Here is a 109,676-nt window from a genome sequence, read left to right as displayed (position 1 = left end):
TTCGATCAGAGCGCGCAGGCGCGCCTGGTCCACGCCCTCCCACGAATCGAAGGTCAGCACCTTCTCGCCGCGGCGCACCAGCGTGCCCGAGCCCTTGTGGGTGAACAGCTCCTTGGCCAGTTCGGCCGGCCGCGTGATCGACACCGACGAGGTGAGCGGGAGGTCGGCCAGCAGGTCGGCGATCTGTTCGAGCTTGAGCCGCATGCCGCCATCGATCCATGGCTGTGCCATCAAGTGGTCGTACTCGGTGGAAAGGTTGATCGAGTCGATCACCTGCCCCTGGGCGTCGAGCAGGCCGCCGGTGCCGGTGAGGAACACGATCTTGTAGGGCTGCAGCACGCGCACCAGTTCATTGGCGGCAATGTCCGCGTTGATGTTGAGAAGCTGGCCCTCGGCGGTTTCGCCAAGGCTGGCGATCACCGGGATCGCGTTGGCGCGCAACGCCCCCTCGATCGGCGCGAGTTCGACGCCGGTGGTCCTGCCGACCATGCCCAGCGCCTCGCGGTCCAGGTAGTCGGACATGAAGACGCCCGACGCCACCGACACGGCGCGCGTGTCCATCGCATGCAGCGCGTCGACCAGGCGCAGGTTCTGCTGCTGGAACACGCGGCGCACCACGCCCATCGCCTGCGGCGTGGTTACGCGAAGGCCCCCCACCGTCTGCTTGGTGATGCCGGCGGCGGCCAGTTCCTGGTCCAGCTGCGGACCTGCGCCGTGCAGCACGATGGGCGTGAGGCCCACCTGCTGCAGGAAAGTCAGCGACGAGGCCAGCGCTGGCAGGTCGTCTCGCAGCACGGCGCCGCCGACCTTGACCACGGCGAAGCGCTTGGCGTCCACCTGCGAGAAGCGCTTGAGGTACTGCTGGATTTCCTTGGCGCTGCCCATGCTCTCGAGCAGGCGCACGATGGTCTTGCGCGTGTGCTTATGCGTTTCCACGGCTCACGATCCGGTAGAGGTTGTCTGCGTATTGCCGCAGTTGGTCGAGCGCGACCCATTCGTCCGCGCTGTGCGCCTGGGCGATGTCGCCCGGGCCGTAGACGAACGCGGTGTAACCGGCCGCGGAGAACAGTGCCGCTTCGGTCCAGAAATCCACCGCGTTGCCGACCGGGATCTCCAGTTCGTCCGCCAGGTCGCGCGCCACCAGCCGCCTCGCCTCCGCGCTGGCGGTATCGCCGGCCGGCAGCGAGCTGCCGCGGAAGGTTTCCTCGAAATGCACCGGCGGCACGTCTCCGACATTGCGGAAATGGTCGAGCAGCGCATCCGGATCCATGGTCGGCAATGGCCGGAAGCCGAAGCGCACCTCGGCCGCCGGCGCGATCACGTTCGCCTTGATGCCACCTTCCACGCGGCCGATGTTGAAGCGCAGGCCGGTCAGGCCGCCGAAGCGCTCATGCGATTGCGCGGCCACGAAGTCCAGCGCCGCCGCGCCCCAGCGCACGGCCTGGTGCAAGGCGCTGTCGGAAGGTTTCTGCTCGCCCGAGGCGTGGCCCGCCTGGCCGGCGAAGCGCATCAGCACCGACTGGATGCCTCGGTGCGCCAGCACCGCCTCGCCCCGTGTGGGCTCGGCCACGATCACGGCCTCGTAGGGAGTCCGCTCTGCCACCGTTGGAAAGGCGCGCAGGAAGCCGGCGATGCAGCGCGCGTCGTTGGCTTCTTCGTCGGTGGAGAACAGCAGCGCCAACGGGCCGTCGGTGGCCTGCGCCACCGCCAGCAGCACGGCCGCAGCGCCCTTGATGTCGCAGGCGCCGAGGCCGATGGCACGGTCCTCCTCGACACGCAGCACGTGCGGATCGGCGCTCCACGCAGGCGAGTCGGGCACCGTGTCCAGGTGCACGTTGAACAGCAGCCGCGGCTGGCCGCGCACGGCATGCAGGGTCACGGCGCCGGCGCCGTGATCGGTCAGCGTCACGTCGAAGCCGGACAGCTGTGCGCGCAGGTAATCGAACATCCCGCCCGTACCGATGGCCCGCGGCGGATTGCGCGTGTCGAAGGCGACCAGCGCGCGCAGGTGCTCCAGCGTGGCATCCAGCAGGGTGCGCATTACACGCCCCACGGAGGCAAAGTTCCTTTCCCTACGGGAGGGCGGAGAAGAGAGATGCGCATGATCCTCATGCCTTGGCGCTCCGGTTCACTTCCGCCCACAGCGTCGAGCTCATGCCGAACAGCTTGATGAAGCCCTCGGCCTCCTCCACGCCCCAGTCGGCCGACTGCGCGTAGGTGGCGCCCTTGGCGTTGAGGATGTGCGGCGACTCCAGCGCCACGGCATCGACCGTGCCGCCATGCGTCTGCAGCGTCACGACGCCGTTGACGGTGGCCTGGCTCGACGCCAGGAAGGCTTCCAGGTCGGTCTTCAACGGATCGTGGAAAAAGCCTTCATAGACCACTTCCACCCACTTGCGCGCCACGTCGGGCTTGAAGCGGTTCTGCTGCTTGGAAAGCACCGCCTCCTCCAGCGCACGATGCGCCGCGAGCAGCGCGAACAGGCCGGGCGCCTCGAACACGATGCGGCCCTTCAGGCCGATGGTCGTGTCGCCGGTGTACATGCCGCGACCGACACCGTAACGGGCGAACAGCGCGTTGAGCTTCGCCAGCAGTTGATGACCCGGCAGGCGCTCGCCGTCCAGGCTCACCGCTTCGCCGCGCTCGAAACCGACCTTCACCGCAAGCGGTTCGGACGGCCATTCGGCGCGCGGCTTGCACCAGCCACGCGCGCCCTCGCCCGGCGTCTGCCATTTGTCGATCTCGCCGCCGGACATGGTCACGCCCAGCAAATTCTCGTTGATGGTGTAGGCCTGCTGCTTGGCACGCACGCCGAAGCCGCGCTCCTCCAGGTATTTCTGCTCGTACGCACGAGTCTGGGTGTGCTGCTTCTGGATCTCGCGGATCGGCGCCACGATCCGGTAGTCGCCCAGCGCCTTCACCGCCAGGTCGAAACGCACCTGGTCGTTGCCCATGCCGGTGCAGCCGTGCGCAATGGCGTTGGTGCCGAGCTCCGCGCAGCGCTCGAGCGCCGCCTCCACGATCAGGTAGCGGTCGGAGACCAGCAGCGGGTACTGGCCCTGGTAGCCCTCGCCCGCCCACACGAACGGCTTGACGAAGCCGTTCCAGATCGCGGGGCCGCCGTCGACGGTGCGATGGCTGGCCACGCCCAGTTCCGCGACGCGGTGTTCGATGAAGGCGCGCTCCTCGTCATCAACGCCGCCGGTATCGGCAAACACGGTATGCACGTTCCAGCCCTGCTCCTTGAGGTAGGGCACGCAGAAGCTGGTGTCGAGGCCGCCGGAAAAGGCGAGGACGATGTCTTGCTGGTTCATGGGTTGTCTCGTTCGGATCGGTCGGTCAGGAAGCGAGCAGCGAAGCCATCACGGCCTTCTGCACGTGCAGGCGGTTTTCGGCTTCGTCGATGGCGATGCAGTAGGGCGCATCCATCACCGCATCGGTCGCCTTGACGTTGCGGCGCAGCGGCAGGCAGTGACTGAACAGGCCGTGGTCGGTCAGCGCCATCTTGGCCTCATCCACCATGAAGTGCCGGTGTGCCTCGCGAACGGGCTTTTCCTGTTCCCAGCGACCGAAGTACGGCAGCGCGCCCCAGCTCTTGGCGTAGACCACATGGGCGCCGCGGTAGGCTTCCTCGATGTCGTGGCTGATCTTCAGCGAGCCGCCGTTCTGCGCGGCGTTCTGCCGGCCGGCCTCCATGTAGCGTTCGTCGAGCACGTAGTCGGGCGTCGGGCACAGCAGGGTCACGTCCATGCCTAGCTTGGTGGCGATCAGCAGCGCCGAGTTGGCCACCGCGGTGTTGAGCGGCTTGGGATGATAGGTCCAGGTCAGGACGTACTTCTTGTTCTGCAGGTCACCCAGGTGTTCTTTCAGCGCCAGCGCATGCGCCAGCTCTTGGCAGGGATGGGTGATCGTCTCCATGTTGATCACCGGCACGGTGGCGTAGCGGGCGAACGCCTTGATGACGCGGTCCTCGCGGTCCACCGACCAGTCCTGGAACTTCGGGAAGGCGCGCACGGCGATCAGGTCGACGTAGCGGCTGAGCACGCGCGCGACTTCGGCGATGTGTTCTTCCGCCTCGCCGTCCATCACGGTGCCGACCTCGAACTCGATCGGCCACGCGTCCTTGCCCGGAGCAAGCACGATTGCGTGGCCGCCGAGTTGGAACGCGCCCAGCTCGAAGCTGGTGCGCGTGCGCATCGAAGGATTGAAGAACAACAGCGCAATGGACTTGCCGCCCAGTTGCTGGCCACGCGGCGAGCGCTTGAACGCTGCAGCCTGCTCCAGCAGGGTGTCTATCTCGGCGCGGCTGTAGTCCTGGGTAGTGAGGAAGTGTCGAACGGCCATGACGGGTGCCTCTTGTGAAGAGTGCGGCCGTGGATGGCCGCTTTTTTTCTTCTGCGCAGTTGGCCTGCGCACAAGCAACTCGGATCGGGGCGACCGCGGCGGGCTTCCTGAAAACAAAAAACCCGGCGCGGTGGCCGGGTTTGTTCGTCGTTGCGCCTGTTGCGCGTGCAGCGACAGCCTACCCGGCCGGATGTCGGACCAGCGGTCGGCGCGCACGCGACGTCATGCCAGCGGCCATACGGGCGCTGGTAAGCACGGTAGCGGTGTAGACGGCTGCGGACATGGTGCTTCCGGACAGGGAAGCCGGCATCATGCCGGCATTCGTGTGGCGGTGCAACAACTTTTTTTGGACGTCCATACAGACGGACGGCCAAAACGAAAGCCGCCGCCCGGAGGCGGCGGCTTCGTGATGGCAGGGGCTGTTTATTCGGCCGGGGCGACGCTCACGCGCACCCGCAGTCGTTCGCCGGGATCGTAGTTCAGTCGCGAGACGTAGACGTCGCCGTGGTACCGGTATTCGACGTCGTAACCCATCAGGCGGCGCTGCTCGCTGACCGAGCTGACTTGACGGCAGCGGGTCACCGTGTCGTCGTACTCCTGCTCGCCACGGCGGGCCACGCCGTGGCCGACCGCACCACCGGCCACCGCGCCGGCGACCGTGGCCGCCTTGCGGCCGTCGCCCTTGCCGACGGTGTTGCCGAGCACGCCGCCGATCACCGCGCCAAGCACGGTGCCCGCGGTGGTGTTGCCGCCTTCGCGACGCACGACGGGCTCGTCGTAGCACTCCTGCCGCGGCACTTCGCTACGGGCGACGCCGTATACCGGATCGACGCGCAATACGTCGGCCCAGCCGTAGTGGGTGTTCGCGTCGTCGCCTTCGGCATACCGCCCGTCCTGCGCTTGCACGGCGCCCGTGGCGAGAACGAGTGCGAGAACGGGGAGAAACATCTTGCTCATGGGACCTCCAGCATGGTCCGTAATGCGCTTCTGCGCGATTGTCATTGCAACAAATTCACGCTGAATCAACGCTTAGAGCAGTCTGTGGATGACCGGGGCCGCCGGGTTCGTTCAGCATCGGTGGGCTTCCGGCCATCCCGGGCACCCGCTTGCCCGCCCTCGCCCCCCGATCCGAAGGGAGAGGGAGCTGAAGGCTGGCTGCTAAGATGCGCGGCTTGACCGCGCCAGCGACACGTCCGATGCCGATCACGCTCTACAACAGCCTCACCCGCCACACCGATCCCTTCGTGCCGCTCGATCCGGACCGGGTGACGATGTACCTGTGCGGACCGACGGTCTACAACTACGTGCACATCGGCAACGCGCGCGGACCGGTGGTGTTCGACGTGCTGGTGCGGCTGCTGCGTCGGAACTACCCGCGCGTGGTCTACGCCCGCAACATCACCGACGTGGACGACAAGATCAACGCCGCGGCGCTGGCCCAGGGCACGCCCATCGGCACGATCACCGACCGCTTCACGGCCGCCTACCGCCAGGACATGGCCGCGCTGGGCATCGCTCCGCCGGACATCGAGCCCCATGCGACAGCACACATCGGCGAAATCATCGCGATGATCGAGGCGTTGATCGCCGGGGGCCATGCCTACGCGGCCGGCGGCCACGTGCTGTTCGACGTGGACACCTACGCGGCCTACGGGCAGCTTTCCGGCCGCGACACCGACGAGTTGATTGCCGGCGCGCGCGTGGAAATAGCGCCATACAAGAAGAACCCGGCAGATTTCGTGCTGTGGAAGCCATCCACCCCCGAGCTTCCCGGCTGGGACAGTCCCTGGGGTCGCGGCCGCCCGGGTTGGCACATCGAGTGCTCGGCCATGAGTGCGGCGCATCTGGGCACGACGATCGACATTCACGCCGGCGGCGTGGACCTCATGTTCCCGCACCACGAGAACGAAGTCGCGCAGTCCACCTGCGCCCACGGCGGCCAAGCGTTCGCGCGCTGGTGGCTGCACAACGGCATGCTTACTTTCGACGGGCGCAAGATGTCCAAGTCGCTGGGCAACGTGCTGTTGGTGCACGAGCTGCTCAAGCGTCATCCGCCTGAAGCGCTGCGCCTGTTGCTGCTGCGCGGTCACTACCGGCAGCCGCTGGACTGGTCCGATGCTGCGCTGGCGCAGGCGGTAAGCACGCTGGATGGCTGGTACCGGGTGCTGCGCGACCTGGCGCACGTGCCGGTGGAGGGCGAGTTGCCCGTTCCCGCGCGGGTGGAGGCCGCCCTGTGCGACGACCTCAACACCCCGCAGGCGCTCGCCGAGTTGGCGCTGCTTGCCGACGCCGCACGCCAGTCCGCCAGTGCCGGGGCCAAGGCCGCGCTGCTGGGTGGCGGTGCCCTGCTCGGCCTGCTGCAGGAGGATCCGGAAGCCTGGTTCAGGCGCGGGGACGACGCGGTCGACGCGTCCCGTATCGAAGCCCTGCTCGAAGATCGCCGCACTGCCCGCGCGGCGCGCGACTTTGTCCGCGCCGACGCCATCCGCGACGAACTGACCGCCATGGGCGTGGTGATCGAGGACGGCGCGCAGGGCACGCGCTGGAGCATCTCAAAAAGCTAGCCGCTCTTCGCACGAGTCCGCTTGCGGGCGATGCTTCGGCGTCCAACCGGGACAGGGCATCGCGCTCAAGCGAACTCCAGCAGGCGACCCTGCCTGTCGCGTCGCGCTGCGCGATAATGTCCGCATGAACACCACCACCCCCAGCGCCGCGCAGGCGCAGATGGACATCGCCGAGGAATTCGCCTTCTTCAGCGACTGGTCCGAGCGCTACCAGTATCTGATCGACCTGGGCAAACAGCTGCCGCCCTTCCCGGAGGAGTGCAAGACCGAGGAGCACCGAGTGCACGGCTGCCAGTCGATGGTGTGGCTCGTCCCCGAGGGCGACGCCGGGAAAATGCAGTTCACCGCAACCAGCGATTCGGCCATCGTGTCCGGATTGATCGCGCTGGTGCTGCGCGTGTACTCGGATCGGCCGGCCGCCGAGATCCTGGCGACCGAGCCCGAGTTCGTGCAGTCGATCGGCCTGGCCAAGCATCTCTCTCCGACGCGTTCCAACGGCCTGACGGCAATGCTGGCCAAGCTCAAGGGTTACGCGGCGCAAGCGCTGGCTGGAGACTCCCCGTAAAGCGCGTTCGCGCGACCGGATGCATGGCGGTCGCGCAGATGCGCTCCTACAAAGGATTCCGCCTGCCCGACCTGTCGACCATCTGCAGATACCCGCGAAACGACGATCGCGTCGACGGATAGCGGGGCTACTGGCTTGAGGCCGAGCTTCCCGTAGGAGCACGCCTTGGGCGCGCGACCGGGACGCCTGCGCTCGCGCACAGCTGCGCTCCTGTGGGAAATTCGGCCTGCCTGAAACACGAAGCCCCGCATTGCGCGGGGCTTCGTCCGATCGGATCGGTGACGTCAGTCGCCCATCTGCTTCTGCAGATGCTCGCGACGCTCCTGCGCGTCGAGCGACAGCGTGGCGATCGGGCGGGCGTCCAGGCGCTCCAGGCCGATTTCCTCGTCGGTCTCTTCGCAATAGCCGTAACGACCTTCCTCGATCCGGCGAAGCGCCTTGTCGATCTTGGAGATCAGCTTGCGATAGCGGTCGCGGGTACGCAGCTCGAGCGAGTTTTCCGTTTCGCGGGTGGCACGCTCGGCCTCGTCGCCGACGTCGCGCACTTCGTCGCGCAGGTTTTCCATCGTCTGGCGCGATTCCTCGACCAGCTGGTCGCGCCAGTCCCGCAACTTGTTGCGGAAGTAGGCGAGATGCTTGGGGCTCATGTACTCCTCGTCGTTCGAGGGACGGTAACCCTTGGGCAGGTCGATGTTGATGGTGGAAGGCAGGGCGTAACGGCCATCCTCGCGGGTCACGCCATTGTCGAGAGTTGTAGCGGAATTATTCATTGAGGACTGCGGGGTCTTCTGTTTCTTGAGTGGGGTATGGCGGGCGGTGGCCGTGGCCACGCGTGGGGTCACCATGGCGACGGCACTCGCCACTTTGCCCTTCATGGGCGCAACGGCGGGTGATGGAGATGTTTGCTTGGTCGCGACCGCCGGTGTCGCCGGTAGCACCGATGATGGCTTACCCGGTTTTGCGGCGGGCTTGCTCACGATCTTGTACGGCGGCTGCGCATTGGCCGGTTTCGCGACAGCTTTCTTGGCAGGCTTTGCCACCGGCCTGGTGGGTGCCGCTTTCTTCGGGGCCGCCTTGACCGCCGGCTTCGCCATCTTCTTCGGCGTGGCCTTCGGCTGCGGCTTGACGGGCTTTTTGGCCGCGACCTTCGGGGCCGGCTTGGCCTTGACGGCAGGCGTGGCCTTCTTCACCGCCGGAGCCGGCTTGCGAGCGGCGCTCTTGGCAGCTGTCTTGGCGGCAGGCGCCTTCCTGGCCGGAGTCTTCTTTGCCACGGCCTTGCTGGCCGGCTTGGCCGCCGGTTTCGCGGCTGCCTTGCCGGCGACCGGCTTGCGCGCAACGGGCTCCTTCGCCGACGCCGGTTTGGCGGCCGGCTTGCGGGCGGGCGCGGCCTTCCTGGCGGTGGCAGCGCTCTTGCCGGCCCGGGCTGCGGCGACCTTGGGCTTGGTCGTCCTGGCTTCTTTCGCCTTTCCCGCAGTCTTCCCTTTCTGCGCCTTGGCGGCGGTCGAACTACGCGTCGTTTTCGCCATTTCCCTTCACCGTTTTGGCCGTGGCGGCCGGGTGTTATAGCCCATGCGTCTTACACCATCAACAGGCATCTGGAATACTTCAAGGCACTACATGCCGCGAGCCGTTCTGGCTGCGTGAACGAAGTGACCCGATTCCTGCTCCTCCTGCTTGGCGCCTACAAACGCTTGTTGAGCCCCCTGCTGGGTCAGCGTTGCCGCTTCCACCCCAGTTGTTCCGATTATGCACGGATTGCCATCGTGCGCTTCGGTCCGCTGCGTGGCAGCGTGCTGGCGCTGTGGCGAATCGTTCGCTGCCAGCCCTTGTGCGATGGCGGCGAAGACCCGGTTCCCGCACATTTCCATTTGACGCGCTGCCGTTCCCACGGGGAACGCTGATGTAACGAATGGCCGGGCGGTGCGGGGAGCGTCGTCCGGATGTGGCGGATTAGGGCAACCGGCGCGCAAAGGGCCCGCTGTTCTTTTCCCGAACGCGGGAAAGGAATCGATTACGCGGCGGAGCCGTAGCCGCCGGGCACGCCCTTGCTGGCGTAGGCCACCGCGTCGTGGGGGTGCAGGCTTTCCTGGTGTTCCAGCCGCACGTGGAAATCGGCGATGCGCGGGTCGGCATCCAACGCCTTCTGGATGCGCCTCGCAGCGTCCTCGCAAAACATCAGGTTGCCGCCGTTGGCCAGCGCGAAGGCCTGCTCGTCCTCGCGCTTGACCGCCGTCTGCACCGGCGTGCCCAGCGCCTGTTCGACGCGATCGAGCGTGGAGATCAGGTCGAAGCCGACACCGTCGGCCAGGCGCACCAGCAGCCGCGCGACGCTACGCTGAGCATGCGGCGTGGCGACGATGCCCTGTTCGCTGCCCAGCCATGCCATGACCGCCGCATGGTCGACCGGCCTGGAGGCATCGAAATCGCGCGAGAACTGTTCCTGGATGAGCTGCCGCGACAACGCGGCGGATGCCGGGCAGGTGGAGGAATAGACCACCTCGGTGCCGAGTTCGAGCTGGAAACCGTCGGCGCCCAGGCTCGCCTCGATCGACACCGGGTAGGCGCGCCAGCCGCTGTTGCCGCTGCGCAAGGCCTGCCGGCGCACCAGATGGTCGAAGCGGATGCTGATGCGGGCGCGGTCGGAAAGATCCCTGTGGGATTCGAGGAACGCCTGCAGCAGTGCTTCGATCATCGCCGCGTCCAGCGGCTTGGCGCTGAGGTGCCGGTCGACCAGCAGGTAGAGCCGCGACATGTGGATGCCACGCTTGTCCGGCCGGGTCAGGTTGACGAACGCGCCCACCTGCGCACTGGCGCGCTCCACATTGCCGTCGCCGGCATCGAAGCGCACCGGCACCTCGATACCGTCCATGCCCACCCAGTCCAGCGCCCCGGCCAGGTGCGGCTGTGCCTGGACAGCGACGTCGGGCAACAGGCGGGCGGTGTTTTCGTGGCTGTGCATGGGATGTCCTTGCGGCAGGCGGGGGCCGTGCGGCTTTCTATTTTGGGGCAGCGCGCGCGGGGGCAACAGGCATGCTGCGGAAACACTGTGTTGAGTGCCCGGCCACTTCCACCCGGTTTGGTCAAGCGGCATTCCCGCGGCGCCAGCGCCGCGCGGCCTGCCAGGCCGCCAGGGTCGTCGCCAGGCCGCCGGGCGGACCCGCGTGCTGCAGGACCTGCAGCGGCTCGGCGGCGCCGGCCGCGCGCCGGGCCAGGCGTTCGCCCGCATGCGATTCGACGGCGCGGAACACGCTGAGTGGGCCGGCCAACAGCGCCGCCTCGCGCCAGGCGGTCATAAGCTCCTCCAGCTGATCGCGCACGGCCGCGTTGCGCGCTGGGCCCGCACGTCGCAGCTCGTCGCGGCGGAGGCCATGGCGGGCCAGCGACGTCATCGGCAGCGGCAGACGGTCGCGTTCGGCATCATCATCCAGCCGGCGCAGTGCGTGCAGCAGGTGAGCGATCGCGGCCACCCGCGCGGCGCGCTCGGGCGAAGCCGACTCGCCGAACCACCAGGCGGTCTCGAGCGCGGCCAGTGCGCCGTGCAATTGCGAGGCGGCCGCCAGCTGGGCGCTGAAGTCGGCCGCAGTGCCCTCTTCCAGTTGGGCCATGGCCGCCAGCACCGGCGCCAGCCAGCGCTCGCTGTCGATGCGGCTGGTGCGTTCGTCGTCGAACAGCACCTGGGTCAGTGGGTGACGGCCGCCGCTTTCCGCGGCCCCGGCCAGCTCCTCCGCCCACCAGTTGAGTTTGGTGGCGGCCACGTGCGGCTCGCGGATGCCGTAGGCGGCGGCAAGCAGTTCCTGCTCAAGCGCGGCAAGGGCGATGTGGCCGGCGTGGCGCGCGGGATCGACGAACGCGAGCGCCACGCGCTGCGCCGGCTGCGCGGCCAGCCACTTGTTTACATAGCTTTGCAGTGCATCGTGGCCTGCGTCCATCACGCCACCGCCTGGCCGCGGCGCAGCCAGTGGGCGAACTGGGCGGGCGTATCGAGCACGGCGTCGGCATCCCATTCGCGCGGATCGCCGCCGTCGAGGTAACCCCAGGCCACCGCGACGGTATACAAGCCGGCGGCCGCTCCGGCCATGACGTCGCGGCGGTCGTCGCCGACAAACAGGCTGCGGGCTGGATCGATGCCGGCGCGCTCGCAGGCCAGGCGCACGGGGGCCGGGTCGGGCTTTTTCACCGGCAGAGTGTCGCCGCTGACCACTGCCGCGGCGCGGCCGTCCCAGCCGATGCGCTTGAGCAGCTCTTCGGTGAGGAAGCCGGCCTTGTTGGTGACGATGCCCCAGCGCACGCCGGCCGCCTCCAGCTGGGCGAGCATGGGTTCGATGCCCTCGAACGGGTGCGTTGCCGTGCCCATGGCTTCTTCGTACAGCGCCAGGTAGCGCTCCACGCGCGCCTCCACCGCGGGCTCGCCCAGATGGCCGAAGGCGCAGCGCAACACCGCCTTGGCGCCCCGCGAAACCACCTCGCGCACCGGCGCATAGGGCGGCACCGGAACGCCCTCTTCCTCGCACTGTCGCTTCAATGCGGCGTAAAGATCGGGGGCGCTGTCGAGCAGCGTGCCGTCGAGATCGAACAGCACGCCCTCGAGCGTTGACGGGAACGACTTCATGCCGGCTTGCGCGCGCACAACAGGTAGTTGACCGAGGTGATGCGGCTCAACGATGCCTTGCGCGTGATCGGGTTGTAGGCCAGGCCGGATACATCTTCCAGCTCCAGCCCGGCATGGCGCAGCAGGCGGCCGAGCTCGGAGGGCTTCAGGAACTGTGCGTAGTGATGGGTGCCGCGCGGCAGCAGGCGCATCACGTACTCGGCGCCGAGGATCGCCGCGCCGAAGGCGGCCGGCGTGCGATTGAGCGTGGACATGAACAGGCGTGCGCCCGGCTTGAGCATCGCGGCCAGATCGGTCACCAGCGATTCCGGATCGGGTACGTGCTCGATCAGCTCCATGCAGCAGACCGCGTCGAAGCTGTCCGGTTCGCTGGCGGCCAGGGCTGCGGACGACTGCACGCGGTAGTCGACCTCCAGCTCCGACTCGAACAGGTGCAGCTTCGCCACCTCGATCACCTTCCCGCCGAGGTCGATGCCGGTCACCTGCGCGCCCTCGCGCGCCAGCGCCTCGCTGAGCAGGCCGCCGCCGCAACCAACGTCGGCCACCTTCGCGCCGCGCAGGTCCACGCGGGCGGCAACGTAGGCGGCGCGCACGGGATTGAGGTCATGCAGCGGGCGCGATTCGCCGTCCGGGTCCCACCAGCGCGCGGCCAGCTTGTCGAAGCGGGCGATCTCGTCGGGGCTGACGTTGGTGGTGGTGGTTTCGGTCATGGAAACAGTCCTTGCAAACGCGGGCTTTTCGAAGGAGCGGATGGCTAACCGGCCTGCCATTCGTACACCGTGACGTCCCAACCGCCGCTGACGTGGGTCGGGTCGCGATGGGCGATCGTGCGCGCCTCCTCCAAGCCTGCCGCGCGTAGCAGATAGGCGCCGCCGGACTTGTCGCCGAACGGGCCCGACCGCTCGACGCGATCCTCCGCGCGCAGTTCGTCCAGGAAACGCTGGTGCGCCGGCACCACCGCAGGGTCGAACTGCGGACGGCGCATGACCATGACGAGATAGAGATTCATGGGACTTCCTTACGAGAACGCGACAATGCGCTCGCGCCACGCGTGCGCCTTGGCCAGGATCGCCGCCGGGTCGAGGTCGACCAGCTCACGCGCTGCCAGCTTGCGGCGACCGGCGATCCACACGTCAGTCACCTGGTGCCGACCGGCCGCGTAGGCCAGTTGCGAGGCCACGTGGAACAGCGGTTGCGTCTCGATGTCGCTCAGCCGCACGGCGGCGAGGTCGGCCTGTTTGCCCGGCTCGATCGAGCCGATGCGGCTCTCCAGGCCCATCGCCCTGGCACCGTTGAGCGTAGCCGCGCGCAGCGCGAAGGCGGCGTCGAATGCCGCGGCATCCGAAGCGACGGCCTTGGCCAGGATTGCCGCGGTGCGCAGTTCGCCGATCATGTCCAGGTCGTTGTTGGAGGCGCAACCGTCAGTGCCGATCGCCACGTTGACGCCGGCCCGGCGCAGCTTCTCCGCCGGGCAGAAGCCGGAGGCCAGCTTGAGGTTGGACTCGGGGCAATGCACCACCGACACGCCGGCATCGGCACAGGCGGCGATTTCGCCATCCGTCACCTGGGTCATGTGCACCGCGATCAGGCGGTCGTTGACCAGGCCGAGCTTCTGCAGGCGCTGGAACGGACGCAGGCCGGATTTCTTCTTCTCTTCCTCGACTTCGTGGGCCGTCTCGTGCAGGTGCAGGTGGACCGGGATGTCGAGCTGGTCGGCCAGCACGCGGATGCGCTCGAAACTCTCGTCGGACACGGTGTAGGGCGCGTGCGGCGCGAATGCGGTGCCGACCAGGCCGTCGCCGCGGAAGCTGTCGTGCACCTCACCCGCGCGCTCGAAGTATTCGTCCTGGCTCTTGGCCCAGGTGGTCGGGAACTCGATCACCGGCAGGCCGACCACGGCGCGGAAGCCGAGCCGCCGGTACGTCGCGCCGATCACGTCGGGGAAGAAGTAGTTCTCGTTGGCGCAGGTGGTGCCGCCGCGCAACATCTCCGCCACCGCCAGTTCCACGCCGTCGCGCACGAACTCCGGCCCGATCACCTTCGCTTCTGCCGGCCAGATGTGCTGCTGCAGCCAGGTCATCAGCGGCAGATCGTCGGCCAGGCCGCGCAGCAGCGTCATCGGGTTGTGCGTGTGGCTGTTGACCAGGCCGGGGATCAGCGCGTGCTCGGGCAGCTCCGCCCGCTCCCGCGGCGCGTAGAGCCCGCGCGCCTGGGCGATCGGCATGATCGCCTTGATCTGGCCGCCGTCGATCGCCACCGCATGGTTTTCCAGCACCACGGCGTGCGGCTCCACGGGAACCACCCAGCGGGCTTCGATGAGCAGGTCGATCTCGGTGGTGGCTTCGGTCATCGCGGTCTCGTGTAGCGGTGGAACGAAAACGGCACGGCGCCTGCGCTGCCGTGCCGTCGGTTTGCTGCTGCCGGCGCTTACTTGCCGACGCGGCTGACGTATTCGCCGGTGCGGGTGTCGACCTTGATCACCTCGTCGGTGCCCACGAACAGCGGCACGCGCACCACGGCACCGGTCTCGAGCGTGGCCGGCTTGCCGCCGCCGCCGGAGGTGTCGCCACGGACGCCCGGGTCGGTCTCGGTGATCTTCAGCTCGACGAAGTTCGGCGGCTGCACGGTGATGATCTCGCCGTTGAACAGCGTGACCACGCACTCCTCCTCGCCCTTGAGCCACTTCGCCGCATCGCCCACGCCGGCCTTGGTGGCCTGGTGCTGCTCGAAGGTTTCCTGCTGCATGAAGTGCCAGAACTCGCCGTCGGAGTACAGGTACTGCATGTCGGTATCGTTGACGTCGGCCACTTCGAACGAATCGGACGACTTCATCGTCTGTTCGGTGGTGCGCCCGGTCTTCAGGTTGCGGATGAAGATGCGGGTGAACGCCTGGCCCTTGCCGGGCTTGATGAAGTCGGCGTCGGTGATGACCCACGGGTCGTTGTTGTGAAGGATCTTCATACCCTTCTTGACGTCGTTGAGACCGGCGGTCGCCATGCGCTTCTGCTCCAGAGGTAAACACCGCCGTTCCGGCGGCTAAGATAGGTATTTGCACGGGCCGCAGGCCCGCCTCAAGGCCCGCCATGATAACCGCAAGCCCCGCCGCCCGCCTATCGCCGACCGCGCCCGACTGGCGCGAGCTGTGGCGTGATGCCATCACCGACGCGGGCGAGCTGCTTGCCGCCGTAGGGCTCGCACACCTGAGCGATCGGCTGCCTCCGGCCGATGCCGGCTTCGCGCTGCGGGTGCCGCGGGGATTCGTGTCGCGCATGCGCCGGGGCGACCCCGGCGACCCCCTGCTGCTGCAGGTGTTGCCGCAGCTGGCCGAGCTCGAGCAGGTCCCCGGTTTCGTGGTCGACGCCGTGGGGGATCTGGCCGCACGGGAGGCGCAGGGCGTGCTGCACAAGTATCACGGTCGCGCCTTGCTGATCGCCAGCGGCAGCTGCGCGGTGAACTGCCGTTACTGCTTCCGCCGGCATTTCCCCTATGGCGAGGAGATCGCCGCTGCCGGGCAGTGGCGGCAAGCGCTGGCGCACCTTCAGGCCGACCCGTCGATCAGCGAACTGATCCTGTCCGGTGGCGACCCGCTCGCCTTGTCCACCTCCAAGCTGGAGGAACTCGGGCGCGGCCTGGCCGACCTGCCCCAGGTCACCCGCCTGCGCATCCATACGCGCCTGCCCGTGGTGCTGCCCGAGCGCATCGACGCCCCCTTCCTGGCGTGGCTGGGCGCCTTGCCGCTGCAGAAGGTCATCGTGCTGCACGCCAACCACGCCAACGAGTTCGACCCGACCGTGGACGCCGCCTGCGCCGCCCTGCGCCAGGCCGGCGCCACCCTGCTCAACCAGTCGGTACTGCTGCGCGGGATCAACGACGACGCGGGCACCCTGGCGATGCTGTCAGAGCGCCTGTTCGGCGCGGGTGTGCTTCCCTACTACCTGCATCAGCTTGACCGCGTGCAGGGCGCCGCCCACTTCGAGGTGGATGACGCGCGGGCCTTGGGCCTGGTCGAGGCGTTGCGCCAGCGCCTGCCCGGCTATCTGGTACCGCGGCTGGTACGCGAAGTCGCCGGGGACGCGTCCAAACGCCCGCTGTAACCGGATACGCCGCCAGATGAGGCGGGCGTTGCCTTTGTGCGACTTGCCGCTGGCGCTATGTGAGCGAATCCGTTACAAACCGGGGATGAGGGTGAGCGGCTGGAACCGCTCGCCCTTCCGGTCGCGGCGAGGGGCGCCAGCGACCCAGCCGATCCAGGGGAAGCCGCCAGGGCTCAATGAAAAAAGACTCCGTCATCAAGATCCTCTTCGTCGAGAAATCGGTCGAGGACGCCGAACAGATCATCAGCCTGTTGCGCAACGCGGGCATCGCGGTGCGTCCGGCCCGGGCGACCCAGACCGACCAGGTGCAGGCGGCGCTGGACGAGCTGGAGCCGGATATCGTGCTGTTCGACCCGGCCGCGGGCATGGAGCTGCGCGAGGTGGCCCATCTGCTCGACGCGCATGGCCGCGACGTCGCGCTGCTGGCGCTGGTCAACCAGCTCGACACCCAGAGCGTGGCCGAGATGTTCGCCGGCGGCGTGCGCGGAACCGCGCTGCGTACCCAGCCCAAGCAGCTGATCGCGGTACTGCAGCGCGAGTTCGAGGCATTGCATACGCGGCGCCAGGTGCGCTTGCTGGAGGCCGCGCTGCGCGAATCCGAGCGCCGCTGCGACGCCCTGCTCGACTCCTCCACCGATCCCATCGCCTACGTGCACGAAGGCATGCACGTTCGCGCCAACCGTGCCTATCTGGAAACCTTCGGCTACGAGGACTTCGACGACCTGCTCGGCCTGCCCGTGCTGGACATGATCGGCACGGCCGACGCCGAAGCCTTCAAGAATCTCCTGCGCGCCCACTCGCGCAAGGAGAAGGCACCCAACCAGGTCGAGCTGCAGGCCCGTCGCGCCGATGCCAGCACTTTCAAAGCCACGGTCGAATTCGCCGGCGCCACGTTCGAGGGCGAACCTTGCCTGCAGATCGTGTTCCGCCGCCAGCAGGTCGACCCGGCGCTGATCGAGCAATTGCAGCGCGATGCGGTGACCGGCCTGTTCAATCGAGCCCGCACGCTCGAGTACATCGACGAGTCGGTTGCCGCCGCGGCCAAGGGCAAGAAGGGCCAGACGCTGCTCCTGATCGAACCGGACAACTGGCAGACCATCGTGGCCGGCATCGGCCTGGGCCAGGCCGATGAGCTGCTCGCCGCGTTCGCGGGCCGCATCAGCGCCTTGCTGAGCGAGACCGACATGGCTGGCCTGCTGGCCGAGCACACCATCGGCGTGATGCTGGACTCGCGCAGCGACGAGGCGATCAAGCAATGGATCGACGGCGTGCTGCAGGCCGTTGCCAGCGACATCTTCGACGCGGGAACCCGCTCGATCACGGTCACCGCGAGCATCGGCGGCAGCCTGCTGGGCGAGAAGAACGCCAATGCCGAACTGCTGCTCAACCAGGCCAGCCAGGCGCTGCGCAACGCGCACAGCCAGGGCGGCGGGCGCAGCGAACTGCACGACCCGGCCGCACGCGAGAAGGCCGAGGAGGAGCGCGAGCGCTACTGGCTGCAGCTGCTCAAGCAGGCGCTGGAGCAGGACAACTTCGTGCTCTACCACCAGCACACGATCAGTTTGCAGGACGCCGAGGGCGAGTACTCCGAGGTGCTGCTGCGCATGAACGGGCCGCAGGGCGAGGTCCTGCCCGGCTTCTTCATGCCGATCGCCGAGAAGCATGCCCTGACGCCGGCGATCGATCGCTGGGTGCTCAACCGCGCCATCGAGATGCTAAAGGCTCGCGACGGCCAGGGCGTGCAGACAACGTTCTTCGTCAAGCTCACGGCGCAATCGATGCAGGACGCCACGTTCCTGCCCTGGCTGGAAGACCGGCTCAAGCGCGCTGCGCTGCGCCAGGGCCAGATCGTGCTGGAGATGACCGAGAGCAAGGTGGTGACGCTGCTGCGCCCGGCGCAGGAGTTCATCACCCGCTGGAAGAAGATGGGCGGGCGGTTCGCGCTGGAACAGTTCGGCTCGGGCCTGAACTCGTTCCAGCTGTTGACCCACATCGATGCGGACTACCTGAAGATCGACCGCACCTACATGAACCAGTTGCCGCAACATCCCGAGAACCAGAAGAAGATCGGGGAGATCTGCGTGCAGGCCCACGAGTCGAAGCGACTGACCGTGGCCGAGTGGGTCGAGGACGCGACCAGCACCTCGCTGCTGTTCGCCTGCGGCGTGGATTTCGTGCAGGGCAACTTCCTGCAGGAGCCGCAGCGGCTGATGTAGGCGGCCAGGTTGGCCGGTAGGGCGCGCCCTGTGCGACCGCGGGCCTGGCGGCCGCGCACCGGGTGCGCTCCGACAAGGGGACAAGCCTTCTGGCCGCGCAAAAACGAAAGCCCCGCGGATCGCTCCGCGGGGCTTTCTCGTAAAACAGCGAGTCGTCGCTTACTCGGCGGCAGCAGCGGCCTTCGCGGCAGCCTTGGCGGCCGACACGGCGGCGATGTCTTCCTTGATGCGGGCAGCCTTGCCTTCCAGGCCACGCAGGAAGTACAGCTTGGCGCCGCGCACCTTGCCCTTGCGCTTGACCTGCACCGAATCGATGGCCGGACTGTGCGCCTGGAACACGCGCTCCACGCCGGTGCCGTGCGAGATCTTGCGCACGGTGAAGGCCGAATGCAGGCCGCGGCTGCGCTTGGCGATGACGATGCCCTCGAAGGCCTGCACGCGTTCGCGGTTGCCTTCCTTCACCTTGACGTTGACCACCACGGTGTCGCCAGGGCCGAATTCCGGCAGCTGGCGGGTGATCTGCTCGGCTTCGAACTGTTCGATGATCTTGTTCATGGCAACACCTGATTGAAATTTGCAATTACTGCGGCTTGACGGCCGCTTCGTCGTGCCGTTGCTGCTCTTGCCGAGCATGCTCGCGGCGGAATTCTTCAAGCAATGCACGGGACGTCTTGTCCAGCGCGCATTGCGCCAAAAGGTCGGGCCTTCGCAGCCAGGTCCGTCCCAGCGACTGCTTCAGGCGCCAGCGGCGGATCGCCGCGTGGTCGCCGGAGAGCAGCACCTCCGGCACGTCACCCAGTGCGTCATGCACCGGCTTCGCGTAGTGAGGACAGTCGAGCAACCCGTTCGAGAACGAATCCTGCTCGGCGGATTGCGCGTCGTTCAACGCGCCCTCCTGCAACCGGCCGACCGCGTCGATGACCACCGCGGCGCCCAACTCGCCCCCGGACAGCACATAATCGCCGATGGAGAGCTCCTCGTCGACCTCGTGCGCCAGCAGGCGTTCGTCCACACCCTCGTAACGCCCGCAGAGCAAGGCGATGCGCGGCAATTTCGCCAGCGCTTCCACCCTGCCCTGCGTCAGCCGCGCTCCCTGCGGACTGAGGTAGATCACGTGCGCCGGTTCCGGCGCCGCCTCGCGCATGGCCTTCATGGCCGCCCGCAAGGGCTCGATCAGCATCACCATCCCGGGTCCGCCACCACAGGTGCGGCCGTCCACGGTGCGGTAGTTGTCGGTGGCGTAGTCGCGCGGGTTCCAGGTTTCCACCCGCAGCAACTGGCGTTGCTGCGCGCGTCCCACGACACCGATGGCGGCGCACTGGCGCATGAAGTCGGGAAACAGCGTGACGACATCGATGCGCATCGGATCCCTCGCCTTGCTAGAACTCCGGATCCCAGTCCACCACCATGCGCCCGCCGGAAAGATCCACCGAACGCACGTAAGTCCCCTGGACGAAGGGAATCAGCCGCTCGCGCGCGCCATCCCTTACCACCACCACGTCGTTGGCGCCGGTAGCGAACAGGTGAGTCACCCGTCCCAGCGCCACGCCTTCGGTGGTGACGACCTCCAGACCCTCGAGGTCGACCCAGTAATACTCATCCTTCGCCGGAGGCGGCAGCAGCTCGCGGGAGACGTGGATGTCCTGCCCCACCAGTGCCGTCGCGGCGTCGCGTTCATCCACGCCGGGCAGGTGGCAGATCAGCCCCTTGCCCTGCGGACGTCCCGTGATTCCGGCGACCTCCTTTACCTCGCCCGGCGCCGTTTCGAGCAGCCAGGGCTGGTACTTGAAGATCTGCGTGCGCGGCTCGGTCCAGGATTCGATCTTGAGCCAGCCTTGCACACCGTAGAGCCCGACGATGCGTCCGACCAGGACGCGCCGACTGGCTGCGGCCACCTTAGGCGGCAGCCTGCTGCTTGCCCGCTTCCTTCAGCAGGGCGGCAACCTTGTCGCTCAGCTGGGCTCCCTTGCCCATCCACTCGTTGACGCGCTCGACGTTGAGCTCCAGGCGCTTGTCCTTGCCGGACGCGACCGGGTTGTAGAAGCCCACGTTCTCGATGCTGCGACCGTCGCGCTTGTTGCGCTGGTCGGTGACAACGACGTGGTAGAAGGGACGGCCCTTGGCGCCGCCGCGCGAAAGACGAATCTTGACCATAAGTAAAAGCTCCAGAGGTGCCGGCAGCGCCGGCAGCACGCACGGGATCCGCGCGCGGTAAACGCGGCATTTTAGTGGATTTTCGGTAAAAGGGAAGACCTTGGCGATGCCGTAGCCATCGGGCGTACCGCCCCCGGCCCCGGCTTGGACAAGGCTCAGCGCATCGGCGGGAAGCCGCCGCCCATCCCGCCCATGCCCTTCATGGCCCCGCGCATTTGCCGCAGCAGGCCCTTGGTGCCTCCCTTGGAGAGCTTGGACATCATCTTTTCCATCTGCATGTACTGCTTGAGCAGGCGGTTGACGTCGGCCGGCTGGGTGCCCGAGCCGCGCGCCACGCGGGCACGGCGCGAGCCGTTGAGCAGGTCGGGGTGGCGGCGTTCCTTCTTGGTCATCGAGCCGATGATCGCGACCATGCGCTTGATCTCGTTGTCGTTGACCTTCGACTTCACGTTGTCAGGCAGGTTGGCCACGCCCGGCAGCTTGTCCATCAGGCCGGCCAGGCCGCCCATGTTGTTCATCTGCTCGAGCTGGTCGCGCATGTCGTTGAGGTCGAAGCGCTTGCCCTTCATCACCTTCTGGGCGAGCTGCTGCGCCTTTTCCTGGTCGACCTTGCGCTCGACTTCCTCGACCAGCGAAAGCACGTCGCCCATGCCAAGGATGCGCTGCGCCACGCGATCGGGGTGGAAGGGTTCCAGCGCGTCGGTCTTCTCGCCGGCGCCCAGGAACTTGATCGGCCGCCCGGTGATGTAGCGCACCGACAGCGCGGCGCCGCCACGGGCATCGCCGTCGGTCTTGGTCAGCACCACGCCGGTCAGCGGCAGCGCCTCGCTGAACGCCTTGGCGGTGGTGGCCGCGTCCTGGCCGGTCATCGAATCGACCACGAACAGGGTTTCGACCGGCGTGATCGCGGCATGCAGCGCCTTGATCTCGCCCATCATCGCCTCGTCGATGTGCAGGCGGCCGGCAGTGTCGACCAGCAGCACGTCGACCACCTCGCGGCGGGCCGCGGCGATCGCGGCCTTGGCGATGTCGACCGGGTTCTGCCCCGCCTCGGACGGGAAGAACTTCACGCCGACCTGCTCGGCCAGCGTGCGCAACTGCTCGATGGCGGCCGGACGATAGACGTCGCAGCTGACCACCATCACCTTCTTTTTCTTGCGCTCGGTGAGGAAACGGGCGAGCTTGGCCACCGTGGTGGTCTTGCCGGCACCCTGCAGGCCGGCCATCAGCACTACCGCAGGCGGCTGCTGGGCAAGGCTGAGCTCGGCGTTGGCCGTACCCATTACCTTGGTCAGCTCGTCGCTGACCACCTTCACCAGCGCCTGGCCGGGAGAAAGGCTCTTGAGCACTTCCTGCCCGACCGCGCGCACCTTGACCCGCTCGATCAGCGCCTGCACCACCGGCAGCGCGACGTCGGCCTCGAGCAGGGCGATGCGCACCTCGCGCAAGGATTCGCGGATGTTTTCCTCGGTCAGCCGGCCGCGGCCGCGCAGGCGGTTGACGGTGGTGGAGAGGCGTTGGCTCAGCGACTCGAACATGGCGGGGACGGCATCGGCAGGAACAAGCGGGCCAATATATCAGAGGGCTCCGTCGGCGGCCCTTAACGCGCCTCGATTCCGGGGCGATGTCGTGATCGAGGTGGCGTCGAGGTGGGCCGGACACGCGGAATCGGCCCATGCCAGGCGGGCGTTCACCGCACCAAAGCCCTATGCGACACTTGCCGCCCATGCTGCCCGCCCTTTCGCTCACCGCCGTCGCCTTCTACCTGCTTGCGTCCGGCCTGCTCGCCTGGCCGCTGTTCGGGCACGGGGCGACGAAGCCGTCGACGGCTTGGCAGCGCCCTGCCCTGGCGGTGGCGATGCTCGCGGTGCTGGCACACGCCGGCGTGTTGCTGGGCATGCATCGGGGAGCACTGGATCTGCATTTTTTTGCGGCGTTGTCGCTCGTGGCCTGCGTCGTGTCCGCGCTCACCCTGTTCGTCAACCTGAGCCGGCCGGTCGCTGCATTGGGCGTGGTGGTCTTCCCGCTGGCAGCGGTGCTGCTGGCGGTCGACAGTTTCCTCGCTCCGCCGACCATGCCGGTGGCGATGGACTGGCAGATCAAGCTGCATGTGACCGTCGCGCTGGTGGCCTTCAGCCTGCTGTCCATTGCAGCGGTGCTGGCGCTGGGCCTGGCGGTGCAGGAACGCGGCCTGCGCCATCGGCAGTTCGGGCCCTGGCTTCGCGCACTGCCGCCGCTGACGCTGACCGAGACACTGCTGTTCCGCGTGATCGCCGCCGGTTTCGCCTTGCTGACGCTCACGCTGGTGACCGGCGCACTGTTCGTGGGCAACCTGTTTGGTCAGCACCTGGTTCACAAGACGGTGCTGTCGATCATCGCTTGGCTGGTATTCGGCGTGCTGCTTTACGGGCGTTGGCGGTTCGGCTGGCGCGGGCGTCGCGCGGTCAACCTCACGCTGATCGGCATGGCCGTGCTGGTACTGGCGTTCTTCGGCTCGAAGTTCGTGCTGGAGCTGATCCTGCATCGGCCGGTGCCGCAGCTGTAGGCCGTTGGCGTAGTCCAGGCTTTAGCCCAGTGCTTTCCCGCATTGGAGCCGGTGGGCCGAAGCCCACCCACGTCAGGTCAGGCGTCGCGGCAGGCGTCGATGGCCTGGGACAAGCGCTCCACACCGATGACCTCCATCTCGCCGACCTTGCCCTTCTTGGGCGCATTGGCCTTGGGCACGATGGCGCGGCGAAAGCCGTGTGTGGCCGCTTCCTTCAGGCGTTCCTCGCCGTTGGGGACCGGGCGGATCTCCCCGGAGAGGCCCACTTCGCCGAATGCGATCGTCTTGTCCGGCAATGGGCGGTCGCGCAGCGAGGAAAGCACTGCCAGCAGCACCGGTAGGTCCGCCGCCGTTTCCTGCACGCGGATGCCGCCGACCACGTTGACGAACACGTCCTGGTCATACGCCGCCACGCCGCCGTGGCGATGCAGCACCGCCAGCAGCATGGCGAGCCGGTTCTGTTCCAGGCCAAGTGCCACGCGGCGCGGATTGCCAAGCGAGCTCTGGTCGACCAATGCCTGCACTTCGACAAGCAACGGACGTGTGCCCTCGCGAGTAACCATCACGGCGCTGCCGGATGTCGGCCCCGAATGCGCGGAAAGGAAGATCGCCGAAGGGTTGGGCACCTCGCGCAGGCCCTTGTCGGACATCGCGAACACGCCCAGCTCGTTGACCGCGCCGAAGCGGTTCTTGAACGCGCGCAGCACGCGGAAGCGGCTGCCCGACTCGCCCTCGAAATACAGCACCGCGTCGACCATGTGTTCGAGCACGCGCGGACCGGCAATGCCGCCCTCCTTGGTGACATGGCCGACCAGGAACACGGACGTGCCGGTTTCCTTGGCGAAGCGCGTCAGCTTGGCGGCCGACTCGCGCACCTGGCTGACCGAGCCTGGTGCCGCGGTGAGCAGCTCGGTCCAGATGGTCTGGATCGAATCGATTACCAGCACATGGGGTCGCGTGGCGATCGCCTGTTCGAGGATGCGCTCGATGCAGGTCTCGGCCAGCGCCTGCAGCGGCTCCAGTGGCAACCCCAGGCGCTGCGCGCGGGCCGCGACCTGCGAGAGCGACTCCTCGCCGGTGACATACACGCTCGCCAGGTGCGCGCCCAGCGTGCCCAGCATCTGCAGCAGCAGCGTGGACTTGCCGATGCCCGGGTCGCCACCGATCAGCACCACCGAACCCTGTACCAGGCCCCCGCCCAGCACGCGGTCGAGCTCACCGATGCCCGTGTGCGTGCGCGCCTCGGTGGTCAGCGCCACCGCCGTGAGCGGGGTGACCTTGGCCGCCCCGGCCGCGTTGCCGGCATAGCTGGAGCGCTGCGCGCCGACCGAGGCCTTCGCCGTCGACGCGGGCGCCAGCACGACCTCGCTCAGCGTGTTCCACACGCCACATTCGATGCACTGGCCCTGCCATTTGGAATGCTCGGCGCCGCAATCGGTGCAGACGTAGGCGGTCTTGGCTTTGGCCATGAGGTGTTCCGGTAGTCGAAGAGGGGAGCTTAGCCCGCAGCCCTCGCATGGAGCGAGACAGCGGGCGCCGGATTCGCCTGTAGGAGCGCACCTGTGCGCGACCGCGCGGGATGACCCGCACATGGCGCCTCGCACAGGTGCACCCTTACAAGGAATTACCTCGCGCGGATCAGTTCTCGTCCTCGACGAACAGCACGCGACGGGTCATGCCGCAGGTGAGGTCGTAGCTGATCGTGCCGGCGTGGCGGGCGATGGTTTCCACAGGCAGGTCGTCACCCCACAAGGTGACGCGATCGCCGACCTTCGCCTGCGGCGCGTCGCGCAGGTCGAGCGTGATGAGGTCCATCGAGACGCGGCCGATCAACGGCACGCGGGTGTCGCCGACCAGCACGGGCGTGCCGCTGGCGGCGCTGCGTGGATAGCCGTCCCCGTAGCCGACGGCAGCGACGCCGACGGGCATGTCCTCCGGACAGGTCCAGGTGCCGTTGTAGCCGATCGATTCGCCTTGGCCGACGCGGTTGATGGCGATCAACCGCGTGGCCAGCGTCATCGCCGGACGGAAGCCGAAGTCCGCGCCGCTCTTGCCATCGACGACCGACAGCCCGTAGAGCAGCCCACCGGTACGCACCCAGTCGGCGCGCGCCTCCGGCCAGCCGAGCACCGCGGCGGAGTTGGAGAGCGAACGTGGGCCATCGAGGCCGCGGGTGGTGTCGGCGAAGCGCTCGATTTGCGCGCGGGTTTGTGCGCCATCGAAAACTTCGGAATCGGAGAAATGACTGAGCAGACCGATCTCCGGGTCCAGTCCGGGCATCGCCGCCAACCGCGCATGCACGCCGGCCACGCGCTCGGGGGCGAAACCGAGGCGGTGCATGCCGCTGTCGATCTTCAGCCACACGCGCAGTCGGCCACGTCCCGGGCGGGCCTCGGCCAGCCAGTGCAACTGCGCTTCATGGTGGATCGCTGCATCCAGTTGCAGGCGTTGCATCTCGGCGATGTCACCGGGCTGGTCGGGCCCTGACAGCACCACGATGCGCTGGCGATGACCGGCCGCGCGCAGGCGCAGGCCATCGCCCAGCGCGGCCACCGCGAAGCATTCGGCCTCGCTATCCAGTGCACGCGCGACACGCTCCAGCCCATGGCCGTAGGCGTCGGCCTTGACCACCGCCATGACGCGCGCCGGCGCGGCCATCGCCTTGATGCGGGCGAGGTTGTGGCGCAGGGCGCCAAGGTGAATGGTGGCGGTGGTGGTGCGGCTCATGGGTGCGGCGATTCAGGATTCGGGATCAGGGATTGGATGAAAAGCGAAAGCAAAGGACTTCCCTCTCCCCAATCCTCTCCCCCAGGGCGTCGCCCGAGGGAGAGGGAGCCAGGAGCGGACGGCGCTTGCGAATCCCGAATCCCGAATCCCGATTCACGGCTTTCAATCGAACGATCCCACGAACGAATCGGCCGCGTAGTTCTCGAACTTGGTGTAGTGGCCCAGGAAGGTCAGCTTCACCGTGTCGGTCGGACCGTTTCGCTGTTTGCCGATGATGATTTCGGCCAGGCCTTTGTCCGCTGATTCCTTGTTGTAGTACTCGTCGCGGTAGATGAACATGATCACGTCCGCGTCCTGCTCGATGGCGCCCGACTCGCGCAGGTCGGACATCATCGGGCGCTTGTCGGCGCGCTGTTCCAGCGAGCGGTTCAACTGCGACAGGGCGATCACCGGCACGTTCAACTCCTTGGCGAGGCCCTTGAGTGAACGGGAGATTTCTGAAATCTCCGTGGCGCGGTTCTCCTTGTTCCCGGGCACCTGCATCAGCTGCAGGTAGTCGATCACGATCAGGCCCAGGCCACCGTGCTCGCGATGCAGGCGGCGCGCGCGCGAGCGTAGCTCCACCGGCGAGAGGCCGGGCGTGTCGTCGATGAAGATCTTGGCCTCGGAAAGGATCGCGATGGCGTTGGTCACGCGCGGCCAGTCTTCCTCGGACAGGTCACCGTTGCGCAGGTGCTGGGCGTGGATGCGGCCGATCGAGGAGATCAGTCGCAGAGCCAGCTGCGAGGCGGACATTTCCATCGAGAAGATCACCACCGCTTTTTTGCCGCGCAGCGCGGCAGCCTCGGCGATGTTCACCGAGAACGCGGTCTTGCCCATCGAGGGGCGCGCCGCGACGATGATCAGGTCCGACGGCTGCAGGCCGGAGGTGAGCTCGTCCAGGTCGTTGAAGCCGGTGGAGATGCCAGTCAGCTGGCCACGGTTCTCGTAGCGCTCGGTGAGCAGGCGGAAGGCGTCCTTGACCGCGTCGCGCATGGACACCGAGTCCTTCTTGCCGCGCGCGCCCGATTCGGCGATCTTGAAGACCGCCTGCTCGGCGCTCTCCAGCACTTCCTGCACGCTCTTCCCTTCCGGCCGGTAGCCGTCTTCGGTAATGCCGGTGCCGGCGTCGATCAGCTGCCGCAGCACGGACTTCTCGCGCACGATGTCCGCGTAGGCGCCGATGTTGGCGGCGCTGGGCGTGGCGTTGGCCAGTTCGATCAGGTAGCTCGCGCCGCCGACCATCTCGGCCAGTTCGTTGGCCTCGAACCAGTCGCCCAGCGTCACCGCATCGCAGGGCATGCCCTTGTTGGCCAGTTCGTTGATCGCGCGCCAGATCAGGCGGTGGTCCTTGCGGTAGAAATCGCCCTCCCCCAGCCGGTCGGCGACCTTGTCCAGCGCGTCGGGCGCGAGCATCAGGCCGCCCAGCACCGCCTGCTCGGCGTCGATGGAGTGCGGTGGCACACGCAGCGCTTCGACGGCGGAATGGCCGCTCTTGCGCTCGGGGACAAAGGACATGGGCTCGGGTTCCTCGCAGGCAGCCGCATCGCCGGCGGTGGCGACGGACACGAGGGGAGAGGATACGCGGCAGGCTCTCAGCCGACGAGACAATAAGTCTGTGGATAAGTTGTGGGGAGCCGTGGATAAAGGGGTCGAAGGCCCGGGGGAAGCCCTTCCGACCCGCCCCTTCAAGGAGCGCCAGGGTGCGAATGGGCTCCCCTCCAAGGAGCATCAACGCGCGGCGGCTTCCAGCGCCCGGTAATCGTCGTCCGACAACTCCAACTGCGCCGCTCCCACGTTCTCCCTCAGGTGCCCCACCTTCGACGTCCCCGGGATCGGCAGCATCACCGGCGAGCGCTTGAGCAGCCAGGCCAGCGCGACCTGTCCGTTGCTGGCGCCCAGGCGCTGCGCGATGCGGCTCAGCACCGAGTCGGGCGCGGCAAGGTCGCCGGCGGCCAGCGGATACCAAGGAATGAAGCCAATTCCCTGCGCCTGGCAATGCTCCAGCACCGCTTCGCTCTTGCGGTTGGCCAGGTTGTAGAGGTTCTGCACGGTGGCGACGGGGAAGTGGCGGCGTGCCGCCTCGATCTCCTCCACACCGACCTCGCTCAGGCCCACATGGCGGATCAAGCCCTCCTTGCGCATTTGTGCGATGACTTCGAACTGCTCCTCGCGCGGCACCTTGGCATCGATGCGATGCAGCTGCCACAGGTCGATGCGCTCCACGCCCAACCGACGCAGACTCATCAGCACGCATTGGCGCAGGTACTCCGGCCGCCCCAGCGGCGCCCAGATATCCGGTCCGTGGCGGGTCAGGCCGCCCTTGGTGGCGATCAGCATGCCCGGGTACGGATACAGCACCTCGCGGATCAGATCCTCGCTGACCTCGGGACCATAGCTGTCCGCGGTATCGATGAGGTTGACGCCCAGTTCCGGCAAGGCCCGCAGGGTGGCGCGGGCGCCTTCGGGATCCGCGGGCTCACCCCAGATGCCCTTGCCGGTGACGCGCATGGCGCCAAAGCCCAGGCGGTTGACCGGGATATCGCCGCCAACCTGGAACTGGCCGGCGGCCGCAGCGTCGGGATGGTGCATGGCGAGGCTCCTTCGTACGTGGAAACCTTTCATGGGGTCATGCGACGACGAGGCAAGCAGTCCGTCCCGGCATGCTGGACGCGAGCTCATCCGGCCGCCGCCGGGAAGGCCGGACGTACTAGCGCAACTGACTGTCCTTGCTGCCGCGGCGGTTGTAGCCACTGGTCGTGCGCTGCGCCTTGTCCTGCGCCTCCTGGCAGGCCACGCACAATCGCACCCCGGGGACGGCCTTGCGCCGCGCCTCGGGAATCGGCGCATCGCACTCTTCGCAGTGGTCCAGGCTCGGGCCCTGCGGCAGCTTGCTGCGCGCTCGTTTGATCGCGTCCTTCACGGTCGCGTCGATCTGATCCTGCACGGCGCCGTCGCCGGCCCAACCGATCGCCATGGCGGTCTCCGGGAATCGTCGGGGAATCCGGATGTTACCGTGACTGGCGTGAACGCGACCGTTGCACCACCGCTACAGGAGGACGCATGCCCATCACCAGCGCCGGCATCCTGATGTACCGCCTGCACGAGGACGGTCCGCAGGTATTGCTCGCGCACCCGGGTGGCCCGTTCTGGCGCCGGCGCGACGAGGGTGCCTGGATGCTGCCCAAGGGCGAGTTGCAGCCCGGCGAGGAGGCCGAGGCGGCCGCGCGCCGCGAGTTCGAGGAAGAGCTCGGCGTACCCGCCGTAGGCTCCTTGCATCCACTGGGACGCCTGCGCCAGCGCGGCGGCAAATGGGTCGAGGCCTTCGCGCTCGAGGGTGAATTCGATCCGGTCGCGCTGCGCAGCAACGTGTTCGAGCTGGAATGGCCGCCGCGCAGCGGCCAGCATGCCAGTTTTCCCGAAATCGACCGGGTCGCCTGGTTCGCGCTGGCGCAGGCGCGCGCCAGGATCCTGCCGAGCCAGGAAACGTTGCTCGATCGCCTGGAAGCTTATCTGGCGAACGGCGGATAGACGCCGTCGAAGCAGACCGGCGACACGCTCACGCTCCATGCTCCGTCGCATCGGTTGAATACATCGATGGCCGCCACCGGAGACATCCCCGCGCTGTTCTGCGATGCCATGCTGGCCAACCTGGCCCACTGGTTGCGGGCGGCCGGCTACGACACGGGGCTGGCGCCGGTCAGCGCCATGGACCGCGCGGTCCTGAATGCCTGCCGCGCGCAATCGCGTCTTCTCGTCACTCGCGACCGGCACCTGGCCGCGCATGCGGGCAGAGGCATCCGCGTTGCGCTGCTCACGGTCGACGGACTGGACGCTCAGGCGAGGGAACTGACCACGGTGCTCGGTATCGACTGGAGCCGCGCGCCGTTCACCCGCTGCCTGCTCGACAACACGCCGCTGCGGGAGGCCACGCCGGACGAACGCGCGCAGCTACCGCATCTGGCGCGCAACCTTCCCGGTCCGTTCCAGGCCTGCCCTGCATGCGGCAGGGTGTACTGGCCAGGCAGCCACATGCGGCGCATGCAGGCGCGGCTGGAGCGGTGGCGCGCCGGCTTCTGGCCGGAATGACTGGCGTGGCCGCGCTCAGGCGACCACGACTCCCTCACCCTGCTTGCCCGCCACCACGCAATTACGTCCGGCCCGCTTGGCGCGATAGAGCGCCTGGTCGGCGTCCATGAGCAACTGGCGCAGCTCGTAACCGGATTCGCCGGTGAATGCCACGCCGAAGCTGGCCGATACCGGGATGCCGGGATCGGGCTGGTCACTCAACATGGCGACGCTGCGGCGGATCGCTTCCGCACGCTCGATGCCACTGTCCATCGAACACTCCGGCAGCAGCACGCCAAACTCTTCGCCGCCGAGGCGACCGAACACGTCGGTCGAACGCACGTGTTCCTGGCAGGCGGCCACCGCGCGCCGCAACACCTGGTCACCCGTCGCATGGCCATAGGTGTCGTTGATCAGCTTGAAGTGGTCCAGGTCGATCAGCACCAGGCAGGCGCCACGGCCGGAACGCTGGGCGTAGCGCAGCGAGTACTCGGCCTCGCTCATGAAGTGCTTGCGGTTGTAGATGCCGGTGAGGCTGTCGCACTGCGCCATGCGCATGAACTGCAGCTGCGAGCGCTTCAGGCGCAGCAACCACAAGCCGATCGCCAGCAGCCCCAGTGCCAATATGGCGATGTATAACCGGCTTGCCTCCACCGCTTTGCGGTCGAGCGCCTGCTTCAGCTGCAGGATCTTGTTCTGCTTGTCCAGCGCGTCCACCTGCAGCTTCTTCGCCTGCACTTGCTGCTTGACGATCTGAAAGGCCAATGCCTTGGCGCTGACGTCGTCGAGATACCCCTTGTCGGCTTCCATGTAGCGCCGGTGCCAGCCCAAGGCCGACTTGAAATCGCCACGTTGCTGATCGATCTGGTAGAGGGTCTTGCAGGCCATGCGCAGTGGATCGGTGAACTCTCCGGGCGCACTCGCCTGGACGGCCGCCAGGGCGTAGGTTCGCGCCTTGCTGGATTGCCCCATGCCAAGATACGCCTGCGCGAGCAACGCGTCGAAGCTCAGGATGGTGATCAGGTATTGGTCATGGCGCACGCTCGAATAGTGCTTCTCGAGCAGAGCTGCCGCCTCGGCCGGGTATCCGGCCCTGATCTGCACACTGGCCATATTGGCGCGCAACGCATTGGCGACGATCGACTCCCCGGCCTTATCGCAGGTGTCGATTGCCATCTGCATTCCCGGTTCGCCCCTGCCCATACGGCCACTGCTGAAGCGCGCGTGTTCGATGAAATACAGCGCCTTGCACGGGGTCTCCCCTGGCGGGACGACGTCCATCATCTGCCTGGCGTAGTCCGTGCCGAGGTCGTACTGGCCCGCGGCGATCAGCAACTGGGCGATCTCGCCGAGCCCCTGCCACCGCAGGTTGCTTTCGGTGACCTGTGGCAACTGTTCGATCATCTGGTTCAGCTGGACGAATGCGTCCTGGTAGCGATGCACCTCACCCAGGACGTTTACCAGCGTCGCCATCGCGCGGAACCGGAGCCGGGCATGCGGCGCGTCATTGATGATCGCCGTCAACGACGCTCGCGCCTCGCGATAATCGCCCAGGAAGTCGAGTTGCCAGGCGTCCAGGTACTTCAGAAGAAGGCGCTGCTCGCCGCTGAGTCTGGATTCACGCTGGTGCAACTGACCGAGCAGCGCCACGAACGCCGGGTTGTCCGACGTCTTCAGGTGGTCCGCCCGTACCAACATCGCGCTGATTTCATCGGGTTGGGCGACGGTGGACCCGTTTACCGGCCCCAGGAAAAAAAACAGGCAACAAACGCCCCACGGCCAGCGGAGCCGCTTCCGGCGAGACCCAGGCATGACGCGAGCCATAACGTGACGGCGAAATGGAAGCTTGTCAGACGATGCCATCCTCATCGGGCGGCAACTCCTCGTCTTCCTCCCCATCGGCCGGCGCCTCTTCCTCGCTCGGCATGATGATGCTGAACTGCGCCCCCGCCCCCATCAACGACTGCAGCTCGGCGCTATCGCCCGACAGCATCGCCGCACGCATGGTTTCGTCGATCGTCTCCGCCGCGAGCACCCGCTCCAGTCCTTCCCGCGGCGCATCGCGCAACGCAGCGTCGCTACCCATCCTTTCGAGGATATCAATCACGTCCGTCATAGGTGTCCCCTTGTGTGATAGCCGGTGTCCGGTACCGCCCCCGCAGCAACCGCACACCCTTGTCGATCATATCCTGCTTCGCCGCCGTTGAGCGGTCGCCGGCAAAAAACCTTGCTGGTCAGGTTGTGGCCTGCTCCGAAGCGGCATCCAGCGCCGCCAGCCGCGCCCGGATCTCCTCGTCCGGTTCCATGGGCAGCGCCGGCCGGATGGCCAGGGTGTCGGCCATGCCGAGCCGCGTCCTGGGCAGCGCGCGCAGCGTCGTGCGGTCCATCCTGGGCTGGCCGATCGGCAATGTCGGAGCCTGGTAGACGATCACCTCGTGCTCGAGCGGATAGTCGCGCGCCAGCACGTCGACCAGCACCTGGCGGTACGCCGCGCCGGTGGAGAAGCGTTTCAGCGAACGGTCGCCCGCCAGGCCGGCCTGCCACAGGATCAGCCACGCGCTCGGATCGATGCGGCGGCGGTAGATGAGCAACTGGCTCGCCTCGAAGTGCTGGCAGCCGCAGGTTCCGGGGTCGATGCCCAGGTCCGCGTACAGACAGTCCTCGGCCGAGATGCCCGGCTCCATGCGCGCGTGGTAGCCCTCGCTGCGGGCCGTCTGGATGGCCTTGTGCGGCACCCAGGCGAACACCCCGGGATGGCCGTAGAACACGCCGCAGACGCGCCGGCCCGCGCGCACCTCGACGAGCATCGCCTCCACCATCTGCCGATACGTGCGCATGCGCGACTTTCCATGCGCGTAGTAAGGCTGCAGGCTGCGCACGTCCGGGTGCATGCGCTGCAACCAGCGCTCGACCAGGCCGTCCGACACGCCGGCGAAGACCACGTCCGCCTGTTCGATGTAGCTGCGCGCCAGCGGGCTGATGTGCGAGCCCAGGGTCATGCCGATGCCGACGCAGGCCAGGCGGCCGGCGGATTGGTGCGTACTCATGCCCGGCTCCCCCGTCCGGACGGCGCAACGGCCGATGGCCTCGAGTGTGCCAAAACAACGTTACGCGCGTCATGCAACGCAATGCATGCCGGCAGCGCCCGCGTCACGCCGGGCTCCTAAGGGGCGGCTTTTTCTTCCGGGGATAGCTCGCCGACGGGCGCGGCGGATTCGCTCGCTGCGCGCGGGCGCAACCTCATCGCCGCAGGCTCAGGCGTGCTGTCGGGCCCCTGCCGCATCCGCGGCGGCGGCCCGCCATAGGTGACCCAGCGCCACAGCCACTCCAGCGGGCCATAGCGGAAGCGCGCCAGCCACCAATGGCTCAACAGCACCTGAATACCGAAGATCAGGGCGCAGGCACCGAGCACGCCGGCCATGCCCCAACGCGGGCCAAGGCCCAGCCCGATGCCGTAGAACAGCATCACGCCGAGCACGCTCTGCGACAGGTAGTGCGTCAAGGCCATGCGGCCCACCGGCGCCAGCACGCGCAACCGGCGCTGCCAGGCCGGACGCTGGTACAGAAGCACAAAGCCAGCCGCATAGCCGATGCCCAGTGCCAGCGGAGCAATGCCGTCGAGCAGGCGAAGCACCAGTAACCGCGCACCGCCTTGGAGTCCCGGAAGCGTTGTGTGGGGCGCCGTTCCCACCCATGAAAGCAGCCACGTGGCCACGCCGATCGAGAAGCCCCATAGGCACAGGCGACGCAGCAGCGGCAGATGTTCGAGCGGCCGCTGCAACAGGCCGCGCCGCCCTGCCCAGAGGCCGAGCAGGAAACGGCCCAGCACGAAGCTCACCAGCGCCAGGCTGGACACGCGCTCCCAGCCCGAGAACATCAGGTTGGCATGCAGCGCGCCCGCCCAAGAGGTCGATGTGAACGCGGCGACGCTGGCTGCGGACACCTCGGCCTGCCCCGGCATGGCCGACAGCAAGGGATGCATCCACGGCTTGAGCAGCGAAGGCAACGCGACCGCACTCACGATACCCAGTGCGACCAGCACGCGATCAGGCAGTCGCACGAACGCCAGCATCAGCAGGCCGACCACCGCATAGGTCAGCAGGATGTCGCCCCACCAGACGAAGAAGCCGTGCACGGCGCCGATGCCGGCCAGTACCACCAGCCGCCGGGCGTAGCGGGCGATGCCGCCCGCGCCGCGCGCCCGGGCACGCTCGAGCTGCAGTGCGAAACCCAGACCGAACAAAAGGGAGAACAAGGTGATGAACTTGATGTTGACCAGCAGCTCGGTCACCGCGACGGCCACGGCATCGAATGCAGCGGTCGGCAGCACCGCCTGGCGCGAAGCCGGAAGCAGGGCGTAGAGGCTCAGGTATTCGAGATTGATCAGCAGCACGCCGGCCAGCGCAAATCCCCGCAAGGCATCGACCACCGTGTAGCGTTCCTTCGGCGCGACGGGGCTTTCGAGAGATGCCTGCATGCGTGGATCCTGAAGGTGCTCGCCTGATTCTGCCACCTCAGGCTGCGCTTTTCCCGGGTGGGGCAGCGCCACACGCCTTCTCGCGGGCCTCCAGCGAGAACGCACGCAGGCGTGGCCTGCCTGTGGCGTGGCGTATGCGTCCCGCCCCAGTATGTTGCGCGAAGCTGCCAGATGCCTTCCGGCGTATCCATTCCTGCCCACGTATGGAACGGACGAAGTCACGAAGTGCGTGCGCCGATCCGCTACCGGGCGGAGATCTTCCGGCGGTTCACGGCCATGCCACACCGGCGGATATGCAATGACCCAAATCGATCCGGAGACGCACCATGCCCGACATCCTTGACACCCTCAAGAGCGAACACGAGCGCCTGCGCGAGCTGTTCGCGCAGATCAACAAGACCGCCGACTCCGAGGCCGATGCGCGCCACGACCTCCTCAAGCGGATCGAGGCGCTGCTGATCCCGCACGCGAAGTGGGAGGAAACCGTGTTCTATCCCGCCTTCGAGGATCGCGCCGACCACGAGCAGAAGCTGATCTACGCCGAGGCGATCCAGGAACATCGCGCGGTGGAGCTGGCCGTGCTGCCGGACATCCATGCGGCCGACGTCAATTCGCGGCAGTTCGCCGGTTCCGTGCAGGTGTGCGGCGAGCTGATCAAGCACCATGCGCATGAAGAAGAAACCAGGATGTTCGACGCCGTGCGCCAGCTCTTCAGCACGGAGGAACTGACCGAATTCGACCGCAAGTACGCAAGCTGGAAGGACTCCTCCGGCGCCGACGCGATCACCAGCTATGCAAAGGTGAAGACCGCGGCGATGGCCTTCATGCGCAACCCGGACTCGCCGGCCTGACGACCGCGCGCGTGCGGTCGCATCCCACTGCCCCGGCCGTGCCCGGTGCGCAGGCCATCGCAAGCGGGCACGCACTCGTTTCCCGGTTCGACCGGGAACCGACCGCACCGTCCTGCCCGACGTGAACGACCTGATCGACGCCCTGCAATGGCCGGCCATGGCGATCACCCTGGTGGCCGCCTGGCTGGTCGGCTCGCTGTCGCGGCGCAAGCGCACCTGGGGCTTCTGGTGCTTCGTTCTGAGCAACGTCCTGTGGGTGGCCTGGGGCTGGCACGACCGCGCCTGGGCGCTGATCGGGCTGCAGGTCGGGCTGTTCCTGTTCAACCTGCGCGGCGTCCTGAAGAACGACGATGCCGCGGAGGAGCGCGGCTGAGCGCTCTCGCGGGGCGATGATGCGCATCGCCCCGCGTTGGTGACCCGGCGAACCCGTCAGACGCGACGGCTCCGTCGCAGCATCCACAACCCGAGTGCCGCGCCCGCCACGCCGAAGGCGGCGGCACGAGCGCGCGGCGAGCGCCGCACGTCTTCCAGCAAGCCTTCGGCTACGTTCACGCGGTCGGCCAGCAGCAGGAGCATCCAGTGGGCAGGTCGCTCTCGCTGCGGCGGAACGCGCGGCGGCGGATCCAGCCGCTCATGCCGCTGGGCGGCACGCTGGTACCGAACACCGGCGTGATGCCTGGCCGTTCGATCGAATGGAACACCTCGACCGTGCGCGGCTGCTGCGTGGGGCGGTCCCAGTGCACGCCCTCCAGCCGCGGAGGGGTGTGCTCCATGGGCACGGCCGGCCGCCTGGCCGGGTCGAGGTCCACACCCCAATCGGGGATGTGCGAATGATCGGTCGCCTGGTTCATGGGCTGGCCTTCAGTGCAGGTGAGTGGAGGTCGGGCCGGCAGCGGGCGCGGGCGTGTCGAAATGGCCGGCGCGGGGCGGGACCAGCACGGTCTTGATGCAGCCGTCTTCCTTCGCCGAGAAGCGGTGGTACGCCTCGTCGACCTCTTCCAGCGGCACACGGTGGGTGATCAGCTCGCGCGGCTTGAGCCGGCCGGCGCGGATATGCTCGATCAGGTGCGGCAGGTGGCGTTTCACGCTGGCCTGGTTCATGCGCAGGGTAAGGCCCTTGTTCATCGCGCTGCCGATCGGCACCAGGTTGAAGGTCGGTCCGTACACACCGACGATCGAGACGTTGCCGCCTCGCCGCGCGGAGTTGATCGCCCAGTGCAGCGCCGTGGCCGCGCCGGCCTGCAGCTTCATCCTCACGCCGGTCAGGCTCTGCATGGCGTTGCCGTCGGCCTCGCAGCCGACCGCGTCGATGCAGACGTCGGCGCCCTGCCAGTCGGTCAGCTTCTTGATGTGCACGGCCATGTCCTGGACTTCGAGGAAGTTGACCGTCTCGGCCTGAGCGAAGCGACGCGCGAAGTCCAGGCGGTAGTCGTACTGGTCGACCACGATCACCCTGCCCGCCCCCATCAGCCAGGCGCAGCGCGCGGCCATCAGCCCGATCGGGCCGGCGCCGAACACCACCACGGTGTCGTTCTCGTGGATGTCGCCCATCTCGGCGGCCTGGTAGCCGGTAGGCACGACGTCGGTGAGCAGCACGGCGTCCTCGATATGGATGTCCGGAGGGATGACCGTCGGGCCGACGTCGGCGAAGGGCACGCGCACGTACTCGGCCTGGCCGCCGTTGTAGCCGCCGGCGCTGTGCGAATAACCGTAGGCGCCCCCGATCGCGGTCGCTTCCGGATTGACGTTTTCGCAGTTGCCGTAAAGCTCGCGCGAGCACGAAGCACAACTGCCGCAGAACACATTGAACGGCACCAGCACGTGGTCGCCGACCGTCAGGTTGCGCACGTTCGGGCCGACCTCCTCCACGATGCCGGTGAACTCGTGGCCGAAGATCGAACCCACGCGCGTGTCCGGCACCCGCCCGTGGTAGAGGTGCAGGTCCGAGCCGCAGATGCAGGCGCGCGTCACCCGCACGATGGCGTCGTCCGGATGCTCGATCGCCGGCTCGGGTACGTGGGCGGCCCGCACCCGGTAGGGCCGGCGATAGGTGGTGGCAAGCATGGGATTCCTCCGCGGGACGTGTGCTCTGGATGCGCGGGAAGCTAACCGTGCGCATGTCGTCGGAGCGAAAGGGTCCGCACCGATTCCCCGCCGGAATCAAGCGCTTGCCTGCCTGCCCGACAGGCAGGCAACGGCTGCGAAATGCTTGCGTCACTGTCACCGGCACTGAACACACCTCCCCCTATAACAAAGCTGAGCCTGCAACCCGGCAGGCCCGGAGGAGACACGCATGAACGACAACCGCATCGAAGGCACCGAACACCAGGTCAAGGGCGCCGTGAAGGAAGGCGTCGGCAAGCTGACCGGCAATACCTCGAAGGAAGTTGCTGGCAACCTCGAAAAGAATGCCGGCAAGGTGCAGAAGAACATTGGCCAGGCGCAGGACGAGATCGAGGATACGGACGACTGAGGTAGCGCCCGGTCGCGGGTTGCGGGCGGTCGGCCATAACGACTGACACGCAACCATCACCCGCGCCCGCGAAACATACCGGCATGGCCACCGGCCATGCCGGTCGGGGCCTTACCGGGAAGCGCCCATGAAAACCCGCTGCGTATTCAGCACCCCCGACATCTCGACCGCGCGTGCCGTGATGGCCGCGGCCCGCCAGGCCGGCATTCCAGACAACGACCTCTCGCTGATCGCCCGCGAGGACATCGAGCTTCAACAGATTCCTGACCACCTGATGGTAGGGCGAACCGACTTCTATCCCGCCGCCGCGCGCGGCGCGGCCTGCGGCGGTGGCGCGGGCATATTGCTTGGACTGATCGCCGTCGCGGTGCCGCCACTGGGCGTCACGCTGGCCGGCGGTGCTGCCATCGCGCTGGCGGGCGCGGCGGTCGGTTGCTGGACCGGCGCATTGGTCGGCACCGATGTGCCCGATGCGGTGCACCGCAAGTTCAAGGACGAGATCGATGCCGGGCGCATCCTGGTGATCATTGATGCCACCCGCGACAACCTCACCGCCGCCTGCCCGGGCGTGCTAGCCACGGGAGCGAAGCACCTGCCGCTGCACGCGCACCCGGAGGTGCCCCAGCTGGCTGCCTGAAGCGGAACGTCAGGCGCGGTGGTAAGGGTGGCCGGCCAGCAGCGTGCTGGCGCGATAGAGCTGCTCTGCCAACACGAGTCGAACCAGCATGTGCGGCAGCGTGAGCGGGCCGAGCGACCACCGCTGATCGGCGCGCGCCAGCACTTCGGGGGCGTGGCCGTCGGGCCCGCCGATGAGGAAGGCCAGGTCGCGCCCGGCCATGCGCCAGTTCGCCAGTTGGGCGGCCAATTCCTCGCTGGACCAAGGCTTGCCGCGGCCATCCAGCGCGATCACATGCGTATCGCGCGAAAGTGCGGCGAGGATCGCCACGCCTTCGTCGTGCATGGCGCGTGCGTCGTCGCGACCCTTGCCGCGGGCACCGGGTTTTAGCTCCACCAGTTCCAGCGGCAGCTCGTGCGAAAGGCGCTTGCGGTATTCGGCGAAGCCCTCCGCCACCCAGGCGGGCATGCGTTCGCCGATGGCAAGTAAACGTGCTCGCATGTTTCAACCAGGCAAAGCGGCGCGCAGCGCCACGTTCGCTTCCTCTCCCCTCGGGGGAGAGGATTGAGGTGAGGGGCCGGGGCTCGCGGGGATCGTCATCGCAGGGGTGTCTTGAAAAGCTGCGCGCGCTTCGCGCCAACCAGGTCGCAAGAGCGGCCCCTCACCCCAGCCATCTTCCCAGCGGGGAAAGGGAGCCAGGCGTGCGCTTCGTTGGTAGTGGATCGCAAGAGCGATCCCACTTCGGCTCTCTCCACAAGGGAGAGGAACAATGGCGTCAGCCAGCGTTCGCCGCATCCATCCCCGACTCGCGGTCGCCGACGGTCCACAACCGCTCCAGGCCGTAGAACTCGCGGATGCGCGGCAGCATGACGTGGACGATCACGTCACCGAGGTCAACCAGCACCCACTCCGCTTCCTGCTCGCCCTCGACGCCCAGCGGCATCACGCCCGCCTTCTTGGCGAACTTGACCACTTCGTCGGCAATGGATTTGACGTGGCGGGCCGAGGTGCCCGAGGCAATGACCAGCAGGTCGGCGATGGATGTCTTGCCGCGGACGTCGATCTCGCGGATGTCCTTGGCCTTGAGTTCTTCCAGCGCGTCGATCACGTGCTTGCGCAGGTTGGTGGTATCGACCGCCTTCTTGGCGGCGACGGAAGGCTGGCTACGGGAAGACGTACTCAAGCGGGGGTGCCTCGGGGCGTACTCAGGGCGCGAAATGGCGCCAGGGCAGTATACCCGGGGTAACTCCATGGCACGTCAAGCGGGCGTGCAGCCGGCCGCGGCGTACTCGTCCATCAGCACGCGGACCAGTCCGGCGGCGGGCATCGGGCGCACCAGCGCCGCGGCCTGGCCGCACCATTCGGACAGCAGGTCGCCTCGCCCGGCGGCCGCGGCCGCACGGCGCAGGGGGGCGGTCAGCGCGTTGAGGATCGGGTACGGTGGCAACTCGCCGGCAAACGGCTGCATGGCTTCCACGAAACGGTTGTTGAGGCCGCGCGCGGCGCGGCCGGAGAAGCTGTAGATCGTGCCAATGCGATGGTCCTGTGCTTGCGGCAGGTCGCGCTTCCACGCCTCCGCCGCGGCCGATTCCGGGCAGGCCAGGAAGGCAGTGCCGAGCTGGCTTGCGTCGGCGCCGAGCAACTCCGCCGCACGCATGCCGCGACCGTTCATGATCCCGCCGGCGGCGATCACCGGGATGTCCACCGCAGCGACGGTAAGTGGCAACAGCGCGAACAGGCCGACCATCGCCTCCTCCGCCGCATGCAGGAAAGTGCCGCGATGCCCGCCCGCCTCGGCACCCTGCGCGCACACGGCATCGGCGCCACGCTCGGCCCACGCACGCGCTTCCGCCACGCTGGTGGCGGTGCCGACCACGCGGATGCCCGCTGCCTGCAGTTCCCGCACCTGCGCCGTGGCGAGCACGTCGAAGGCGAAGCTAGCCACCGCGGGGCGCGCCTCGCGCAGCGCGGCGAGCTGGTCGGAGAAACGCGGCGCCCATCGGGCGGGAACCTCGGTGCGCACGTCCAGCCCTTCGCAGGCCATCAACGCGTCGAGCCGCCGCCGGGTCATCGCCACCTGTGCGTCGTCCGCGACGAAGTCGTCGGGCAGCACGAAGAGGTTGATGGCGAACGGCCTGTCCGTGGCGGCGCGGATCTGCGCGGCCTGGTCGAGCAACGCCTGCGGCTCCAGGTAACCCGCGCCCAGCGAACCCAGGGCACCGGCGCCGCTGACCGCGGCCACCAGCGCCGGCGTGTTGGAACCGGACATCGGCGCCTGGATCAGCGGATGCGCGACGCCCAGCGAACGAAGGAAGACGGACATGGCGGGCTCCTCGACGGCAGGACGCCATTGTCGCGCCGGATCAGGCGGCGCGGTGCTGCTCGCCGGCCAGCGCGTACATCCGCTCGAGTTCCCGCTCCAGCGCACCGGCCATCGCCGCACCGCGCTGGGTGAACAGGTCGGCAAGCAGCCGGTAATAGGTCAACGTGCCGTCGCGGCCGCCGGTAAAGCGGTCGAACACGCCCTGGCCGACCTCCGGTCGCTCCAGGTCGCCGACGATCGCACGCGCGTTGTGCAGCTTGTCGCAGCCGGACACCAGCAGCATGTCGTCCGAGGCGTGGGCCAGGTGGTTGAGATAGGCCTGCTTGCGCCGCAACCAGTCGCGGCGGCGGGCACCGTGGTCGTCGAAGCCGGCCTTCGCTTCGGCGGTGCCGTCGGTGCAGCCGAGCACGATGGCCAGCACCCGTTCGCCGAAGCGCTCGCCGACCGCCACGGCGTGCGACTCGCCGCAATCCTCCACCACGTCGTGCAACAGGCCGGCGATCGCCTGGTCCTCGTCGCCGCCGTGCTCGAGCACCAGGCTGGCCACGGCCAGCAGGTGCTGGATGTACGGGATGGCGGTGCCCTTGCGGGTCTGGCCGGCGTGGGCGATGCGCACGTAGTCGACGGCGGCGGTGAAGCGTTCGCTGAGCATGGCTGTCCTCCCTGAAAGACGACAGCCTGTACCGGGCTTGTCTCAGGGAGCGCGACGGACCTCGGGCGCAAGCAGGCGTCCGCCCAGCGCGGCGTTCACCCCGACCACCACGGCGACCGCCAGCACGTGCATCGCCAGGTCGGTGGCGGCCGCGTCGAACGCATGGCAGATCTCCAGCAGGCTGGCCGAGGCGGCAGCGCTGGCCAGGCCGACCATCACCGCCGTCAGTACCGGCCGCAGCGGACAGGCGCGGCGCAGCAGCACGACCAGCAACGCCGACAGCGGCACCGAGAAGCCGATGATGAAGAACAGGCAATCGCCCGCCTCCGGTGCGCTGGCGATATGCGTGGCCGGCGCGATCCAGCCGCGCAGGCAACCCAGTCCGCTTGCGCCGATCCATAGCAGCGCGGGCGCCAGTGGCAACCAGGCCCAGGCAGCCCGGCGGCCCGGCACGCCCAACGCGAAGGCGGCCCAGGCCGCGGTGATGGCGGTGAGTGCCGCGCCCAGCCCGGCCCAGCCCAGATCCGGCGCCCCGGCCCAGCGCGCCAGCATCGGCGTGGCGCCATAGCGGGCGAACAGCGCGAGCGCGAAGACCGCGACCACCGCCAGCCAACCCAGCGTGCGCAGCCACGGCGGACGCAGCCGGCGCACCGGCGCCAGCTCGGCGCCGAGCGAGGCGATCAGCTGATCGTGGGCGTGCGGGTCGGCCATCGCTTCAATCGTCTCCATGGATGCGGCCGCGCAGCGCTTTGAGCGCGCGATGCAGGTTGACCTTCAGTGCGCCGGTGCTGCGGCCGGTGCGCGCGGAGGCTTCCTCCAGCGAAAGCTCCTTCAGGCCCAGCTGTTCGACCGCCTCGCGCTGGCCCGGCGGCAGGTCGGCGATCGCCGCTCGCAGGCGGTCCGCCTGCTGCGCGCGATCGCTCTCGCTGCTGGCATCCCGTTCGTCCGGATGCAGGGCGACGGCCGTCTCGTCGCCGATCTCGCGACGTGCCTGCCGGCCACTGCGGCGCAGGCCGTCGATCGCGCGCCGGGCCGCCAGCGCGGACAGCCAGGCGTCGTAGGAACGGGAAGGATCGTAGGTGTGGCGTACGCGGTGGACGGTGAGCAGGGTTTCCTGGACGACGTCGTCCAGATGGTCGTGGGCCACGCCCTGGCGACGCGCGACCGCGCGGACCAGCGCCACCGAATCGGCCAGCACGCGCTCGTAGGCACGACGGTCGCCCGCCTGCGCGGCGGCCATCCACGCGGCGCGGCGGCGTTCGGGATTGTCGCTGGCAGGATCGGCAGGCACGGCCGGGTCGACGCTCGCCCAGGGGAAGGAGCGATCATCTAGGACCATGGTGCCGGTGGCGGTCAAGCCCGGCATGGCACAAACCTGTGGGGCATGCCCGGCATTCGCTGCATCCGGCCGCGCGGTTACCCCCGTAGGAAACGAGGCGGCACAGGATGGGCTTCAGTCCGCCGGCCTTCACGGTCCTCGGAGCGGGTGGGCCGAAGTCCGCCCTGCGTAACCGGCCCGGACTCACCGTCGAATACCCAGCCACACTCCCATGGAACCTCATCCCATGCTGTTGCTGATTCTCGCCTACCTGGGCGGCGTACTGACCATCCTGAGCCCCTGCATCCTCCCGGTGCTGCCGTTCGTATTCGCGCGCGCCGACCGGCCTTTCGCGCGCAACGGCCTGCCGATGCTGCTCGGCATGGCGCTCACCTTCGCGCTGGTCGCCAGCCTGGCGGCGGTGGGCGGTAGCTGGGCGATCCGCGCCAACCAATACGGCCGCGTCGTCGCGCTGGTGGTGCTGGCCTTGCTCGGCCTTACCCTGCTTTCCACGCGGCTGGCCGAATGGATGACGCGGCCGTTCGTGGCGCTGGGCAACCGGCTGTCGCAGCGTTCGGATGGCGAGGGCTCGGTGTTGTCGGCCGCCGGCCTGGGCATTGCCACCGGCCTGCTGTGGGCGCCCTGCGCGGGTCCGATCCTGGGCCTGCTGCTGACGGGCGCGGCGCTGAACGGCGCCAGCGTCCAGACCACGCTGCTGCTGCTCACCTATGCCGCCGGCGCGGCCACCTCGCTGGCGCTGGCGCTGCTGATCGGCGGCCAGGTGTTCGCCCTGATGAAGCGCTCGCTCGGCGCCGGCGAATGGGTACGCCGCGCACTCGGCGTGCTGGTGCTGGCCGGCGTGGCGGCGATCGCGCTGGGACTGGACACCGGCCTGCTCACCCGCGTCGCGCTCGCCAACACCGGTGGCCTGGAGCAGAAGCTGCTCCAGGCCACACGTCCGCCGCCCGCGCCCGAACCCATGCACCAGGCCGGTGCGCCGCTCCCGGTGGAAGGCGAGATGCCTTCGCTGGCCGGCGCCACCGGCTGGCTCAACACGCCGCCGCTCACGCGCGAATCGCTGCGCGGCAAGGTGGTGGTGGTCGATTTCTGGACCTACTCCTGCATCAACTGCCTGCGCTCGCTGCCCTATGTGCGCGGCTGGTACGACAAGTACAAGGACCACGGCCTGGTGGTCGTCGGCGTGCATGCGCCGGAGTTCGCGTTCGAGAAGGAACCGGCCAACGTGGCGCGTGCGATTAGGGAACTGGGGGTGGACTACCCCGTGGCGCTCGACAACGACTACGCCATCTGGAAAGGCTTCGACAACCAGTACTGGCCGGCGCACTACTTCATCGATGCGAAGGGCAACATCCGCGCACATCACTTCGGCGAGGGCGACTACGCACAGAGCGAGGACACCATCCGCCAGCTGCTCACCGAGGCCGGCTACCGCGACCTGCCCGGCGGCCATGTGCAACCCGGCAGCCAGGGCGCGCAGGCGGCTGGCTCCGGCGACCCGATGCGCTCGCCGGAAACCTACGTCGGCTATGCCCGCAGCGCGCACTTCGCCGGTGGCCCGGTTGCCCACGACGACGCCTGGACCTATCACGCTCCTGCCACGCTGATGTCCGGCCAGTGGTCGCTGGACGGGCGCTGGACCGCGCACGCGGAAAACGCCGAGCTCGAACGTGCGGGCGGACGCATCGTCTACCGCTTCCGCGGCCGCGACCTGCACCTTGTCCTGGGCCCCGGCGCCAACGGCAAACCCGTGCGCTTCCGCATCACCCTGGATGGCAAGCCGCCGGGAGAGGATCACGGCATGGACGTCGACGCGGAGGGTTACGGCACCGTCACCGAGCAACGCCTGTACCAGCTGGTGCGCCAGAAGCACGGCAACGGCGAGCGCCTGTTCGAAATCACCTTCCTCGACCCGGGCGTGCGCGCGTACGCCTTCACCTTCGGCTGATCCTTTTCGGAGGTTGCCATGTCCCGAACCAACGACATCGCCGCCATGGAACGGCGCCGCTTCCTGGGTGCCGTGCTCGCCGGCGGCACACTCGCCGCGGTGGGCGGCGGCGTGCTGATCCCGCGGCTGTCCGCACGTTCCGCGCCGGCAGCTCCCGTCGCCGCGAGCGGCCGTGACCTGCTGCTGGAATGTTTCGCCGACGACGGCCATCGGCTCGGTCCCTGCCACGTGCGCAAGCTCGTGCTGACCGACGCGCAGTGGCGAGAGCGCCTGCCCGAGGCGTCCTACGTCGTCATGCGCCGCAACGGCACCGAGCGTGCCTTCAGCGGAGCCCACGAGAAACCGCCGGTGCCCGGCCTGTTCCGATGCCTGGCCTGCGACACCGCGCTCTACGACGCCGCCACCGAGTTCGACTCCGGCACCGGCTGGCCCAGCTTCTGGCAGCCGATCGCCACGCAGAACGTCATCGAGAGCACCGACCGGATGTTCGGCTGGGAGCGCACGGCGATAGGTTGCGCCGGCTGCGACAGCCACCTGGGCCACGTTTTCACCGACGGCCCCGAGCCGACCGGGCTGCGTTACTGCATGAACTCGGTGGCGTTGCGCTTCGTGCCGCGAGTCGGCTGAGCGGGCGCTACATGTCCCGACGGTAGACGACGAAGCCCGAGCGCTCGGCCAGTTTGTCGTACAGGGCCATGGCCGTGGCATTGCCTTCGTGCGTCTGCCAGTACACCCGCGAGCAACCGGCCGCGCGCGCACGGTCGTAGACCGCTTCGACCAGCGCACGCCCTACCCCGCGTCCGCGCGCGGCGGGCGCGGTGAACAGGTCCTGCAGGTAGCAGCTGGGCTCGATGCGGATCGTGCTCCGGTGGAACAGATAGTGCGCCAGGCCCAGCAACTCGCCGTCGGCCTCGGCCACCAGCGCATGCACGGGCTCGTAGGCATCGAAGAAGCGCGACCAGCTCATCGCGGTGACCTCGGCCGGCAGCGCGGTTGCGCCTGCGCGTCCGTATAAGGCGTTGTAGCCGTCCCACAAGGAAAGCCACGCGTCGTGGTCGGCATGCGCCACGCTTCGGACGGTAACGGTCACGGGGGCCCCTCCTGGAAACCGTGCTCGCGGTACGGCGCCAGCAGGGCCGGATCGTCGAACAGTGCCTCGGGCAGCAGGTAGCGCGGATCGCGGCCGGCCGCGAGCAGGTCGCGGATGCGGGTGGCCGAGATGTCCAGCGGTGTCACGTCCAGTTCGACGATTTTTCCCGAAGGCTGTCCCCGCAGCCGGCGCGGATCGGCGACCTGACGCGCAACCACCTGTTCGGCCAGCTCTGCCGGCCATTGGCGCGCGACACCCGGGCGCGAAAGCACGCCGATGTGCGCGGCCTCGAAGAGCGCGTACCACCGATGCCAGCCCGGCAGGCCGGCGAAGGCATCGGCGCCCAGCAGCAGCACGATCGGCCGGTCACCCTCCTCCGCACGCAACTCGGCCAGCGTGTCGACCGTATACGACGGACCGCCGCGGGCCAGCTCGCGGGTGTCCAGGCCGAGCCGGTCCTGCCCGCGCAATGCCGCGCGAAGCATGGCCACGCGGGTGGTGGCATCGGCGATCGGTGGCGGCCGGTGCGGGGGCACGGCGGCGGGCATCAGGCGCACCTCGGCGTCGAGCAGTTCGGCCGCCTCCCACGCCACCGCCAGGTGGGCAATGTGGATGGGGTCGAAGGTGCCGCCGAGGATGGCTAATGGACGCATGGTGCCTTGGCTCCCTCTCCCCGCCGGGGAAGGAATTGGTATGAGGGGCCACGCCGCGTCACGACGGCATTCGCGCGAGTGATCATGCTGTTTTGCCGCCAGGCATGAGGAGACTTCGAGGCAAGCCCACCCCCCTCACCCGAGCCTCTCCCCGACGGCGAGAGGGAGCAAAAGGCGCGCTCACCCCAGCGCCGCGGCGGCCCGCGGCTCGGCGATGGCGGCGATCAGCCGCTCGGCTTCCAGCCACGGCTCGCCCCACTCACGACCCTTGGCCATGCGATCGATGCGCGAGGCCCGGGCCAGGCAGGCCAGCCAGTGCTCGCGTGGCGCGCGACGGAGGGCCTTGCGGAAGAGTTGCTCGCGCGCCGGCCACAACCGCTCGGCGCGCGCCTGCGCGGCAAAATCGCGCGCGTTGGCCAGGCGCAGCGCGAGCTGCAGCTGGTTGACCAGCCAGCCCATCAGCGGGATCAGGTCCTCGCCCTCGCCGCGCAGGCCGGCCAGGATGCGCAGCGCGCGGCCGCCGTCGCCGGCGAAAGCGGCATCGGTGAGCTTGAACGCGTCATAGCGGGCACTGTCGGCGACCAGGTTTTCCATCTCGACCGCGTCGATGCGACCGCTGCCGTGCAGGACGACCAGCTTGTCGATCTCCTGCGCCGCGGCGAGCAGGTTGCCCTCCACCCGTTCGGCGAGCAGTGCGGCGGCATCGGGCGTCGCGGCAAGCCCGCGTGAGGCGAGCCGCGCGCCGATCCACGACGACCATTCCTGCGGCTTGGGGGCGTTGAACACCGCCAGCACGCCGGCGGCGTCCACCTGTTTGGTCCACGCCCCCTCGTGCTTGTTGCTCCACTCCACCGCGGTGATCAGCAGGGTCACGTCCGGCGGCGGGTCGGCGCAGAACGCGGTGATCGCCTTCGCACCCTCCACGCCCGGCCGCCCGGTCGGCAGGCGCAGGTCGAGCAGGCGGCGGCTGGCGAACAGCGACATGCCCGCGGCCGAGCGCGCCAGGTCGTCCCAATCGAAATGCTGACCGGCCTCGAGCACCTCGCGTTCGGCGTAGCCCAGTTCACGGGCACGCGCGCGCAGCGCATCGGCCGCTTCCAGCACCAGCAGTTCCTCGCCCGCCAGCAGGTACACCGGCGACAGGCGATCGGACGCCAGCACCTTGTTCCACTGGGCGGGCGAGAGCGGCATGTCAGCCCGCGCTGGACGCCGCGGCCGGTTCGGCCAGCTGGTGGCGACCGGCCGCCTGCAGGCGGAACAGGATCGCCTGCACCATGTCGTCGTTGAGGCTGCGGCGGATTTCCTCCACCTGTGCATCGGTGCCGACGGTGTTGAGCGCGTCGTAGCTGAAGTCGCGTGACATGTCGACGCGCTGCTGCGGCACCAGCGCCTGCCCGTTGCTGTCGTCGACCTCGAAGCGCACCTGGTAGCGGACCGTGTACTCGGTGACGCGGGCGCCACCGCTGACGCTCAGCGTGTCGGTGTCGAACGCGGCGACGGGAACCTTCAGCTCGGCGATGCCCGGGCCGCCCTCGTCCTCGAGGGTGACGCCGGAATCCTCCAGCGCACGGGCCAGGTCGCGCTGCAGGCTGCCGCCGCCGTTGACGGTCAGGTGCATGCGCTGCATCGAGGTCGGCAGCGCGGCGCTCTGGCGCAGGTGAAAGCCGCACGCCGACAGCGCGAGGGTGCAGACCAGCAGCGAGGCTCGGAACAGACGGTTCATGGGGCTCATCCCGCGACGATGTTGACGATCTTGCCTGGCACGACGATCACCTTGCGCACGGCCAGTCCTTCCAGATGCGCCTGCACCTGCGGCTGGGCGCGCGCCATGGCTTCGGCCTCTTCCTTCGACACGTTGGCCGACACCTCGATGGTAGCGCGCAGCTTGCCGTTGACCTGCACGGCCAGGGTGACCGTGTCGCGCACCAGCGCGGACGGGTCCGGCTGCGGCCAGGGCTCGTTCTCCAGCACCGTCTCGGGGTGGCCCAACACCTGCCACAGCGCGTGGCTGATATGCGGCACCACCGGGTTGAGCAGCAGCACCATCGCCTCCAGCGCCTCGTGGCGAACCGCACGGCCTTCCTCGCTCATGTCGGTGAACTTGCCCAGTGCGTTGAGCAGTTCCATCAGCGCGGCGATGGCGGTGTTGAAAGAGTGCCGGCGGCCGAGGTCGTCGCCGACCTTCTGGATGGCTTCGTGCAGCTGACGGCGCATGGCCTTCTGGCCGGCGTCGAGCGCGGCCGGGTCGACCACCGGATGGTCCGGCTGCGACGCGTGCGTGGTCACCTCGCGCCAGAAGCGGCGCAGGAAGCGGGCCATGCCCTCCACGCCCGCCTCGCTCCACTCCAGTGACTGTTCCGGCGGCGCGGCAAACATGGAAAACAGGCGCACCGTGTCGGCGCCGAACTTCTCCACCATCGCCTGCGGGTCGACGCCGTTGTTCTTGGATTTGGACATCTTCTCGACGCCGCCGATCTGCGCCGGCCGGCCGTCTGCCTTGAGCCGCGCGCCCACGACGCGTGCCCGCTCGTCGCGCTCGATCTCGACGTCGGCGGGATTGATCCAGTCCTTCGAACCGTCACCGTTTTCGCGATAGAAGGTTTCGGCGATCACCATGCCCTGGCACAGCAGGTTGGTGGCCGGCTCGTCGGAGTGCACGAGGCCCGCGTCGCGCAACAGCTTGTGATAGAAGCGGAAGTACAGCAGGTGCAGGATCGCGTGCTCGATGCCGCCGATGTACTGGTCCACCGGCAGCCAGTAGTTGGCGCGCGCGTCGACTTGGGCCTGGGCGCCCGGGCTGGTGTAGCGGGCGTAGTACCAGCTCGACTCCATGAAGGTGTCGAAGGTGTCCGTCTCGCGCTCGGCCGCGCCGCCGCACTGCGGGCAGGCGCACTTGCGCCACTCCGGATCGGCCTTGATCGGCGATTGCACGACGCCGCTCGTGGCAAAGGCGTTCTCCACGTCCTCGGGCAGCACCACCGGCAACTGGTCTTCCGGCACCGGGACGGCGCCGCACTTGCCGCAGTAGATCACCGGGATCGGGCAGCCCCAATAGCGCTGGCGGCTGACGCCCCAGTCGCGCAGGCGCCAGTTCACGCGACGCTGCCCCTTGCCGTCGCGCTCCAGCCGATCGGCGATGCCGTCGAACGCCTGGACGAAGTCGAGTCCGTCGTAATCACCGGAGTTCACCAGGATACCGCGCTCGGTCCAGGCGGCGTCTTCGTGGATGCGGCGCTCGAATTCCTGCACCGTGCGCAGCGCGGCCGAGGTTTCGTAGGCGTCGGTGTCGCTTCCGTGCAGCGCCGCACGCATGGGATTTGCCCCCACGCCCTGGCGCAGGTCGTGGCCGATCTCGGCCAGCGCGTCGACGACGCCCCGGTCGACGATCACCATCCGAATCGGCAGCGAATACTTCTGCGCGAACTCCCAGTCGCGCTGGTCGTGCCCGGGCACCGCCATCACGGCGCCGGTGCCGTAGCCCATCAGCACGAAGTTGGCCACCCACACGGGGATCGGCTCGCCGGTAACCGGATGGATCGCGCGCAGGCCGGTGTCCATGCCGCGCTTGTCCTGGGTTTCCAGCTCGGCTTCGGACACGCCACCGTGCTTGAGCTCTTCCAGAAACGCGGACAACCGCTCATTGCCCTGCGCCGCCTTGAGCGCCAGCGGATGCTCGCCGGCGATCGAGACGAAGGAGACGCCCATCAAGGTGTCGGGGCGCGTCGTGAACACGGTCAGCGGTTCGCGCTCGCCCTCCACGGCAAAGTGGATTTCCAGGCCCTCGGAGCGACCGATCCAGTTGCGCTGCATGGTCTTGACCGCGTCGGGCCAGCCCGGCAGCGTGTCCAGGCCAGCGAGCAGTTCCTGCGCGTAGTCGGTGATCTTCAGGAACCACTGCGGGATCTCGCGCTTTTCCACCAGCGCGCCCGAACGCCAGCCGCGGCCGTCGATCACCTGCTCGTTGGCGAGCACGGTCTGGTCGACCGGATCCCAGTTCACCACCGCGTTCTTGCGGTAGGCCATGCCCTTCTTCATCAACCGCGTGAACATCAGCTGTTCCCAGCGGTAGTACTCGGGTCGGCAGGTGGCGAACTCGCGCGTCCAGTCGTAGGCGAAGCCCATGCGCTTCAACTGCTCGCGCATGTGCTCGATGTTCTTGTAGGTCCACTTGGCCGGCGCGGTCCGGTTCTTGATCGCGGCGTTCTCGGCGGGCAGGCCGAACGCATCCCAGCCCATCGGCTGCAGCACGTTCTTGCCGTTCATGCGCTGATAGCGGCTGATCACGTCGCCGATGGTGTAGTTGCGCACGTGGCCCATGTGCAGCGCGCCGGACGGATACGGCAGCATCGAAAGACAGTAGAACTTGGGCCGGGAGGCGTCCTCGACGACCTCGTAGGCGTGGTTTGCGCTCCAGTACTGCTGCGCGGCGGTTTCCACCGCCTGCGGCTGGTAGCCCTGTTCGTTCGAAGCCTGTTCGTGGGAGTCCTGCATGTGTCCGGTGCCGTTGCTGTGGGGCTCGCGCGGCCGGTCGGGAAGGCCGCGGCGGGAACCCGTCAGCCTAGCCCAGCGCCCGCTTGGAGCCAAGAAGAAAGCCGTGGTTTGGGCACCCCGGCGTCGGGTGGGCTTCAGCCCACCGCTTTCCCCACGCGTACTGCGGTGGGGAGAGGCCCACCCTACGGGCTGGGGCAGGCAGTCGGCTTGGCCGCCGCGACGGGTCCGGCGATCCGGGCGATCTCTCCGGCGAGCCTGGCCAGTGCCTGCTGGTGGCCTTCGACCAGCGCGCCGTAACCGGCCCCGACGGGCTCGCGGATCTGGCTGGTGCAGGCGAGCGTGGCGTCGCCCTGCAACTGGCGCACGGTCCAGGCGGCGTCCACCAGCGCGTAGTCGCCGGGTGCCGAATCGAACCGCCGCAGGTCGACCTTGATGCGCAGCCGCGGCTTGCTGCCGCCGGGCATGCCGGTGGCGTCCCGGGCGTGCAGCGCTTGGGACAGATCGGCCGACAACGCGGCCCTCACCTCATCGGCCAGGGGCGCGATCCAGCGTTCGCCTGACAGCGGGGCTACGCTCTGCCCGCCCTGGCGGATCACCAGTTGGGGCTGGTCGACCTGGGCGGGAATGCCGACCGGCATCAATTCGAAGTCGAAAGGCGCACGGCTCGCCGTGCCGGCATCCGCCGGCGCCGGCGCCAGCAACGTGTAGTAGTGCGCCGGCTCGGAGGCGCAGCCGGCCAGCCCCAGCGCCAGCGCGGCGGCCAGCAGGTGTCGCGTGCGGATCATGGCTTGCTCCCTTGCCGGGCGGACGGACGGGTTCGTTCGGGTTGCGCCGGTGGCGGATCGTCCGGCCGGCCACGGATGAGGGCCTCCGGATGCACGCCCAGGTAATCGGTCAGCGCGCGCAGCGAACGGGCCATGCGTTGCAACTCGCCCAGCGTGCTGCCGAGGTTCTGCTGCAGCGGCGAATCGGCCGACAGCGCGTTGTCGGCGCTGCCCAGCGTTCGCTGCGCGCCCTTGAGCGTGCCCCTGAGCTCGGGCAACACGCCGCCGTTGACCTGCTTGAGCGTGCGGTCCAGGTCCGCCAGCGTCTGGTCCAGGTTGTGCCCGATGCTGTCGAACGGAATCTTCTGCACCTTGGTGACGATGTCCGCCAGCTGCTCCTGCAGCTTGTCGAAGCTGCCCGGCGCGGTGGGCAGTTCGATCGGCGTCGCGGCCAGGTCGAAGCTCGCCTTGGGCGCCTTGGGCACGAAGTCCAGCGCGATGTAGAGCTGTCCGGTCAGCAGGTTGCCGGTGCGCGCCTGCGCACGCAGGCCATGCGCGACCAGCGGTCCGAACATGCGCGCCAGGTCGACGCGCCCGTCCTTCATGCCCGCCTGCGCGGCGAGCTTGTCGTAGGCATGGCCTAGCCGCTGCGGGTACACCACCGCACCGACGGTGAGCGGGAAGCGCGAGTGTTTCGCGTCGTAGTCCATGGTGAGGGATACGACCTTGCCGATGTTCACACCCAGGAACTCCACCGGCGCGTCCACCGCCAGACCTCGCAGCGACTGGTTGAAGCGCATCCGGATGTAGCGCGGCGGTCCGTCCGGCGGCGCCATGGCGGTGGCCTCGTCACCGAACAGCGCAAAGTCGGCGTCCTCGGGCGCCGGGGTCGCATCGTGCGGACCGCGCGGTTCCTCGAACGCCACGCCGCCGGCGATCACCGTCGCCAGCGACTGCGTGTTGAGCTTCAGCCCGTTGGCCCCGAGCGAGACGTCGACGCCGCTGGCATTCCAGAACCGCGTCCCACGGGTGACGAAGCGGTCGTTCGGCCCGTCGATGAAGATGCGCAGCGATACGCCCTTGCCGTCCTTGTCCAGCGTATAGGACGACACGCGGCCTACCTGGATGCGGCGGTAGTACACGGGCGAGCCGGTATCGAGCGAGCCAAGGTCGTCGGTGTGCAGCACGAAGCTCTTGCCGGGCGCGCCATGCAGCACCGCCGGCGGCGCTTCCAGGCCGGCGAACTCGTACTGCTCTTCCTTCGAATCGCCCACGTCGGTGCCGATGAAGGCGCCCGAAAGCAGCGTATCCACGCCCGACACACCGCCCAGGCCGATGCGCGGACGCACCACCCAGTAACGCGTACCCTTGGTGGCGAAGCTCTCGGCGCTCTTGTTCAGCGCGACCGTGACGCGCACCCGCTCGCGGTCCTCGGTCAGGTCCAGGCCGGTGACCTTGCCGATCACTACGTTCTTGTACTTGACCGGGGTCTTGCCGGACTCCAGGCCCTCAGCGGTCTGGAAGGTGATGGTGATCTCTGGCCCCGCCTGCAGCCAGGCGTGCACCACCAGCGACAGGCCTACCAGCGCGGCCAGTACCGGCACCAGCCAGATCAGCGAAAGGCTGAAGCGGTGCTTGCGCACCACCGGCTCGGGCAAGTCCTCGCGCGGGGTCTGCTCAATCATCGTCGGGTCCATCCCACATCAATCGGGGGTCGAAACTCATGGAGGAGAACATCGTAAGTATCACGGTCAGGCCGAAGAACACCACGCCCGGCAATGGTTCGACCTGGCTGAAAAAGCCGAAGCGCACCAGCGCGGTAAGCAATGCCACCACGAACACGTCCAGCATCGACCAGTAGCCGATGAACTCCACCGCCCGGTAAAGCTTGGCACGCTGGCGCAACGCCCATCGGCTGTGGCGCCGGGTGCTCGCCAGCAACGTGCCCAGCACCAGGAACTTGGTCATCGGCACCACGATCGAGGCGGTGAACACGATCACCGCCAGGCTCGGCGAACCCTTGACCCACAGTTCCACCACGCCGCTGATGATGGTGTTGTCGTCGATGTCGCCCAGGCTCACCGTGCGCATGATCGGCAACAGGTTCGCGGGGATGTAAAGGATGAACGCAGCCACCAGCAGCGCCCAGGTGCGGGCGATGCTGTCGCGCTTGCGCCGGTGCAGCGCCGCGCCGCAGCGCGGGCAGGCCGCGTCGTCGCCCGTCGGCGCGAGGCAGACCAGCCCGCACACGTGGCAGCCGATGATGCCCAGTTCCGCTGCGCGCGGCGCGCGGCTCATTGGTCCGGCTCCGTCATGTCCCACAGCGAGCGCAGGTCGATCCCGGAGAACACCGTGATCAACAGCATCAACACGCCATAGGCCCAGATGCCAGGATCCGGCTGCACGTCGAAATAGGCGTGCGCCTTGACGATGGACACGATCGCGCCGAGCACGAAAACCTCGCTCATCGTCCACGGCTGGAGGTAGTACAGCGACTTCATGATGGACGCGAAGCCGGGCGCACGCCGGCCGTCGCGGGCGAAGAAGAGCACCCAGCCCAGCATCAGCATCTTGTTCAGCGGGAAAAAGAACAGCGTAGCGGCGGCGATCACCGCCACGATCGGCGCCCCCTGGCCCCACATCTTCAGGATGATGCCCCACAGCGTGGCGCTGCTCTGCTGCGAACCCAGGCCCAGGGTGACCACCGGCCACACGTTGGCAATCAGGAACACGATCAGCGCCGTGAGCACCAGCGCCAGCATGCCGCCCGCGTTGAGCACGTGGTAACGAGCCAGCAACGCCCCGCAGCGCACGCAGCGCATGGTCTCGCCCCGCGCCAACGCGTGGTTGCGGTGCACCGTGTCGCAGTGCTCGCAGATCAGCAACGGGCTGGACGGCGCGTGCGGCCGTGCCGACGCGGGGTCATCCGTCGCGTCGATGCGGGCCAGGCCGTGCTCGGGCGTGCTCATCGGCCTATTCTCGCAAATCGCGCGCCCGAGGGATGCCGCCGCCACGCCACTGCCGGCAAGCAACATGATGCTCGCAGGAGCCGACTCCCGGGCGATGCTTCCCGGCCGAACAGCGCGCCGGTGCATGCCGGCGCCTCCCGCCCTCTTGATATGCTGGCCGGCGCCCCGATGTGGGACCTTCCTTCCCTGGAGATCTCAAGTGACCGCCGCTGCCCAAGCCCACGTCTTCGACATCGATACGGCCAACTTCGAGACCGAGGTGCTGCGCGCCTCGATGACCACGCCGGTGCTGGTGGATTTCTGGGCGACCTGGTGCGGCCCGTGCAAGACGCTGGGCCCCATGCTCGAGAAGCTTGCCGCCGAGTACAACGGCGCGTTCCGCCTGGGCAAGGTCGACGTGGACAAGAACCAGGAGCTGGCTGCGATGTTCGGCATCCGCTCCATCCCTACCGTCATGATGGTCAAGGACGGGCAACTGCTCGACGGCTTCGCCGGCGCATTGCCCGAGGGCGAGCTGCGCGAGTTCCTCTCGCGCCACGTGCAGCCGCTGGGGGACGAAGTCCCCGCCGAGCCCGAGGCAGTGGAGGAAGAAGACCCCGCGCAGGCGATCAACCGCCTGCAGCAGGAGATCGCCGCCGCGCCCGATCGCGCCGAACTCAAGCTCGACCTGGCACTCGCACTGATGCGCAACGGCCAGGCCGACGCCGCCGTAGCGGAGCTCAACGCGCTGCCGGCGAACCTCGCCACCGATGCGCGCGCCGTGCGCCTGCGCAGCCAGCTGGACCTGGCCCGCGCACTGCAAGGCGCGCCCTCCTTGACCGAATTGCGTGAGCGTGTGCAGGCCGATCCGACCGACTGGGCCGCACGCGACCTGCTCGGCGTGCGGCTACTGCTGGAAGACGATCCTGCCGCCGGCCTGGACCAGTTCCTGGCGATCCTGGAAAAGGCGCGCGACTGGAACGAAGGTGGCGCGAAGAAGCGCCTGCTGGCCGCCTTTGCCACGCTGGACGATGCAGAGCTGGTGGGCCGCTATCGCCGGCGCATGGCCTCGCTGCTGTTCTGACAGCCGCAAGGTAGCGAACCACCTGCAGGAGCGCACGGTGCGCGATCGGGAAGCCCGCGGGTCGCGCACAGGTCCGCTCCTGCAAAGCGGACCCATACGCACGCGTACGCTAGACTGGCGTTTTTGCCGGCTCCCCGATGCGCGCGTCCACCTTCCGCCGCCTGCTCAATCTGTGGCCACCCTTCCTGTTCAACAGCATCCGCGTGCTGGAACTGAGCAGCGACTGGACACATGCGCGCGTCGTGCTGCGCCTTCGCCCCTGGAACCGCAACTACGTGCGCAGCCAGTTCGGCGGCAATCTGTTCGCCATGACCGATCCGTTCTGGATGCTGCTGGCGATGCATCGCCTGGGCAGCGACTACTACGTGTGGGACAAGGCCGGCGCGATCGACTTCGTGACGCCCGGCCGCGAGGACGTGTACGCCTCCTTCCACCTCTCCGACGCGATGGTCGATGAACTGCGCACGGCGGCCGCCACGGGCGACAAGGTCCTGCGCTGGTTCGAGACCGAAGTGGCGACCGCCTCCGGCGAGGTCGTCGCACGCGTGCGCAAGCAGCTTTACGTGCGGCTCAAGCCCAAGGCTCGCGCCGCATAGGCCGGGCTTCAGCCCACCGCCCTGCGCGGCCAGGGTGATTGAAGCTCACCGTGCGGGCGACACGGGCCTGCCGGTTCGCCCTTACTCCTGCTGGAAGCGCTCGATCTCGGCGAGCATCGCTTCGGCCTTCTGCAAGCTCCGGCCGGCCGTGTGGTCTTCCAGCTTGCGGCCGTGCCCGGTGCGGCGCATGACCCAGACGACCACGCCCACGCCGGCCAGACCCGCGCCGGCGCTCAGCGTCATCCACGCGATCGAGCGACCGCCCGCCCACAGATCGACGCCATACCAGGCGAGGTTGACCCACAACACCAGGATCCACACGAAGCAGCCGGCCACGGCATTGAAGGGCCCCTCGACGCGCACGCGCCAGGCGCGCAGCTCGGCGATCCGTCGCTGGATCGCCAGTACAGGGGAGCCAGGATCGATGCCGTGGATCAGGTACAGGTTGCGCGCCGCGAAGCCGATCAGCGACAAGCCGTAAAGCTGCAGGAGCACGCCGCAAACCAGCAGATGAAGAACATGCAGCCGTGCCACCCAGAAGGCGCCCGCCAGCACGGCCACCAGGAGGCCGAGCGCGATCTGGGCGACCTGCCCCCACACCAGCGGCCGCAGGCCGTACCGCAACTTGTCCAGTCGACTCTCGACAAACAGTTGGGCGTTCAACGCGCGCTGGTGTTCCAGCCGGCGATCCAGTCCCTGCCAGGCCTGCTTGAAATCGTCCAGTTCCATGTTCATGCCCTCGCGGTGTCGGCGGGCGCGATCATCTGCCCGCGCAGCTTGTGTTTGATGCGGCCGATCTTGGTGGCCACGTTGGTTTCGCTGATGCCGAGTACCTGGGCGATCTCGGCGTGGCTCCTGTCTTCCAGGTACAGCAGGATCAGTGCGCGGTTGAGGGGATCGAGCCGGCCGATGAAGGTGTAGAGGGCCGCCAGCCGTTCGTCCGGTTGCACCACGTCCGCGTCGCCGGGCAACTCCAGGTGCGCGGCATCGAGCGGCTCCAGGCGCCCGTCGCGCGCAACCTGTCGGGCGTGGGAGATGGCGACGTTGAGCGCCACGCGATACATCCAGGTGGAGAACTTCGCGCGTGCGGCATCGAAGCTGGCGAAGGAACGCCACAACTGGACGGCGATCTCCTGCGCCAGGTCGTTGCGGTTCTCGCGGCCGTGCGCGTAGACGCTGGCCACCTTGAACACGATGCCGCGGTGCTCCTGCAACAGCGCTTCGAACTGGCGTTGGTGATCGTTCATGGCTCGCTCGGGCTCCGTGTCCTTTTCATGATTCGCCCGGCCCGCGAAAAAATCACACCACGTCGCGGCCTACAATGCGGACTTCCCCTTGCCCGCGAACCGCCATGCCGCGACTGCGCTTCAAACGCTACCTGCTCACCGGCCTGCTTACCTTCATCCCGCTGTGGGTGACCTGGACAGTGTTCAAGGTCGTGCTGGGCTTCCTGGCCGGCATCGGTGCGCCGATGGTGGCCGCGGCGCTGGGCGCGCTGGCCCTGGTGGCGCCGGAAACCGCCCGGGCGCTGGGCAGCGCGTGGTTCATCTCGATCGTGGCGTTGCTGATCACCCTGCTGGCGCTGTACCTGCTGGGCTTCCTGGCCAGCCGCGTGATCGGGCAGCGACTGCTGGATACGTTCGATGCGCTGCTGCAGCGCATTCCGCTGGTGCAGACCATCTACGGCGGCACCAAAAAGCTGATGGCGGTGTTGCAGCAGAAGCCCTCGGGCGTGCAACGGGTCGTGCTGGTCGACTTCCCGCATGCCGGCACCAAGGCGATCGGCTTCGTCACGCGGATCATGGTCGAGGAAGGCAGCGGTCGCGAGATGGCGGCGGTGTTCGTGCCGACCACGCCCAATCCCACCGGTGGCTTCCTGCTCACCCTGCCGGTGGAGGCGCTGACGCCGACCGAATGGACGATGGACCAGGGCATGGCTTTCATCATTTCCGGTGGTGCGGTGGCGCCCGACACGTTGCCTGCCGCGACGCGCAAGCTGTAGTCCCGCTGGCGGACCGCTGCGTTACCGCGCCGCTGGCTTGTCGCGCACACGGTGCGCTCCCACAGGGGTTTTCATGTATCGCTGGATCTTCGTTCTTTCGCTGGTCATCGCGAGCGCAGCCCACGCCGCCAACTGGACCACGCCGGCCGAGGTTGCGCAGTTCCGCACCACGCCGAGCTACGCCGACACGCTCGCCTACCTCGAGCGCCTGCATCAGGCCGCGCCTGGCAAGATCAGGCTGGAAACCTTCGGCACCACGCCCGAAGGCCGGCCGATGACGGTGGTGATCGCCAGCAACGACGGCAGCTTTTCGCCGCAGGCGGCGCGTGCGGCGCACAAGCCGGTGGTGCTGCTGCAGGCCGGCATTCATCCTGGCGAGATCGAGGGCAAGGACGCCGGCCTGATGCTGCTGCGCGATTTCGCTGTCACCGGCAAGCTGACGCACCTGCTGGATCCCGTGGTGCTGGTCTACATCCCGGTGTTCAGCGTGGATGGTCACGAAAATTCGAGCCCTTACCACCGCATCAACCAGAACGGCCCCGACGCGCAGGGCTTCCGCGGCCAGTCGCAGTACCTCAACCTCAACCGCGACTACGTCAAGGCGGATGCGCCGGAGATGCGCGCCTGGCTGAAACTCTGGCAGCGCTGGCTGCCGGATTTCCTGATCGACGTGCACACCACCGACGGCGCCGACTACCAGTACGACCTGACCTGGTACACCGAGGATCCGCACAAGCTCGACCCGGGCGTGGCCGCCTGGCAAAGGGCGCTGACGGACACGGCCATTCCCGCCTACGAGGCGCGCGGACACCTCGCCTCGATCTACCTCGAGTTCAAGGACGGCGCCGACCCGCGCAAGGGCATCACCAACTTCGGCTCCGGCCCGCGCTTCTCCACTGGCTATGCCGCGCTGCAGGACCGGCCCGCGCTGCTGATCGAAACGCACATGCTCAAGCCCTATGCGGTGCGCGTGCGTGCGGTCTATGACCTGGTCGACGTGCTGCTCGAACGGATCGGCAACCATCCGGACGCCCTGCTGAAAACCAACGCCGCAGCCGACGCCCGAACCATTGCGCGCGCCGGCGATCGCTCGGCCAGGTTGCCACTTACGTTCAAGTTGGACCCCGGCTCCTCCCCGTACGAACTCAAGGGCTACGCCTACACGGTGACCCACAGCGACATCTCCGGCGGCGATTGGATCCGCTACGACCCGTCGCGCCCGCGCAATTACACGATCCCCAACTGGAACGGCCTGCTGCCGGATGTATCGGTCGACCCGCCGGCCGCCTATGCGATCCCGGCCCAGTGGACCGTGCTGATCGACCGCCTCGACGCGCACGGCATCGCCTACCGCCGCCTGGCGCGCCCGATGAAAGTCACCGCCCAGGGCTACCGGCTCGACCAGCCGCGATGGGCGGAAAAACCTTTCGAGGGCCACCTGATGCTGCGCGACTTCCAGCTCCATGCGGCGCCGCGCGAGCTCACCCTCCCCGCCGGGTCGGTGATCGTCCCGCTGGACCAGCGCGGCGCCAACGTGGCGATCGAACTGCTCGAGCCCCAGGCACCCGACTCGATGCTGCGCTGGGGCTACCTGGACGCCATCTTCGAACCGAAGGAATACGGCGAGCCGCGCGTGCTGGAGAAACTCGCACGCGACATGCTTGCCGCCCATCCGGCGCTCCATGCCACCTTCGAGCGCAAGCTCCGCGACGACCCCGCCTTCGCCGCCGATCCGCGCGCACGGCTGATGTTCTTCTTCGAGCGCTCGCCCTGGTATGCGGCCCAAGACGTGGGCGTCTATCCGGTGCTGCGGCTGGACCGGTCACAGTGGAAGGCGCTGGGAAAGTAGCGGCGCGAGGGCGGGAGTTGCGGGATTTCCTTTTCCCTGCCCCGCCCCGACCCCTGACCTTTGACACTGTCTGACCCATGACCAATGGCCTAGCGTGGCCGGTCATGGCCGCGTCGTGGGGGACGCGGCCGGCAACAACGCAACCGCCGAACGGCGCAAACACACAGAGGGAAATCCATGTCCAAGCAGTATCTGAAGCCGCTGGCGCTCGCGGTGAGCCTGGCGCTGTCGCTGACCGCGTGCGGCAAGCACGAGGCCGACCAGAACCCTGCCGCCAGCAGCAGCGCACCCGCCGCCGCCGGCACCACCGCGATGGCCGCCGCGCCCCAGAGTGTGTTCGACGTCAGCGAGCTGGGCCCGATGAACGAGGCCTGCGCGGACTTCGATCAGTTCGTCAACGCCAAATGGGTCGCCGCCAACCCGATCCCGTCCGACCGCACCCGCTGGGGCGCGTTCGACAAGCTGGCCGAGGACAGCCTCAACACCCAGCACGACATCGTCGACGCCGCGGCCAAGAACGCCACCAGCGCACAGGCCGGCTCCATCCAGCAGAAGATCGGCTACCTGTATGCCTCGGGCATGGACGAAGCAGCCATCGAGAAGGCCGGCTTCGATCCGATCAAGCCCAAGCTCGACGCCATCGCCGCGCTGAAGAACGGCAAGGACGTGGCCGACTACCTCAACAAGAGCTTCAGCAACGGCGACATGCAGGTGTTCGCGTTCGGCTCGGGTGCCGATTTCAAGAACGCCTCCATGCAGATCGGCTACACCTTCCAGAGCGGTCTGGGTCTGCCGACCAAGGACTACTACACCGACGCCAAGTACGCCGAGCAGCGCAACGCGTACCTGGGCTACATCGCCAAGTCGCTCGAACTGACCGGTGTGCCGGCGGCCGACGCCAAGAAGCAGGCCGACCAGGTGATGGCGTTCGAAACCAAGCTGGCGGCCGCCTCGTTCGCCCCGGTCGAACTGCGCACGCCCGAGCACCAGTACCACTTCGTCAGCGTGAAGGAAGCGGACAAGCTCACCCCGCACTTCAGCTGGGAGAAATTCTTCGACGCCCAGGGCGTGAAGGTGGACAAGGGCTTCTCGCTGTCGCAGCCGAAGTTCTTCGTCGAGTTCGACAAGCTGCTCGCCAGCGCGCCGATCGACCAGTGGCAGTCCTACCTGCGCTTCCACGTGATCGACGACGCCTCGCCGCTTCTGTCGAAGTCCTTCCAGGACAACAAGTTCGACTTCTACGGCAAGACCCTGTCGGGCCAGCCGGAACAGAAGGCGCGCTGGAAGCGCGTCCTCGGCGCGGTCAATGGCTCGATGGGCATGGCGCTTGGCCAGCTCTACGTCGACAAGATGTTCAAGCCCGAAGCGAAGGAGCGCGCGCAGGTGCTGGTCGACAACGTGCGCAACGCCCTGAAGGCGCGCATCGAGAATCTCGACTGGATGAGCCCGGAGACCAAGGCCAAGGCGATTGCCAAGTGGAGCACCTTCCTGCCCAAGATCGGCTATCCGGAAAAGTGGCGTGACTGGGCGGGCCTGGACATCAAGCAGGGCGACTACTACGGCAACGTGATGGCCGCCGCCAAGTTCAACTACCAGTACGACACCAACAAGATCGGCAAGCCGACCGACCGCAAGGAATGGGGCATGACCCCGCAGACGGTCAACGCGTACTACAACCCGACCGACAACACGATCAACTTCCCTGCCGCGATCCTGCAGCCGCCGTTCTTCTATGCCAACGGCGACGACGCGATCAACTACGGTGGCATCGGCGCGGTGATCGGCCACGAGGCCAGCCACGGCTTCGACGACGAGGGCAGCCAGTTCGACGGCGACGGCAACAACGTCAACTGGTGGACCAAGGCCGACCGCACCAAGTTCGACGAACGCGCGGGCAAGCTGGTGGCGCAGTTCAACGCCTACACCCCGATCAAGGACAAGCCGGATGCGCACGTCAACGGCCAGCTGACCCTCGGCGAGAACATCGGCGACCTCGGCGGCCTGAACGCGGCGTACGACGCACTGCAGATGGCGCTGAAGAAGAACCCCGAGGAAGCCGGCTCCAAGATCGACGGTTATACCCAGGACCAGCGCTTCTTCTTCAACTGGGCACGCGTGTGGCGCGGCAACATCCGCGAGAAGGAGGCACTGCTGCGCCTCAACACCGACCCGCATGCCCCCGCCTCGCTGCGCGCGATCGGCGCGCCGTCCAACATGGACGCGTTCGCCACTGCGTTCCAGTGCAAGCCGGGCGACGCGATGGTCCGCTCCGGCGACAAGCAGGTGAAGATCTGGTAACGCATCATTCTCCGTTCGGAGGATGAAAAGGCCCCGCTCCGGCGGGGCCTTTTTTGTTGCCACGCCGCCCCCCACCCGAACGCCCCAAGGGTGGGTATCAGCCTACCAACCGCACCGCGCCGCGGCCCCGCGGGCGGGCTGAAGCCCATCCCAGGCCGTCATTCCGTCTTGTTATTGCAAATCGTTCTCATTAAGCTTCGCAGCTTGACGCAACCGCCAGACAAGGACTCCCATGGCAGGCATCACCAGCCGCAAGCATCCGACCCGATCGTCCGCGCTAACTCGCGGCATGGCCGCGAGCCTGCTCACCGGCCTGGCCTTCGCAGCGCCCGCCCATGCCGGCGGTAGTGACGCCACTGATCCGCAGGTGCGCGACGCCAAGCGTCTACCCGGCATCGAGGTCAACGCGACGCGTGGCGCGGACTACCGCGCCGACATGGTCGACTCGCCCAAGTTCACCCAGCCGCTGCTGGACACCCCGCAGACCATCGGCATCATCACCCGCGACCTGTTCGAGCAACAGGGCGCGACGACCTTGACCGAAGCGCTGCGCAACAGCCCGGGCGTGGGCACCTTCTACGTCGGCGAGAACGGCAGCACCACCACTGGCGACGGCATCTACATGCGCGGCTTCGATACGTCGGGCAGCATCTTCGTCGACGGCGTGCGTGACCTGGGCACGATCTCGCGCGACCTGTTCAACATCGAGCAGGTGGAAGTGACCAAGGGCCCGGACGGCACCGCATACGGCCGCACTGCACCGACCGGCGCGGTCAACATGGTGACCCGGCAGCCGATGCTCAGCGATCGGGCCAGCGGTTCGCTGGTCTACGGCAGCGGCCAGCAGCAGCGCGCCACCGCCGACCTCAACCGGCAAATCGGCGAACAGAGCGCGTTCCGTCTGGACGTCGTCGGCCAGGACAGCGGCGTGCCCGGCCGCGACCGCGTGCGCAACCGTCGCTGGGGCGTGGCGCCCTCGCTGGCGTTCGGCCTGGGCACGCCCACGCGCGTCTTCCTCGATGCGTTGCACATCAAGCAAAACAACGTGCCCGACGGCGGCATACCGACGCTAGGCCTGCCCGGCTACGCCAGCCCCGATCCCGTACGGCCGCAGATCGGCCAGGCACCGCGGGTGGACAGCGAGAACTTCTACGGCACCGCGCAGGACCACGATCGCGTCGCCGCGGACATGCTGACGCTGATCGTCGAACACGAGTTCAGCCCCGACCTTGCCTTGCGCGACACCACGCGCTGGGGCCGCACGCACCAGGACTACCTGCTGACCTCCTTCCGCGCCGACGCAGACAACCTGCTCACGCCGGTCCAGGCCGATCCCTCGACCTGGGCCATTGCACGCAGCCTGCCGACGTTCAAGCGGCAATCCAACCGCATCCTCACCAACCAGGCCAATCTCACCGCGAACTTCACCACGGGGACGGTGATCCACAACCTAAGCGCGGGCGTGGAAGTCAGTGAGGAGAAAGCCTCCGACATCGACGTCGCGCCGCTGGACGGAAGCAGCTCGCCGGCCGCGAACCTCTATCACCCCGATCCGCGCGTGGGCGGTTTGCGCTACGGCGAAACCGGCGCCTGGAGCACCGGCACCACCGACACCGCCGCGGTCTACGTGTTCGACACGCTGAAGTTCGGCCAGCGCTGGCAGGTCACCGCCGGCGCGCGCCTGGACCGCTACACCACCCGCTTCGACAGCGTCGCTCTCTGCGGCGAGCGCAACAGCCCCGAATGCGGCACCTTGCCGGCCGGCACGCCGGTGCCCGGTCTTGCCGCACGCGTGGTCGACACCCTGCCCAACGGCAAGCTGGGCGTGCTGTACAAGCCCGCGCCCAATGGCAGCATCTACGCCAACTTCGCCGTCTCGCAGGAGCCGCCCGGCGGCAACACGCTTTTGTTCAGCAGCTCGGCGCGAAGCGCCGACAACCCCACGCTCGATCCGCAGCGGGCCAGCACCACGGAGTTGGGCACCAAGTGGGACCTGCTCGACCAGCGTCTGCTGCTCACCGCTGCGCTCTACCGCACCGTGGTGCGCAACGAATTGACCCAGGATCCGGTCGACGAGCAGTACTACCAGACCGGCCGCAAGCGGGTGCAAGGCATCGAACTGGGCATCGTCGGCCGGATCACCGACGACTGGGGCGTGAGCGCCGGCTTCACCACCATGGACGCCAGGATCACCCACGGCGCGGCAGTCAGCAACGACGGCTCCAGCGACCTGGCCTACACGCCGCGCAGCGCGTTCACCGCATGGACCACCTATCACCTGCCCTTCGGCCTCACCGTCGGCGGCGGCGCGCGCTACGCGGGCGCGATGAAGCGTGGCACCGATGGCGCCATCGGCACGCCTGATACCACGGGCTCCTATTGGGTGTTCGACGCCATGGCGAGCCTGCCGGTCAACCGCCACCTCGACCTGCAATTGAATCTCTACAACCTGTTCGACCGGCATTACGTCGCGGCCATCAACAAGAGCGGCTACCGTTACACGCCGGGCACGCCGCGCGCCGCGATGCTGACGGCCAACATCCGGTTCTAAAAGCCAGGGCACCGCCATGCTGCTGCACATCCCCAACGTGCTGGATCGCGGGCAGGTCGCGCGCATGCGTTCGGCACTCGATGGCGCCACCTGGACGGACGGCCGCGAGACGGTCGGTTCGCAGGGGGCGAAGGTCAAGCGCAACCAGCAGTTGCCGGAAACCTCGCCGCTGCGGCGGGAGCTTGGCCGCGAAGTGATGGACGCGCTGGCGCGCCATCCGCTCTTCCACGCCGCGGTGTTGCCGCAGCGCGTGCTGCCGCCACGCTTCAACCGCTATGAGGGCGGCGGGCACTACGGCTCCCACGTGGATGGTGCGGTGATGGCCCTGCCCGACGGCGGGCAGCTGCGTTCGGACGTCTCGTGCACGCTGTTCCTGACCGAGCCTGGCGAGTACGACGGCGGCGAACTCGTCATCAGTGACCTCTACGGCGAGCACGAGGTCAAGCTTCCGGCTGGCGATGCCATCGTCTATCCGTCCAGCAGCCTGCATCGCGTGTTGCCGGTGACGCGCGGCGCGCGCATGGCGGGGTTCCTGTGGGCGCAAAGCCTGGTACGCGACGATGCCCAGCGCCAGTTGCTGCTCGAACTGGACGGATCGATCCAACGCCTGACGCAAGGCGGCGCCGACGCAGACGCGCTGCTGCAACTCACCGGCGTCTATCACAACCTGCTGCGCCGCTGGTCCGAGACATGATCCCTTGCAGGAAGGCCCTTGGGCGCGACCGCGGGCATCCTGGCTGGCCCTGACTCACGGTCGCGCCCAGGGGCGCTCCTGCACGAGCAATGCACGGCGGTTCCCTCTACACGGCCGGGAGCGGATAATCGGCGCCCCTTCTGCAACCCGGCAGCACGATGTTCGTACCTGGTCAACGCTGGATCTCCACCGCCGAACCCGAACTGGGCCTGGGCACCGTCCTGCGGGTGGAGGGCCGCGGCGTACAGGTACTCTTCGCCAAGGCCGGTGTGCTGCGCCCCTACGCGGCCGACTCCGCGCCGCTGGTGCGCGCCGAATTCCGCCCCGGCCAGCGCGTCGCCGGCAAGGGCCTGGCCTTCCTGGTCGAGCGGGTTGAAATCAAGGAAGACCTGCTGATCTACCGCGGCGAGGGACGCGAGCTGCACGAAGGCCAGCTCGATGACGAGCAAAGCGTGAGCCAGGCCGACGATCGTCTGGTCGGTGGACGCACGGATACCGTGGCGCAATTCGACCTGCGCCTCGAAGGGCTGCGTCGCCGCGCCCAGGCGCGCCAATCGCCGGCCTGGGGCCTGGAAGCATCCCGCATCGGCCTGGTGCCTCACCAGCTGCGCGTGGCCGGCATCGCCGCCTCGCGCCGCCCGCCACGCGTGCTGCTGGCCGACGAGGTGGGCCTGGGAAAAACCATCGAAGCGGGCATGATCCTCGCCCGCCAGCTCGCTACCGGCCGCGCCTCGCGCGTGCTGGTGCTGCTGCCGGACACGCTCGTGTACCAATGGTTTGTCGAACTGCTGCGCCGCTTCAACCTGAGCTTCGCCATCTACGACGAGGAACGCTGCGAGGCGCTGGAGCAATCCGGCGACGGGCGCAATCCGTTCGACGACGAACAGCTGGTCATCGCCGACTTCCGTTTCCTGGAGGAAAACCCCAAGCGCGCGCGCGAGCTAGTCGAGGCGGAGTGGGATCTGCTGATCGTCGACGAAGCGCACCACCTGGCCTGGACGCCCGAAGCGGCCAGCCCGCGCTACACGCTCGTCGAGCAACTGGCGGCGAAGACGCCCGGCGTGATCCTGCTCACCGCCACGCCGGAGCAACTCGGCCGCAGCGGCCACTTTGCCCGCCTGCGTCTGCTCGATCCGCAGCGCTACCACGACCTGGACGTCTACCTGGCCGAAGCCGAGCGTTTCCAGGCGCTCTCGCCAATTGCCGACCGGCTGCAATCCGGCGAGCCGCTCGACGACGCCCAGCGCGACGCACTGCGCGACATCTTCGCCGGCGACGCGGGCCTGCTCGCGCAGCTGGAAGGCCCCGGCACGCCGGGCACCGCGCGCGAGCTGCTCGACGCGCTGATCGACCGCCACGGCACCGGCCGCGCGATGTTCCGCAATCGCCGCGCCGGCATCGGCGGCTTCCCGCGCCGCGTGCCCGAATGGCAGCTGATCGATGCCGACGCGCTGGACGAGAACGCGCGCCAGGTGCTGCTGGCCGAATTCCACGCCGACATCCAGCAGCCGGCGCCGGCGCTCGAACTGGACTACGCGAACGACCCGCGCCTGGAGGCACTGGTAACCCTGCTCGACGCGCATCCGCAGGACAAATTCCTGCTGATCTGCCGCAGCCAGGCGAAGGTACTGGCGCTGGAGGAAGCGCTGCGTACCCGCAGCGGCGCCGGCATCGCGCGCTTCCATGAAGGCCTGGGCATCGTGCAGCGCGACCGCAACGCCGCCTATTTCGCCCAACCCGACGGCGCGCGCCTGCTGCTGTGCTCGGAAATCGGGTCGGAAGGGCGCAACTTCCAGTTCGCGCACCGGCTCATCCTGTGGGACCTGCCGCTGGATCCGGACCTGCTCGAACAGCGCATTGGCCGTCTCGACCGCATCGGCCAGGCCCACGACATCGCCATCCACATCCTCGCCGTCCAGGACAGCGCGCAGCACGTGCTCGCGCGCTGGTACGACGAAGGCATCGATGCGTTCCGCTCCAGCCCCGCCGACGGGCGCGAGCTGCTGCGCCGCTACGGCGAGCCGCTGGTGGAACTGGCCGCGGAACATGCGCGCAACGCCGACAGCCGCGACCAGGAACTGGACGCGCTGATCGCCGACACCCGCGCCTCCCACGAAGAACTGGCCGCGCTCATCCGCGCCGGCCGCGACCACCTGCTGGAACTGGCCGCCAGCCGCGACCCGCACGCCGACGAACTGGGCCAGGCCTTCCGCCGCGAGGATGTCGATCCCTCGCGCGACGCCTATATCCAGCGCCTCCTGGAGGCCTTCGGCATCCACGCCGAGGAATTGGGCGGCAAGGTGCTGCTGCTCGACCCGCAATACCTTTCCACCGACGCCCTGCCCGGCTTTGCCGAAGGTCCGGTGTCGGCCACCTTCGCCCGCGACGTGGCACTGGCGCGCGAGGAACTGCCGCTGCTGCGCTTCGACCATCCGCTGGTGCAGGGCGCGCTGGACCTCGCGCTTTCCGGCGAACAGGGCAACGCCGCCTTCATGGTCGACGATGCGCTGCCGCCGCGCAGCGCGCTGCTCCAGGCCGTGTTCCTGCTCGAATGCGTGGCCGACCGGGCGCTCGATGCCGAACGCTTCCTGCCGGCGTTGCCGCTGGTGGTCACGATCGACACGCGACTGGCCGAGCGCGCAGGCTTCGAACCCAGCGAAGCGGCCGTGCGCAAGGCGGCCGACCGCAACATCGAGGTGCCGCGCTACCGCAAGTTCCTCGCCAAGCTGGTGCCGCCGATGCTTGAGAAGGCCGAGGTTATCGCCGGTCAGCGGGCGCAGGAGCACATCGCCGAAGCCGTCGCCCAGGCGACCGCCGAACTCGATGCCGAACTGGCCCGCCTGCGCGCGCTGCGCGAGGTCAACCCGTCGATCAACCCGGCGGAAATCGCCACGCTCGCCGCCGAACGCCAGGCCCTGCTCGACGCGCTGCCGCAATCGCGTCTGCGCCTGGACGCCGTCCGCTTCGTCGCCAGCCCGGATTTCCTCGCGCTGCGCTGATCCGCCCGGCGGGAGGGCATCCTGTAGGAGCGCACCTGTGCGCGACCGCCATCCATCCCGGCGCGCTCCTACAGGCATGCGGCGGCGTCGGGCGCCACGCACATACACTGGCCGCTCCATCCAGAGGAAAACCGCATGCGCACCATCGGCCTGATCGGCGGCATGAGCTGGGAATCCACCGTCGAGTACTACCGCCTGATCAACCGCGGCGTGCGCGACCGCCTGGGCCCGCTGCATTCCGCACGCCTGCTGCTGGACAGCCTGGACTTTTCCGTCATCGCCGCCTGCCAGCGCGCCGGGGACTGGGACGGCGCCGGCGCGCTGCTGGCCCATTCCGCGCGGCGGCTGCAGGCCGGCGGCGCCGAGTGCCTCCTGATCGGCGCCAACACCATGCATATCGTGGCCGACGTCGTGGCGGCGGCCACGCCGCTGCCGCTGCTGCACATCGTGGACGCCACCGGGGGCGCGATCCGCGCACAGGGGCTGGATTCCGTGCTGCTGCTCGGCACCGCCTTCACCATGGAACAGGCGTTCTTTCGCGACCGCATGCAGCGCGACCACGGCGTGCGTTGCCTGGTGCCCGGACCCGCCGAACGGGCCGAGCTGCACCGGGTGATCTACGAAGAACTCTGCGCCGGCCAGTTCCGCCCGCAGGCACGTGCATACCTGCTGCGCCTCATCGCGGACGGAGTGCGCGCCGGCGCGCGGGGCGCGATCCTCGGCTGCACCGAACTGGGCCTGTTGCTGGGCGACGCCGACGCGGGCGTTCCGGTGTTCGACACCGCGGCGCTGCATGCGGCCGCGGCGGTGGGGTTCGCGCTCGGCTGATCCGTAGGGTGGGCTTCAGCCCACCTTTCATCGCGAGCTTGCCGGTGGGCCGAAGCCCACCCCACGCCGGATCAGCGGGACTGTCTCAGACAGTCACCAGCGCCGACCGCATGCGCCGGCCTATGCCGAAACCCCAGTACGCCAAGGTCAGCAAGGCCACCCAGCCTGCGCCCACGTAAAGCGCCACGCGCGTATCGGGACTGTAGCCGAGCATCACCAGCACGAACGCCAGAAAGGCCAACGCCAGCACGCTCGAGAGCGGCCACAGGCGCAGCCGGAACGGCAGCGGCTCGGGCTGGCGGCGATGGAAGCTCCAATGCGCCACCAGCACCGTGCCCCAGGTCCACACGGTGTTGAACGCCAGGATCGACATGATCATGCCGAAGATGCGTTCGGGCACCAGGTAGTTCATCACCACGCCAAGCAACAGGAAGAAGATCGTCACCAGCACGCCGCGAACCGGCACGCCGCTCGCGCTCAGGTTCCCCATCGCGGCCGGCGCCTGGCCCTTGGTCGCCAGGCTGTGCAGCATGCGGCTGCCGCTGAAGGTGGTCGAGTTGAAGCTCGACAGCGCCGCGGTGATCACCACGAAGTTGATCAAGCCTGCCGCCTGCGGGATGCCCAGTTTGGCGAAAGTGGTGACGAACGGGCTGCCCTGCGTACCCAGCTCGTTCCACGGGTAGATCGCCATGATCACGAACAGCGAGCCGATGTAGAAGATCAGGATGCGCCAGATCACGGAGTTCACTGCCTTCGGAATCGTGCGCTCCGGATGCGCGGCCTCGGCGGCGGCCATGCCGATCGTCTCGATGCCGCCGAAGGAGAACACCAGTACCGGCAGCGCCAGCACCATGCCGGTGAAGCCGTTGGGGAACCAGCCGCCGTGGGTCCACAGGTTGGAAATGCCCACCGGCTGCCCGCCGTTGCCCCAACCCAGCCAGATGATCCCGAATCCGCCCAGGATCATCAGCACCACGGTGAGCACCTTGATCAGGGCAAACCAGAATTCCATCTCGCCATAGACCTTTACCGCCATCAGGTTCAGGCCGCCGATCATCACCACGGAAGCGAACGCCCAGATCCATTGCGGCAACTCGGGAAACCAGTCCTTCATGTAGATGCCTACCGCCGTGCTCTCGGCGATGCCCACGCCCATCATCAGCACCCAGTAATTCCAGCCGGTCAGGTACCCGGCGTAAGGCCCCAGATACTTGTGCGCGTAGGCGCTGAAGGAACCGGCGATCGGCTCGTGCGCGGCCATCTCGCCCAGCGCGCGCATGATCACGAAGATCATCGCGCCGCCGAACAGGTAGGCGATCAGCACCGACGGCCCGGCCAGCTTGATGGTGCTGGCCGAGCCCAGGAACAGGCCCGCGCCGATGCACATGCCAAGGGCCATGAAAGTAATGTGGCGCGGCGTGAGCTGCCGCTGCAGATGTTCGCTCATGTGGGGCCCGTCAGGAAAAGGAAGGTCAGCGCATCAACCGGCGCCTGGGCTTGATCGGCAGCCGCCCGCGCCAGTACTCGATCAGTATGTAGCCGCCAAGCATGCCACCCAGGTGGGCGAAATGGGCCACGCCTGCCTGCGTGCCGGTCACGCCCAGGAACAACTCGATCACCGCGTAGCCGGTCACGAACAGCCAGGCCGGCATCGGCACGGGCAGGAAGATCAACATCATTTTCTCGTGCGGATACATCATGCCGAACGCCAGCAGCAGGCCGAAGATGGCGCCCGATGCACCCAGCGTCGGATAGAAGCCATGGGTGAACCATTGGACGACCATCAGCTGCGCCAGCGCCGCGACGACCAGGCACACGAAGTAGTAGAACAGGAACTCGCGACCGCCGAACAGGCGCTCGATGGGTCCGCCGAACATGTACAGCGCGAGCATGTTGAAGGCGATGTGCTCCAGGCCGCCGTGCATGAACGCGTAGGTCACCAGCTGCCACGGCCGGAAGCCGATGGCGACCATGCCCTCGGGCGTGGGCAGGAAATGATCCGGACCCCACGGCCACAGGGCGAAGTGCATGACGAGCACGTCTCCCAGCAGCATTTGCAGCAGGTAGACCGCGACGTTGGCGATGAGCAGGTTGCGGGTGACAGGCGGGAGCTGGAAAGGCATGGTCGATCCGGTGAGGACCTCGTGAGGGTAGCGCAAACGCGATTGCGCAAGGCAAGGCCGTCGCGCGCCCGGGGTACTTCGGCTCCGGCCTGCGGCCTGCGCTCGGCCACGAACGGGGATGAACGAAACGGTGCGCCATCAAATCCAGGCGTTCGCACGGGGGTGTAGACCGCAGGGCGAATCGAAGGGAGCGCCGGGCTCGAGGTAGAGCCATGAAAAAAGGCCGCCTGTTGGCGGCCCGACTGCGGAAACCCCCGTGGTGTTTCCCCTTCAACCGTTCTGCGCGATGCCTTCGGGACGGCGCGCGCCAGCGAACCGCTTGGACCAGTAGGCCTCGTCGAGGCTGGAAACCTCCACCGACTTGCCCGCCGAGGGCGAGTGGATGAAGCGTCCGTTGTCCAGGTAGATGCCCACGTGCGAGATGCGCTTCTTGCCGCGGGTGTGGAAGAACACCAGGTCGCCCGGCTGCATGTCGCCGCGCTTGACCTTGACGCCTGCCAGGAACTGCCGCGCCGAATTGGCCGGCAGGCGCAGGCCGATCGCGTGTGCGAACACGTAGCGGACGAAGCCGCTGCAATCGAAACCGGTGCTCGGCGAATGGCCGCCGCGGACGTAGCGCACGTCGCGCAGTTGCATCGCCAGCGCGACCAGCGCCTGGCGCACGCGGGAAGCCTCGTCGGCCGGACCTTCATCCTTCGTCGGCGCCGTCACCAGCGCGGCCGGATCGGCCGGCAGCGTAGCGTTGGCGAGCGCCGGCGCCAGGTTGGCGAGCGGCAACGGAGCCAGCAACGGTGCGACCGCGGGCGTCGGGATGGTGCGTTCGACGGCATGCGCAGGCGCGATCGCAAGCAACGCGGCAAACAGGGCGGCGGTTGCGATCAGGCGCTGGAAGGGCATGCGGGAAAATCCCTTTGCAGGTCGGGGCTTGGCCATGGCCGCCGCAGCGGTATGGCGAAGGGGTTCGACGTTAGCAAAGGGCCTTGGCCTGGTTGTTCGATTGACGTTAAGTAGACCCCGGCGTTTCGAAACGTTCACGCAGCGGTGTGATTGGGCGCACAGGAGGCAGGCAGGCGCCTGGTCCTCTGGCGGGGCTTCAGCGGCGGCCGAAGATCGCGGTACCGATCCGCACTTCGGTGGCGCCCTCGGCGATCGCCAGCGGGAAGTCGCCGCTCATGCCCATGGACAGGCGCGGCAATGCATGCCCCAGCCCCACCGCGGCATCGCGCAGCTCGCACAATAGGCGGAAACAGGCCCGCACGGCCTCGGCATCGTCCGATTGCACGGCCATGGTCATCAGCCCGCGCACGCGCAGCGTGGGGTAGTCGCGCAGGCGATCGAGGAAAGCCGGCAGTTCCTCCGGCGGCAGGCCGTGCTTGCTTTCCTCCGGCGAGGTCTTGACCTGCACCAGCACGTCGAGCGCGCGGCCTTCGGCGTCCAGGCGCCGGTGCAGCGCCTCGGCCAGGTTCAGCCGGTCCAGAGATTGCACCTCGCTGGCCAGCCGCGCCACGTCCCTGGCCTTGTTGGTCTGCAGGTGGCCGATCAGCACCCATTCGAGCGGAAGGTCGGCCAGCGCGGTGGTCTTCTCGCGCAGCTCCTGCACCTTGTTCTCGCCAAAACGGTTGAGGCCCAGCGCGGCGGCCTCGCGCACCACTTCGGGGGCGAATGTCTTGCTGACCGGCAGCACGGTGACGTCCGCCGGATCGCGGCCTGCCGCGCGACAGGCCGCGTCCACGCGCGCGCGGACCTCGGCCCAGCGGGCGGCAAGCGTATCGGCCGGCCCGCTCATGGGTTCAGCCCTTGCGGGCCTGCTCGCCGTGGCGGGCGACTACCTCGGCCACCACCATGCTCACCTTCTTGCCGGTGGGAATGTGCAGGAACTCGTTGGGGCCGTGGGCATTGGAATGCGGGCCGAGCACGCCGGTGATCAGGAACTGCGCCTGCGGGAACTTCTCGCCCAGCATGCCCATGAACGGGATCGAGCCACCCTCGCCCATGTACGCCGCCGGTGCGCCGAAATAGTGCTCGGAGGCCTCGGCCACCGCCTTTTCGAGCCACTCCGACAGCTGTGGCGCGTTCCAGCCGCTGCCGTCCTTCTCCAGCCTGAAGCTGACCTTGGCGCCGTAGGGCGGATCCTTCTCCAGCAGTTCCTTGAGGAACTTGCCGGCCTTGGCGCCGTTGAGCGTCGGTGGCACGCGCAGGCTGAGCTTGACCGCGGTGAACGGGCGCAACACGTTGCCCGCGCTCTCCAGCGCCGGCATGCCGCCCACGCCGGTCACCGCCAGCTGCGGACGCCAGGTGCGGTTGAGTACCAGCTCGACCAGGTCCTTGGTCACCGGCTGCATGCCCTCGACAAACGGGAACTTGTCGTACACCGCCTCGCCCAGTACCTCGGTGGATCGCCGCGCCTGCTCGATGCGCTGCGGCGGGACCTCCACGTAGAGCTCTTCCGGCTTGATCCTGCCGGTGGCCGGATCTTCCAGCCGCGAGAGGATCTCGCGCAGGATGCGGAAGCTCGACGGCACCACGCCCGAAGCGTCGCCCGAATGCACGCCCTCCTCCAGCACCTGCACCGTCAGCTCGCCGCCGGTCATGCCGCGCAGCGAGGTGGTCAGCCACAGCTGGTCGTAGTTGCCGCAACCCGAATCCAGGCAGACCACCAGCGAAGGGTTGCCGATGCGCGCGGACAGGTGGTCCACATAATGGGGCAGGTCGTAGCTGCCCGATTCCTCGCAGGCCTCGATCATGATCACGCAGCGCGCATGGGGCACGCCCTGCTCGGCCAGCGCCAGCAGCGCCGAGAGCGAGCCGAACATCGCGTAACCGTCGTCGGCGCCGCCGCGACCGTAGAGCTTGTCGCCCTTGATCACCGGCGTCCACGGACCCAGGCCCTCGGCCCACCCGGTCATTTCCGGCTGCTTGTCGAGGTGACCGTAGAGCACCACGGTGTCCTCGCAGCCGGCCAGCGTGGCCGGTACGTCGATGTAGATCAGCGGCGTACGCCCGGGCAACCGCACCACCTCGAGCGTGGCGCCCTTGAGCGAGGCCAGCTTGCCGCGCGCCCAGCGCTCCAGCAGTGCCACCGCCTGGTCCATGTAGCCGTGCTCGACCCACTTGGCGTCGAACATCGGTGACTTGTTGGGGATGCGGATGTACTCGACGAGCTGCGGCACGATCTCGTCGTCCCACAAACCACCGATGAAGCCGGACAGGCGCGCGGTATCCATGGGCGAGACTCCTTAAATGCATGCGGGAAGCCCTCTAGTGTACCAGCGGCACCGGAACGGCCCGTCACGGCCCACACGGCGTCGGCTACCGCCCACAGGGGCCGGCGACCGAGCCTGCCCGGCTGCAGCGCCCGCCGCCGACTGTGGCCGTCCCCGTCCCCGGCCACACTTTCCGGACGGCAACGGTGCCGTCCAACGCATCCCAGGGAGGGAAAACCATGCAGTCGAAGTTCCGCCAACTGCTCGTCGCACTGGCCGTCGCGGCCTCGTTCGCGCTGCCGGCGTTCGCCGCCACGCCGGTGAACGTCAACAAGGCCGACGCCACGACTATCGCCAGGTCGCTGGACGGCATCGGCCAGTCCAAGGCGCAGGCGATCGTCGCCTGGCGCCAGGCGCACGGCCCGTTCAAGCGGGTGGAAGACCTGGCCCAGGTCAAGGGCATCGGCAAGGGCACGCTCGAGCGCAATCACGACGCCATCCGCTTCAGTGGCGACCTGCCGCCGCCGAAGACGGCTCCGGCGAAGAAGAGCGCGCACCGCAAGGCAAAGGCAGTCGCCCAGGGCTGATCGCCGTCGGGCTTCCATCGACTCCCCGGGGGCCGCCCCGGGGAGGGCTGGGGCAAAACGGGTTCTCGTTCCTCGCCGACGCCCAGCCCCTCGGGAGCGCGGAGCGCTCCTCCGGCCATGGCAGTGGCAGGTCACCGCCCACGGATGGGCATCTGGTGGCCTCTGCCAGGCGGCCAGCTCTCTGGCAGCGCACCGTCGCCCTTGCGCTACACTCGCGCGCTTTCCACGCCGCCAGACCACCATGATTCTTCCGCGCTATCGCATTGCCGCCTCCACCATCGGCGGCGCCGGCAAGGGCCTGTTCCTGGACGAGGACGTGGCCGCGGGGCGCATCGTCACCGCACCGGATGCGATCGACCGCACATGGAATGCCGCCGACCTGGCCGCTCGGCCGGAGATGGCCTACGCCAGCGCGCGCTGGTTCGAGGACCGCTACACGCTGTCGCCCGATTGGCCGGACGAGTGCTACATCAACCACAGCTTCGAGCCCACCGGCCTGTGGCACCTGGGCTTCGTGTTCGCGCTGGCCGACCTACCGGCCGGCACCGAGCTCACCGTGGACTACCGCCATCTGCTGCCACCAGGCCAGGCGGAGGACTTTATCGACACGGCCACCGGTGAGAAGATCGTCGGGTACGACTGGGCCGAGAGCCTGGCCTCAAGTACACGTGCGCTGAGCCGATTGCTCAAGTAACGGCCGCTGCTCCAACGACGATGTTCGATATACCCACTCTCGAAACGCCGCGCCTGCGCCTGACCGCGCTGGCTGCGCGCCATTTCGACGACTACGCCGCCATGCTCGCCGACCCGGACAGTACCCGCTGGATCGGCGACGGCCAGCCGCTGGACCGCACCAGCGCCTGGCGCTCGCTGGCCATGCTGCTGGGCCACTGGGCATTGCGCGGCTGCGGCATGTGGGCGCTGGAGCTCAAGGACACGGGCCAGTTCATCGGCCGTGCCGGCCTGATGTACCCGGAAGGCTGGCCGGACCTGGAACTGGGCTGGATGCTCAAGCCCGAATTCCGCCACCGGGGCTACGCCACCGAGGCGGGCCAGGCCATCCTCGAGTTCGCCTGGAACCAGTTGCACGCGGTCCGCGTGATCAGTCTGGTACGCATCGGCAACGCGGCCTCCGACCGGGTCGCCGAGCGGCTCGGCGGCGAGCACATCGAGGACATGGACTTCTACGGCAGCCCGAACCACGTGTTCGCCTATTACCCGCCCAATCGCGAGTCGCGGCGGGCCTGGGCCTAGGTATCAGTCGCCGGGCGGTTGGCGGCCGGCCTCGTGCGCACGTCCCCAGGCCTTGGAGCTTTCTCCTTCAAGGAGAGTGTTTGGGCGGGATGGTTTTTTGTTCCCGCTGTCGGCGCGCGGATTTTTTGCCTTGGCAGATCGTCGCCCACGAGTGGGCTCCTACGCGAGGCGGCGCCTAGCGGCCAGCCGGACGCAGCGTGGGCGGCACCGGCAACGCCGTGGCGGCGACCGGCGCAGCCGGCAGGGAGACGCCGGCGGGCATCGTGACCTCGGGATGCGCGGAAACACGCGTCGCACCTGTCGTCGGCGTGGGCGGCGCCTGCACCGAAGCGGTGGGTGGGTCCTGCGTGGGGTGGGCGTCGACCACATCCTGCGACAAGGCCGCCGCTTCGGCCTCCCTGGTCATCACGATGATGCTGATCCGTCGGTTGATCGGATTGTCCGGGTGCGCCTTGTCCAGCGGCACCGAGGCCGCCAGGCCGACTACACGCGCGGTCTTGCCCTTGGTCATGCCGCCTGCGAGCAACGCGCGCCTGGCCGCGTTGGCACGGTCGGTGGAAAGCTCCCAATTGCTGTAGTCGCGCTCGTTGGCGTACGGCGCGTCGTCCGTGTGTCCGGTGATGCTGACGCGGTTGGGCACGCGGTTGATGAAGGTGCCGAGCTCACCCAGGATGGCGCGGGTGTAATCCTTCAACTGTGCGCTGCCCAGGTCGAACATCGGCCGGTTGAGCTTGTCCACGATCTGGATGCGCAGGCCTTCGGAGGTGATGTCCAGCAGCAGCTGGTCCTTGAATGGCGCGAGCGCCTGGCTGTTCTGGATCGCGGCATGCAACTGCTGCATCAGCTCCTGCAGGCGCGCCTTTTCCTGTTCGCGCGCGCGCTTTTCGATCGCCTCCTTGGAAACCGGGGCGGATGGGCCGTTGTGGCGGTCCTTGCCGGGCCCGTGCGAGAGATCCATTGCGCCGCCCAGTTGTACCGCCGCGTCGCTGGCGCCGCCGGGGCCCATGCGACCTGGCGGCGCAACGGTGGCGTTGCCCGGCGTCATGCTGGGATTGCGGAAGTATTCGGAGATCGCGGCCTTTTGCTCGCGCGTGCCGGCACCAAGGATCCACATCACCAGGAAGAACGCCATCATCGCCGTTACGAAGTCGGCGTAGGCCACCTTCCAGGCGCCGCCGTGGTGGCCGTGCGCCTGTTTCTTCACCCGTTTGATGATGATCGGCGGGCCGCCTCCTTCGCTCATGCGCCGGCTCCGGCGCGGGCGCCCTTGAGGTGGTCCTCGAGATCCTGGAAATTGGGGCGCGAGTGCGCCGAGAGCGCCTTGCGCGCGAACTCCACCGAAACTTTCGGGTTGTAGCCGCGCAGATTGGCCATCAGCGCCACCTTGACGCACTCGAAAGCCTTGCCGTCCTCGCGCACGCGGCTTTCCATCGCCGCCGCGACCGGCCCGATGAAGCCGTAGCAGAGCAGGATGCCCAGGAAGGTGCCGACCAGCGCGCCGGCGATGTGCTCGCCGATACGCGAGGTGTCTCCGCCCAGGTTTGACATGGTGGTGACGATGCCCAGCACCGCCGCGACGATGCCGAAGCCCGGCAATGCGTCTGCCATCTTGGCCACTGCCTGCGCCGGCGCCTCCGCCTCGTGATGGTGGTTCTCGACCTCGGCGTCCAGCAACGCTTCCAGCTCATGCGGCTCCATGCTGCCGCCCACGATCAGGCGCAGGCAGTCGGTGATGAACTCGACCAGGTGGTGCTCGCGAAGCAACCGCGGGTAGGCCGAAAACACCGAGCTCGACTGCGGATCCTCGATGTGCGACTCCATCCCGAGCACGCCTTCCTTGCGCATGACGCCGAAGATGTCATACAGCAACGCCAGCAGGTCGACGTAGTCCTGCTTCTTGTAGTTCGGCCCCTTCACCAGGGCCGCCGCCTCGCTCAGGGCCGCCTTGACGACCTTGCTGGAATTGGCCGTCAGGAAAGCGCCGATCGCGCCCCCGAAGATGATCAGCAGCTCGTAGGGTTGCCACAGCGCCAGCAGCTGTCCATGCGACATCACATAGCCGCCGAGCACGCAGCCGATGACGACCAACGTTCCAACCAGAACCAGCATTTCCCACTCCGGGCGCGCGACGCCTTCCAATCACTCCGGGTTATCGGTCGACTGGCGGAAAAATTGAACGGGCGAAGCTGCGAACGGGATCACCGTTGCTGCGGCCACCTGGAGCCCGGTTTGCCCGTGAGGCGCCTTCCCGCCTCGGCGGGACATTGTCCGAAGGGCGTATGGGACCGACCTCGCGAAAGACCAAAAAAAAGCCCGGCACATGGCCGGGCTTTTTTGGCGGGATACGGGCAACTCAGGGCCGCCGCGCAAGCTCCGGGTTGTCCTTGGTCTGCGGCATCAGGTCCTTCTTGGACACGCCCAGCCAAAGCAGGATCGGGCTGGCCACGAAGATCGAGGACAGCGTACCGACCACGATGCCGATCAGCATGGTGATGGCGAAGCCGTGCACCTGGGGACCGCCGATGAAGTAAAGCGCGGCCATCGTGATGCCGGTGAACAACGAGGTGATGATGGTTCGCGACAGTGTGGTATTGATCGAACGGTTGAGGACCTCTTCCGGTTCGGCCTTGCGCGAGAGCCGGAACAGCTCGCGAATGCGGTCGAATACCACCACCTTGTCGTTGATCGAGTAACCGATCACCGCCAGCACCGACGCCAGCACGGTCAGGTCGAATTCGCGCTGTACCAGCGAGATCACGCCGAGGGTGACCAGCGTGTCGTGCACTTCGGTCAGTAGCGCCGCGATCGCGAAGCGGCGCTCGAAGCGGATCCACAGGTACACGCCGATGCCAATGATCACGAAGATCGCTGCGATCGAGCCGTCGCTCTTGAGCTCGTCACCCACCTGCGGGCTGACGAAGCTGTGGCTGCTTTCCACCGCGTCCGGGCGCTCCTTCTTGAGCGCGGCCATGACGCTGGCGGCGACCTTGTCGGCACGCGCCGAGGCGCTCTCGCCGGGGGCCGCGCCGTCCTTGCCGTCAGCCTTGGGCTGCAGGCGGATCAGCACCTGGCGCGAACCGCCCAGGCTCTGCACGACCGGGTTCTCGATGCCTGCCTCGTCCAGCGCCGTGCGCACATCGCCGATGTCGATCGTGCGGTCGTATTTGACCTCGACCGAGATGCCGCCGGTGAAGTCCAGGCCGTAGTTGAGGCCGCGGGTGAGCAGCAGCCCCACCGACGCGATCATCAGCAGCGCCGCGATGACGATGCTGATCTTGCGCCAGTGCAGAAACGGCACGTTGCTGTTGTGGTTGAAGATTTCCATCGTTAGTACGTCCTCAGACCGACAGCGTCTTGAGCTTGCGGTTGCCGTGGATCAGCGCGGTGATCGCGTGGGTCACGGTAACCGAGGTGAACATCGAGGTCAGGATGCCGATCAGCAGCGTCACGCCGAAGCCCTTGATCGGGCCGGAGCCCATGGTGGTGAGCGCCAGCGCCGCGATCAGGTGGGTGACGTTGGCGTCCAGGATGGTCGACCAGGCCTTGTCGTAGCCGGCGCGGATGGCCGCGTGCGGGCTGGAGCCATTGCGCAGTTCCTCGCGCACGCGTTCGCAGATCAGTACGTTGGCGTCGATCGCCATGCCGAGCGTCAGCACGATGCCGGCGATGCCCGGCATGGTCAGGGTGACGCCGATCATCGACATCACGGCGACCAGGATCACCAGGTTGAAGAACAGCGCGATATCGGCGACCAGGCCGAACAGGTGGTAGTAGATCGCCGCGGCCAGCAACACCAGGCCCAGGCCCAGCAGCACCGCGCGCAGGCCCTTCTCGATGTTGTCCTGGCCCATGCTCGGGCCGATCACCGACTGCGAGGCGATGTTCATCGGCGCGGCCAGCGAGCCACCCTTGAGCAGCAGCGCCAGTTCGGAAGCCTCCTTCGGGCTGCCCAGGCCGGTGGTCTGGAACTGTTTGCCGAACACGCCCTGGATGGTCGCGTCGTTGATGACCTCCTGCGTGGTGTGGGGCACCTGCACTTCCTTGCCGTCGACGATCTTGGTGTCGTAGACGGTCTCCACGTACACCACCGCCATCGGCTTGCCGACATTCCCACTGGTGAAGTCGAGCATCTTCTTGGCGCCGGAGGCGCTCAGCGTCACGTCCACCTTGGGCGTGCCGCTCTGCTGGTCGACGCCGGAGGAGGCATCCACCAGCTCGTCGCCGGTGGCGATGATGCGCTTGCTGACCAACACCGGTGCTTGCGTATCGCGCATGTAGTAGAGGTTGGCGTCCGGCGGCACGTTGCCGGTGCGCGCCGCCTCGACGGCGCGCGGGTCGCCCGCATAGCCGATGCCGGCGCGGTATTCCAGCGTGGCGATGGCACCGATCACCTTCTTGGCCTCGGCGGGGTTCTGCACGCCGGCCAGTTCCACCACGATCTGGTCCTCGCCCTGCTGCTGGATCAGCGGCTCGGACACGCCCAGCGCGTTGATGCGGTTGCGCAGCGTGGCGGTGTTCTGGCGGATCGTGGCCAGCGCCAGGTCGCGCAGCTTCTCGGGCTTGACGGAGGCGGTCAGCAGGAAGCGATCGCCGGTGCTGGCGCCTTCCTGCACAACCAGATCGGGGTATTCGGTGGCGATCGCGTCGATGGCGGCAGTGCGGTCGGCGGCCGAGCGCAGCACCACGCCGATGCCCTGGCCACGCTGCGCGCTGCGGGTAACCGATTCGTAGCGGATGTTCTTTTCGCGCAGCAGGCTGCGGATGTCGTCGGCATAGCGCTCTTCCTGCTTGTCGACCACGGCGTTCTGATCCACCGCCATCAGGAAGTGCACGCCGCCCTGCAGGTCCAGGCCCAGCGGCATCGAGTTGGCGTGGATCGCGCGCAGCCAGCCCGGCACGGTCGAGGCGAGGTTGAGCGCGACGGTGTAGTTGTCGCCCAGCGCGCCCTTGACCACGTCGGCCGCCTTGGCCTGCACGTCGGCGTTGGGGAAGTCGGCTACGAGGTGGTCGCCCTCGATCGCCAGCCCGCTGTAGGACACCTTCTGCGCGGTCAGCGCGTCGGCGACCTTCTGCTTGACCGAGGCATCGAGCGGCGCGCCATGGGTGGCAAGGACCTGCACCGACGGTACCGGCGGGAAGGCGTTGGGTAGCGCGTAGACGATGCCGAACAGCAATACCAACGCGACCAGCGCGTATTTCCAGCGTGGAAAGTCACTCATGCCTGGGAAGCCCGTTGCTTGTTACTTCGAAGGCCGCGACCCCCTCGGCCGCGGCGGATGGCCTGGCTGGCCTCGTCAGGACGACTTCAGCGTGCCCTTGGGCAGCACCTGGGAGATCGCGCCCTTCTGCAGCTTGATCTTGACGTTCGGCGCGATCTCGACGGTCAGGAAGCTTTCGCCCACCTCTTCCACGCGTCCGGCGATGCCGCCGTTGCTGACGACCTCGTCGCCCTTGGCCAGCGCCGTGACCATGTTGCGATGCTCCTTCTGGCGCTTCATCTGCGGCCGGATCATCAGGAAATAGAAGATGACGAAGAGCGCGATCAGCGGCAGGAAGCTGAAAAGCGGGTTGCCCGGTGCAGCGGCGGGGGCAGCCTGGGCGATCACCAGGGACATCGGAAGGCTCATCGTTTCATCCTGCAAGTAGCGGCGTGGACAGGAAATTCCCATCCGCGCCAGAAAAAGGTCTTGGATTATGCCATGCACCCCAAGGGCATGCACGGCGGCTTCACGCGTCCCTGCATGGCGGCGCGGACCGGAGTTTGCAAGCGGCGCGCCTTGGGAAAGGACGGGGCCCCGAAAGTTCCTGCCTTGCGACGCAGGGTGCGCTTTAGGCCTCCCTTCCCAACATCACGCGGGCCCAAGCCCACCCTTGCGGCGGGCGTAGAACGTCCCGACGAAATCCTCCAGCGCCCCGGCGGCGATCGCATCGCGCAGCCCGGCCATCAGCCGCTGGTAGTGGCGCAGGTTGTGGTGCGTGGCCAGTTGGCTGGCCAGGATCTCGTTGCAACGATCCAGGTGGCGCAAATAGGCACGGGAGAAGCCATTGGCGCAGGCGTAGCAGTCGCAGCCTTCCTCGATGACGCGGGTGTCGTGGGCGTACTTGGCGTTGCGGATGCGCAAGGTACCTTCGGGCACGAACAGGAAGCCGTTGCGGGCGTTGCGGGTGGGCATCACGCAATCGAACATGTCGATGCCGCGGCGCACCGCCTCGACGATGTCCTCCGGTCGGCCCACGCCCATGAGGTAGCGCGGCTTGTCCTGGGGCAACAGGCCCACGGTGAAATTTAGCGTGTGGTTGCGCTCGGCCTCCGGCTCGCCTACGGCCAGGCCGCCGACCGCGTAGCCGTCGAAGCCGATGCCGACCAGGCCCTCCGCCGAGCGGCGGCGCAGCGGCTCGTACACGCCTCCTTGCACGATGCCGAACAGGGCATTAGGCGGCTTGGAACGGGCACGTTGCATCTCGTCGAAGGCGCGGCGCGAGCGTTCCGCCCAGCGCAGCGACATCTCCATCGAGTCCGCGGCCTGCTTCTCCGTCGCCGGATAGGGCGTGCACTCGTCGAAGATCATGGCGATGTCCGAATCCAGCACCGTCTGGATCTTCATCGACACCTCGGGCGACAGGAACACCTTCGAGCCGTCCACCGGCGAGGCGAAGGTCACACCGTCCTCGGCCAGCTTGCGCTTGTGCGCCAGGGAGAAGACCTGGAAGCCGCCCGAGTCGGTGAGGATCGGCTTGTTCCAGCCGATGAAACGGTGCAGGCCGCCGAACTCCTCCACGATCTCCAGGCCGGGGCGCAGATAGAGATGAAAGGTGTTGCCAAGGATGATCTCGGCGCCAAGCTCCGTGAGGTCGCGCGGGGTCATCGCCTTGACCGAGCCGTAGGTGCCCACGGGCATGAAGGCAGGCGTCTCGACGGTGCCGCGGGCGAAGGCCAGGCGGCCGCGGCGGGCCGCGCCGTCGCGGGCCAGCAGATCGAAAGTCATGGAAGTCATCGGGGCATTATCGCATTGCCACGCGCCCGCCCGGCCGGAACCTCATCCATTCCATCGCTGCGCAGTACGGGAGCAAGAAACTCAAGCGCGCGGCAGGATCAGCATCGCATCTCCATAGGAGAAGAACCGGTACCGCTCCCGCACCGCGTGCCGGTACGCCTCCAGCACGAATTCCCGTCCGGCCAGCGCCGAGACCAGCATCAGCAGCGTCGACTGCGGCAAATGGAAATTGGTGATCAGTCCGTCGATGCTGGTGATGCGGTAGCCCGGAAAAATGAAGATCTGCGTTTCGCCGGCGAACGGGTGCACCTGCCCGTCGATCGTGGCGCTCTCCAGGGCCCGCACCACGGTAGTGCCCACCGCGATCACCCGCCCGCCGGCAGTGCGCGTTCGACGCATCTTCTCCACCAGCGCGGCACCCACGTTGAGCCATTCGCGATGCATCGTGTGCTGGTGGATGTCCTCCACGCGCACTGGCTGGAAGGTGCCGGCGCCCACGTGCAGCGTGACGTAGCCGGTGTCCACGCCCAGCTCGCGCAGGCGCCCGAGCAGCGATTCGTCGAAGTGCAGGCCGGCGGTGGGCGCGGCCACGGCGCCCGGCTCGCGGGCATAGACGGTCTGGTAGCGCTCCATGTCGGCGGCATTGGCCTGGCGCTCGATGTAGGGCGGCAGCGGCATCTCGCCCAATTTCGAGAGCAGCTTTTCCAGCGGCTCGGGCGATTCGAAGCGCAGCTTGAAGAACGCCCCGTCGCGACCCAGTACCGTGGCGTGGCTGCCGTCGCCAAGCTCGATCCGGCCGCCTTCCTTCGGTTTCTTGCTCACGCCGAGCTGCACGGTGGCCTCGTGCGCGCCGGTGACCCGTTCGATCAGGATCTCCACCGCTCCACCGGACTGCTTGCGCCCGTAGAGCCGCGCCGGCAACACGCGGGTATCGTTGAACACCAGCAGGTCACCGGGACGCAGGAAGGACGGCAGTTCGCGGAACCGTCGGTCCTCCAGCGTGCAGGTGGCCGGGTCCATCCACAGGAGCCGGCTGGCCGAGCGCTCCGGCAGCGGTGCCTGGGCGATCAGTTCGGGCGGCAGGTCGAAATCGAAATCGGACTTCTTCAAAGCGTGCCTCTGGGCTCTTGTGGGAGCGCACCCGTGCGCGTCCGCCATGCATCCCGGTCGCGCACAGCTGCATTCCTACAGGGAAACGGGTACGGCGACCGGCAATGATAGTCCTCACCGACCCGCCTCGTGCTGCGCTGCGCATCGGCTACACACGCCTTATCTGTTAATTTCGCGGGCTTTGCATCGACTCGGGACCGACCCTGCATGTTCGAGCGCGTATTGATTGCCAACCGCGGCGAGATCGCCTGCCGCGTGATCCGCACCTGCCGGCGCCTCGGCATCCACACCATCGCGGTGTATTCGGAAGCCGACAAGGACGCGCAGCACGTGCGGCTGGCCGACGAGGCCTGGCCGATCGGCGGCCCGCGCCCGGCCGACTCCTACCTGCGGGGCGATGCCATCCTGGAGGTGGCCAGGAATACCGGCGCGCAGGCAATCCACCCGGGCTACGGCTTCCTGTCGGAGAACACCGGCTTCGCCCGCGCCTGCGTCGAGGCGGGCATCGTCTTCATCGGCCCCAAGCCCGAGAGCATCGACGCGATGGGTTCCAAGGCCGCCGCCAAGGCCTTGATGGAGAAGCACGCCGTGCCGCTGGTGCCCGGCTACCACGGCGATAACCAGGACCCCGCCTTCCTCGCCGAGCAGGCGCGCAACACCGGCTTCCCGCTGATGATCAAGGCCGCCGCCGGTGGCGGCGGCAAGGGCATGCGCATCGTGCGCGGCGAGGGCGACTTCGCCGATGCATTGGCCTCGGCCCAGCGCGAGGCTGCCAACGCCTTCGGCGACACGCGCGTCATCCTGGAGCGCTACGTCGAGCACCCGCGCCACATCGAGTTCCAGGTATTCGGCGACACCCACGGCAACGTGATCCACCTGAACGAGCGCGAGTGTTCCTCCCAGCGCCGCTACCAGAAGGTCCTGGAAGAAACGCCCTCACCCTTCCTCACTCCGGAGCGCCGTCGCGCCATGGGCGAGGCGGCGGTAGCCTCTGCGAAGGCGGTCGACTACGTCGGCGCCGGCACGGTGGAGTTCATCGTCGGCACGGATGGCGAGTTCTTCTTCATGGAAATGAACACGCGCCTGCAGGTCGAACACCCGGTCACCGAGGAGACGATCGGCCTGGACCTGGTCGAATGGCAGCTGCGCGTCGCCGCCGGCCAGCCGCTGCCGCTGAAGCAGGATCAGGTCGAGGCGCACGGCCACGCGATCGAGGTACGCCTGTACGCCGAGGATCCGGAGCAGAACTTCCTGCCCGGCTCCGGCAAGCTGCTGCGGCTTCGCCTGCCCTTGCATTCGAAGCACGTGCGCATCGATGGCGGCGTGGTCGAGGGCGACACCGTCACCATCTTCTACGACCCCATGATCGCCAAGCTGATCGTCCGGGATGTCGACCGCCCGCAGGCGCTGGAGCGGCTGCGCCAGGCGCTGGCCCATTGCGAGATCGTGGGTCCGAAATCCAACATCGCCTTCCTCGAGCGGCTGGCGCGACACCCGTCGGTGGTCGAGGGACGCATAGACACCGGCTACCTCGACCGCCATCTGGACGAGTTCCTCCAGGGCGAAACGCCGCCATCCAACCGGGTGCTCTTCGCAGCCGCAACCGCGGCACTGCTGCAGGAAGAACGCAGCGTATCGGCCAACGCGGCCGACCCGCATTCGCCCTGGGCCAGCGCCGATGCCTGGCGCATCGGCCACGCCGGCAAGCGCGTGGTGGCGCTGTCGCTCGATGAGCAGCGTTACGAAATCGCGGCCCACGGTCACGATGGCGACTACCGGTTGGAGCACGACGAGGCCGCCTGCGACGTCCACGGCGCACGCCTGGAACCAGATGCACTGAGCGCCCGCTTCGACGGCGAGGCCCAGCGCCTGGGTGCGCTGGTCGACGACAGCCGCGTTTTGCTGCACGACGCCATCGGCCGGCGCTACCGCTTCGTGCGCGCCCCTGCCTTCGCCTGGGCGTCGACCGAAAGCGCCGGAGGCAACCAGATCGTCGCCCCGATGCCCGGCCGCATCGTGCTGGTCAAGGCCCAGCCCGGCGACAGCGTCGAGGAAGGCCAGGAGCTGCTGGTGATGGAGGCGATGAAGATGGAGCTGGCGCTGAAGGCGCCGCGTGCCGGCACCATCGAGAGCGTCAGCGCGACGCAGGGCGAGTTCGTGGAAGCCGACGCGGTGCTGGTGCGCTTCGAGGCTTAACCACCCCTTCTCTTCGCCGGGGGGATGCCGGAGTCGAGGTGAGCGCAAAAAAAAGGCGGCCATTGGGCCGCCTTTTCCCTTACTGCTTTTTCTTCGGTCCGATCATCATGACCATCTGGCGCCCTTCCAGCCTCGGGAAGGATTCCACCTGGCCGTTGTCGCCGACGTCCTCCTGGATCTTCTTGGCCAGGTTCTGGCCGAGGTCCTGGTGGGACATCTCGCGGCCGCGGAAGCGGATCGTAACCTTGACCTTGTCGCCCTCTTCCAGGAAGCGAAGCATATTGCGCAGCTTGATCTGGTAGTCGCCCACGTCCGTCACCGGGCGGAACTTCACTTCCTTGATCTCGACCTGCTTCTGCTTCTTCTTGGCGGCCTGGGCCTTCTTCTGGGCTTCGAACTTGAACTTGCCGTAATCCATGATGCGGCAGACCGGAGGGTCGCCATTGGGCTGGATCTCGACCAGATCCATGCCCGCTTCCTGCGCCATGGCCAGCGCCTCGTCGCGGGTCAGGATGCCCAGCTGCTCCGAGTCGGCGCCGATCACGCGCACGCGCGGCACACGGATTTCCAGGTTACGGCGGTTGCCCTTGTTGTCGGTGGTAGCGATACCACTATCCTCCAGAAGAGTTATTGGATTAGGCCACGCGGAACATCAACGCCGCGTTTCGGCCTGAAGTCGTTCGACGAAGTCGGCCAGCGGCATGCTGCCCAGATCCTCGCCCGAACGGGTACGCACGGAAACGGCCCCCGCTTCCTTCTCGCGGTCACCGACCACGAGGAGATAAGGGACCTTCTGCAACGTATGCTCGCGGATTTTATAGCCGACCTTTTCATTGCGCAAATCGGCCTGGACGCGGAAGCCTTTCTCGACAAGGGCTTGCGTCACCTCGCGGACATAACCGGCCTGGGCGTCGGTGATGGAAAACACCGCCGCCTGCACCGGCGCCAGCCAGGCCGGAAGGTTGCCGGCGTGGTGCTCGATCAGGATGCCGATGAAACGCTCCATCGAGCCCACGATGGCGCGATGCAGCATCACCGGGTGGCGCTTCTGCGAGGCCTCATCCACATACTCGGCGCCCAGGCGCTCGGGCATCATGAAGTCGACCTGCATGGTGCCGACCTGCCAGGCGCGGCCGATCGAATCCTTCATGTGGTACTCGATCTTCGGGCCGTAGAAGGCGCCTTCGCCGGGCAGCTCCTCCCACTTCACGCCGGCGGCCGAAAGCGCCTTGCGCAGCGCGTCCTCGGCGCGGTCCCACACTTCGTCCGATCCGATGCGCTTGTCCGGACGCAGCGCGATTTTCAGCGCGATGTCCTGGAAGCCGAAGTCGCCGTACACCTGCATGGCCTGCTGGTGGAAGGCGGTGACCTCAGGCTCGATCTGCTCGGGCGTGCAGAAGATATGGCCGTCGTCCTGGGTGAAGGCGCGCACGCGCATGATCCCGTGCAGCGCGCCGGAGGGCTCGTTGCGGTGACAGCCGCCGAACTCGCCGTAGCGGATCGGCAGCTCGCGGTAGCTGTGCAGGCCGGTGTTGAAGATCTGCACGTGGCCCGGGCAGTTCATGGGCTTGAGCGCGTAGGTGTGCTTCTCCGACTCGGTGAAGAACATGTTCTCCGCGTAGTTGTCCCAGTGCCCGGACTTCTTCCACAGCGACACGTCCAGCACCTGCGGGCACCGCACTTCCTGGTAGCCGCTCTTGCGGTAGACGCGGCGCATGTACTGCTCCACCTGCTGCCAGATCGCCCACCCGTTGGGGTGCCAGAACACCATGCCGGGGCTTTCTTCCTGCTGGTGGAACAGGTCCAGCGTCTTGCCGATCTTGCGGTGGTCGCGCTTCTCGGCCTCCTCCAGCTGATGCAGCCAGGCCTTGAGGTCCTTGTCGTTGAGCCAGGCGGTACCGTAGACGCGGGTCAGCATCGCGTTGTTGCTGTCGCCACGCCAATAGGCGCCGGCGACCTTCATCAGCTTGAAGGAACGCAGCTTGGCCGTATTGGGCACGTGCGGGCCGCGGCACAGGTCGGTGAAGTCGCCCTGGGTGTAGAGCGAGAGTTCTTCATTGGCCGGGATCGACTCGATGATCTCGGCCTTGTAGACCTCGCCCAGGTCGCGGAAAAACTTCACCGCCTCGTCGCGCGACTTCACCGAGCGCGAGACCGGCAGCGCCTCGTTGACGATCTTCTCCATCTCCGCCTCGATCTTCACCAGATCCTCGGGGGTGAAGGGACGCTCGTAGGCGAAGTCGTAGTAGAAGCCGTTCTCGATGACCGGGCCGATGGTGACCTGCGCGCCCGGATACAGGCGCTGCACGGCCTGCGCCAGCAGGTGCGCGGTCGAATGGCGCAGGATCTCCAGCGCCTCGGGACTCTTCTCGGTAACGATCTCCACGTGGGCGTCATGGTCGATCGGGAAGCTGGCGTCCACCAGCTTGCCGTCAACCTTGCCGGCGAGCGTCGCCTTGGCCAGGCCGGCGCCGATGGAGGCAGCCACGTCCTGGACGGTCACGGGATGGTCGAACGGCTTCTTGCTGCCGTCCGGGAGAGTCACTTCGATCATGGATGGAACCCCGGAAAATCAAAAAAGGGCGAAACGCCCTTTGGTGCAACGGAACAAAGGCGTCGGGAGGTCAGCGATGAAAAGCGGTAGTTGCCATGTCGCACGCTCGACCGGCGCTTACGCGCGGGCCACCTTGAACCAGTCAGGCTCGTAGTCTATCCGAGAATCCCCTGCAGGAGCGGCCTTGTTCGCGACCGCCCCGTGCACCCACATATGAACCTCCCGCGTGGCCGTGTCCCCTGGACGCTCCCGCGGATGGCATCACGCACTTGCGCCCGTCCCTCACGCCCCAGCCCGCTAGAATGCCCCGTCCTAAACAGGAACCGTAACGGATGCGCATCCTCGTCACCGGCACCGCCGGCTTCATCGGCTCCGCACTCGCCCAGCGCCTGCTCGCGCGCGGCGATGAAGTGTTCGGCATCGACAACCACAACGACTACTACGACCCGTCGTTGAAGGAAGCGCGCCTGGCGCAGTTCGCCGACCACCGCGCGTACACGCATCTGCGCGCGGACCTGGCCGATGCCGAAGCGGTCGACCGCACCTTCGCGACGTTCCAGCCGCAACGCGTGGTGAACCTGGCCGCCCAGGCCGGCGTGCGTTACTCCCTGAAGAATCCGCGCGCGTACGTCCGCAGCAACCTGGATGGTTTTCTCAACATTCTGGAGGGCTGCCGCCACGGCAAGGTCGGGCACCTGGTCTACGCCTCGTCCAGCTCCGTCTACGGTGCCAACCGCAAGATGCCCTTCGCGGTGGAAGATGCCGTCGATCATCCGGTCAGCCTGTATGCCGCCAGCAAGAAGGCCAACGAACTGATGGCGCACAGTTACAGCCATCTCTACGGCCTGCCGACCACCGGGCTGCGCTTCTTCACCGTGTACGGCCCCTGGGGCCGGCCGGACATGTCACCGATGCTGTTCGCCGACCGCATCAGCCGCGGCGAGCCGATCGACGTCTTCAACTTCGGCAACCACAGCCGCGACTTCACCTACATCGACGACATCGTCGAAGGCGTGATCCGCACGCTCGACCACCCGGCCCAGCCTGACCCGTCCTACGATCCCGAACAGCCCAATCCCGGCACGTCCAGCGCGCCCTACCGCGTGTACAACATCGGCAACGACCAGCCCGTGCAGTTGCTGCGCTTCATCGAGCTGCTGGAACAGAACCTCGGCACCACCGTCGGGAAGAACCTCTTGCCCATGCAGCCAGGCGATGTCCCCGACACCTGGGCCGATGTCTCCGCCCTGCGCCGCGACGTCGGCTATGCGCCGGATACCTCGATCGAGGATGGCGTCGCCCGCTTCGTGAAGTGGTATCGCGACTATCACGGGCGCTGACCCGCGCTGCGCCGCAAACGCGGGTTTGGCTGCCGAGGCCTGTTGCTGCGCATGCCCGGAAGCCCCCACTGCTCCAGCGTCATGCGGGGCCGCGCCCAGTGCAGCCAGCCAATGGCCACCGCCATGGCGCCGAAGGTCAGCGGTCCACCCGGCCAGGAGTGACCGGGAAACACGTACATCACGCAACCGGACAGCGCCAGCAAGAGTGCCGGCTGCCAGGCGCGGCCGGCCCGGTACAGCGACAAGGCGGCCGACACCGTGCCGACGGACAACGACAGTCGCCCGATCAGTGCCAGCAGGGGATGGTTGGTCCCCCCGAATATCGGATGCGTCCAGACCACATCGATGGGTGCCTGCCAGGCACCCGGCCGTCCGGAGGCATGGGCTGCCTCCACCAGACTGCCCACTACCAGCCCTGCCGCGGTATCGAAAACCACGAAGCACAGTGCGAACACGAACAGCGCCGACCGGCAGAGCTTGGCCGGAACACTGGTCTGTGCATCCACCAGGGTTGCCACCGAAAACGCGGCCAGGGCAAACAGCGGCACCTGGATGTAATGGACGATCAGCCAGGTATGGACGTCCATCTCAAGCAGATGGTGGCCTGGATGGGGATGGAAGACTTCCAGGATCGCCAACGCGGCCGGCGCCGCAGCGGCGAGTACCGCATGCCGCGCGCGTAGACGGCGGGCCTGGTTCAAATCCTCGAAGGTGTCTGGCTGGAAGATGTTCATGGGATCGATCCCGGGAGAACCGGCGCCGTAACGGCGGAACCGGCATGCGGCGCAAGCGTCGCGGATCAGCCTTACCCCCGCCCCCAATGACACCTTGGCGTTTCCTCGAAACCAAGGCCCAGCCCCTCAACGCACGGCCGGACACGAATGGCAAAGCCGTCGGGAGCCGCCGTGACAGCGTCTCCGGTTTTTTTGTGGCATGGGAACGCACCTCGCGATGCACGCGAGGTTAAGCAGCCAAGCGAGACTTGGAGACCCGAAATACCGGAAACGCCCGCGCTGCCACAACACGCCGGGCGCTAGCGGTATCGGACTAGCCGGAACCGAAATGGTGCATCCGACTACCAATGCACCGGTTGCCGATTAGACATCAATGAACGTAAACCCACGGTCGAAAAAAGTCGTGGCCGCGCGTGACACCGCGCTCGGCAGCTACAGCGGGGCGACGGGTGCCGGTTCGAATCAGAAGGGCTTGGCCAGCACCAGGAAAATCACTCCCAGCAACAGCAGGACCGGCAGCTCGTTGAGCCAGCGCAGCGCGACCGGCGAAGGCAACGCACCGCCCTTCCCGCAGTGCTTCAACATCCGTCCCACGACCACGAAATAGGCCAGCAACAGGGCCACCAGTCCGAGCTTGGCATCGATCCAGTGCATGCCCGCCGCCACGTTCGGCAAGGTCGCGGGAAACAGCCGCCAACCCTGCCACAGCACCAGGCCGAACAGGAACGCAATGCCGAACATGTTGTGGCCGAACTTGTACAACCGCCGTCCCATCAGCAGCAGCCGCCCCCGCACGGCCGCATCCTCGCCGGCCTCGGCGAGGTTGACGAGGATGCGCGGCAGATAGAAAACCGTTGCCATCCAGGCGATGACGAAAAGCAGATGGAAGGACTTGATCCAGAGGTAGGTCATGCTGAGGTCCTTATGAGGAACGCGCCATTGTGGCTCAGCCGGCAACCGCTCCTCCAGCAAGCGCCCGGACCCGACCTCCCCGGTTGCCGCCCGACCGCGTGCTCGCGCTGCCGCAGTTCGCGAGCCGATCGACGATGACGCGGCGGCCAATACCCGCACACGCGCGATAATGCCAGCCGAACCGCCACGGAATCCGCCATGAGCCAACGCACGCCCGACTCCGCCAAACTTGACCGCATCGTGGCCGAGGCACGTCGCGCCGCCAAACAGCGCGAGCTGGGCTACCGCGAGCGTGCGCTGAAGATGTATCCGTGGGTGTGCGGCCGCTGCGGGCGCGAGTTCACCCGCGCCAATTTGCGCGAGCTGACGGTGCATCACCGCAACCACGACCACGATTTCAATCCGCCCGATGGCAGCAACTGGGAGCTCCTTTGCGTGTACTGCCACGACAACGAGCACTCCCGCCACATCGATCACGTACGCGGTGCCGGCTACGAGCCTGTCGAGCAGGCCCCTGCCACCGGCAATCCGTTCGCCGACCTCAAGGCGATGCTCGAGGCCAAGGGCAATCGCTGAAACAGCCAGCGCGTGCGCCCGCCCGCGGCGGCCCCTTCATCGGAACCGCCACATCCGGGGCAACGCCCTCGATCTCGTTCGCGCGTCGTCCAGGAAACGCGCTCAGCTCGGCATGCACACCAAAACCGGCGCGCAGTTGCGTGCGGCCAGCGCCGTTGACGCAGCCGCCAGCCGCGCGGGACGCGCCGCATGCCGGGACAACGACAGCGTGCCCGGATCACGACCGGCCCGCGCCGGGTCGACGGAGGAATCAGGCCGAGGGCCCCTGGTCCGCCTGCAGGCTGGTCATGACCTTTTGCGCGCTCGCGTGGACTTCGTCCACCGAGCTTGCGTTCATTCCCTGCCTGGCCTCCATCGCCGCCGCCTGCAATCGCGACACCCGCGCGGCATCGCCCTTGGCATCGACGATCGCGCCCTGCCCCATTCCCTTGCATGGATTTTCGGCCTGCGCATCGTAGCCGTCGCCGGAGGGCCCGACCAGGCAATTGACGACGTGCTGCAGGTGGGCCTGCGCCATCTTCAGGTCCGCCGCGCCCATGGCCATGCCCGCGTGAGCGGCGGCCGTCTTGACCTCTTTCGTCGCCGCCATGCCCGGATGCGAATGAGCCGCCAGTGGCAAGGCGACCGCAAACACGAACGCCGTTGCCCAACGAATGGATTGCTTTGCCATGACACGCCTCCGGGAAGCGGTGTACGCCGCGGTTCCGGCAGCTTAGTCCTGCGTGTTCGGCGGCGGATGAAGCCGCAATCCCGTCGCTCCGGACGCCGGCGCCCGTCCGCATGAACGCGAGGAACAGGCGACCACCCGGGTTCCACCGCCCTTTCACCACGGCGGTGCCACAACCCGCCGCAGGACAGCCTATCGGGAGCCAGTCATGAGCGACAACCGGAACAACCGCGGGCCCGCCGACCGCACCCGCGTCAACGTGAACGAGGACTACGAAGCCCGCTACTGGGCCGACAAGTGGGGCGTCAGCGAAGATGAGTTGCGTGCCGCCGTGGAACGGGTGGGCGTCATGGCCGACGACGTCGAACGGGCTTTGAAGCATTGAATGAAGCGCGCTACGCCCCTTCACCGGGCGTGGCGCGCCATGCCGCTGCGCGTCAGCGGCACTCCATCAATGCAATCCCGGACATGCGCCGGCCCGCCTCCACCTGCGCCGCCGGTTGCAGCCTGGACAGCAGTTTGAAGAACCACGCGCCGCGCATAGTGCGCTTGAGCCGGAACGACTCGTCCCAAATCGATCGAAACAGGGCCTCGCGCCAGCCGTAGGGCGCGAAGAACGCCGTGCCTTCTTCGGGAAAGAAGTGCATCGGCGCCTGCTGCAGCCGGCTCGTCCAGCGACTGCGTTCGATGAATTTGCGCAAGCGCGGAGAACCGATGTCCATCAGCCACCACCGCGCACGCGCAAGCTCATGCAGATCGTGCGCAAGTTCGCCGACCTCGGCGGGCGTGAGATACACCAGCAAACCTTCGCTGATCACCAGCACGGGGCCGTGCGCTGCGGCGCGTTCGAAAAGTGCGCGGCGGGCACCGGCCTCGCGCAGGTCGGCGGCGACGAACTCGACCTTGCAACGCGGCACCGCATTTTCCATCTGCTCGCGGAAGTAGCGGACCATATCGGGCATGTCCACGTGCAGCCAGCGCAGCGACGCCGGCAGGTCCAGGCGCCAGGGCCGCGCGTCCAGCCCCGCCGCAAGGTTGAGTACGGTCGCCGCGCCCTCGGCCACGCATCGGAGCACGATCTCATCCATCACCGCAGTACGCACGATCATCGGCCAGGCGGTCGCCGCTCCCTTGGGCATTGCGCGCACGATCGCCTCGCCGCGCTCGCCACCGAGCTTGCGCGCGTAGGGATCGTCGAAGATCCGGTCCGGCCGCTCGCTCTCCATCGCGCGGTAGATCGTGACCCAGAGCGCCGTGTCGGATACGTTGCGGATGGGGGAGGGTTCGTTCATGGCCATGTCCTTGGAACGGCGGTAATCGCGGGAGCACAGCGCAGCCGCCGGCCTATTTTCCAACGTACACGTCGGTCTTGGTGCCCGCACGACCTCGCGCGAGGGTGCGGATCAGCCTAACCCGCGCCGCGCTCGCTCACCGCATCCACGACGCGCGCGGAGTAACCCGCGCCGCACCGGCGTTGAGCGAACACGCCTCACCCATCGATGCTGACCACGACCTTGCCCTGCGCCTGCCGCTGCTCGATCAGCGCATAGGCATCGTCCAGCGTGGCCAGGTCGAACGTCCGGGCGTCAAGCCGCGGCCTGATCCGCCCTGCCTCGGCGAGGCTGGTCGCTTCGCGCAGGATGTCGCCGTGGTGCGCCCTGCCTTCGCCTGTCAGCAGCGGCAGCAGGGTGAACACGCCCGAATAGGTCGCCGCCCGGAACGAGAGCGGCGCCAGCGCGTGGGTTCCCCACCCCAGCGAACTGACCACGTGGCCGAACCGTGCCACCGCGTTGAAGGAAGCATCCAGGCTCGCGCCGCCGGCCGTGTCGAACACCACGTCGAAACCGCGCCCCGCGGTGTGGGTAGCTACATAGTCCTCCACCTGCATCTGCGTGTAGTCGATCGGCGTGGCGCCAAGCTGGCGAACGATGTCGGCATGCGCAGGCCCATCGGTGGCGAAGACCTGCGCGTCGAAGGCACGCGCGATCTGGACGGCCATGCTGCCCACGCCGCCAGCCCCGCCCTGCACCAGCACGGTCTGGCCTGCCCTGACGCGGGCGCGATCGACCAATCCTTCCCAGGCGGTGATGAACACCAGCGGCAGTGACGCCGCCTCGCGCATGCTGAAATGCGCCGGCTTCAAGGCGAGCAGGTCCGCATCCACCGCGGCATATTCGGCCAGCGAACCCTGCACGCCGCCCACGCCGCCGGTCATGCCGTACACCTCGTCGCCGACGCGGAAGCCGGTAACGCCCGGCCCGGTGGCGGCCACGACGCCCGCCAGATCGATGCCCAGGATCGCAGGCAGCGGATGACGTGCATGCTCGGCGGCTCCGGCGCGGATCTTCAAGTCCAGCGGATTGATGCCGCTGGCCATGATCCGCACCAGCACCTGTCCCGTTTGCGGCACGGGACGGGCGATGGAAGCCACGCGGAACGGGGCGCCATGGCTTTCCAGCACGGCGGCTTGCATGGTGGGAGACGTGGTCATGGGAGGCTCGGCGATCGATGAGGTGGCGCCAAGCTACGCCCGACAAATCCGTCTGGAAATCCAGATACGCGCATGCGAGCCATGCATAATTGCATGGCAACCGGTCATGCCTGCGACCGAAAGAGAACCGCGATGGAATGGAGCGACCTGCGCGTTTTCCTGGCCATCGCGCGCGAAGGCACGCTCGGTGCCGCCGCGCGCAGATTGGGGCAAACCCAGCCGACCATGGGGCGTCGGCTGAAGGCCCTGGAACACGCGGTCGGGCACCGCCTGTTCCAGCGGACCAGGGGCGGCTTCGTGCTGACCGATGAGGGCGCCGCCGTTCTTCCCCATGCCGAGCGCATGGAGGAAGAGGCGCTCGCCCTGCAGCGGCAGCTCACCGGGCAGGAAAAGCAGCTGGACGGCATGCTGCGGATCACGTCATCGGACTGGTTCGCCGAGTACCTGCTGGCACCCGTCCTCGCCGAGTTTTCCCAACGCCACCCGCGCGTGGTCATCGAGCTGCTCACCGACTCGCGCTTCTTCAGCCTCTCGCGCCGCGAGGCCGACCTGGCCTTCCGCATCCAGCCCTTCGACGAACCGGACATCGTCTCGCGCAAGTTGCTGCGCATGCCCTACGGCGTCTACGCATCGGCGAGCCATCCGGCGGTCCATGCCGGCGACGGCGCAGGCGTGGGCCTGATCACGATGGATACGACCTTCAGCGACATGCCGGACGTCGCCTGGCTGCAGCGAATGCTTCCCAGCGCGAGGGTTGTCTTCCGCAGCAATGCGCGTGCCGTGCAGGCGCGCATGTGCCTGCGCGGCGCTGGCGTTGCGGTGCTGCCCTGCCCGCTCGGCGATGCGCTCGACGGCTTGCAGCGCATCGACCTCGGCGAGGAGCCGCCCACCCGCGACACCTGGATCGGCTACCACCGTGACATGCGGCGGCTGGCCCGGTTGCGGGCGTTGCTCGACATCGTGATTGCGCGCCTCGCGGATTGACCATCCCTCGATGGAAGAAACGCTTCGCGTCGAATCTCCTTCAGTTCCGCGTGTACTCCAGCCGCACGGCCAGCATTTCCCTTCCATCGTGGTGCTCGTAGTACTCGTAGGTGAAGTGATCGGCGTCCGGCACGCGCATGACTTCGCGCAACGGGAGGGTCGCGCCGGCGTGGTGCGGATCGGGCATGGCGCCCGTCAGCTCGTAGGTGTGCCGCGACGGATCGTAGGTCCCATGCGCCAGGATCATCCCGGTGAAGTTGACGTCCATCCACAGGCTGTCGTAACGGTGCGTGGCGAGGTCGTAGCCCAGGTAGCCCAGGCCCTGGAAAGCGCCCGCCGGCGAGTCGATGCGCAAGTCCTGGCGCAGGTGCCACCCGCCCAGCACCGGCGTGAGCGTGGCCTCGCCCACGTCGATCGCCGGCGGCTTGGCCGGGTCGGTCCACATCGATTGCCTGACCGTCCACTGCCCCGCCAACGCGTTCAGCCTCTGCAGTTCGGGACCGAGGTCCGCTCGCGTGGTCGGTGCGACGGCCCGGGATGCTTCGCGCGCATGCGTCGATGCCTGGGGCGAAGCCTGCCCATGGGCGGGACCACAGGCCAGCAGGATTGCGGCCGCGGCGGCGGGAGCGATGGAAAGCGGGAAGCCAGAGCGCTTGCGCATGATGTCGTTCCAAAAGTGGGGCTTGCATCAGCGTGCGATGCCACTCCCTGGCACGGCAATGACCTGGGAGGTCATGACGCCGGTCGAGGCGCCTCGTCCGCCGCCAGTCGACGGCACACCCGGGCGGTGAACTCGTCGGCGGGAAACGCGCACTCGACCCGCAGCTCCTCCAGCGTCACGTCGCGCGGCATCGAGAACGTGGTGATCGTCTCGAAGAAGCGCAGCTCCCCCTCGCGATGGCGGAAGACGAGCGTGAGTACCGGGTCGAGCGGTCCGCCCGCATGCACCCGGCCGAGCGTGGGCACACCCGGATAGGCCGACACGCTGTCGAGCATCTGGCGCGGCAGCGGATCGGTGGGCGCGGCGGCGATCTGCGCATGCAGGTGGTGCAGGAACTTCTCCGCCACTTCCGCCCAGTTGACGATCACGCCGCGGAAGTCCGCCGGGTCGAACACCTGATGCAACAGGTTGGCGTGGCGGCTCTCCCGTCCATCCATCAGCATCCGGTTGACCCGCATGGCGGCGCCGTTCGCCATCAACACGTTCCACTGCCGGTCCAGCACGAAGGCCGGGTACGGCTCCTGCTGCGCCAGGATCAGTTCCACTGCCTGGCGCATGCGCTCCAGCGCGGGCGTCGCCAACGCGTGTTCGGGACACTCGGGCGCATAACCTGCCGCGAGCCACAACGCGTTGCGCTCGCGCAGCGGCATGTCCAGCGCCGCCGCCATCCGCGCCAGCGCTTCCCGACCGGCCCGCGCCTTGCCGGTCTCGATGCAGCTCAGGTGCCGCGTCGACACCTCGGCCGCCAGCGCCAGATCTAGCTGGCTGAGCCTGCGCGCCGCGCGCCACTCGCGCAGCAACACGCCAATCGGGGGATGCGCGACCGTGCGGTTGGCGGGCATGCGGTGTTCCTGGACGGAGCCGGAGCTGCGCATCATGCAGGCAAATGGCCGGCGCCACTCCTGACACTGGCTCAATGACGCATTGCCCACTGCGCCGTGCACCGCAACCGGACTCGGCGCCTCCGGCTCGATGCCGCGCGGTACAATCCCGCACCCCCGAACGCCGCACCGCTTCCCATGCGCAATCCCCTGCAAGAACAACTGCTGAAGGCCGGCCTGGTCAACAAGGCCAAGGTCAACCAGGTAGCGCGCGAGCAGTCGAAACAGCGGCAAGGCAAGGCGCCGGCGGCACCCGCCGCCGAGCAGCTCGAAGCGCAACGGTTGCAGGCCGAGCGCGCCGAGCGCGACCGTGCCCTCGCGGCCGAGCGGAACGCCCAGTCGCGCGCCGCCGAGCAGAGGGCCCAGGCTCGCCAGATGATCGACGTGCACAAGGTCGAACGCGGCGGCGACATCACCTACCGCTTCACCGACGGCGACCACATCGCCAGCGTGCTGGTCGACCAGCGGCTGCGCGCGCAGCTGGCCAGCGGCGCGCTCGTCATCGTGCGCTACGGCGAAGGCTACGAACTGGTCCCGCGCGCCGCGGCCGACCGGATCCGCGACCGTGATCCGGACCTGATTGCGCTCGACCACGGTCGCGCGGAGCCCGCGGCTTCCGCGGGCGAGGACGACGCCTTCTACCAGCAGTTCCCGGTGCCTGACGACCTCATCTGGTAAGCCCGAAGGCGAGCGCCTCGTAGCGCGAAATGTTCGCCACCAAGCCGTGCGGGCAAGGTCCATCACTTCCCCGAGGCGCCCGCAAGGGCGCCTCCATGGCACGGCCATCGGCCGCGGGCGGGCCTTTCAGACGCCCGTGAATGCCGCGCACGAGACGCGCGGGTTCCACATCGAGAACACCCCCAACGGGTTGTACTTCCATGCCCACACGTGGAGGCTGTAATGCGCCGGCAGGCGGAAGCGGTTCGGCATGTCGGTGTGGTCGAACAACTGGCCCATCAGCAACGGCGGTGATCCATCCGCGTGCGCGCCGTCCCACACGTCGGCGAGCGCCAGGTATTCGACCGCGACCAGCCGCGCGCCGCCGCCGCGTATCGGCTCGTAGACCAGCAGTTCCGGATGCGCCACATCCACCATGCCATCGCCGAGCAGGCTGGCCTTGAGATAGTGCATGCCCATCGCGCCCATGTCCGGGCCGCTGACGCAGCCGAGCACCGGGGTATAGCCGTCCGCTTCGGCCTGCGAGACGTCCCGGTATTTCCAGGTGGCATCGCGGACCGCCTGCACCAGCGGGCCTGCGGGGTGATGCATGAAGTTCCAGGCTGCTTCCTGTTCCGCCTGCGTAACCGCCGCCACGGCCACCGGCGCCGCAGCCAGCAGTGCCGTGCCGATGAGGCCGATCAGGATCGGGTCGATTCGACGTTTCATGAGCGTTCTCCAAAGCAGTGCGATTGGCCGCCGCGTTTGCGCTGGCATCTGCGATCGCAAAGCGCACGGACCAGAACGATGAACACCGGACCTCAAGAAATTGCGACACGCATGACGCGATGTGGAGCCCGCCTGCCGCGGCGACCGGCCTGGCACCGCACTGCGAACAACCGCCGATCAGGAACGCGACGATCGTGCAGAACTCGCCCGCACCGAGACCCGCGGCAAAACTTTCGCAAAGCGAGCCGGGCGCTGTTGTGCGCACCGGTGACAAACGCGCGCATGACATCCCGCATCGTCGGAGGAGCGCTTCGTCCCTGCCTGGCTTGTGCGAATCCGGTCGGCCGTGCGCCCAGGTTTCCGGCGGCCTGATCCACGTGGAAGAACGGGTTGAGATCGCTACCGACGAACGCGTGCGAACCTCGTCAGTCGCCCGACTGCGTGCCGGTGTAAAGGACCCGGAAGCGATCCGGTGCGGACGGATCCCGCTCGACCACCTGGATGGGCGCCGCCGCCCATTGCCAGACGCCGGTGCCCGGCGTGCGCGAAAACCGGATCTGCCCGCGGGTCCCTTCGACGGCGACGCACGGCCAGCACTCGCCGATCCGGCGCTTGCCGCCACCGCGAGCAGCCAGCACGCCGGCCAGGACGACGACGGTGTCGTAGCCCTCGAAGGCGACGAACGAAGGCGCTTCACCCAACCGCTCGCGAAGGACACGGCCGACGCGCGCTCCCAGCGGGCCGAGGCGCTCGGGCAGGTAGCGCAGGAACGGGATCGCGCTGCCCTGATCCCCCAGCCATTGCGCCCATGGGGCGAATTCCGGTTGCCCGGCCGGCGCGCCCAGCATGACGCCGGCGAGGCGTGCATCGCGTCGAACGGCACTGACGATCGGTACCGCCGGCTCGGGGATCCCGGTCAACAGCAGGACGGCTGTCGCACGCTGTTCCACCACGGCATCGGCCACGGCAGCCGGCGCGAGCGTGCGCGCGTCCAGATCGATCACCGTCGCGCCGTGCGGTGCAAGATGGTCACGCAGGATGCGGGTTCCTGCGGCCCAGTAGACACTCGGTTCGGCAGCCACGGCGATGCGGCGATGTCCCGCCGCCAGGAGGAAGTCGGCGTAGACACGCCAGCCGCGCGACTGCGGTGGAGCGAGGCGTGCGACCCATTCGGTCGCACGATCGGTGAGCGCATCGAGCACCGCCGATGAGCAGACGAACGGCAGGCCAAGCGCATCGGCCCTGGCAGCGGCAGACCGCGCGGCGACGCTGTGGTATTCCCCCGCCAGGGCATCCACGCCCAGGCCAGCCAGCTCATCCACGGCCGCGGCGGCGCGCTGGGGGTCGGCCGCGGTATCCCGGACGAGCAGCTCGAGCGGCCGCCCGCCGATCCCGCCAGCGGCATTGACCTCGTGGACGGCCCCTTCGAGCCCGGCGAGCAAATGGCGCCCCGCCTCGATCCAGCCGGGTCGGCTCAGCGGCACCAGGGCACCGATGCGGACGGAGGGATTCACGGTACGGCGCGCGCCTGCTCGCCATCCACGGCGTGCTTGATCGCGGCGACAAACGCGCGACGCGCCGCCACCAGGGCCTTGCTGGTGGCTTGCGGCCACGCGCCGACCTGGGCGATCACCAGCTTGCGCGCGGGGTCCACGTAGACCATCTGGCCGAAGATGCCGATTGCCGCGTAGCTGCCGTCGGCGTCCGTCCACCAGAGGTAGCCGTAACCGCGATCCGGTTCGTCGACGCCGGCCTGCTGGCGCACGGCGCCCTGCAGCCACGCGCTGGCGATCACCGGTTTTCCCTCGATGCGGCCGCCGCCGAGCATGAACTGTCCCAGCCGCGCGTAATCGGCCAGCGTGGCCGACAGGCCGCTGCCGCCGGTATCGCTGCCATCGCACTCGTCCTTGATCCAGTACGCATCGTCGGCCATGCCGTAGGGCTGCCAGATCGTCTGCGCGAGATAGGCGGCCAGCGACCGGTGCGTGGCCCGCTGCACCAGGATGCCGAGCAGGTCGGTTTCGGCGGTGTTGTAGTTCCAGTGCGTGCCGGCCGGCCATTGCCGCGGGAGCTTCGCCAGGTACGAGAGCACGTGCGCCTGCCCGTCGACGCACGCGCCAAGGTACATCTGCGCCACGTCCGATTTGGCGTCGGCGTAATCCTCGTTCCAGCGCACGCCGGAGGTCATCGTCAGCAGCTGCTGCACCGTCACGTCGGCATAGGCGGTGCGGCGCAGTTCGGGAATGTAGGTGCCAAGCGTGTCGTCCATGCCGTGGATGTCACCCTGCTGCAGGGCGATGCCGAGCAGGGTCGAGGTAACCGACTTCGCCACCGAGAACGAGGTCCAGCGATGCTGCGGCCCGAAACCTTTCGCATACCTTTGCAGGCGCACCCGCCCGTCCTGCAGCACCATCACGCCGGCGATGTTGTAGCGCTCCATGTAACCGGCAAGCCAGGCGGTCGTCTTCTTCCCTGCCATGGACAGCGGCCGCCCTTGCGGCAAGGCGTGGACGTGCGAGCCGTGCGCGGCACGGTCGCTCGGAAACATCTCGTACATCCGCGGGAAACGTGCCTCGCGCTGCGCCTGGCTCCAGAACAGCACTCCCTCGCGCTGCTGCCCGATGGTCGGGCCGGCGTGTTCGCGCGCCGCCGAAGGCAACGCGACGGCAAGGCAAAGCACGGTTGCAGCGAACAGGCGGGCGGCGGGATTCAGGCGCATGGGAACGACCGGGAGGGTGCGGAGCCGGCCATGTTACCGGGCCACCATCCACGCGATGGGCGAAATCCGGCGTCGCAGGTCGGATGGAGGGTCGATGCGTGCGTCGACAGACCCGACTTCCGCGGCGTTCGACGGGTAAGCTGGGGATTCATCACGGAGGCATGCCATGGGCAAGGTGCGCGTCGCGGGTTTTTCCGTTTCGATCGACGGCTTCGGTGCAGGCGTCGGGCAGAGCCTGCAGAACCCATTGGGCAAACGTGGCCCGGAAATGTTCCAGTGGTTTTTCGGCACCCGGACCTTCCGCGCCATGCAAGGTGCATCCGGCGGATCGGAGGGTACGGACGAGTCGTACGCCGAGCGGTCGATGGCGGGCTTCGGCGCCTTCATCCTGGGCCGCAACATGTTCGGCCCCATCCGCGGTCCGTGGCCCGACGAGGCGTGGAAAGGCTGGTGGGGCGACAACCCGCCCTACCACGCGCCCACCTTCGTGCTCACCCACCACCCGCGCGACCCGATCGCGATGGAAGGCGGCACCACGTTCCACTTCGTCACCGGCGGCATCCGCGACGCGCTCGACCAGGCGAAGGCCGCCGCTGGCGACAAGGACATAAAGATCGGCGGCGGCGTGAGCACCGTCCGCCAGTACCTCCAGGCCGGTCTCGTCGACGAGGTGCACTTCGCGATCGCGCCGGCCGTGCTGGGACAAGGCGAGGCCATCTTCGCCGGTCTTGATCTCCCTGCCCTCGGCTTCAAGGTGACCGAGCACGTCGCCTCCGAGCTGGCCACCCACGTGGTGCTGGCGCGGTAACTCACCTGCAGGCGCGGACCCGGGGGTCGGAAGAGTGCATTCCCGATCCCGGCTACCGGCGCATGCGGCGCAGGAGGCGGCGCAACAGGATCGGCAACGGGCCGATCGCGGCAAACGCGGCCAGCCCCACGACGGCAAAAGCCACCGCTGCCATCCGCGCGTTATGCCAGAGCACCAGGCCCCGATCCTCGTCCAGCACGCCGCCGTGGAACTGGGCCTCCCATTCGGGCAGCAACGCGAGATAGCCCGCCAAAGCGCCCAAGAGGCATGCCGTCAGGCCAGCCGCTGCGATCCATAGCTTCTCCCGACGCGAAGGCTGCATGGAGATCCGTGCCTGGAGTGGCGAGAGAGACACTCTAACCGGCAAACGGGGGCGCACCTGCCTTGCCTTTCGTGGCAAGGCAGGACCGTTCAGGCCTGCGTGATCCTTCCCGCTTCCTCGTCGCATTTCCACCGGGATCAAGTACTTCCGGCCCCGCATCCCCCTAAAGAAACGGCCGGCAGCGCCGATGCAGCAAGTACGACCTACGGCTTTGTCCCGGTCGATCCCGATGCCCGCCGCAACTTTCGAACCATGCCCAACGCCAGCCACGCACGGTATGCCCCATGACTTATGAGCTGGAGGAACGCTGCATGGACGTGGCCGACCTGCAGGTCGGCATGTACGTGTGCCGGCTCGACCGGCCATGGGAGGAAACCCCGTTTCCGCTGCAAGGGCTCGCCCTGACCAGCATGGAAAGCATCCAGGCGTTGAGCGCGTACTGCGAGCACGTCTACATCGACGCCCGCCGGTTGGTGGCCGATCCGCCGCCGCAAGCGTCGGTGATCACCCGCTCGCAGGTATCGACCCAGCGCTTCGACGCGTCGACCCGTTATGCCAGCGCCGTGCCGATGGACACCGAGCTGCCGCACGCGCACGAGGCATTGGACAACGCCACGGCCATGCTCGACCGGATTTTCGAGGACGTGACGTCCGGCCGCGAGCTATCCGCCGAGCACGTGGAACGAGCCGTGCGGCCCCTCGTCGCCAGCGTGCTGCGCAACGTCGATGCGTTCTTCTGGGTCGAAGGCCTGCGCGGCCACGACAGCTACAGCTACCGCCACGCCATCAGCTGCAGCGCGCTGGCCGCCGCGTTCGGCAGGCACATGGGCCTGGCCGAAGAGACGATCATCAGCATGGCCGCCGGCGGCCTGTTGATGGACGTCGGCAAGGCACGTCTGCCGCGCGAGCTGCTGGAACATCCCGGTCCGCTGTCGCCGGGCGAGATGGACACAGTGCGCTCGCACGTGCACGAAGGCATGGCCATCCTCGCCAATTCGCGCATCGCCGACCCGGACGTGCTCGACATCGTGCGCCACCACCACGAGCGCTACGACGGCAGCGGCTACCCCGAACGGCTGATGGGCTCGCAGATACCGCTGCCCGGCCGCATGCTGGGCATCGTCGATACCTACGACGCGATGGTCAGCCCGCGCCCCTTCCGCGCTGCCGTCTCGCGCCACGCTGCGCTGCGCCGCATCTATGCCGAGCGCGACCAGCTTTTCCAGGACGAGCTGGTCGAGCAGTTCCAGGTCTGCATGGGGGTCTATCCCACCGGGTCGCTGGTTGAACTGAGCACCGGCGAAATTGCCGTCGTCATGGCGCAGAACCAGGCGCGCCGGCTTCGTCCGCGCGTGGTGCTGCTGAGCACGCCCCACAAGCAGCGCGTCAACGATTTCCAGGTGATCGACCTGATGAACCACGAGGCCTCCGGCACGATCAGCATCGTGCGAAGCCTGGCGCCAGGCGATTGTCCGATCGACACCTCCGACCTGTTCCTGGCCGCATGAGTCCGGTGCGCGATGCTCAACCGCGCTGACATCTTCGAGGCCATCGGAGGGCAGTTGTCGCGGCCAGCCGCAGGCCACCTGGCGGTCATGATGCTGCGCGTGGAAGGCCTGCGCGAGGCAAGCCTGCGTTTCGGCTACGCGATCGGCGAACAAGCGCACCTGCGCGCGCGGGAACGGATCAGCGCCGCCTTGCGCCCGATCGACCGCGTGTTCTCCGCCGGTGACGACAGCTTCGTTGTCGTGCTCCCCGGGCTGCACAGCCACAACCACGTGCTGCTGGCCGCCATGCGACTGCTGCAGGCCTTCGAGCGGCCGCTGCACGACCTGCCCTGCCCGTTGCAGGGCCGTCCGGAGATGGGCGTGGCGCTCCATCCCGAACACGCCGACACGCCGGACCTGTTGTGCCGTCGCGCGGACATGGCGTTGGCCGCTGCGCATGCGCGCGGCGAATCGTGCCTGCTGCACGAACCCTGCGAAACGCACGACGAGATCGTCTACGAGGAATTGCGCGAGGCGATCGAAGTCAACCGGCTGAGCACCTATTTCCAGCCGGTATGGAATCTGCAGCGGAACACCATCGCCGGCGTGGAATCGCTGGCGCGCTGGGCGAGCCCGCGGCAAGGCCTGGTTTCGCCGGCCAGCTTCGTCGGATTTGCCGAACGGAGCGACCTGATCCAGGCGCTGACCCGCTGGAGCATCGGCACCACGCTGCGCCACGCAGCCATGCTGCGCAATGCGCCCGGACTCACCTTCGCCATCAATTTCTCGCCGCGGGTGTTTGCCAAGCCCGGCCTGGTCGAACAGTTGATGGATCTGCTGGAAATCTGGGGCCTGTCGCCCAGCGTGGTCGTGGCGGAGATCACCGAGACGGCGCTGGTGAACGACCTGGACGCGATCGCGCATGCGATGGGCCGCATGCGCGATCGCGGCGCCCGCATCGCCATCGACGACTTCGGCACCGGTTACGCATCCATCGCGTACCTGCGCCGCTTCCCGGCCTCCGAACTGAAGATCGACCGCTCGCTGGTATGCGACGTGGCCCACGATCCGCGCACCGCCAAGCTCGTGCAATCGATCATCCAGATGGCGCACCACATGGACATGGCCACGGTCGCCGAGGGCGTGGAAGACCGCGCCACGCAGGACCTGCTGGTGTCGATGGGCTGCGACTACGCCCAGGGCTACCACCTGGGCCGCCCGGAACCGGCGGGCGATTTCGTCGCGCGCCACGCGGGCGCAGCCAAACCGATCTGACGGCTTCGCAACACGCCGCGACGGCTCATCGCCGCACGCGACCCTGGCCCCGTTGTCCGAAGCAGGTCAGCTGCCGGCAGCCGGACACGCCATCGCCTGTCCGGTCGCCTGCGAAGCGTGGAATTCGATCAGCATGCCCAGGTCCTCGCGGGACGGCGCCAGGAACGCGGGCCCGAACAGTCCGTCGTAGGCCGCCACGTCGGCTTCATAACCGCGTGCCACCCGCCGGCGCGCCAGTTCGAGATCCGCCACGGCCACGTCGATTCCCAGCACCTGCGGGCCACCGGTGCGCAGGGCGTCCGCGGCGATGCCGGCCCCGTCGGGCTGCAGTGCAAGAAGGCGCTTGCCGTCGACCGGGATGCAATAACCGCGTGCGGCCACCTGCGGGAAGCGAACCGGCGTGGCGCCACCGAAGCCCATGCGCTCCAGGCGCTGCCGGTCGGCCTCGGCGTCGGCGGATAGCAGCCAGAACGCGGTCACCGCCTGCGCGCCGTTGGGATGGATGCGAGCCGCGTGCGTGTCCGCCTCGCGGCTCGGCGTCGCCCGAAGCGCCGCGTAGTCGATGAAGAAAAGATGGCTCGACAGCGGGTCGCGCTGGAAGGCGAACAACCGCCACCGCGGCGGGTGGGCAGGGCCATCCCCGTCTGGATCGTTCGCCGACGCCGCGAACACGTCGGTGGGCGCGAAGCCCTCGGCAAGCAGTTGTTTGCGGCGCAGGTCGAGCGTCCGCGTCCGCAGCCCGAACGTCCTGGCTCCTGCCCCACCCCGCAACGATGCCTGGTCGGCGAGCATCCCCGGATCCATCGCCGCTTTCGGACGCGTGATCCCGAGCAGCTCGACGTAGCTGCCATCCGCCATGCGGACGTAACGATTGGCCACGCCGTCCGGATTCCTTCCCGGCACGACCTGGAAGCCGAGCCTGGCCGTCATGACCGAGGTGACCTCCTCGATGTCGTGGCCCCAGAGCAGCACATGGTCCAGCGTGCCGGTCGCGACGCGCGGCGGCTGCGGTGCGGCCAACGCCGGGCAACCCGGAGTCAGTAGCGCGAACAGGAAGGTACACGGGAGGGGAAAACGCACGGCGCAGGATTCCAATTGCAAGAGGCGCCACACGGTGCCTCGGGCCGTGCCCGCGGACAATGACCTCCCAGGTCAAGCGCCCGCAGCCGGCAGGACATCTGAAGGACATCGCCCCTCCCGGCGCCCGGTGATCGCCATCCAGTGCGGCGCGCCCTACGGCTCGCGGCCGGGCGACACCCAAAGCGCTTTCAACGGCCTGCCGTCTGCATCAGCGTCAGCCGGCGCTCTCCCATTCCGACAATCCGGGCAGCCGCGCGTGCGGCCCGCCGGATGGTGCACTTGTCCAGCCCCTGGCGGCGTTCCAGGATGGGCCCTTCCCCCTCGGATGTTTCCCGATGCCCGCGCCCCTCTCGCCCGAAGCCATCGCGGCCGCCTTGCCGGATCTCTGGTCGCCGCGCGTCATCAGTGAGGTGGACGACGCCTACGTCAAGGTCGCCCGCATCCAGGGCGTGCTCGCCTGGCATAGCCACGAGGCCGAAGACGAGCTGTTCTACGTGCTCCGTGGCTCCCTGCGCATCGAGCTGGAGGACGACGTGGTCGAGCTCCGGGCAGGCCAGATGTGGGTGGTACCCAAGGGTGTGCGACACAATCCGGTCGCCGACGAGGAGTGCCTGGTCCTGCTGATCGAGCGCAAATCCACCCGCCACACTGGCGACGTGGTGATCGACAAGACCCGATCGATTGCCGAGCAACTCGGGGCGATGCCGCCGGGCGCCGGCGAGCGATGAACCTCGCTCGCCGCATCGGCGGCGCGGATCAATCCGCCGTGCCTGGATCGTTTCCGGATCCGTTGCAGCGCTCGTACCAATCGGCGTAGGGGCTGTTTTTCACCATGCGGCGATTCAGGTCGGGCGCGCCATCCGTCCACCACACCGGACCCCGCTCGCCGAGCGCCACCTTGGCCTCGTCCACTGCCTTCCGAGCCAGCGCAAGCGCCTCGCCATCATCCGACTGATGCGCCGCTCGCACGGCCCGGCGCGCGGCCATGAGGCGGCGAACCCACTCATCCCGAACCCCGGGCGCGAGCGTGGGGTTTGCCACGCGCCATAGCCGGCCACGAACCACCAGATACCGCCCGTCCGGAGTGAAGAGTTGTTGCATGGGTCCCCGCGGCCACGGCGCTCGCAGATGGCTGTCCACACGGCATCGGCTCGATCGTTTCGCCCTGCGGGGATGGGTACCGGCTCCGGTCGCAACAGAGAGAGCCGGGCCACGCCCGAACCACCACCCCGGTCGAACGACCGCAGTCTTGCGAGCAGAGTGCGCAGCAGTGCGACCAACGAGAGAACTCTCGCGATCTGACCGTTGCAAAAGGGTGAGGGAACCGGCCCATCCGGCGCCCTGCACGCTTGCCCGCAGCGGGCGATTCACGCTCGCCGTACCCGCGCGGGCTTAAAAAGTCGCGAGGGGATGGACGTACCCGGATCGCTGATCCCACCAACCGGCATTCCCTTCCCGGCGCCAGGCATCCTGCCTCGGGCGTGAGCCGCCATCGGCAACCGGAAATAAGGAAAACCCATGCAAACAGGAACCCAACGTTACGCGCGCCATCCGGCTCACCCTTCCGACGGGCGCGATCACCAGCACCAGGGCCATCCCATGAAAGGCATGGGCTACGGCCGTTTCCTCGCCATGGTGGGCACGTCGACCGCGCTGATGTTCGTGCTGATGTACCTCAACACCTATTCGATCGACCACGTGTTCTTCAGCCAGACGCGCTTCTGGATGGCATTCGTGATGGGCGCGGTCATGGCGCTGGTCATGCTCGGCTTCATGCGGTCGATGTACCGCAACGTGCGCCTCAACGTGATCATCCTGGGCGC

Annotated in this window: 110 protein-coding genes (2 of these 110 only partly in view); 37 read left to right on the top strand and 73 right to left on the bottom strand. The window is 67.8% G+C overall.

The window, feature by feature from the left end; all coding sequences use genetic code 11:
- The 5 genes from ACFWZ4_RS09845 to ACFWZ4_RS09825 all read right to left on the bottom strand — a co-directional run.
- On the bottom strand, positions 1–885 hold the 5' portion of the coding sequence (locus ACFWZ4_RS09845) for an acetylglutamate kinase (RefSeq protein WP_439704611.1). The gene continues 408 nt to the left of window position 1, outside the view; 885 of the gene's 1,293 nt are visible here — the first part of the coding sequence; its start codon is at positions 883–885; its stop codon lies beyond the left edge, outside the window.
- 37 nt (positions 886–922) lie between these two features.
- Positions 923–2,041, bottom strand: a complete 1,119-nt coding sequence (locus ACFWZ4_RS09840) for an acetylornithine deacetylase (RefSeq protein ID WP_439704506.1) — start codon at positions 2,039–2,041, stop codon at positions 923–925.
- Between the two features lie 67 nt (positions 2,042–2,108).
- Positions 2,109–3,314, bottom strand: coding sequence for an argininosuccinate synthase (locus ACFWZ4_RS09835; protein ID WP_439704505.1), 1,206 nt, complete (start codon positions 3,312–3,314; stop codon positions 2,109–2,111).
- Between the two features lie 25 nt (positions 3,315–3,339).
- A complete protein-coding gene (locus ACFWZ4_RS09830; protein ID WP_439704504.1) occupies positions 3,340–4,344 on the bottom strand; it encodes an N-acetylornithine carbamoyltransferase in 1,005 nt (334 codons plus the stop codon).
- A 423-nt stretch (positions 4,345–4,767) separates the two neighbouring features.
- Positions 4,768–5,301, bottom strand: a complete 534-nt coding sequence (locus tag ACFWZ4_RS09825) for a glycine zipper 2TM domain-containing protein (protein WP_439704503.1) — start codon at positions 5,299–5,301, stop codon at positions 4,768–4,770.
- Between the two features lie 239 nt (positions 5,302–5,540).
- Here ACFWZ4_RS09825 and cysS point away from each other — a divergent pair, with 239 nt between their 5' ends.
- Together cysS and ACFWZ4_RS09815 are read left to right on the top strand one after the other, a co-directional pair.
- Positions 5,541–6,908, top strand: a complete 1,368-nt coding sequence (gene cysS, locus ACFWZ4_RS09820; protein WP_439704502.1) for a cysteine--tRNA ligase — start codon at positions 5,541–5,543, stop codon at positions 6,906–6,908.
- Between the two features lie 124 nt (positions 6,909–7,032).
- Entirely contained in the window at positions 7,033–7,473 is a 441-nt protein-coding gene (locus ACFWZ4_RS09815; protein ID WP_439704501.1) for a SufE family protein, read from the top strand.
- Between the two features lie 284 nt (positions 7,474–7,757).
- Here the strand turns inward: ACFWZ4_RS09815 and dksA are convergent, their stop codons facing one another.
- Positions 7,758–8,999, bottom strand: a complete 1,242-nt coding sequence (dksA, locus tag ACFWZ4_RS09810) for an RNA polymerase-binding protein DksA (RefSeq protein ID WP_439704500.1) — start codon at positions 8,997–8,999, stop codon at positions 7,758–7,760.
- Positions 9,000–9,122: 123 nt separating this feature from the next.
- On the opposite strand from dksA, the gene yidD reads away from it, so the two are divergent.
- Entirely contained in the window at positions 9,123–9,374 is a 252-nt protein-coding gene (yidD, locus tag ACFWZ4_RS09805) for a membrane protein insertion efficiency factor YidD (RefSeq protein ID WP_439704610.1), read from the top strand.
- Positions 9,375–9,484: 110 nt separating this feature from the next.
- Here the strand turns inward: yidD and folE2 are convergent, their stop codons facing one another.
- The 7 genes from folE2 to efp form a co-directional block, all read right to left on the bottom strand.
- Positions 9,485–10,432, bottom strand: coding sequence for a GTP cyclohydrolase FolE2 (gene folE2, locus ACFWZ4_RS09800; RefSeq protein WP_439704499.1), 948 nt, complete (start codon positions 10,430–10,432; stop codon positions 9,485–9,487).
- Between the two features lie 121 nt (positions 10,433–10,553).
- Positions 10,554–11,402: a squalene/phytoene synthase family protein gene (locus tag ACFWZ4_RS09795; protein WP_439704498.1), complete on the bottom strand. Its 849-nt coding sequence runs from the start codon at positions 11,400–11,402 to the stop codon at positions 10,554–10,556.
- Positions 11,402–12,082: a phosphoglycolate phosphatase gene (gph, locus tag ACFWZ4_RS09790; protein WP_439704497.1), complete on the bottom strand. Its 681-nt coding sequence runs from the start codon at positions 12,080–12,082 to the stop codon at positions 11,402–11,404. Before gph ends, ACFWZ4_RS09795 begins: the two co-directional genes overlap by 1 nt.
- The gene (ubiG, locus tag ACFWZ4_RS09785) at positions 12,079–12,792 is read right to left on the bottom strand and encodes a bifunctional 2-polyprenyl-6-hydroxyphenol methylase/3-demethylubiquinol 3-O-methyltransferase UbiG (protein ID WP_439704496.1); all 714 of its coding nucleotides are present in this window, start codon (positions 12,790–12,792) and stop codon (positions 12,079–12,081) included. Before ubiG ends, gph begins: the two co-directional genes overlap by 4 nt.
- 44 nt (positions 12,793–12,836) lie before the next feature.
- Complete coding sequence (locus tag ACFWZ4_RS09780; RefSeq protein WP_439704495.1) at positions 12,837–13,091, bottom strand: YciI family protein; 255 nt, start codon at positions 13,089–13,091, stop codon at positions 12,837–12,839.
- A gap of 9 nt (positions 13,092–13,100) precedes the next feature.
- A complete protein-coding gene (locus tag ACFWZ4_RS09775; RefSeq protein ID WP_439704494.1) occupies positions 13,101–14,432 on the bottom strand; it encodes a TRZ/ATZ family hydrolase in 1,332 nt (443 codons plus the stop codon).
- Between the two features lie 77 nt (positions 14,433–14,509).
- A complete protein-coding gene (gene efp, locus ACFWZ4_RS09770; protein WP_231324677.1) occupies positions 14,510–15,079 on the bottom strand; it encodes an elongation factor P in 570 nt (189 codons plus the stop codon).
- An 86-nt stretch (positions 15,080–15,165) separates the two neighbouring features.
- Here efp and epmB point away from each other — a divergent pair, with 86 nt between their 5' ends.
- Positions 15,166–16,176, top strand: coding sequence for an EF-P beta-lysylation protein EpmB (gene epmB / locus ACFWZ4_RS09765; protein WP_439704493.1), 1,011 nt, complete (start codon positions 15,166–15,168; stop codon positions 16,174–16,176).
- Positions 16,177–16,352: 176 nt separating this feature from the next.
- A complete protein-coding gene (locus ACFWZ4_RS09760; protein WP_439704492.1) occupies positions 16,353–18,392 on the top strand; it encodes an EAL domain-containing protein in 2,040 nt (679 codons plus the stop codon).
- Between the two features lie 159 nt (positions 18,393–18,551).
- Here ACFWZ4_RS09760 and rplS read toward each other — a convergent pair whose 3' ends face one another.
- The 5 genes from rplS to ffh form a co-directional block, all read right to left on the bottom strand.
- The gene (gene rplS, locus ACFWZ4_RS09755; RefSeq protein WP_209621135.1) at positions 18,552–18,947 is read right to left on the bottom strand and encodes a 50S ribosomal protein L19; all 396 of its coding nucleotides are present in this window, start codon (positions 18,945–18,947) and stop codon (positions 18,552–18,554) included.
- 25 nt (positions 18,948–18,972) lie between these two features.
- Complete coding sequence (gene trmD / locus ACFWZ4_RS09750; RefSeq protein ID WP_439704491.1) at positions 18,973–19,755, bottom strand: tRNA (guanosine(37)-N1)-methyltransferase TrmD; 783 nt, start codon at positions 19,753–19,755, stop codon at positions 18,973–18,975.
- A gap of 16 nt (positions 19,756–19,771) precedes the next feature.
- Complete coding sequence (gene rimM / locus ACFWZ4_RS09745) at positions 19,772–20,287, bottom strand: ribosome maturation factor RimM (RefSeq protein WP_439704490.1); 516 nt, start codon at positions 20,285–20,287, stop codon at positions 19,772–19,774.
- A gap of 1 nt (position 20,288) precedes the next feature.
- Positions 20,289–20,546, bottom strand: coding sequence for a 30S ribosomal protein S16 (gene rpsP / locus ACFWZ4_RS09740; RefSeq protein ID WP_439704489.1), 258 nt, complete (start codon positions 20,544–20,546; stop codon positions 20,289–20,291).
- Between the two features lie 155 nt (positions 20,547–20,701).
- Entirely contained in the window at positions 20,702–22,084 is a 1,383-nt protein-coding gene (gene ffh / locus ACFWZ4_RS09735; RefSeq protein ID WP_439704488.1) for a signal recognition particle protein, read from the bottom strand.
- A 188-nt stretch (positions 22,085–22,272) separates the two neighbouring features.
- Here ffh and ACFWZ4_RS09730 point away from each other — a divergent pair, with 188 nt between their 5' ends.
- Entirely contained in the window at positions 22,273–23,091 is an 819-nt protein-coding gene (locus ACFWZ4_RS09730) for a cytochrome C assembly family protein (RefSeq protein WP_439704487.1), read from the top strand.
- Between the two features lie 77 nt (positions 23,092–23,168).
- Here the strand turns inward: ACFWZ4_RS09730 and radA are convergent, their stop codons facing one another.
- From radA to ACFWZ4_RS09705, 5 genes are all read right to left on the bottom strand, one after another.
- On the bottom strand, positions 23,169–24,560 hold the full coding sequence (gene radA / locus ACFWZ4_RS09725; protein ID WP_439704486.1) for a DNA repair protein RadA: 1,392 nt from the start codon (positions 24,558–24,560) through the stop codon (positions 23,169–23,171).
- A gap of 169 nt (positions 24,561–24,729) precedes the next feature.
- The gene (alr, locus tag ACFWZ4_RS09720) at positions 24,730–25,818 is read right to left on the bottom strand and encodes an alanine racemase (protein WP_439704485.1); all 1,089 of its coding nucleotides are present in this window, start codon (positions 25,816–25,818) and stop codon (positions 24,730–24,732) included.
- A 162-nt stretch (positions 25,819–25,980) separates the two neighbouring features.
- Positions 25,981–27,375: a replicative DNA helicase gene (locus tag ACFWZ4_RS09715; RefSeq protein ID WP_231324659.1), complete on the bottom strand. Its 1,395-nt coding sequence runs from the start codon at positions 27,373–27,375 to the stop codon at positions 25,981–25,983.
- A 213-nt stretch (positions 27,376–27,588) separates the two neighbouring features.
- Positions 27,589–28,449: an aldo/keto reductase gene (locus ACFWZ4_RS09710; protein WP_439704484.1), complete on the bottom strand. Its 861-nt coding sequence runs from the start codon at positions 28,447–28,449 to the stop codon at positions 27,589–27,591.
- Between the two features lie 118 nt (positions 28,450–28,567).
- On the bottom strand, positions 28,568–28,834 hold the full coding sequence (locus ACFWZ4_RS09705) for a DksA/TraR family C4-type zinc finger protein (protein ID WP_231324655.1): 267 nt from the start codon (positions 28,832–28,834) through the stop codon (positions 28,568–28,570).
- Positions 28,835–28,920: 86 nt separating this feature from the next.
- Between ACFWZ4_RS09705 and ACFWZ4_RS09700 the strand changes: the two genes are divergently transcribed.
- Together ACFWZ4_RS09700 and ACFWZ4_RS09695 are read left to right on the top strand one after the other, a co-directional pair.
- Positions 28,921–29,388 (top strand): NUDIX domain-containing protein, encoded by a 468-nt coding sequence (locus tag ACFWZ4_RS09700; RefSeq protein ID WP_439704483.1) that lies wholly within the window; start codon positions 28,921–28,923, stop codon positions 29,386–29,388.
- Between the two features lie 66 nt (positions 29,389–29,454).
- On the top strand, positions 29,455–29,946 hold the full coding sequence (locus ACFWZ4_RS09695) for a Mut7-C RNAse domain-containing protein (RefSeq protein WP_439704482.1): 492 nt from the start codon (positions 29,455–29,457) through the stop codon (positions 29,944–29,946).
- Between the two features lie 15 nt (positions 29,947–29,961).
- Here the strand turns inward: ACFWZ4_RS09695 and ACFWZ4_RS09690 are convergent, their stop codons facing one another.
- The 4 genes from ACFWZ4_RS09690 to ACFWZ4_RS09675 form a co-directional block, all read right to left on the bottom strand.
- Complete coding sequence (locus tag ACFWZ4_RS09690) at positions 29,962–31,788, bottom strand: diguanylate cyclase (protein ID WP_439704481.1); 1,827 nt, start codon at positions 31,786–31,788, stop codon at positions 29,962–29,964.
- Positions 31,775–32,041 (bottom strand): hypothetical protein, encoded by a 267-nt coding sequence (locus tag ACFWZ4_RS09685; RefSeq protein ID WP_439704480.1) that lies wholly within the window; start codon positions 32,039–32,041, stop codon positions 31,775–31,777. Before ACFWZ4_RS09685 ends, ACFWZ4_RS09690 begins: the two co-directional genes overlap by 14 nt.
- 118 nt (positions 32,042–32,159) lie before the next feature.
- Complete coding sequence (locus tag ACFWZ4_RS09680; protein WP_439704479.1) at positions 32,160–32,972, bottom strand: SAM-dependent methyltransferase; 813 nt, start codon at positions 32,970–32,972, stop codon at positions 32,160–32,162.
- A gap of 116 nt (positions 32,973–33,088) precedes the next feature.
- Entirely contained in the window at positions 33,089–34,474 is a 1,386-nt protein-coding gene (locus ACFWZ4_RS09675) for a DUF418 domain-containing protein (protein ID WP_439704478.1), read from the bottom strand.
- 254 nt (positions 34,475–34,728) lie between these two features.
- Here ACFWZ4_RS09675 and ACFWZ4_RS09670 point away from each other — a divergent pair, with 254 nt between their 5' ends.
- Together ACFWZ4_RS09670 and ACFWZ4_RS09665 are read left to right on the top strand one after the other, a co-directional pair.
- Positions 34,729–35,253, top strand: a complete 525-nt coding sequence (locus ACFWZ4_RS09670; protein WP_439704477.1) for a hemerythrin domain-containing protein — start codon at positions 34,729–34,731, stop codon at positions 35,251–35,253.
- Between the two features lie 121 nt (positions 35,254–35,374).
- A complete protein-coding gene (locus ACFWZ4_RS09665) occupies positions 35,375–35,626 on the top strand; it encodes a hypothetical protein (RefSeq protein WP_439704476.1) in 252 nt (83 codons plus the stop codon).
- Between the two features lie 175 nt (positions 35,627–35,801).
- Here ACFWZ4_RS09665 and ACFWZ4_RS09660 read toward each other — a convergent pair whose 3' ends face one another.
- Positions 35,802–36,104, bottom strand: coding sequence for a hypothetical protein (locus tag ACFWZ4_RS09660; protein WP_439704475.1), 303 nt, complete (start codon positions 36,102–36,104; stop codon positions 35,802–35,804).
- A gap of 10 nt (positions 36,105–36,114) precedes the next feature.
- A complete protein-coding gene (locus tag ACFWZ4_RS09655; protein ID WP_439704474.1) occupies positions 36,115–37,317 on the bottom strand; it encodes a zinc-dependent alcohol dehydrogenase in 1,203 nt (400 codons plus the stop codon).
- A 229-nt stretch (positions 37,318–37,546) separates the two neighbouring features.
- Here ACFWZ4_RS09655 and ACFWZ4_RS09650 point away from each other — a divergent pair, with 229 nt between their 5' ends.
- Entirely contained in the window at positions 37,547–37,726 is a 180-nt protein-coding gene (locus ACFWZ4_RS09650; protein ID WP_231324637.1) for a CsbD family protein, read from the top strand.
- Between the two features lie 127 nt (positions 37,727–37,853).
- A complete protein-coding gene (locus ACFWZ4_RS09645; protein ID WP_439704473.1) occupies positions 37,854–38,363 on the top strand; it encodes a hypothetical protein in 510 nt (169 codons plus the stop codon).
- 9 nt (positions 38,364–38,372) lie between these two features.
- Here the strand turns inward: ACFWZ4_RS09645 and rlmH are convergent, their stop codons facing one another.
- From rlmH to ACFWZ4_RS09615, 6 genes are all read right to left on the bottom strand, one after another.
- Positions 38,373–38,843, bottom strand: a complete 471-nt coding sequence (rlmH, locus tag ACFWZ4_RS09640; protein ID WP_439704472.1) for a 23S rRNA (pseudouridine(1915)-N(3))-methyltransferase RlmH — start codon at positions 38,841–38,843, stop codon at positions 38,373–38,375.
- A gap of 274 nt (positions 38,844–39,117) precedes the next feature.
- The gene (gene rsfS, locus ACFWZ4_RS09635; RefSeq protein WP_231325915.1) at positions 39,118–39,462 is read right to left on the bottom strand and encodes a ribosome silencing factor; all 345 of its coding nucleotides are present in this window, start codon (positions 39,460–39,462) and stop codon (positions 39,118–39,120) included.
- A gap of 138 nt (positions 39,463–39,600) precedes the next feature.
- Positions 39,601–40,665, bottom strand: coding sequence for an NAD(P)H-dependent flavin oxidoreductase (locus ACFWZ4_RS09630; protein ID WP_439704471.1), 1,065 nt, complete (start codon positions 40,663–40,665; stop codon positions 39,601–39,603).
- A gap of 40 nt (positions 40,666–40,705) precedes the next feature.
- A complete protein-coding gene (locus ACFWZ4_RS09625) occupies positions 40,706–41,317 on the bottom strand; it encodes an HD domain-containing protein (protein ID WP_439704470.1) in 612 nt (203 codons plus the stop codon).
- A 42-nt stretch (positions 41,318–41,359) separates the two neighbouring features.
- Positions 41,360–42,046 carry an NrsF family protein gene (locus tag ACFWZ4_RS09620; protein WP_439704469.1) on the bottom strand — a complete coding sequence of 229 codons (687 nt, stop codon included), beginning with the start codon at positions 42,044–42,046 and terminating at the stop codon, positions 41,360–41,362.
- Positions 42,033–42,557, bottom strand: a complete 525-nt coding sequence (locus ACFWZ4_RS09615; RefSeq protein WP_439704609.1) for an RNA polymerase sigma factor — start codon at positions 42,555–42,557, stop codon at positions 42,033–42,035. Before ACFWZ4_RS09615 ends, ACFWZ4_RS09620 begins: the two co-directional genes overlap by 14 nt.
- A 325-nt stretch (positions 42,558–42,882) precedes the next feature.
- Between ACFWZ4_RS09615 and ACFWZ4_RS09610 the strand changes: the two genes are divergently transcribed.
- The gene (locus ACFWZ4_RS09610) at positions 42,883–44,601 is read left to right on the top strand and encodes a cytochrome c biogenesis protein DipZ (RefSeq protein ID WP_439704468.1); all 1,719 of its coding nucleotides are present in this window, start codon (positions 42,883–42,885) and stop codon (positions 44,599–44,601) included.
- Positions 44,602–44,619: 18 nt separating this feature from the next.
- On the top strand, positions 44,620–45,228 hold the full coding sequence (gene msrB, locus ACFWZ4_RS09605) for a peptide-methionine (R)-S-oxide reductase MsrB (RefSeq protein ID WP_439704467.1): 609 nt from the start codon (positions 44,620–44,622) through the stop codon (positions 45,226–45,228).
- Between the two features lie 7 nt (positions 45,229–45,235).
- On the opposite strand, the gene ACFWZ4_RS09600 is transcribed toward msrB, so the two are convergent.
- From ACFWZ4_RS09600 to ACFWZ4_RS09560, 9 genes are all read right to left on the bottom strand, one after another.
- Positions 45,236–45,691, bottom strand: a complete 456-nt coding sequence (locus ACFWZ4_RS09600; protein ID WP_439704466.1) for a GNAT family N-acetyltransferase — start codon at positions 45,689–45,691, stop codon at positions 45,236–45,238.
- Entirely contained in the window at positions 45,688–46,344 is a 657-nt protein-coding gene (gene nadD, locus ACFWZ4_RS09595; RefSeq protein ID WP_439704465.1) for a nicotinate-nucleotide adenylyltransferase, read from the bottom strand. The genes ACFWZ4_RS09600 and nadD overlap by 4 nt, the downstream gene beginning before the upstream one ends.
- Positions 46,345–46,524: 180 nt before the next feature.
- Positions 46,525–47,535: a DNA polymerase III subunit delta gene (holA, locus tag ACFWZ4_RS09590; protein WP_439704464.1), complete on the bottom strand. Its 1,011-nt coding sequence runs from the start codon at positions 47,533–47,535 to the stop codon at positions 46,525–46,527.
- A 1-nt stretch (position 47,536) separates the two neighbouring features.
- Positions 47,537–48,067 carry an LPS-assembly lipoprotein LptE gene (locus ACFWZ4_RS09585; RefSeq protein WP_439704463.1) on the bottom strand — a complete coding sequence of 177 codons (531 nt, stop codon included), beginning with the start codon at positions 48,065–48,067 and terminating at the stop codon, positions 47,537–47,539.
- A 5-nt stretch (positions 48,068–48,072) separates the two neighbouring features.
- Entirely contained in the window at positions 48,073–50,835 is a 2,763-nt protein-coding gene (gene leuS / locus ACFWZ4_RS09580) for a leucine--tRNA ligase (RefSeq protein WP_439704462.1), read from the bottom strand.
- A gap of 182 nt (positions 50,836–51,017) precedes the next feature.
- Complete coding sequence (locus ACFWZ4_RS09575; RefSeq protein WP_439704461.1) at positions 51,018–51,620, bottom strand: PqiC family protein; 603 nt, start codon at positions 51,618–51,620, stop codon at positions 51,018–51,020.
- On the bottom strand, positions 51,617–53,284 hold the full coding sequence (locus ACFWZ4_RS09570; RefSeq protein ID WP_439704460.1) for an intermembrane transport protein PqiB: 1,668 nt from the start codon (positions 53,282–53,284) through the stop codon (positions 51,617–51,619). The genes ACFWZ4_RS09575 and ACFWZ4_RS09570 overlap by 4 nt, the downstream gene beginning before the upstream one ends.
- A complete protein-coding gene (locus tag ACFWZ4_RS09565) occupies positions 53,277–53,897 on the bottom strand; it encodes a paraquat-inducible protein A (protein ID WP_439704459.1) in 621 nt (206 codons plus the stop codon). Before ACFWZ4_RS09565 ends, ACFWZ4_RS09570 begins: the two co-directional genes overlap by 8 nt.
- Complete coding sequence (locus ACFWZ4_RS09560; protein ID WP_439704458.1) at positions 53,894–54,568, bottom strand: paraquat-inducible protein A; 675 nt, start codon at positions 54,566–54,568, stop codon at positions 53,894–53,896. Before ACFWZ4_RS09560 ends, ACFWZ4_RS09565 begins: the two co-directional genes overlap by 4 nt.
- A gap of 199 nt (positions 54,569–54,767) precedes the next feature.
- On the opposite strand from ACFWZ4_RS09560, the gene trxA reads away from it, so the two are divergent.
- Both trxA and ACFWZ4_RS09550 read left to right on the top strand, forming a co-directional pair.
- Positions 54,768–55,631 carry a thioredoxin gene (gene trxA, locus ACFWZ4_RS09555; RefSeq protein ID WP_439704457.1) on the top strand — a complete coding sequence of 288 codons (864 nt, stop codon included), beginning with the start codon at positions 54,768–54,770 and terminating at the stop codon, positions 55,629–55,631.
- Between the two features lie 137 nt (positions 55,632–55,768).
- Positions 55,769–56,227 carry a DUF4442 domain-containing protein gene (locus ACFWZ4_RS09550; RefSeq protein ID WP_439704456.1) on the top strand — a complete coding sequence of 153 codons (459 nt, stop codon included), beginning with the start codon at positions 55,769–55,771 and terminating at the stop codon, positions 56,225–56,227.
- A gap of 81 nt (positions 56,228–56,308) precedes the next feature.
- Here ACFWZ4_RS09550 and ACFWZ4_RS09545 read toward each other — a convergent pair whose 3' ends face one another.
- Both ACFWZ4_RS09545 and ACFWZ4_RS09540 read right to left on the bottom strand, forming a co-directional pair.
- Complete coding sequence (locus tag ACFWZ4_RS09545; RefSeq protein WP_439704455.1) at positions 56,309–56,962, bottom strand: hypothetical protein; 654 nt, start codon at positions 56,960–56,962, stop codon at positions 56,309–56,311.
- On the bottom strand, positions 56,959–57,474 hold the full coding sequence (locus ACFWZ4_RS09540) for an RNA polymerase sigma factor (protein ID WP_439704454.1): 516 nt from the start codon (positions 57,472–57,474) through the stop codon (positions 56,959–56,961). Before ACFWZ4_RS09540 ends, ACFWZ4_RS09545 begins: the two co-directional genes overlap by 4 nt.
- 104 nt (positions 57,475–57,578) lie before the next feature.
- Here ACFWZ4_RS09540 and ACFWZ4_RS09535 point away from each other — a divergent pair, with 104 nt between their 5' ends.
- From ACFWZ4_RS09535 to ACFWZ4_RS09505, 7 genes are all read left to right on the top strand, one after another.
- A complete protein-coding gene (locus ACFWZ4_RS09535; RefSeq protein WP_439704453.1) occupies positions 57,579–58,229 on the top strand; it encodes a DUF502 domain-containing protein in 651 nt (216 codons plus the stop codon).
- Between the two features lie 73 nt (positions 58,230–58,302).
- Positions 58,303–60,078, top strand: a complete 1,776-nt coding sequence (locus tag ACFWZ4_RS09530; RefSeq protein WP_439704452.1) for a M14 family metallopeptidase — start codon at positions 58,303–58,305, stop codon at positions 60,076–60,078.
- Between the two features lie 177 nt (positions 60,079–60,255).
- A complete protein-coding gene (locus tag ACFWZ4_RS09525; RefSeq protein WP_439704451.1) occupies positions 60,256–62,376 on the top strand; it encodes a M13 family metallopeptidase in 2,121 nt (706 codons plus the stop codon).
- A 232-nt stretch (positions 62,377–62,608) separates the two neighbouring features.
- Positions 62,609–64,927, top strand: coding sequence for a catecholate siderophore receptor Fiu (locus ACFWZ4_RS09520; protein WP_439704450.1), 2,319 nt, complete (start codon positions 62,609–62,611; stop codon positions 64,925–64,927).
- A gap of 16 nt (positions 64,928–64,943) precedes the next feature.
- The gene (locus ACFWZ4_RS09515) at positions 64,944–65,621 is read left to right on the top strand and encodes a Fe2+-dependent dioxygenase (RefSeq protein WP_439704449.1); all 678 of its coding nucleotides are present in this window, start codon (positions 64,944–64,946) and stop codon (positions 65,619–65,621) included.
- Between the two features lie 158 nt (positions 65,622–65,779).
- Entirely contained in the window at positions 65,780–68,620 is a 2,841-nt protein-coding gene (gene rapA / locus ACFWZ4_RS09510; protein WP_439704448.1) for an RNA polymerase-associated protein RapA, read from the top strand.
- A gap of 135 nt (positions 68,621–68,755) precedes the next feature.
- Positions 68,756–69,448, top strand: a complete 693-nt coding sequence (locus ACFWZ4_RS09505; protein WP_439704447.1) for an aspartate/glutamate racemase family protein — start codon at positions 68,756–68,758, stop codon at positions 69,446–69,448.
- A gap of 85 nt (positions 69,449–69,533) precedes the next feature.
- Here the strand turns inward: ACFWZ4_RS09505 and ACFWZ4_RS09500 are convergent, their stop codons facing one another.
- The 5 genes from ACFWZ4_RS09500 to ACFWZ4_RS09480 form a co-directional block, all read right to left on the bottom strand.
- Positions 69,534–70,895 (bottom strand): amino acid permease, encoded by a 1,362-nt coding sequence (locus ACFWZ4_RS09500; RefSeq protein WP_439704446.1) that lies wholly within the window; start codon positions 70,893–70,895, stop codon positions 69,534–69,536.
- Positions 70,896–70,920: 25 nt separating this feature from the next.
- Entirely contained in the window at positions 70,921–71,571 is a 651-nt protein-coding gene (locus ACFWZ4_RS09495) for a rhomboid family intramembrane serine protease (RefSeq protein ID WP_439704445.1), read from the bottom strand.
- A 270-nt stretch (positions 71,572–71,841) separates the two neighbouring features.
- Entirely contained in the window at positions 71,842–72,468 is a 627-nt protein-coding gene (locus tag ACFWZ4_RS09490) for a C40 family peptidase (protein ID WP_439704444.1), read from the bottom strand.
- Between the two features lie 196 nt (positions 72,469–72,664).
- Positions 72,665–73,357 carry a YggS family pyridoxal phosphate-dependent enzyme gene (locus ACFWZ4_RS09485; RefSeq protein ID WP_439704443.1) on the bottom strand — a complete coding sequence of 231 codons (693 nt, stop codon included), beginning with the start codon at positions 73,355–73,357 and terminating at the stop codon, positions 72,665–72,667.
- Positions 73,358–73,361: 4 nt separating this feature from the next.
- Complete coding sequence (locus tag ACFWZ4_RS09480; protein ID WP_439704442.1) at positions 73,362–74,795, bottom strand: M20 family metallopeptidase; 1,434 nt, start codon at positions 74,793–74,795, stop codon at positions 73,362–73,364.
- A gap of 218 nt (positions 74,796–75,013) precedes the next feature.
- On the opposite strand from ACFWZ4_RS09480, the gene ACFWZ4_RS09475 reads away from it, so the two are divergent.
- The 3 genes from ACFWZ4_RS09475 (at position 75,014) to ACFWZ4_RS09465 (ending at position 76,615) form a co-directional block, all read left to right on the top strand.
- The gene (locus ACFWZ4_RS09475; RefSeq protein ID WP_439704441.1) at positions 75,014–75,361 is read left to right on the top strand and encodes a ComEA family DNA-binding protein; all 348 of its coding nucleotides are present in this window, start codon (positions 75,014–75,016) and stop codon (positions 75,359–75,361) included.
- A 241-nt stretch (positions 75,362–75,602) separates the two neighbouring features.
- Complete coding sequence (locus ACFWZ4_RS09470; RefSeq protein ID WP_439704440.1) at positions 75,603–76,055, top strand: SET domain-containing protein-lysine N-methyltransferase; 453 nt, start codon at positions 75,603–75,605, stop codon at positions 76,053–76,055.
- Between the two features lie 20 nt (positions 76,056–76,075).
- Entirely contained in the window at positions 76,076–76,615 is a 540-nt protein-coding gene (locus tag ACFWZ4_RS09465; protein WP_439704439.1) for a GNAT family N-acetyltransferase, read from the top strand.
- A gap of 175 nt (positions 76,616–76,790) precedes the next feature.
- On the opposite strand, the gene motB is transcribed toward ACFWZ4_RS09465, so the two are convergent.
- From motB to queA, 7 genes are all read right to left on the bottom strand, one after another.
- Positions 76,791–77,858 carry a flagellar motor protein MotB gene (motB, locus tag ACFWZ4_RS09460; RefSeq protein WP_439704438.1) on the bottom strand — a complete coding sequence of 356 codons (1,068 nt, stop codon included), beginning with the start codon at positions 77,856–77,858 and terminating at the stop codon, positions 76,791–76,793.
- On the bottom strand, positions 77,855–78,724 hold the full coding sequence (gene motA, locus ACFWZ4_RS09455; protein WP_439704437.1) for a flagellar motor stator protein MotA: 870 nt from the start codon (positions 78,722–78,724) through the stop codon (positions 77,855–77,857). The genes motB and motA overlap by 4 nt, the downstream gene beginning before the upstream one ends.
- A 244-nt stretch (positions 78,725–78,968) precedes the next feature.
- Positions 78,969–79,940: a protein translocase subunit SecF gene (secF, locus tag ACFWZ4_RS09450; protein WP_439704436.1), complete on the bottom strand. Its 972-nt coding sequence runs from the start codon at positions 79,938–79,940 to the stop codon at positions 78,969–78,971.
- Between the two features lie 13 nt (positions 79,941–79,953).
- A complete protein-coding gene (secD, locus tag ACFWZ4_RS09445) occupies positions 79,954–81,834 on the bottom strand; it encodes a protein translocase subunit SecD (RefSeq protein ID WP_439704435.1) in 1,881 nt (626 codons plus the stop codon).
- 75 nt (positions 81,835–81,909) lie between these two features.
- Entirely contained in the window at positions 81,910–82,242 is a 333-nt protein-coding gene (yajC, locus tag ACFWZ4_RS09440; protein WP_231324575.1) for a preprotein translocase subunit YajC, read from the bottom strand.
- Positions 82,243–82,464: 222 nt separating this feature from the next.
- The gene (gene tgt / locus ACFWZ4_RS09435; RefSeq protein WP_439704434.1) at positions 82,465–83,610 is read right to left on the bottom strand and encodes a tRNA guanosine(34) transglycosylase Tgt; all 1,146 of its coding nucleotides are present in this window, start codon (positions 83,608–83,610) and stop codon (positions 82,465–82,467) included.
- Positions 83,611–83,691: 81 nt separating this feature from the next.
- Positions 83,692–84,720: a tRNA preQ1(34) S-adenosylmethionine ribosyltransferase-isomerase QueA gene (gene queA, locus ACFWZ4_RS09430; RefSeq protein WP_439704433.1), complete on the bottom strand. Its 1,029-nt coding sequence runs from the start codon at positions 84,718–84,720 to the stop codon at positions 83,692–83,694.
- Between the two features lie 207 nt (positions 84,721–84,927).
- Between queA and ACFWZ4_RS09425 the strand changes: the two genes are divergently transcribed.
- On the top strand, positions 84,928–86,916 hold the full coding sequence (locus tag ACFWZ4_RS09425) for an acetyl/propionyl/methylcrotonyl-CoA carboxylase subunit alpha (protein ID WP_439704432.1): 1,989 nt from the start codon (positions 84,928–84,930) through the stop codon (positions 86,914–86,916).
- A 79-nt stretch (positions 86,917–86,995) separates the two neighbouring features.
- Here the strand turns inward: ACFWZ4_RS09425 and infC are convergent, their stop codons facing one another.
- Complete coding sequence (infC, locus tag ACFWZ4_RS09420) at positions 86,996–87,523, bottom strand: translation initiation factor IF-3 (protein ID WP_439704608.1); 528 nt, start codon at positions 87,521–87,523, stop codon at positions 86,996–86,998.
- A 45-nt stretch (positions 87,524–87,568) separates the two neighbouring features.
- Positions 87,569–89,470, bottom strand: a complete 1,902-nt coding sequence (gene thrS / locus ACFWZ4_RS09415) for a threonine--tRNA ligase (protein WP_439704431.1) — start codon at positions 89,468–89,470, stop codon at positions 87,569–87,571.
- 332 nt (positions 89,471–89,802) lie between these two features.
- Between thrS and ACFWZ4_RS09410 the strand changes: the two genes are divergently transcribed.
- On the top strand, positions 89,803–90,810 hold the full coding sequence (locus ACFWZ4_RS09410; RefSeq protein WP_439704430.1) for an NAD-dependent epimerase: 1,008 nt from the start codon (positions 89,803–89,805) through the stop codon (positions 90,808–90,810).
- Here ACFWZ4_RS09410 and ACFWZ4_RS09405 read toward each other — a convergent pair.
- Together ACFWZ4_RS09405 and ACFWZ4_RS09400 are read right to left on the bottom strand one after the other, a co-directional pair.
- On the bottom strand, positions 90,798–91,544 hold the full coding sequence (locus tag ACFWZ4_RS09405) for a hypothetical protein (protein WP_439704429.1): 747 nt from the start codon (positions 91,542–91,544) through the stop codon (positions 90,798–90,800). The two genes, ACFWZ4_RS09410 and ACFWZ4_RS09405, sit on opposite strands and share 13 nt — an antisense overlap.
- Before the next feature lie 462 nt (positions 91,545–92,006).
- Positions 92,007–92,456: a CopD family protein gene (locus ACFWZ4_RS09400; protein WP_439704428.1), complete on the bottom strand. Its 450-nt coding sequence runs from the start codon at positions 92,454–92,456 to the stop codon at positions 92,007–92,009.
- 198 nt (positions 92,457–92,654) lie between these two features.
- On the opposite strand from ACFWZ4_RS09400, the gene ACFWZ4_RS09395 reads away from it, so the two are divergent.
- Positions 92,655–93,032 (top strand): YajD family HNH nuclease, encoded by a 378-nt coding sequence (locus ACFWZ4_RS09395; protein WP_439704427.1) that lies wholly within the window; start codon positions 92,655–92,657, stop codon positions 93,030–93,032.
- Between the two features lie 250 nt (positions 93,033–93,282).
- Here the strand turns inward: ACFWZ4_RS09395 and ACFWZ4_RS09390 are convergent, their stop codons facing one another.
- Positions 93,283–93,702 carry a hypothetical protein gene (locus ACFWZ4_RS09390; RefSeq protein WP_439704426.1) on the bottom strand — a complete coding sequence of 140 codons (420 nt, stop codon included), beginning with the start codon at positions 93,700–93,702 and terminating at the stop codon, positions 93,283–93,285.
- A 205-nt stretch (positions 93,703–93,907) separates the two neighbouring features.
- On the opposite strand from ACFWZ4_RS09390, the gene ACFWZ4_RS09385 reads away from it, so the two are divergent.
- Entirely contained in the window at positions 93,908–94,084 is a 177-nt protein-coding gene (locus ACFWZ4_RS09385) for a DUF3606 domain-containing protein (RefSeq protein ID WP_439704425.1), read from the top strand.
- Between the two features lie 52 nt (positions 94,085–94,136).
- On the opposite strand, the gene ACFWZ4_RS09380 is transcribed toward ACFWZ4_RS09385, so the two are convergent.
- Both ACFWZ4_RS09380 and ACFWZ4_RS09375 read right to left on the bottom strand, forming a co-directional pair.
- The gene (locus ACFWZ4_RS09380; RefSeq protein ID WP_439704424.1) at positions 94,137–94,991 is read right to left on the bottom strand and encodes a class I SAM-dependent methyltransferase; all 855 of its coding nucleotides are present in this window, start codon (positions 94,989–94,991) and stop codon (positions 94,137–94,139) included.
- 197 nt (positions 94,992–95,188) lie between these two features.
- The gene (locus ACFWZ4_RS09375) at positions 95,189–96,190 is read right to left on the bottom strand and encodes a zinc-dependent alcohol dehydrogenase family protein (protein WP_439704423.1); all 1,002 of its coding nucleotides are present in this window, start codon (positions 96,188–96,190) and stop codon (positions 95,189–95,191) included.
- Positions 96,191–96,322: 132 nt separating this feature from the next.
- On the opposite strand from ACFWZ4_RS09375, the gene ACFWZ4_RS09370 reads away from it, so the two are divergent.
- The gene (locus tag ACFWZ4_RS09370; RefSeq protein ID WP_439704422.1) at positions 96,323–97,174 is read left to right on the top strand and encodes a LysR family transcriptional regulator; all 852 of its coding nucleotides are present in this window, start codon (positions 96,323–96,325) and stop codon (positions 97,172–97,174) included.
- A gap of 40 nt (positions 97,175–97,214) precedes the next feature.
- Here ACFWZ4_RS09370 and ACFWZ4_RS09365 read toward each other — a convergent pair whose 3' ends face one another.
- Positions 97,215–97,835 (bottom strand): DUF1579 family protein, encoded by a 621-nt coding sequence (locus ACFWZ4_RS09365; protein WP_439704421.1) that lies wholly within the window; start codon positions 97,833–97,835, stop codon positions 97,215–97,217.
- A 71-nt stretch (positions 97,836–97,906) separates the two neighbouring features.
- Positions 97,907–98,737, bottom strand: a complete 831-nt coding sequence (locus ACFWZ4_RS09360; protein ID WP_439704420.1) for a helix-turn-helix domain-containing protein — start codon at positions 98,735–98,737, stop codon at positions 97,907–97,909.
- Between the two features lie 177 nt (positions 98,738–98,914).
- Here ACFWZ4_RS09360 and ACFWZ4_RS09355 point away from each other — a divergent pair, with 177 nt between their 5' ends.
- Positions 98,915–99,454, top strand: coding sequence for a DUF2058 domain-containing protein (locus ACFWZ4_RS09355; protein ID WP_439704419.1), 540 nt, complete (start codon positions 98,915–98,917; stop codon positions 99,452–99,454).
- A gap of 126 nt (positions 99,455–99,580) precedes the next feature.
- Here ACFWZ4_RS09355 and ACFWZ4_RS09350 read toward each other — a convergent pair whose 3' ends face one another.
- The 3 genes from ACFWZ4_RS09350 to ACFWZ4_RS09340 all read right to left on the bottom strand — a co-directional run bounded on the left by ACFWZ4_RS09350 (position 99,581) and on the right by ACFWZ4_RS09340 (position 102,881).
- Complete coding sequence (locus ACFWZ4_RS09350) at positions 99,581–100,162, bottom strand: hypothetical protein (protein ID WP_439704418.1); 582 nt, start codon at positions 100,160–100,162, stop codon at positions 99,581–99,583.
- A gap of 425 nt (positions 100,163–100,587) precedes the next feature.
- Complete coding sequence (locus ACFWZ4_RS09345) at positions 100,588–101,676, bottom strand: ABC transporter substrate-binding protein (RefSeq protein WP_439704417.1); 1,089 nt, start codon at positions 101,674–101,676, stop codon at positions 100,588–100,590.
- On the bottom strand, positions 101,673–102,881 hold the full coding sequence (locus tag ACFWZ4_RS09340; protein ID WP_439704416.1) for a serine hydrolase domain-containing protein: 1,209 nt from the start codon (positions 102,879–102,881) through the stop codon (positions 101,673–101,675). The genes ACFWZ4_RS09345 and ACFWZ4_RS09340 overlap by 4 nt, the downstream gene beginning before the upstream one ends.
- Positions 102,882–103,047: 166 nt before the next feature.
- Between ACFWZ4_RS09340 and ACFWZ4_RS09335 the strand changes: the two genes are divergently transcribed.
- On the top strand, positions 103,048–103,689 hold the full coding sequence (locus tag ACFWZ4_RS09335; protein WP_439704415.1) for a dihydrofolate reductase family protein: 642 nt from the start codon (positions 103,048–103,050) through the stop codon (positions 103,687–103,689).
- A gap of 52 nt (positions 103,690–103,741) precedes the next feature.
- Here ACFWZ4_RS09335 and ACFWZ4_RS09330 read toward each other — a convergent pair whose 3' ends face one another.
- Positions 103,742–104,011, bottom strand: coding sequence for a hypothetical protein (locus ACFWZ4_RS09330; RefSeq protein ID WP_439704414.1), 270 nt, complete (start codon positions 104,009–104,011; stop codon positions 103,742–103,744).
- Positions 104,012–104,295: 284 nt separating this feature from the next.
- On the opposite strand from ACFWZ4_RS09330, the gene ACFWZ4_RS09325 reads away from it, so the two are divergent.
- Together ACFWZ4_RS09325 and ACFWZ4_RS09320 are read left to right on the top strand one after the other, a co-directional pair.
- A complete protein-coding gene (locus tag ACFWZ4_RS09325) occupies positions 104,296–105,519 on the top strand; it encodes an HD-GYP domain-containing protein (RefSeq protein WP_439704413.1) in 1,224 nt (407 codons plus the stop codon).
- A 12-nt stretch (positions 105,520–105,531) separates the two neighbouring features.
- Positions 105,532–106,773, top strand: a complete 1,242-nt coding sequence (locus ACFWZ4_RS09320; protein ID WP_439704412.1) for a putative bifunctional diguanylate cyclase/phosphodiesterase — start codon at positions 105,532–105,534, stop codon at positions 106,771–106,773.
- A 66-nt stretch (positions 106,774–106,839) separates the two neighbouring features.
- Here ACFWZ4_RS09320 and ACFWZ4_RS09315 read toward each other — a convergent pair whose 3' ends face one another.
- A complete protein-coding gene (locus ACFWZ4_RS09315; RefSeq protein WP_439704411.1) occupies positions 106,840–107,853 on the bottom strand; it encodes a VOC family protein in 1,014 nt (337 codons plus the stop codon).
- A 335-nt stretch (positions 107,854–108,188) separates the two neighbouring features.
- On the opposite strand from ACFWZ4_RS09315, the gene ACFWZ4_RS09310 reads away from it, so the two are divergent.
- Positions 108,189–108,581: a cupin domain-containing protein gene (locus tag ACFWZ4_RS09310; RefSeq protein WP_439704410.1), complete on the top strand. Its 393-nt coding sequence runs from the start codon at positions 108,189–108,191 to the stop codon at positions 108,579–108,581.
- A 28-nt stretch (positions 108,582–108,609) separates the two neighbouring features.
- Here ACFWZ4_RS09310 and ACFWZ4_RS09305 read toward each other — a convergent pair whose 3' ends face one another.
- Positions 108,610–108,954 carry a hypothetical protein gene (locus ACFWZ4_RS09305; RefSeq protein ID WP_439704409.1) on the bottom strand — a complete coding sequence of 115 codons (345 nt, stop codon included), beginning with the start codon at positions 108,952–108,954 and terminating at the stop codon, positions 108,610–108,612.
- 417 nt (positions 108,955–109,371) lie between these two features.
- Between ACFWZ4_RS09305 and ACFWZ4_RS09300 the strand changes: the two genes are divergently transcribed.
- On the top strand, positions 109,372–109,676 hold the 5' portion of the coding sequence (locus ACFWZ4_RS09300; RefSeq protein WP_439704408.1) for a DUF305 domain-containing protein. 268 nt of this gene lie beyond the right edge of the window; only the first 305 of its 573 coding nucleotides appear in the window; its start codon is at positions 109,372–109,374; its stop codon lies off the right edge, out of view.

Source organism: Frateuria sp. GZRe12, from assembly GCF_051900535.1.
Lineage (GTDB): Bacteria > Pseudomonadota > Gammaproteobacteria > Xanthomonadales > Rhodanobacteraceae > Frateuria_A.
The sequence above is the reverse complement of the archived record's forward strand: the minus strand, read 5'-3'. Positions and strand labels throughout refer to the sequence as shown.

Excerpts from the sequence above, each read along its gene's own strand:
- ACFWZ4_RS09840 (WP_439704506.1), bottom strand. The coding sequence starts at position 2,041 with ATGCGCACCCTGCTGGATGCCACGCTGGAGCACCTGCGCGCGCTGGTC.
- ACFWZ4_RS09835 (WP_439704505.1), bottom strand. The coding sequence starts at position 3,314 with ATGAACCAGCAAGACATCGTCCTCGCCTTTTCCGGCGGCCTCGACACC.
- ACFWZ4_RS09830 (WP_439704504.1), bottom strand. The coding sequence starts at position 4,344 with ATGGCCGTTCGACACTTCCTCACTACCCAGGACTACAGCCGCGCCGAG.
- ACFWZ4_RS09825 (WP_439704503.1), bottom strand. The coding sequence starts at position 5,301 with ATGAGCAAGATGTTTCTCCCCGTTCTCGCACTCGTTCTCGCCACGGGC.
- cysS (WP_439704502.1), top strand. The coding sequence starts at position 5,541 with ATGCCGATCACGCTCTACAACAGCCTCACCCGCCACACCGATCCCTTC.
- ACFWZ4_RS09815 (WP_439704501.1), top strand. The coding sequence starts at position 7,033 with ATGAACACCACCACCCCCAGCGCCGCGCAGGCGCAGATGGACATCGCC.
- dksA (WP_439704500.1), bottom strand. The coding sequence starts at position 8,999 with ATGGCGAAAACGACGCGTAGTTCGACCGCCGCCAAGGCGCAGAAAGGG.
- folE2 (WP_439704499.1), bottom strand. The coding sequence starts at position 10,432 with ATGCACAGCCACGAAAACACCGCCCGCCTGTTGCCCGACGTCGCTGTC.
- ACFWZ4_RS09795 (WP_439704498.1), bottom strand. The coding sequence starts at position 11,402 with ATGGACGCAGGCCACGATGCACTGCAAAGCTATGTAAACAAGTGGCTG.
- gph (WP_439704497.1), bottom strand. The coding sequence starts at position 12,082 with ATGAAGTCGTTCCCGTCAACGCTCGAGGGCGTGCTGTTCGATCTCGAC.
- ubiG (WP_439704496.1), bottom strand. The coding sequence starts at position 12,792 with ATGACCGAAACCACCACCACCAACGTCAGCCCCGACGAGATCGCCCGC.
- ACFWZ4_RS09780 (WP_439704495.1), bottom strand. The coding sequence starts at position 13,091 with ATGAATCTCTATCTCGTCATGGTCATGCGCCGTCCGCAGTTCGACCCT.
- ACFWZ4_RS09775 (WP_439704494.1), bottom strand. The coding sequence starts at position 14,432 with ATGACCGAAGCCACCACCGAGATCGACCTGCTCATCGAAGCCCGCTGG.
- efp (WP_231324677.1), bottom strand. The coding sequence starts at position 15,079 with ATGGCGACCGCCGGTCTCAACGACGTCAAGAAGGGTATGAAGATCCTT.
- epmB (WP_439704493.1), top strand. The coding sequence starts at position 15,166 with ATGATAACCGCAAGCCCCGCCGCCCGCCTATCGCCGACCGCGCCCGAC.
- ACFWZ4_RS09760 (WP_439704492.1), top strand. The coding sequence starts at position 16,353 with ATGAAAAAAGACTCCGTCATCAAGATCCTCTTCGTCGAGAAATCGGTC.
- rplS (WP_209621135.1), bottom strand. The coding sequence starts at position 18,947 with ATGAACAAGATCATCGAACAGTTCGAAGCCGAGCAGATCACCCGCCAG.
- trmD (WP_439704491.1), bottom strand. The coding sequence starts at position 19,755 with ATGCGCATCGATGTCGTCACGCTGTTTCCCGACTTCATGCGCCAGTGC.
- rpsP (WP_439704489.1), bottom strand. The coding sequence starts at position 20,546 with ATGGTCAAGATTCGTCTTTCGCGCGGCGGCGCCAAGGGCCGTCCCTTC.
- ffh (WP_439704488.1), bottom strand. The coding sequence starts at position 22,084 with ATGTTCGAGTCGCTGAGCCAACGCCTCTCCACCACCGTCAACCGCCTG.
- ACFWZ4_RS09730 (WP_439704487.1), top strand. The coding sequence starts at position 22,273 with ATGCTGCCCGCCCTTTCGCTCACCGCCGTCGCCTTCTACCTGCTTGCG.
- radA (WP_439704486.1), bottom strand. The coding sequence starts at position 24,560 with ATGGCCAAAGCCAAGACCGCCTACGTCTGCACCGATTGCGGCGCCGAG.
- alr (WP_439704485.1), bottom strand. The coding sequence starts at position 25,818 with ATGAGCCGCACCACCACCGCCACCATTCACCTTGGCGCCCTGCGCCAC.
- ACFWZ4_RS09715 (WP_231324659.1), bottom strand. The coding sequence starts at position 27,375 with ATGTCCTTTGTCCCCGAGCGCAAGAGCGGCCATTCCGCCGTCGAAGCG.
- ACFWZ4_RS09710 (WP_439704484.1), bottom strand. The coding sequence starts at position 28,449 with ATGCACCATCCCGACGCTGCGGCCGCCGGCCAGTTCCAGGTTGGCGGC.
- ACFWZ4_RS09705 (WP_231324655.1), bottom strand. The coding sequence starts at position 28,834 with ATGGCGATCGGTTGGGCCGGCGACGGCGCCGTGCAGGATCAGATCGAC.
- ACFWZ4_RS09700 (WP_439704483.1), top strand. The coding sequence starts at position 28,921 with ATGCCCATCACCAGCGCCGGCATCCTGATGTACCGCCTGCACGAGGAC.
- ACFWZ4_RS09695 (WP_439704482.1), top strand. The coding sequence starts at position 29,455 with ATGGCCGCCACCGGAGACATCCCCGCGCTGTTCTGCGATGCCATGCTG.
- ACFWZ4_RS09690 (WP_439704481.1), bottom strand. The coding sequence starts at position 31,788 with ATGGCATCGTCTGACAAGCTTCCATTTCGCCGTCACGTTATGGCTCGC.
- ACFWZ4_RS09685 (WP_439704480.1), bottom strand. The coding sequence starts at position 32,041 with ATGACGGACGTGATTGATATCCTCGAAAGGATGGGTAGCGACGCTGCG.
- ACFWZ4_RS09680 (WP_439704479.1), bottom strand. The coding sequence starts at position 32,972 with ATGAGTACGCACCAATCCGCCGGCCGCCTGGCCTGCGTCGGCATCGGC.
- ACFWZ4_RS09670 (WP_439704477.1), top strand. The coding sequence starts at position 34,729 with ATGCCCGACATCCTTGACACCCTCAAGAGCGAACACGAGCGCCTGCGC.
- ACFWZ4_RS09660 (WP_439704475.1), bottom strand. The coding sequence starts at position 36,104 with ATGAACCAGGCGACCGATCATTCGCACATCCCCGATTGGGGTGTGGAC.
- ACFWZ4_RS09655 (WP_439704474.1), bottom strand. The coding sequence starts at position 37,317 with ATGCTTGCCACCACCTATCGCCGGCCCTACCGGGTGCGGGCCGCCCAC.
- ACFWZ4_RS09650 (WP_231324637.1), top strand. The coding sequence starts at position 37,547 with ATGAACGACAACCGCATCGAAGGCACCGAACACCAGGTCAAGGGCGCC.
- ACFWZ4_RS09645 (WP_439704473.1), top strand. The coding sequence starts at position 37,854 with ATGAAAACCCGCTGCGTATTCAGCACCCCCGACATCTCGACCGCGCGT.
- rlmH (WP_439704472.1), bottom strand. The coding sequence starts at position 38,843 with ATGCGAGCACGTTTACTTGCCATCGGCGAACGCATGCCCGCCTGGGTG.
- ACFWZ4_RS09630 (WP_439704471.1), bottom strand. The coding sequence starts at position 40,665 with ATGTCCGTCTTCCTTCGTTCGCTGGGCGTCGCGCATCCGCTGATCCAG.
- ACFWZ4_RS09625 (WP_439704470.1), bottom strand. The coding sequence starts at position 41,317 with ATGCTCAGCGAACGCTTCACCGCCGCCGTCGACTACGTGCGCATCGCC.
- ACFWZ4_RS09620 (WP_439704469.1), bottom strand. The coding sequence starts at position 42,046 with ATGGAGACGATTGAAGCGATGGCCGACCCGCACGCCCACGATCAGCTG.
- ACFWZ4_RS09615 (WP_439704609.1), bottom strand. The coding sequence starts at position 42,557 with ATGGCCGCCGCGCAGGCGGGCGACCGTCGTGCCTACGAGCGCGTGCTG.
- ACFWZ4_RS09610 (WP_439704468.1), top strand. The coding sequence starts at position 42,883 with ATGCTGTTGCTGATTCTCGCCTACCTGGGCGGCGTACTGACCATCCTG.
- msrB (WP_439704467.1), top strand. The coding sequence starts at position 44,620 with ATGTCCCGAACCAACGACATCGCCGCCATGGAACGGCGCCGCTTCCTG.
- nadD (WP_439704465.1), bottom strand. The coding sequence starts at position 46,344 with ATGCGTCCATTAGCCATCCTCGGCGGCACCTTCGACCCCATCCACATT.
- holA (WP_439704464.1), bottom strand. The coding sequence starts at position 47,535 with ATGCCGCTCTCGCCCGCCCAGTGGAACAAGGTGCTGGCGTCCGATCGC.
- ACFWZ4_RS09585 (WP_439704463.1), bottom strand. The coding sequence starts at position 48,067 with ATGAACCGTCTGTTCCGAGCCTCGCTGCTGGTCTGCACCCTCGCGCTG.
- leuS (WP_439704462.1), bottom strand. The coding sequence starts at position 50,835 with ATGCAGGACTCCCACGAACAGGCTTCGAACGAACAGGGCTACCAGCCG.
- ACFWZ4_RS09575 (WP_439704461.1), bottom strand. The coding sequence starts at position 51,620 with ATGATCCGCACGCGACACCTGCTGGCCGCCGCGCTGGCGCTGGGGCTG.
- ACFWZ4_RS09570 (WP_439704460.1), bottom strand. The coding sequence starts at position 53,284 with ATGATTGAGCAGACCCCGCGCGAGGACTTGCCCGAGCCGGTGGTGCGC.
- ACFWZ4_RS09565 (WP_439704459.1), bottom strand. The coding sequence starts at position 53,897 with ATGAGCCGCGCGCCGCGCGCAGCGGAACTGGGCATCATCGGCTGCCAC.
- ACFWZ4_RS09560 (WP_439704458.1), bottom strand. The coding sequence starts at position 54,568 with ATGAGCACGCCCGAGCACGGCCTGGCCCGCATCGACGCGACGGATGAC.
- ACFWZ4_RS09550 (WP_439704456.1), top strand. The coding sequence starts at position 55,769 with ATGCGCGCGTCCACCTTCCGCCGCCTGCTCAATCTGTGGCCACCCTTC.
- ACFWZ4_RS09545 (WP_439704455.1), bottom strand. The coding sequence starts at position 56,962 with ATGAACATGGAACTGGACGATTTCAAGCAGGCCTGGCAGGGACTGGAT.
- ACFWZ4_RS09540 (WP_439704454.1), bottom strand. The coding sequence starts at position 57,474 with ATGAACGATCACCAACGCCAGTTCGAAGCGCTGTTGCAGGAGCACCGC.
- ACFWZ4_RS09535 (WP_439704453.1), top strand. The coding sequence starts at position 57,579 with ATGCCGCGACTGCGCTTCAAACGCTACCTGCTCACCGGCCTGCTTACC.
- ACFWZ4_RS09530 (WP_439704452.1), top strand. The coding sequence starts at position 58,303 with ATGTATCGCTGGATCTTCGTTCTTTCGCTGGTCATCGCGAGCGCAGCC.
- ACFWZ4_RS09525 (WP_439704451.1), top strand. The coding sequence starts at position 60,256 with ATGTCCAAGCAGTATCTGAAGCCGCTGGCGCTCGCGGTGAGCCTGGCG.
- ACFWZ4_RS09520 (WP_439704450.1), top strand. The coding sequence starts at position 62,609 with ATGGCAGGCATCACCAGCCGCAAGCATCCGACCCGATCGTCCGCGCTA.
- ACFWZ4_RS09515 (WP_439704449.1), top strand. The coding sequence starts at position 64,944 with ATGCTGCTGCACATCCCCAACGTGCTGGATCGCGGGCAGGTCGCGCGC.
- rapA (WP_439704448.1), top strand. The coding sequence starts at position 65,780 with ATGTTCGTACCTGGTCAACGCTGGATCTCCACCGCCGAACCCGAACTG.
- ACFWZ4_RS09505 (WP_439704447.1), top strand. The coding sequence starts at position 68,756 with ATGCGCACCATCGGCCTGATCGGCGGCATGAGCTGGGAATCCACCGTC.
- ACFWZ4_RS09500 (WP_439704446.1), bottom strand. The coding sequence starts at position 70,895 with ATGAGCGAACATCTGCAGCGGCAGCTCACGCCGCGCCACATTACTTTC.
- ACFWZ4_RS09495 (WP_439704445.1), bottom strand. The coding sequence starts at position 71,571 with ATGCCTTTCCAGCTCCCGCCTGTCACCCGCAACCTGCTCATCGCCAAC.
- ACFWZ4_RS09490 (WP_439704444.1), bottom strand. The coding sequence starts at position 72,468 with ATGCCCTTCCAGCGCCTGATCGCAACCGCCGCCCTGTTTGCCGCGTTG.
- ACFWZ4_RS09485 (WP_439704443.1), bottom strand. The coding sequence starts at position 73,357 with ATGAGCGGGCCGGCCGATACGCTTGCCGCCCGCTGGGCCGAGGTCCGC.
- ACFWZ4_RS09480 (WP_439704442.1), bottom strand. The coding sequence starts at position 74,795 with ATGGATACCGCGCGCCTGTCCGGCTTCATCGGTGGTTTGTGGGACGAC.
- ACFWZ4_RS09475 (WP_439704441.1), top strand. The coding sequence starts at position 75,014 with ATGCAGTCGAAGTTCCGCCAACTGCTCGTCGCACTGGCCGTCGCGGCC.
- ACFWZ4_RS09470 (WP_439704440.1), top strand. The coding sequence starts at position 75,603 with ATGATTCTTCCGCGCTATCGCATTGCCGCCTCCACCATCGGCGGCGCC.
- ACFWZ4_RS09465 (WP_439704439.1), top strand. The coding sequence starts at position 76,076 with ATGTTCGATATACCCACTCTCGAAACGCCGCGCCTGCGCCTGACCGCG.
- motB (WP_439704438.1), bottom strand. The coding sequence starts at position 77,858 with ATGAGCGAAGGAGGCGGCCCGCCGATCATCATCAAACGGGTGAAGAAA.
- motA (WP_439704437.1), bottom strand. The coding sequence starts at position 78,724 with ATGCTGGTTCTGGTTGGAACGTTGGTCGTCATCGGCTGCGTGCTCGGC.
- secF (WP_439704436.1), bottom strand. The coding sequence starts at position 79,940 with ATGGAAATCTTCAACCACAACAGCAACGTGCCGTTTCTGCACTGGCGC.
- secD (WP_439704435.1), bottom strand. The coding sequence starts at position 81,834 with ATGAGTGACTTTCCACGCTGGAAATACGCGCTGGTCGCGTTGGTATTG.
- yajC (WP_231324575.1), bottom strand. The coding sequence starts at position 82,242 with ATGAGCCTTCCGATGTCCCTGGTGATCGCCCAGGCTGCCCCCGCCGCT.
- tgt (WP_439704434.1), bottom strand. The coding sequence starts at position 83,610 with ATGACTTCCATGACTTTCGATCTGCTGGCCCGCGACGGCGCGGCCCGC.
- ACFWZ4_RS09425 (WP_439704432.1), top strand. The coding sequence starts at position 84,928 with ATGTTCGAGCGCGTATTGATTGCCAACCGCGGCGAGATCGCCTGCCGC.
- thrS (WP_439704431.1), bottom strand. The coding sequence starts at position 89,470 with ATGATCGAAGTGACTCTCCCGGACGGCAGCAAGAAGCCGTTCGACCAT.
- ACFWZ4_RS09410 (WP_439704430.1), top strand. The coding sequence starts at position 89,803 with ATGCGCATCCTCGTCACCGGCACCGCCGGCTTCATCGGCTCCGCACTC.
- ACFWZ4_RS09405 (WP_439704429.1), bottom strand. The coding sequence starts at position 91,544 with ATGAACATCTTCCAGCCAGACACCTTCGAGGATTTGAACCAGGCCCGC.
- ACFWZ4_RS09400 (WP_439704428.1), bottom strand. The coding sequence starts at position 92,456 with ATGACCTACCTCTGGATCAAGTCCTTCCATCTGCTTTTCGTCATCGCC.
- ACFWZ4_RS09395 (WP_439704427.1), top strand. The coding sequence starts at position 92,655 with ATGAGCCAACGCACGCCCGACTCCGCCAAACTTGACCGCATCGTGGCC.
- ACFWZ4_RS09390 (WP_439704426.1), bottom strand. The coding sequence starts at position 93,702 with ATGGCAAAGCAATCCATTCGTTGGGCAACGGCGTTCGTGTTTGCGGTC.
- ACFWZ4_RS09385 (WP_439704425.1), top strand. The coding sequence starts at position 93,908 with ATGAGCGACAACCGGAACAACCGCGGGCCCGCCGACCGCACCCGCGTC.
- ACFWZ4_RS09380 (WP_439704424.1), bottom strand. The coding sequence starts at position 94,991 with ATGAACGAACCCTCCCCCATCCGCAACGTATCCGACACGGCGCTCTGG.
- ACFWZ4_RS09375 (WP_439704423.1), bottom strand. The coding sequence starts at position 96,190 with ATGACCACGTCTCCCACCATGCAAGCCGCCGTGCTGGAAAGCCATGGC.
- ACFWZ4_RS09370 (WP_439704422.1), top strand. The coding sequence starts at position 96,323 with ATGGAATGGAGCGACCTGCGCGTTTTCCTGGCCATCGCGCGCGAAGGC.
- ACFWZ4_RS09365 (WP_439704421.1), bottom strand. The coding sequence starts at position 97,835 with ATGCGCAAGCGCTCTGGCTTCCCGCTTTCCATCGCTCCCGCCGCCGCG.
- ACFWZ4_RS09360 (WP_439704420.1), bottom strand. The coding sequence starts at position 98,737 with ATGCCCGCCAACCGCACGGTCGCGCATCCCCCGATTGGCGTGTTGCTG.
- ACFWZ4_RS09355 (WP_439704419.1), top strand. The coding sequence starts at position 98,915 with ATGCGCAATCCCCTGCAAGAACAACTGCTGAAGGCCGGCCTGGTCAAC.
- ACFWZ4_RS09350 (WP_439704418.1), bottom strand. The coding sequence starts at position 100,162 with ATGAAACGTCGAATCGACCCGATCCTGATCGGCCTCATCGGCACGGCA.
- ACFWZ4_RS09340 (WP_439704416.1), bottom strand. The coding sequence starts at position 102,881 with ATGCGCCTGAATCCCGCCGCCCGCCTGTTCGCTGCAACCGTGCTTTGC.
- ACFWZ4_RS09335 (WP_439704415.1), top strand. The coding sequence starts at position 103,048 with ATGGGCAAGGTGCGCGTCGCGGGTTTTTCCGTTTCGATCGACGGCTTC.
- ACFWZ4_RS09330 (WP_439704414.1), bottom strand. The coding sequence starts at position 104,011 with ATGCAGCCTTCGCGTCGGGAGAAGCTATGGATCGCAGCGGCTGGCCTG.
- ACFWZ4_RS09325 (WP_439704413.1), top strand. The coding sequence starts at position 104,296 with ATGACTTATGAGCTGGAGGAACGCTGCATGGACGTGGCCGACCTGCAG.
- ACFWZ4_RS09320 (WP_439704412.1), top strand. The coding sequence starts at position 105,532 with ATGCTCAACCGCGCTGACATCTTCGAGGCCATCGGAGGGCAGTTGTCG.
- ACFWZ4_RS09310 (WP_439704410.1), top strand. The coding sequence starts at position 108,189 with ATGCCCGCGCCCCTCTCGCCCGAAGCCATCGCGGCCGCCTTGCCGGAT.
- ACFWZ4_RS09305 (WP_439704409.1), bottom strand. The coding sequence starts at position 108,954 with ATGCAACAACTCTTCACTCCGGACGGGCGGTATCTGGTGGTTCGTGGC.